This window comes from Chitinophaga varians (assembly GCF_012641275.1).
GTDB lineage: Bacteria > Bacteroidota > Bacteroidia > Chitinophagales > Chitinophagaceae > Chitinophaga > Chitinophaga varians_A.
This window is the reverse complement of the sequence record NZ_JABAIA010000001.1, coordinates 692,056-807,398: the sequence shown is the minus strand read 5'-3', so window position 1 is coordinate 807,398 and position 115,343 is coordinate 692,056. Positions and strand designations below refer to the sequence as shown.

At 47.0% G+C, this 115,343-nt stretch carries 91 protein-coding genes, 2 tRNA genes and 1 pseudogene (2 of these 94 only partly in view); 54 read left to right on the top strand and 40 right to left on the bottom strand.

Going from position 1 to position 115,343, the window contains the following annotated elements; translation table 11 throughout:
- Nucleotides 1-537, top strand: the 3' end of a protein-coding gene (locus HGH92_RS03300; protein ID WP_168869326.1) for a TlpA family protein disulfide reductase. 849 nt of this gene lie to the left of the window's left edge; the window shows 537 of its 1,386 coding nt (coding positions 850-1,386); its start codon lies off the left edge, out of view; its stop codon occupies nucleotides 535-537.
- Between the two features lie 99 nt (nucleotides 538-636).
- Here the strand turns inward: HGH92_RS03300 and HGH92_RS03295 are convergent, their stop codons facing one another.
- Entirely contained in the window at nucleotides 637-1,752 is a 1,116-nt protein-coding gene (locus tag HGH92_RS03295; protein WP_168869325.1) for a type I restriction endonuclease, read from the bottom strand.
- 415 nt (nucleotides 1,753-2,167) lie between these two features.
- On the opposite strand from HGH92_RS03295, the gene HGH92_RS03290 reads away from it, so the two are divergent.
- Together HGH92_RS03290 and HGH92_RS03285 are read left to right on the top strand one after the other, a co-directional pair.
- A complete protein-coding gene (locus HGH92_RS03290; RefSeq protein WP_168869324.1) occupies nucleotides 2,168-2,911 on the top strand; it encodes a helix-turn-helix domain-containing protein in 744 nt (247 codons plus the stop codon).
- A gap of 211 nt (nucleotides 2,912-3,122) precedes the next feature.
- Nucleotides 3,123-4,622, top strand: coding sequence for a hypothetical protein (locus tag HGH92_RS03285; RefSeq protein WP_168869323.1), 1,500 nt, complete (start codon nucleotides 3,123-3,125; stop codon nucleotides 4,620-4,622).
- 11 nt (nucleotides 4,623-4,633) lie between these two features.
- On the opposite strand, the gene HGH92_RS03280 is transcribed toward HGH92_RS03285, so the two are convergent.
- A complete protein-coding gene (locus HGH92_RS03280) occupies nucleotides 4,634-5,473 on the bottom strand; it encodes a universal stress protein (RefSeq protein ID WP_168869322.1) in 840 nt (279 codons plus the stop codon).
- A 50-nt stretch (nucleotides 5,474-5,523) separates the two neighbouring features.
- Nucleotides 5,524-6,288, bottom strand: a complete 765-nt coding sequence (locus HGH92_RS03275) for a TIGR00730 family Rossman fold protein (RefSeq protein WP_168869321.1) — start codon at nucleotides 6,286-6,288, stop codon at nucleotides 5,524-5,526.
- A 136-nt stretch (nucleotides 6,289-6,424) separates the two neighbouring features.
- On the opposite strand from HGH92_RS03275, the gene HGH92_RS03270 reads away from it, so the two are divergent.
- Together HGH92_RS03270 and HGH92_RS03265 are read left to right on the top strand one after the other, a co-directional pair.
- Nucleotides 6,425-6,829 (top strand): hypothetical protein, encoded by a 405-nt coding sequence (locus tag HGH92_RS03270; protein ID WP_168869320.1) that lies wholly within the window; start codon nucleotides 6,425-6,427, stop codon nucleotides 6,827-6,829.
- On the top strand, nucleotides 6,826-8,331 hold the full coding sequence (locus tag HGH92_RS03265; protein WP_168869319.1) for a L,D-transpeptidase family protein: 1,506 nt from the start codon (nucleotides 6,826-6,828) through the stop codon (nucleotides 8,329-8,331). Before HGH92_RS03270 ends, HGH92_RS03265 begins: the two co-directional genes overlap by 4 nt.
- A gap of 7 nt (nucleotides 8,332-8,338) precedes the next feature.
- Here the strand turns inward: HGH92_RS03265 and HGH92_RS03260 are convergent, their stop codons facing one another.
- On the bottom strand, nucleotides 8,339-9,208 hold the full coding sequence (locus HGH92_RS03260; RefSeq protein ID WP_168869318.1) for an ATP cone domain-containing protein: 870 nt from the start codon (nucleotides 9,206-9,208) through the stop codon (nucleotides 8,339-8,341).
- A gap of 249 nt (nucleotides 9,209-9,457) precedes the next feature.
- Here HGH92_RS03260 and HGH92_RS03255 point away from each other — a divergent pair, with 249 nt between their 5' ends.
- Entirely contained in the window at nucleotides 9,458-10,219 is a 762-nt protein-coding gene (locus tag HGH92_RS03255; RefSeq protein WP_168869317.1) for an SDR family oxidoreductase, read from the top strand.
- An 82-nt stretch (nucleotides 10,220-10,301) separates the two neighbouring features.
- On the opposite strand, the gene HGH92_RS03250 is transcribed toward HGH92_RS03255, so the two are convergent.
- The 3 genes from HGH92_RS03250 to HGH92_RS03240 are packed head-to-tail and all read right to left on the bottom strand — an operon-like array spanning nucleotide 10,302 to nucleotide 20,457.
- Nucleotides 10,302-10,610, bottom strand: a complete 309-nt coding sequence (locus tag HGH92_RS03250; protein ID WP_168869316.1) for a hypothetical protein — start codon at nucleotides 10,608-10,610, stop codon at nucleotides 10,302-10,304.
- A gap of 13 nt (nucleotides 10,611-10,623) precedes the next feature.
- Nucleotides 10,624-16,209, bottom strand: a complete 5,586-nt coding sequence (locus HGH92_RS03245; RefSeq protein ID WP_168869315.1) for an RHS repeat-associated core domain-containing protein — start codon at nucleotides 16,207-16,209, stop codon at nucleotides 10,624-10,626.
- Between the two features lie 30 nt (nucleotides 16,210-16,239).
- A complete protein-coding gene (locus HGH92_RS03240; RefSeq protein WP_168869314.1) occupies nucleotides 16,240-20,457 on the bottom strand; it encodes a DUF5977 domain-containing protein in 4,218 nt (1,405 codons plus the stop codon).
- A gap of 532 nt (nucleotides 20,458-20,989) precedes the next feature.
- Between HGH92_RS03240 and HGH92_RS03235 the strand changes: the two genes are divergently transcribed.
- Nucleotides 20,990-21,181: a hypothetical protein gene (locus HGH92_RS03235; protein WP_168869313.1), complete on the top strand. Its 192-nt coding sequence runs from the start codon at nucleotides 20,990-20,992 to the stop codon at nucleotides 21,179-21,181.
- A 135-nt stretch (nucleotides 21,182-21,316) separates the two neighbouring features.
- Here the strand turns inward: HGH92_RS03235 and HGH92_RS03230 are convergent.
- A tRNA-Leu gene (locus tag HGH92_RS03230) sits at nucleotides 21,317-21,400 on the bottom strand.
- A 125-nt stretch (nucleotides 21,401-21,525) separates the two neighbouring features.
- Here HGH92_RS03230 and HGH92_RS03225 point away from each other — a divergent pair.
- The 3 genes from HGH92_RS03225 to HGH92_RS03215 all read left to right on the top strand — a co-directional run bounded on the left by HGH92_RS03225 (nucleotide 21,526) and on the right by HGH92_RS03215 (nucleotide 25,011).
- On the top strand, nucleotides 21,526-22,080 hold the full coding sequence (locus tag HGH92_RS03225) for a TetR/AcrR family transcriptional regulator (protein ID WP_168869312.1): 555 nt from the start codon (nucleotides 21,526-21,528) through the stop codon (nucleotides 22,078-22,080).
- A gap of 11 nt (nucleotides 22,081-22,091) precedes the next feature.
- The gene (gene fabF, locus HGH92_RS03220; protein WP_168869311.1) at nucleotides 22,092-23,333 is read left to right on the top strand and encodes a beta-ketoacyl-ACP synthase II; all 1,242 of its coding nucleotides are present in this window, start codon (nucleotides 22,092-22,094) and stop codon (nucleotides 23,331-23,333) included.
- 64 nt (nucleotides 23,334-23,397) lie between these two features.
- Nucleotides 23,398-25,011 carry a beta-N-acetylhexosaminidase gene (locus HGH92_RS03215; protein ID WP_168869310.1) on the top strand — a complete coding sequence of 538 codons (1,614 nt, stop codon included), beginning with the start codon at nucleotides 23,398-23,400 and terminating at the stop codon, nucleotides 25,009-25,011.
- Between the two features lie 2 nt (nucleotides 25,012-25,013).
- Here the strand turns inward: HGH92_RS03215 and HGH92_RS03210 are convergent, their stop codons facing one another.
- From HGH92_RS03210 to HGH92_RS03200, 3 genes are all read right to left on the bottom strand, one after another.
- On the bottom strand, nucleotides 25,014-25,634 hold the full coding sequence (locus tag HGH92_RS03210) for a LysE family translocator (RefSeq protein ID WP_168869309.1): 621 nt from the start codon (nucleotides 25,632-25,634) through the stop codon (nucleotides 25,014-25,016).
- A gap of 102 nt (nucleotides 25,635-25,736) precedes the next feature.
- A complete protein-coding gene (locus tag HGH92_RS03205; RefSeq protein ID WP_168869308.1) occupies nucleotides 25,737-26,183 on the bottom strand; it encodes an SgcJ/EcaC family oxidoreductase in 447 nt (148 codons plus the stop codon).
- A 116-nt stretch (nucleotides 26,184-26,299) separates the two neighbouring features.
- Nucleotides 26,300-27,121 carry a hypothetical protein gene (locus tag HGH92_RS03200; RefSeq protein ID WP_168869307.1) on the bottom strand — a complete coding sequence of 274 codons (822 nt, stop codon included), beginning with the start codon at nucleotides 27,119-27,121 and terminating at the stop codon, nucleotides 26,300-26,302.
- Nucleotides 27,122-27,359: 238 nt separating this feature from the next.
- Between HGH92_RS03200 and HGH92_RS03195 the strand changes: the two genes are divergently transcribed.
- Nucleotides 27,360-28,382: a sensor histidine kinase gene (locus tag HGH92_RS03195; RefSeq protein WP_168869306.1), complete on the top strand. Its 1,023-nt coding sequence runs from the start codon at nucleotides 27,360-27,362 to the stop codon at nucleotides 28,380-28,382.
- Entirely contained in the window at nucleotides 28,379-29,089 is a 711-nt protein-coding gene (locus HGH92_RS03190) for a LytR/AlgR family response regulator transcription factor (RefSeq protein ID WP_168869305.1), read from the top strand. The genes HGH92_RS03195 and HGH92_RS03190 overlap by 4 nt, the downstream gene beginning before the upstream one ends.
- On the opposite strand, the gene HGH92_RS03185 is transcribed toward HGH92_RS03190, so the two are convergent.
- The 4 genes from HGH92_RS03185 to HGH92_RS03170 all read right to left on the bottom strand — a co-directional run bounded on the left by HGH92_RS03185 (nucleotide 29,084) and on the right by HGH92_RS03170 (nucleotide 33,518).
- On the bottom strand, nucleotides 29,084-30,034 hold the full coding sequence (locus tag HGH92_RS03185) for a bifunctional helix-turn-helix transcriptional regulator/GNAT family N-acetyltransferase (RefSeq protein ID WP_168869304.1): 951 nt from the start codon (nucleotides 30,032-30,034) through the stop codon (nucleotides 29,084-29,086). The genes HGH92_RS03190 and HGH92_RS03185 overlap by 6 nt on opposite strands.
- A 103-nt stretch (nucleotides 30,035-30,137) precedes the next feature.
- A complete protein-coding gene (locus HGH92_RS03180; RefSeq protein WP_211092524.1) occupies nucleotides 30,138-31,727 on the bottom strand; it encodes a serine hydrolase domain-containing protein in 1,590 nt (529 codons plus the stop codon).
- 11 nt (nucleotides 31,728-31,738) lie between these two features.
- Nucleotides 31,739-31,963: a hypothetical protein gene (locus HGH92_RS03175; protein WP_168869302.1), complete on the bottom strand. Its 225-nt coding sequence runs from the start codon at nucleotides 31,961-31,963 to the stop codon at nucleotides 31,739-31,741.
- 10 nt (nucleotides 31,964-31,973) lie between these two features.
- On the bottom strand, nucleotides 31,974-33,518 hold the full coding sequence (locus HGH92_RS03170; RefSeq protein WP_211092523.1) for an MFS transporter: 1,545 nt from the start codon (nucleotides 33,516-33,518) through the stop codon (nucleotides 31,974-31,976).
- A 133-nt stretch (nucleotides 33,519-33,651) separates the two neighbouring features.
- Here HGH92_RS03170 and HGH92_RS03165 point away from each other — a divergent pair, with 133 nt between their 5' ends.
- From HGH92_RS03165 to HGH92_RS03145, 5 genes are all read left to right on the top strand, one after another.
- Nucleotides 33,652-34,113 (top strand): hypothetical protein, encoded by a 462-nt coding sequence (locus HGH92_RS03165; protein WP_168868724.1) that lies wholly within the window; start codon nucleotides 33,652-33,654, stop codon nucleotides 34,111-34,113.
- 30 nt (nucleotides 34,114-34,143) lie between these two features.
- On the top strand, nucleotides 34,144-34,740 hold the full coding sequence (locus tag HGH92_RS03160) for a penicillin-binding protein activator LpoB (RefSeq protein ID WP_247654821.1): 597 nt from the start codon (nucleotides 34,144-34,146) through the stop codon (nucleotides 34,738-34,740).
- A gap of 82 nt (nucleotides 34,741-34,822) precedes the next feature.
- Complete coding sequence (locus HGH92_RS03155; protein ID WP_168869301.1) at nucleotides 34,823-36,238, top strand: COG3014 family protein; 1,416 nt, start codon at nucleotides 34,823-34,825, stop codon at nucleotides 36,236-36,238.
- Nucleotides 36,239-36,280: 42 nt separating this feature from the next.
- Nucleotides 36,281-37,264 (top strand): SUMF1/EgtB/PvdO family nonheme iron enzyme, encoded by a 984-nt coding sequence (locus tag HGH92_RS03150; RefSeq protein WP_168869300.1) that lies wholly within the window; start codon nucleotides 36,281-36,283, stop codon nucleotides 37,262-37,264.
- Between the two features lie 3 nt (nucleotides 37,265-37,267).
- A complete protein-coding gene (locus tag HGH92_RS03145; RefSeq protein WP_168869299.1) occupies nucleotides 37,268-37,894 on the top strand; it encodes a hypothetical protein in 627 nt (208 codons plus the stop codon).
- Here HGH92_RS03145 and HGH92_RS03140 read toward each other — a convergent pair.
- Both HGH92_RS03140 and HGH92_RS03135 read right to left on the bottom strand, forming a co-directional pair.
- Nucleotides 37,818-38,549 (bottom strand): hypothetical protein, encoded by a 732-nt coding sequence (locus HGH92_RS03140; RefSeq protein WP_168869298.1) that lies wholly within the window; start codon nucleotides 38,547-38,549, stop codon nucleotides 37,818-37,820. The two genes, HGH92_RS03145 and HGH92_RS03140, sit on opposite strands and share 77 nt — an antisense overlap.
- A gap of 134 nt (nucleotides 38,550-38,683) precedes the next feature.
- A complete protein-coding gene (locus HGH92_RS03135; RefSeq protein ID WP_168869297.1) occupies nucleotides 38,684-40,087 on the bottom strand; it encodes a tyrosine phenol-lyase in 1,404 nt (467 codons plus the stop codon).
- A gap of 122 nt (nucleotides 40,088-40,209) precedes the next feature.
- Here HGH92_RS03135 and HGH92_RS03130 point away from each other — a divergent pair, with 122 nt between their 5' ends.
- Nucleotides 40,210-41,247, top strand: a complete 1,038-nt coding sequence (locus tag HGH92_RS03130; RefSeq protein WP_168869296.1) for a methyltransferase — start codon at nucleotides 40,210-40,212, stop codon at nucleotides 41,245-41,247.
- Between the two features lie 165 nt (nucleotides 41,248-41,412).
- A complete protein-coding gene (locus HGH92_RS03125; protein ID WP_168869295.1) occupies nucleotides 41,413-41,679 on the top strand; it encodes a hypothetical protein in 267 nt (88 codons plus the stop codon).
- Between the two features lie 43 nt (nucleotides 41,680-41,722).
- On the opposite strand, the gene HGH92_RS03120 is transcribed toward HGH92_RS03125, so the two are convergent.
- Both HGH92_RS03120 and HGH92_RS03115 read right to left on the bottom strand, forming a co-directional pair.
- Nucleotides 41,723-42,262: a prolyl-tRNA synthetase associated domain-containing protein gene (locus HGH92_RS03120; RefSeq protein ID WP_168869294.1), complete on the bottom strand. Its 540-nt coding sequence runs from the start codon at nucleotides 42,260-42,262 to the stop codon at nucleotides 41,723-41,725.
- Nucleotides 42,263-42,265: 3 nt separating this feature from the next.
- On the bottom strand, nucleotides 42,266-43,141 hold the full coding sequence (locus HGH92_RS03115) for an EamA family transporter (protein WP_247654820.1): 876 nt from the start codon (nucleotides 43,139-43,141) through the stop codon (nucleotides 42,266-42,268).
- Nucleotides 43,142-43,452: 311 nt separating this feature from the next.
- On the opposite strand from HGH92_RS03115, the gene HGH92_RS03110 reads away from it, so the two are divergent.
- Nucleotides 43,453-44,397, top strand: a complete 945-nt coding sequence (locus tag HGH92_RS03110; RefSeq protein WP_168869292.1) for a M23 family metallopeptidase — start codon at nucleotides 43,453-43,455, stop codon at nucleotides 44,395-44,397.
- A gap of 38 nt (nucleotides 44,398-44,435) precedes the next feature.
- On the opposite strand, the gene HGH92_RS03105 is transcribed toward HGH92_RS03110, so the two are convergent.
- Nucleotides 44,436-45,401 (bottom strand): GlxA family transcriptional regulator, encoded by a 966-nt coding sequence (locus HGH92_RS03105; RefSeq protein ID WP_168869291.1) that lies wholly within the window; start codon nucleotides 45,399-45,401, stop codon nucleotides 44,436-44,438.
- A 131-nt stretch (nucleotides 45,402-45,532) separates the two neighbouring features.
- On the opposite strand from HGH92_RS03105, the gene HGH92_RS03100 reads away from it, so the two are divergent.
- From HGH92_RS03100 to HGH92_RS03080, 5 genes are all read left to right on the top strand, one after another.
- Complete coding sequence (locus HGH92_RS03100) at nucleotides 45,533-46,234, top strand: NAD(P)-dependent oxidoreductase (RefSeq protein WP_168869290.1); 702 nt, start codon at nucleotides 45,533-45,535, stop codon at nucleotides 46,232-46,234.
- Between the two features lie 146 nt (nucleotides 46,235-46,380).
- Nucleotides 46,381-46,929: an RNA polymerase sigma-70 factor gene (locus tag HGH92_RS03095; protein ID WP_168869289.1), complete on the top strand. Its 549-nt coding sequence runs from the start codon at nucleotides 46,381-46,383 to the stop codon at nucleotides 46,927-46,929.
- An 82-nt stretch (nucleotides 46,930-47,011) separates the two neighbouring features.
- On the top strand, nucleotides 47,012-48,061 hold the full coding sequence (locus tag HGH92_RS03090; RefSeq protein ID WP_168869288.1) for a FecR family protein: 1,050 nt from the start codon (nucleotides 47,012-47,014) through the stop codon (nucleotides 48,059-48,061).
- Nucleotides 48,062-48,152: 91 nt separating this feature from the next.
- The gene (locus HGH92_RS03085; RefSeq protein WP_168869287.1) at nucleotides 48,153-51,326 is read left to right on the top strand and encodes a SusC/RagA family TonB-linked outer membrane protein; all 3,174 of its coding nucleotides are present in this window, start codon (nucleotides 48,153-48,155) and stop codon (nucleotides 51,324-51,326) included.
- 21 nt (nucleotides 51,327-51,347) lie between these two features.
- Nucleotides 51,348-53,249, top strand: coding sequence for a RagB/SusD family nutrient uptake outer membrane protein (locus HGH92_RS03080; RefSeq protein WP_168869286.1), 1,902 nt, complete (start codon nucleotides 51,348-51,350; stop codon nucleotides 53,247-53,249).
- Nucleotides 53,250-53,288: 39 nt separating this feature from the next.
- Here the strand turns inward: HGH92_RS03080 and HGH92_RS03075 are convergent, their stop codons facing one another.
- The gene (locus tag HGH92_RS03075; RefSeq protein WP_168869285.1) at nucleotides 53,289-53,486 is read right to left on the bottom strand and encodes a class I lanthipeptide; all 198 of its coding nucleotides are present in this window, start codon (nucleotides 53,484-53,486) and stop codon (nucleotides 53,289-53,291) included.
- Between the two features lie 739 nt (nucleotides 53,487-54,225).
- Here HGH92_RS03075 and HGH92_RS03070 point away from each other — a divergent pair.
- The 9 genes from HGH92_RS03070 (at nucleotide 54,226) to HGH92_RS03030 (ending at nucleotide 69,175) form a co-directional block, all read left to right on the top strand.
- Nucleotides 54,226-58,176: a hypothetical protein gene (locus HGH92_RS03070; RefSeq protein WP_168869284.1), complete on the top strand. Its 3,951-nt coding sequence runs from the start codon at nucleotides 54,226-54,228 to the stop codon at nucleotides 58,174-58,176.
- 30 nt (nucleotides 58,177-58,206) lie between these two features.
- On the top strand, nucleotides 58,207-62,808 hold the full coding sequence (locus HGH92_RS03065; RefSeq protein WP_168869283.1) for a DUF6443 domain-containing protein: 4,602 nt from the start codon (nucleotides 58,207-58,209) through the stop codon (nucleotides 62,806-62,808).
- 5 nt (nucleotides 62,809-62,813) lie between these two features.
- Nucleotides 62,814-63,227 (top strand): hypothetical protein, encoded by a 414-nt coding sequence (locus HGH92_RS03060; protein WP_168869282.1) that lies wholly within the window; start codon nucleotides 62,814-62,816, stop codon nucleotides 63,225-63,227.
- Nucleotides 63,228-64,295: 1,068 nt separating this feature from the next.
- Nucleotides 64,296-65,249 carry a toprim domain-containing protein gene (locus HGH92_RS03055; RefSeq protein ID WP_168869281.1) on the top strand — a complete coding sequence of 318 codons (954 nt, stop codon included), beginning with the start codon at nucleotides 64,296-64,298 and terminating at the stop codon, nucleotides 65,247-65,249.
- Between the two features lie 120 nt (nucleotides 65,250-65,369).
- Nucleotides 65,370-65,750 carry a plasmid mobilization protein gene (locus tag HGH92_RS03050; protein ID WP_168869280.1) on the top strand — a complete coding sequence of 127 codons (381 nt, stop codon included), beginning with the start codon at nucleotides 65,370-65,372 and terminating at the stop codon, nucleotides 65,748-65,750.
- Nucleotides 65,747-66,787, top strand: a complete 1,041-nt coding sequence (locus tag HGH92_RS03045; RefSeq protein WP_168869279.1) for a relaxase/mobilization nuclease domain-containing protein — start codon at nucleotides 65,747-65,749, stop codon at nucleotides 66,785-66,787. The genes HGH92_RS03050 and HGH92_RS03045 overlap by 4 nt, the downstream gene beginning before the upstream one ends.
- Nucleotides 66,788-66,812: 25 nt before the next feature.
- Entirely contained in the window at nucleotides 66,813-67,358 is a 546-nt protein-coding gene (locus HGH92_RS03040; RefSeq protein WP_168869278.1) for a hypothetical protein, read from the top strand.
- 66 nt (nucleotides 67,359-67,424) lie between these two features.
- Nucleotides 67,425-68,024, top strand: a complete 600-nt coding sequence (locus HGH92_RS03035; RefSeq protein ID WP_168869277.1) for a hypothetical protein — start codon at nucleotides 67,425-67,427, stop codon at nucleotides 68,022-68,024.
- Nucleotides 68,025-68,095: 71 nt separating this feature from the next.
- Nucleotides 68,096-69,175: a DUF6236 family protein gene (locus tag HGH92_RS03030; RefSeq protein WP_168869276.1), complete on the top strand. Its 1,080-nt coding sequence runs from the start codon at nucleotides 68,096-68,098 to the stop codon at nucleotides 69,173-69,175.
- A gap of 116 nt (nucleotides 69,176-69,291) precedes the next feature.
- On the opposite strand, the gene HGH92_RS03025 is transcribed toward HGH92_RS03030, so the two are convergent.
- The 3 genes from HGH92_RS03025 to HGH92_RS03015 form a co-directional block, all read right to left on the bottom strand.
- The gene (locus HGH92_RS03025; protein WP_168869275.1) at nucleotides 69,292-69,801 is read right to left on the bottom strand and encodes a DUF4411 family protein; all 510 of its coding nucleotides are present in this window, start codon (nucleotides 69,799-69,801) and stop codon (nucleotides 69,292-69,294) included.
- The gene (locus tag HGH92_RS03020) at nucleotides 69,798-70,970 is read right to left on the bottom strand and encodes an XRE family transcriptional regulator (protein ID WP_168869274.1); all 1,173 of its coding nucleotides are present in this window, start codon (nucleotides 70,968-70,970) and stop codon (nucleotides 69,798-69,800) included. The genes HGH92_RS03025 and HGH92_RS03020 overlap by 4 nt, the downstream gene beginning before the upstream one ends.
- A gap of 120 nt (nucleotides 70,971-71,090) precedes the next feature.
- A complete protein-coding gene (locus tag HGH92_RS03015; protein ID WP_247654819.1) occupies nucleotides 71,091-71,510 on the bottom strand; it encodes a helix-turn-helix transcriptional regulator in 420 nt (139 codons plus the stop codon).
- Nucleotides 71,511-71,694: 184 nt separating this feature from the next.
- On the opposite strand from HGH92_RS03015, the gene HGH92_RS33535 reads away from it, so the two are divergent.
- Together HGH92_RS33535 and HGH92_RS03005 are read left to right on the top strand one after the other, a co-directional pair.
- Nucleotides 71,695-72,201, top strand: a complete 507-nt coding sequence (locus HGH92_RS33535) for a hypothetical protein (RefSeq protein ID WP_211092522.1) — start codon at nucleotides 71,695-71,697, stop codon at nucleotides 72,199-72,201.
- A complete protein-coding gene (locus tag HGH92_RS03005) occupies nucleotides 72,191-72,862 on the top strand; it encodes a hypothetical protein (RefSeq protein ID WP_168869272.1) in 672 nt (223 codons plus the stop codon). The genes HGH92_RS33535 and HGH92_RS03005 overlap by 11 nt, the downstream gene beginning before the upstream one ends.
- Nucleotides 72,863-72,996: 134 nt before the next feature.
- On the opposite strand, the gene HGH92_RS03000 is transcribed toward HGH92_RS03005, so the two are convergent.
- Nucleotides 72,997-73,710, bottom strand: a complete 714-nt coding sequence (locus HGH92_RS03000) for a hypothetical protein (protein ID WP_168869271.1) — start codon at nucleotides 73,708-73,710, stop codon at nucleotides 72,997-72,999.
- Between the two features lie 387 nt (nucleotides 73,711-74,097).
- Here HGH92_RS03000 and HGH92_RS34285 point away from each other — a divergent pair.
- Nucleotides 74,098-74,874, top strand: a pseudogene (locus HGH92_RS34285) (recombinase family protein); the annotation flags it as partial.
- Nucleotides 74,875-75,607: 733 nt separating this feature from the next.
- On the opposite strand, the gene HGH92_RS02990 reads toward HGH92_RS34285, so the two are convergent.
- Nucleotides 75,608-75,691, bottom strand: a tRNA-Leu gene (locus HGH92_RS02990).
- 120 nt (nucleotides 75,692-75,811) lie between these two features.
- Entirely contained in the window at nucleotides 75,812-76,624 is an 813-nt protein-coding gene (locus tag HGH92_RS02985; RefSeq protein ID WP_168869270.1) for a 2,3,4,5-tetrahydropyridine-2,6-dicarboxylate N-succinyltransferase, read from the bottom strand.
- Nucleotides 76,625-76,710: 86 nt separating this feature from the next.
- On the opposite strand from HGH92_RS02985, the gene HGH92_RS02980 reads away from it, so the two are divergent.
- From HGH92_RS02980 to miaA, 5 genes are all read left to right on the top strand, one after another.
- On the top strand, nucleotides 76,711-77,838 hold the full coding sequence (locus tag HGH92_RS02980) for a glycosyltransferase family 4 protein (RefSeq protein WP_168869269.1): 1,128 nt from the start codon (nucleotides 76,711-76,713) through the stop codon (nucleotides 77,836-77,838).
- Nucleotides 77,839-77,848: 10 nt separating this feature from the next.
- Nucleotides 77,849-78,418, top strand: a complete 570-nt coding sequence (locus HGH92_RS02975; RefSeq protein ID WP_168869268.1) for an L-threonylcarbamoyladenylate synthase — start codon at nucleotides 77,849-77,851, stop codon at nucleotides 78,416-78,418.
- A gap of 57 nt (nucleotides 78,419-78,475) precedes the next feature.
- A complete protein-coding gene (locus tag HGH92_RS02970; protein ID WP_168869267.1) occupies nucleotides 78,476-79,912 on the top strand; it encodes a CCA tRNA nucleotidyltransferase in 1,437 nt (478 codons plus the stop codon).
- A 107-nt stretch (nucleotides 79,913-80,019) separates the two neighbouring features.
- The gene (locus HGH92_RS02965) at nucleotides 80,020-80,595 is read left to right on the top strand and encodes a plasmid pRiA4b ORF-3 family protein (RefSeq protein WP_168869266.1); all 576 of its coding nucleotides are present in this window, start codon (nucleotides 80,020-80,022) and stop codon (nucleotides 80,593-80,595) included.
- Complete coding sequence (gene miaA / locus HGH92_RS02960; protein WP_247654818.1) at nucleotides 80,546-81,505, top strand: tRNA (adenosine(37)-N6)-dimethylallyltransferase MiaA; 960 nt, start codon at nucleotides 80,546-80,548, stop codon at nucleotides 81,503-81,505. The genes HGH92_RS02965 and miaA overlap by 50 nt, the downstream gene beginning before the upstream one ends.
- Before the next feature lie 133 nt (nucleotides 81,506-81,638).
- Here the strand turns inward: miaA and HGH92_RS02955 are convergent, their stop codons facing one another.
- Together HGH92_RS02955 and HGH92_RS02950 are read right to left on the bottom strand one after the other, a co-directional pair.
- On the bottom strand, nucleotides 81,639-83,171 hold the full coding sequence (locus tag HGH92_RS02955) for an OmpP1/FadL family transporter (protein WP_168869265.1): 1,533 nt from the start codon (nucleotides 83,169-83,171) through the stop codon (nucleotides 81,639-81,641).
- Nucleotides 83,172-83,378: 207 nt separating this feature from the next.
- Nucleotides 83,379-84,410 (bottom strand): hypothetical protein, encoded by a 1,032-nt coding sequence (locus HGH92_RS02950; RefSeq protein WP_168869264.1) that lies wholly within the window; start codon nucleotides 84,408-84,410, stop codon nucleotides 83,379-83,381.
- Nucleotides 84,411-84,692: 282 nt separating this feature from the next.
- Here HGH92_RS02950 and proS point away from each other — a divergent pair, with 282 nt between their 5' ends.
- From proS to HGH92_RS02935, 3 genes are all read left to right on the top strand, one after another.
- Complete coding sequence (gene proS, locus HGH92_RS02945; protein ID WP_168869263.1) at nucleotides 84,693-86,168, top strand: proline--tRNA ligase; 1,476 nt, start codon at nucleotides 84,693-84,695, stop codon at nucleotides 86,166-86,168.
- Nucleotides 86,169-86,336: 168 nt separating this feature from the next.
- Nucleotides 86,337-89,261, top strand: coding sequence for a two-component regulator propeller domain-containing protein (locus HGH92_RS02940; protein ID WP_168869262.1), 2,925 nt, complete (start codon nucleotides 86,337-86,339; stop codon nucleotides 89,259-89,261).
- Entirely contained in the window at nucleotides 89,258-90,019 is a 762-nt protein-coding gene (locus HGH92_RS02935; RefSeq protein ID WP_078672331.1) for a LytR/AlgR family response regulator transcription factor, read from the top strand. The genes HGH92_RS02940 and HGH92_RS02935 overlap by 4 nt, the downstream gene beginning before the upstream one ends.
- Before the next feature lie 253 nt (nucleotides 90,020-90,272).
- Here HGH92_RS02935 and HGH92_RS02930 read toward each other — a convergent pair whose 3' ends face one another.
- Both HGH92_RS02930 and HGH92_RS02925 read right to left on the bottom strand, forming a co-directional pair.
- A complete protein-coding gene (locus HGH92_RS02930) occupies nucleotides 90,273-91,850 on the bottom strand; it encodes a trypsin-like peptidase domain-containing protein (RefSeq protein ID WP_168869261.1) in 1,578 nt (525 codons plus the stop codon).
- A 345-nt stretch (nucleotides 91,851-92,195) separates the two neighbouring features.
- Nucleotides 92,196-93,194: an acyl-CoA reductase gene (locus HGH92_RS02925; RefSeq protein WP_168869260.1), complete on the bottom strand. Its 999-nt coding sequence runs from the start codon at nucleotides 93,192-93,194 to the stop codon at nucleotides 92,196-92,198.
- 90 nt (nucleotides 93,195-93,284) lie between these two features.
- On the opposite strand from HGH92_RS02925, the gene HGH92_RS02920 reads away from it, so the two are divergent.
- The 4 genes from HGH92_RS02920 (at nucleotide 93,285) to HGH92_RS02905 (ending at nucleotide 96,040) form a co-directional block, all read left to right on the top strand.
- Entirely contained in the window at nucleotides 93,285-93,632 is a 348-nt protein-coding gene (locus HGH92_RS02920; RefSeq protein WP_168869259.1) for a 4Fe-4S dicluster domain-containing protein, read from the top strand.
- Between the two features lie 172 nt (nucleotides 93,633-93,804).
- Nucleotides 93,805-94,794: a D-alanine--D-alanine ligase gene (locus HGH92_RS02915; protein WP_168869258.1), complete on the top strand. Its 990-nt coding sequence runs from the start codon at nucleotides 93,805-93,807 to the stop codon at nucleotides 94,792-94,794.
- A gap of 96 nt (nucleotides 94,795-94,890) precedes the next feature.
- Nucleotides 94,891-95,697, top strand: a complete 807-nt coding sequence (locus tag HGH92_RS02910) for a PASTA domain-containing protein (protein ID WP_168869257.1) — start codon at nucleotides 94,891-94,893, stop codon at nucleotides 95,695-95,697.
- A gap of 46 nt (nucleotides 95,698-95,743) precedes the next feature.
- A complete protein-coding gene (locus HGH92_RS02905; RefSeq protein ID WP_168869256.1) occupies nucleotides 95,744-96,040 on the top strand; it encodes a rhodanese-like domain-containing protein in 297 nt (98 codons plus the stop codon).
- 90 nt (nucleotides 96,041-96,130) lie between these two features.
- Here HGH92_RS02905 and HGH92_RS02900 read toward each other — a convergent pair whose 3' ends face one another.
- Nucleotides 96,131-96,520: a RidA family protein gene (locus tag HGH92_RS02900; protein WP_168869255.1), complete on the bottom strand. Its 390-nt coding sequence runs from the start codon at nucleotides 96,518-96,520 to the stop codon at nucleotides 96,131-96,133.
- A gap of 103 nt (nucleotides 96,521-96,623) precedes the next feature.
- Nucleotides 96,624-97,742: a hypothetical protein gene (locus tag HGH92_RS02895; protein ID WP_168869254.1), complete on the bottom strand. Its 1,119-nt coding sequence runs from the start codon at nucleotides 97,740-97,742 to the stop codon at nucleotides 96,624-96,626.
- A gap of 216 nt (nucleotides 97,743-97,958) precedes the next feature.
- Here HGH92_RS02895 and HGH92_RS02890 point away from each other — a divergent pair, with 216 nt between their 5' ends.
- The 3 genes from HGH92_RS02890 (at nucleotide 97,959) to HGH92_RS02880 (ending at nucleotide 100,293) form a co-directional block, all read left to right on the top strand.
- Nucleotides 97,959-99,119 carry a tail fiber protein gene (locus HGH92_RS02890; RefSeq protein WP_168869253.1) on the top strand — a complete coding sequence of 387 codons (1,161 nt, stop codon included), beginning with the start codon at nucleotides 97,959-97,961 and terminating at the stop codon, nucleotides 99,117-99,119.
- 47 nt (nucleotides 99,120-99,166) lie between these two features.
- Nucleotides 99,167-99,349, top strand: coding sequence for a hypothetical protein (locus tag HGH92_RS02885; protein WP_168869252.1), 183 nt, complete (start codon nucleotides 99,167-99,169; stop codon nucleotides 99,347-99,349).
- 143 nt (nucleotides 99,350-99,492) lie between these two features.
- Nucleotides 99,493-100,293 carry a hypothetical protein gene (locus HGH92_RS02880; RefSeq protein WP_168869251.1) on the top strand — a complete coding sequence of 267 codons (801 nt, stop codon included), beginning with the start codon at nucleotides 99,493-99,495 and terminating at the stop codon, nucleotides 100,291-100,293.
- A gap of 9 nt (nucleotides 100,294-100,302) precedes the next feature.
- Here HGH92_RS02880 and HGH92_RS02875 read toward each other — a convergent pair whose 3' ends face one another.
- The 5 genes from HGH92_RS02875 to HGH92_RS02855 all read right to left on the bottom strand — a co-directional run bounded on the left by HGH92_RS02875 (nucleotide 100,303) and on the right by HGH92_RS02855 (nucleotide 105,420).
- Nucleotides 100,303-101,502 (bottom strand): hypothetical protein, encoded by a 1,200-nt coding sequence (locus tag HGH92_RS02875; protein WP_168869250.1) that lies wholly within the window; start codon nucleotides 101,500-101,502, stop codon nucleotides 100,303-100,305.
- A gap of 18 nt (nucleotides 101,503-101,520) precedes the next feature.
- Nucleotides 101,521-102,417, bottom strand: coding sequence for a type 1 glutamine amidotransferase (locus HGH92_RS02870; protein ID WP_168869249.1), 897 nt, complete (start codon nucleotides 102,415-102,417; stop codon nucleotides 101,521-101,523).
- 44 nt (nucleotides 102,418-102,461) lie between these two features.
- Entirely contained in the window at nucleotides 102,462-103,562 is a 1,101-nt protein-coding gene (locus HGH92_RS02865) for a carboxylate-amine ligase (protein ID WP_168869248.1), read from the bottom strand.
- 81 nt (nucleotides 103,563-103,643) lie between these two features.
- Complete coding sequence (locus tag HGH92_RS02860) at nucleotides 103,644-104,708, bottom strand: RimK family alpha-L-glutamate ligase (protein ID WP_247654817.1); 1,065 nt, start codon at nucleotides 104,706-104,708, stop codon at nucleotides 103,644-103,646.
- Between the two features lie 4 nt (nucleotides 104,709-104,712).
- On the bottom strand, nucleotides 104,713-105,420 hold the full coding sequence (locus HGH92_RS02855) for an esterase family protein (RefSeq protein WP_168869247.1): 708 nt from the start codon (nucleotides 105,418-105,420) through the stop codon (nucleotides 104,713-104,715).
- A gap of 57 nt (nucleotides 105,421-105,477) precedes the next feature.
- Between HGH92_RS02855 and HGH92_RS02850 the strand changes: the two genes are divergently transcribed.
- Nucleotides 105,478-106,221, top strand: coding sequence for an alpha/beta hydrolase (locus HGH92_RS02850; RefSeq protein ID WP_168869246.1), 744 nt, complete (start codon nucleotides 105,478-105,480; stop codon nucleotides 106,219-106,221).
- A 57-nt stretch (nucleotides 106,222-106,278) separates the two neighbouring features.
- Here the strand turns inward: HGH92_RS02850 and HGH92_RS02845 are convergent, their stop codons facing one another.
- Nucleotides 106,279-109,515, bottom strand: coding sequence for a TonB-dependent receptor domain-containing protein (locus HGH92_RS02845; RefSeq protein WP_168869245.1), 3,237 nt, complete (start codon nucleotides 109,513-109,515; stop codon nucleotides 106,279-106,281).
- Nucleotides 109,516-109,936: 421 nt separating this feature from the next.
- On the opposite strand from HGH92_RS02845, the gene HGH92_RS02840 reads away from it, so the two are divergent.
- Nucleotides 109,937-111,139: a bifunctional 3,4-dihydroxy-2-butanone-4-phosphate synthase/GTP cyclohydrolase II gene (locus HGH92_RS02840; RefSeq protein ID WP_168869244.1), complete on the top strand. Its 1,203-nt coding sequence runs from the start codon at nucleotides 109,937-109,939 to the stop codon at nucleotides 111,137-111,139.
- Between the two features lie 342 nt (nucleotides 111,140-111,481).
- Here the strand turns inward: HGH92_RS02840 and HGH92_RS02835 are convergent, their stop codons facing one another.
- Nucleotides 111,482-115,343 carry the 3' portion of a translocation/assembly module TamB domain-containing protein gene (locus HGH92_RS02835; RefSeq protein WP_168869243.1) on the bottom strand. The gene runs 899 nt beyond the window's last position, so the window shows 3,862 of its 4,761 coding nt (coding positions 900-4,761); its start codon lies off the right edge, out of view; its stop codon occupies nucleotides 111,482-111,484.

The window sequence follows — 115,343 nt, the reverse complement described above, 5'->3', positions numbered from 1 at the left end:
ACTGCCCTGAAACCTGCCATTGACAATTTCGTAGCGAAGTGCGCCACTCCGGAAGACGCTAAAACAATACAGGAGTCTTACCGGAAGACGTTGGCGCTGGCTGCCGGCAAAGTGCCGCCCTTTTTTACATTGAAGGATATCAACGGAAAAGACGTGACACTGAAGGATTTTGCCGGTAAAGTAATCTATATGGATTTCTGGGCCAGTTGGTGCGCTCCCTGCCGCTATGAGATGAAAAACGGCAGCCCTAAACTTCACGAAAGATTTAAAGATAACAAGGACGTGGTGTTCCTCTACATCAGTGTGGATGACAAAGCCGCGGCCTGGAAAAAAGCGATTGCGGACGATAAAATTGAAGGCATCCACCTGTTGTCAGCCGGCGGCATGAACAGCGTAGTGGCAAAAGCCTTTAATATTATGGGGGTTCCGCGTTACGTGATCATTGGAAGGGACGGGAAAATATTTGACAGCGATGCTTCCCGGCCGAGCGAAGATAAAACGCCTGCACGAATTGAAGAAGCCTTAAACGCGCAGTAAAAGAAGTGCCTTGTCTTTAAAGATCGCTGAGGAGGTGTGTGATAACTGAAAGAATGATGAAGAACAGAGCCTGGTATAATCCGGGCTCTGTTCGTAGTTTTAATTTCTGCTTTGTTCTATTTCTGAATCTGCGGAGACCTTCTTGTTGTCATAAGTTCGTACCATATCCAGTAAGGTACTGGAGTGGGCGTATAAATCATCAAGACTAAGGATCTCTACTTTAGATTCTTTTTTGTTACTGTCAAACAAGCCAACCTGCTTTTTGGCGCCATTAAAATATAGGCGGCAGATCGTTTTCCGGTTATTATCATCCAGAAGAATAGAAAAATAAGACTGAGCATCCCTGTAAACAATCCTGTGTACCGGTATGATCTGTCTCAAAATAGATTTTACTATTAAAAATCCGTCTATTTCTTCCTGAGTTGTGAATATTTTCGGTTCATCCTCCTGGAGGGGACTATCATCTTCAACAGTTGTTGTCTCCAGCTTTTGGTTTTCAGCCTCCTTGGTCAGTGCTGATTTGAGCCGGTCAGTGATAATATCGTTGATGTACTGGGTGAATGATTTTTTAGTAAGCTCTGTAAATTGGTCCACGATCTTTTGTGTAACAACGCCCGGATAGATTTGCCTTGCGAAATACTTTACAAAATCGGGCGATGGATTATTCAGCTCCTGGGAAATGAGTAGTTTTAACTCATTGGTGTATTTCAATTCACTGGCAGTATTGACGATTTTGGTGAAATCAAAGTTCGTTTTGTGAAACTTCTTTAACTCCTCAATCTGAGTGTCCTTCATTTCAGCGATGTCAAAAACAAAGAAGGGCTTCTCATCCATTCTGTTGGGTTCAACAAGATCGGTGTAAAATCTATATTCTATCCCATTAGTCAAAATTGAGAATTTGGCTTTGGTTGCATGAAAGTATCTAAAGAGCTGCGATGCGTTGTGTACATTGAGTGGCCCTGTATGACATTTGCATTCTATCAGAATAATCGGAGCGCCGTCCTTTATGATAGCATAATCAATTTTTTCTCCCTGCTTTATTCCTATGTCCGCAACAAATTCAGGGATGACTTCAAGTGGATTAAAAACATCATAGCCTAGTTCTTTGATAAATGGCATGATAAAAGCATTTTTGGTCGCTTCCTCAGTAAGTACCTGGGACTTTAGCTTGGTCACTCTGTCCCCCAGCTGTTTAATTGCATCTTTAAAATCCATAGTTATAGTTTTTAAGATTTGATTTTGGGCTTGTTAAGTAGAGTTGGTTGATACCGGACGTTATTTTGAAAATTTAATTAACGACGGAAATTCACTTGATGGCAGGCTATGAACAGGACGCAGGGTATCTGCAATACAGTTAGGCTAATTCTCTCACGGTGTTTTACTAGATAATTTTGAGGTGAATAGGATATTGATGATTGCTGCTAAAAGGGAAAAATACTGATCTTTTGCAGTTTAAAATAACGAATAATTACGCAATCAGCAAAAGAAAGTGACTGTGTCAGGCCCCCGGGATTCCCTCGTACGCCATAAAATGAATGAATATGGAACAGTTGCCGGCCAGGAGACCGGTGCCGGCCCAAGCCGCCCAAAGCAATAAAACCGTAATTTTAGGTATATATCATCACGCAGCATGGAACTGAGAAGTATACCGCCCGATAAGAGCCTCGCCGATTTTGTTGAAAGTTTCTGGATGGTCCGGAATGACGCAGCAGCGGCGAAAGAAATTATTGTCCTGCCGGACGGCCGGTTCGATATCATTTTTTCTGCCGTGGCCAATAAGGATTTTCATGCTACGCTTCGCGGCCTGGACACCCAGCCGGCGCACGGTACCGTGCCCGGCAATGTTGTCATGTTTGCGGTCAGTTTTAAATTGCTCGCCATCGAGTACCTGCTCGATATTAAAATGGCGGCTGTATTAAACGAAGGACAGCGGCTGCCGGATGGATTTTGGAACATCGGGCCGCATGACCTGGAGGACTTTGACATGTTCTGCAAAAAAATCTCCGCTATAATGCTGGGCCTTGTCAAACCTGGTATTGATAATCGTAAAAAAGAATTGTTTGACCTGATTTATGCCTCCAATGGTTCGCTGCCGGTGCAGGAGCTGGCAGACCGTGTGGCCTGGAGCCGCCGGCAGATCAACCGGTATTTCAACGAGCAGTTCGGTATTTCTCTGAAAGCCTACTGTAATATTTTCCGCTTTAAAGCTTCCCTGCAACAGATCAAAGAGGGGAGGCTCTTTCCTGAATTGGATTTTGCAGACCAGACACATTTTATCAAGGAAGTCAAAAAGTTTTCGGGAGTGTCCCCGAAAGAACTGGCTAAAAACGTGAACGGCCGGTTTATATTATTGTCTGGCCTGTCGGAGCATTAGTAGCATAATATCGAAAATAATTTTTTCAATTGCATATTTTTGTATACCTTAAATCGTCAATCAGATTAATAGGAAGGACTGCTATCTATATTAAGACCCAATATCGAGACCTCATTATTACTATATTCATATCCTCAGAATAATCGATTAACCGTTTACCCGTCAGATATCCTCATGGCTATCTTTTCTTTCTCACCCTCAATTAATAATCATGAAAAAGTATGTTTTTCTTATTGTATTGTTTGCAGGTGCTGCGAGCATATTGTTGATGCGAAGAAAGCCGGCAGCAGCAGGGGAATCGCTTGCAAACATGAGCCAGACATTTCCTATCACCATTTCTTCCGCTGTTCCTCATGATGTTTCCGGCCAGGCTACTCCACAAAACCTCTGCACTTTTGCCTGGGATGAATTTTTTGCGCTGAATTGGAAGTCCGACTATGAACAATCTGGTTCGAGAGGAACGCCGGATGCAGGCTGGAAGTATGAAACAGACAAGAGCCCTTATCCGTCGCTGTTCGTATGGGAGACCTATAAACACCGGACGGAGTTGAGGCCGGCCACCAATGTGATGAGCAGATTCGATACAGTGCCGTACTATACTTACTATAATTGGAGCCAACCGGTCACAGGTACAGATACCACCGTTTTCAACAACCTGGATGAAAACAATGAAATAGGTTCCTGTGTCGTATTTGGACAGTCTGTTACAAATGATAAGCAATATCAGGTGCTGTACCAGGCAAAGGTAAACCGCGATGAATATAATTATATCAAGACAAATTTCGGTACCAAGGAAAAGCTTTATCAGGGCAATATCAATAATCAAGACAGTATCAGCGCGGATTCCGCCTATTTTAAGGGCTCCACCTCTACCTGCGAAAGCGACACCTTCTCCGCGAAGGGAAAAGGGATAGGCAGGGTTATTTGCCTGCCCTGTGGCAACAATCAACGGCCCACCGAAGGCGCCATTGAAGTAAAGACGGCCTGGAGAAGACTGAAATCCAATGAAGACAGTACCAGGTACGTCATGCGTACCGTGCTTACCTACGAGAGCGTGAACGGTGTACTCAGGGCTGTTAATAAACGTTATGCGCTGATCGGTATTCATATTATCCATAAAACCACCACCTTCCCGAATTTTGTGTTTGCTACCTTTGAGCAGGTCGACGTACAAAACAGTTTGGCCGGCAGAGGGCATATCACTGACATGGGTTATATAAGGCTTGACAGAGACGGAAATCCGACAGGCCCTTTCGTGAAGAATTACCCGCGCTATCATCCTATACCGCAGGTGGTACAAAACTCCACTACTGCGGCGCATGGTTTAATACTGCAGAGGAACCCCAAATCAATATGGCAGTATTACAGGCTGGTAGGCGTACAAGCCGCCACCACCAATGATTCTACCAGCTTTAGCTACTTCCTGGCCAATTATGTGATAGAATCGGATGATACGCTGGCCAAATTCAGAGGCAGTTCGATAAGAAACCCTCAGGACAATAAAGTGAATGTCGTTTATGGAGGCAAAGGTTATGTGATGGGTGGATGCCAGGGTTGTCACGGCGCGTCTCAGGTAAATTTAGGGACTGACTGCTCTTTTCTGCTGGATACCGTAGGCAAACCGGTGCTCCATCCGGATACAGGCTTTACCAGCTCGAAGTTGCAGCGGTACCTAAACGCATTCCAGCGTGTCCGTGAAGGGCAAAAGTAGGCAGCGTAATGTTATTTGCAGTGAGCGATAAATAATGGAGATTGTAGTTCCTGCATCAAGGTGTCCGCCATGCTTGGAAAAAACCATCTTGACAAACGGTTTCTTTGGTAGGCGCCCAGAACGATAATAGTACTGGCGCCTATCCCATGCAGATAAGCCGGAATTACTTCCCATGGAATGCCCTGCAATACCTGGTAGGTTGCCTGGGGATAATGCCTTTTCATGAATTCCTTCATTAACTTTCCATCCGGGAGATGCAGCGAAGATTTCGGGCTTTTTACCGAAACCACTTCGGCCGGCAGATGCTTCAGGCTGGAAAGCGTATAGTCAAACATCTTGATGGCATGCACAGAGGAGGGCGAGCCGTCATACAATAACACTGACTTGCTTATTCCGATAAATTCAGATGGGACCAATAACACAGGGCATACTGCTTCTGCAAGCAATTGACTCAGAAAATGGGATGGTTTTTCCTCTTTAACCCTGTTAAACGCCTCCCTGGATTCTATGATCAACAAATCAGCATAAATGCTTTCATGCAGAACGGCCTCTATTGCAGTGTCATTTTCTTTATGCAGTGAGTGGTTGAGGCCAGACTGTTGACATGCCAGCTCAAACTGTTGTATGCTTTTCTGCCTGGTACGCCTGTCCTTTTCTGCAAAGTCTTTTATCCGTTGGTCCGAAACACCTGATTCATCTACCAGGTCTTCAAAAGCATAACTTCTATAACTGATATCTGTCGGAAAAACGCCAACCAGATGGGCCATTTCCTGGCTGGCAATGGATATGGCATATTCAACGGTACTGCTGGAATAATTCAGGCCGTCCAAAACGGCAATTATCTTTTTCATGACTATTAATTTAGAAAGATGATAAAAAGCAAGGGGAATATTGAAAGGTGTCATTCTCTTAAAAGCACCAGCCGGCGGAATTCCTGCGTCCGTTTTGCATGATACTGCGCTACAGCATACTTTTGAAGGTGTTGCATTGCTTCATCAATAGAATCCGTTACCAGTATATACTGCAGGTCATTGGGAGATATCATGTGACTGTTGATCATTTTGTGGAACATGGGCATCAACGGCTCCCAATAGCTGCGGTTCATGAGTACCAGGGGAAAGTTCAGGATTTTGTGCGTTTGAACTAAAACAAGCGCCTCGAAAAACTCGTCCAGCGTGCCGATCCCTCCTGGCAGGATCACAAAGCCATAGGAATATTTAAACATAAGCACTTTACGTACAAAGAAATATTTGCAGTTAAAGTGGTGGTCAAGGTATTTGTTGGCGGCTTGCTCCCTGGGTAAACTGATATTGCACCCTACCGATTTGCCCCCGGCTTCTTTTGCGCCTCTGTTAGCAGCCTCCATAATTCCGGGCCCGCCACCGGTCATTACTGTAAATCCCAGTTTGGAAATGCCGGCCCCTGTTTTCCGCCCCAGTTCGTAATACTCAGAACCCGGATTTGCCCTCGCAGACCCGAATACCGCGATACAAGGCCCGGCAAAATGAAGTACACGGAATCCACGAATGAATTCGAACAGTATCTTCAGGCAAAAGAAGAACTCCTTGCTCCTGGACCGGGGGCCCTCCAGGAAATATTTTTCTTCGTGCCCCGGTAGCTCCTGTGGGATTGCAGGTGGTTGCCCGTTTATTTTAGCTGTTGACATATATTGAATATTGTAAAATTAATTTACCACGATTTTCCTTCGGGCATCATGACCACTGTCATGGAACAGCGTGATTGTCCTCATTTTCCCGCACTCAAAACGAGGCTATAATTGTATTGAAATAAAACTCGTTTTTATGCAGATGTATATTAGCGAAGAAGCTATGGTAGCGGATATGCAGGATAAGTTCCAAACCCTGTATCCATTCCTGAAGCTGGAGTTTTTCAGCAAACCACATCCTGAAGGCGGATATTCTCCTGAAGAAGAGAAAATACCACCGGAAACACGCGTTGAGGAAATGGGAATGCGACGCAGCTTTGGCTGGATTGATATCAGCTATTACCGGACTGCCGCCGAGGTGGAACACGATTTCAGCCACATTTTCGGCCTGAATGCCCAAATATTCCGCAAGGCGGGAACATTATGGCTGGAAACCACCAAAACAGATAACTGGACCCTGGAAGAGTTGAATAATGCAGGCAGATCGGCAAAGAGCCATACGTTCCAGTTGCCGGACGCGCCAGATAACGACACCGAATGAAAGCCTGCCTTTTTATACTGTTACTTTTCCCGGGTCTGTCTTTAAATGCCCAACTCCCCCGGCAAACCGGACGGATGGAAGATGCCGGTGTGCGCGTTTTTTACCAGAAAACCGGCGGAAAACCCGTTTGGCTCACTACCGGAGGAAGACAGAATTTTGACCTGTTTGCTGCATACCTGCGGGAAGCCGCCCGCCTGGGGTTAAATAAAGAGGACTACGGTCCGGCGTTGACTACAGCTTTAGCCGATAGTAGCTATAAGATACCAACGGCAGCAGATTCACTGCATATTGATTCCGTTATAACCGCAACGGTCATACGTTTTTTTAGCGACGTAGCATATGGCCATCTGGTAAAACTACCTGTTAAGTATAATGGGTTGCCCGCTCTACAGAACACGGGAATAGACATTGCCGCCAAACTGGCTGACAATCTTTTAAGCGGACAGTTTTCATATTTCCTGCCGTCTGTAGAGCCATCGGATACAGCATACATGGCAGTGAAGAACTGTATAGCCGCCTTGTATCCCATTGTTATGGATACCGCTTTCAAAGAAGTACCGGTTACATCACTAAAGGCGGACAGCTCCAATGCACCGTTATTATTGAGGTTAAGGCAGATTGGAATAAGTGACTCGCTTCCCGGCGCCGGCAAGGTATCCTTATCTGCGAGGATAAGGCAGGCCCAACGCCTGTTTAATATGTTGGACGATGGTGTTTTGAGGGAACCATTCCTAAAGGCGTTAAACGTTCCGTTGACATACCGGTTGCTCGAATTAAATAACGCATTAAACCAGCTCCGCTGGCTGCATCAGTACAAGAAAGAGGCTCCTGTGGTATTAGTGAATATTCCATCAACGGGCCTGGTGTTTTACCAGGAGGGAAAGCCGGTGTTGTATTCCCGGGTGATAACAGGGAAAAAGAGCACACCGACGCCCACGCTTGGAAGTGACATTACCGAAGTGGTGCTGTTTCCTTACTGGACAGTACCCAACAGGATCGCAGTCCGGGAATTGTTGCCCCAAATAAAAAAAGACCGGCAATACCTGGTTGATAACCAATTTGAAATATTAGATAAGAAAGGACATATTGTTCCCCCATCCACCATTGACTGGAACAGTCTTGGCGGCAACAATTTTCCGTATGTTATCCGGCAGAATACCGGCTGTGACAATTCTCTGGGTATTGTGAAGTTAAATTTCTATAGTCCTTTCGGTGTGTATCTTCATGATACACCAGGTAAAGCGCTGTTTATGCTGCAACAGCGGTTTTTCAGCCATGGGTGCGTGAGGGTGGAAGAAGCTGTGCAACTGGCCCACCTTCTATTGGATAAGGAAGCTGCCGCGATGATAGCCCTGGAAGCAAAAGGCAGTCAACCGGACCAGAGACCTGTAATATTCAGGGTTCCTGTTACAACTTATGTGTTTATACTGTACAATACAGCCTGGACGGATGCTACCGGACAGGTTAGATTTTATGAAGATGTCTACAGGGAAAATAACTGATCGGTAATCATACCCATTCCATTTTCACGATGTGTTCACATAAATGCTGAGCTTCCGTCAGTACTGTAAAATACCTGGGGCCGGTTATTCCAATGCCGGACAAATGGTCCGGCTTTTCTGTCAGGCTACGGCACAGCACAATTCCTTTTTCCAGCAGCATGTATTTTTCATGACGACTTAACGTGGAAAGACAAGTAATAGGATAAAGCCCGGTTTTGTCGACCACGTCTTTCAGCCCCCGGTCGGCGGGGTAGTCCCATGATAACATATTCAAGCCCATACATGCTGCATACTGGGTTGCATCCGGTGTTATCCGCGTATTGGTTATCAGCCATCCCTGATACTCCTGATGCTGGCTGTCGTTCGTTTCTTTCATGTGCCATTCAATATCTTTGAAACGGGATTGAATATATAAGGGGATTTTTACGTCACAGTGTGTACCCTGCAGTTGATGGTACTTGCATTCAATTACACAGAATTTTTTATCCTTGACGGCATAGATGTCTACTTCATGTGTAACGCAATGGCCTGTCATTACCCTGTTCGTAATGGCGGAATATCCGGCTTGCCTGAACAGCTCAGCTATATATTGTTCAAATGGAAATCCCGATGGGCCTAATTCGAAGATGGCCCGTTTGAGCTTGTAACGGCCTGCCACCTGCCTGGATGACTTCTTTAAAATATCATACGCGGTCTTGTATATCGTACGGGTTGATATATTTGGGTACAGACGTTTGTATAATTCATTGATTATATGCTCAATTGTTTCATTGGCAGCCCCTGATCGCTTCAGGGACCGTCTTATCTTCTCAACGGAGAACGGGACGATGGTCCCATCGGATTTTGTCACCAGTATGGATGGTTGTTTCGTTGCCATATCAAAAGTCTTTCTCCGGCTAATTTATGCCTGTATGGCGTGGCAATATGTGATATTCATTATCATTTTTATTGATTGTGGTCATGTATTCATTCAGGTGCAGACAAAAACACGACGTAAATCAGACAAGCGATTGACAAGCATCATTCCTTGCTGCATACCGTTCGTCTAACTTTAACAAACACAATGAAACAGGTAACAGACCGGAAATTTTTCTGTAGAGTTTTTTCACCGGAATAAAATAAAAATATGAATACGATATTCAATAATAAAGTAGCCATTGTTACGGGTGGAAGCTTTGGTATTGGCCGTGCCACGGCCATTGCATTTGCGCGGCAGGGAGCGTCGGTAGTGATCGCAGATTGTGTGGAAGACCTTAACCGGGAGACATTGCAACAAATAGAAGCTGACGGAGGTAAAGCAACGTTTATAAAATGTGATGTCAGTAAAGCGTCCGACATTGAAGCGATGATTGATAAAACCATCAGTATGTACGGCAGGCTGGATTTTGCCTTCAATAATGCAGGGATTGAAGGTGTGGCAGCTACCACGCAACAGTGTACCCAGGAGAACTGGGAAAGAACGTTGGCTGTAAATCTTACCGGTGTCTGGCTGTGTATGAAACACGAGCTCTCCCATATGTTGCAGCAGGGTAGCGGTGCTATTGTCAATTGCGCATCTGTGGCCGGTTTGGTGGGGTTTCCTTCGCTCCCTGCATATGTTGCCAGCAAGCATGGTGTGATAGGGCTTACCAAAACCGCCGCGCTGGAATACGCCAAATGGGGTATCCGGGTAAATGCTGTTTGTCCGGGTGTTATAAAAACACCCATGATAGACCGCTTTACGGGGAATAATAAGCAGGCAGAACAACAATTTGTGGACATGGAACCTGTAGGGCGCATGGGAGAGCCGGCAGAAGTAGCGGCAGCAGTGATATGGCTTTGTTCGGATGCAGCCTCTTTTGTCACTGGCGTAGCCCTCCCGGTTGACGGTGGATGGATCTCTCAATAAGTAGGAACAGCCTGATGGCGGCTATCAATACAAACAGGCCGTCTTTTCAGAAGCGGCCTGTTTTGTATTGATAGATTAATAGTTATTGTCCCCACCGCTCTTTTACCACCTTACATTCTGTTTTTGATATCCAGACATCCACAGTCCCTCCGTATGCAGGTTTCGCAGGATACTTCCGGATAATAAAAAAAGAATCTGTTTCGGTCACATCTACTATAAAGGGATTGTCTTTTTCGTTGTATCGCGTAAACAAAGCGATGCTCTGTTTTTTGAGCGAATCCACCTGGCATCCTTTTGCGGTATAGTTAAATCTACGCGCATGTTTTGCCTGCTGGGCGGTAGCACAGGCAGTCAACATAACCATCAGTATGATACAGATGTTTTTTTGCATGGTATTGTTTTTTTTAATAAACCGGGAAGGTATTATAAGGATATGGGTTAAATACCCTATTTGGCATCAGATTCTGTGATACATTGGAAAGGTCATTGAGCGGGTTAAAGTCTGTAGGCATCAGATCATGATAAAAAACATTAGACCGGCTAATGACCAGCGAATTTAATCCATCGATCTTATCTACCTGAATATCTCCCTGATATAAAGTTTTACCCATAGAATAGCTCGTCACCGGATGCGTACCACTATGCTCATGTACCCAGCTATGGCCATTGTTAGGATGTGTATGGAAAGAGAACTTCGCATCGGCATGTCTGGCTTCTTCATAACCTGTCATGGTGGACTTACCTCCTTTGGACCAGGTTACTGTACCGTCTGCGTTTACAAACCCTCCATACTCCTTGCCTCTGGCAAAGGACCGCTGTACTAATTTACTGATAATGGCAAACTGTTTTCTGGTTAGTTTGGCACCGGGGTCAGTTAGTTTGCTATAAGCTTTATAATTGATAGAAGTAGACAGTTGATATACACCCCAGGATGTTGCAGCACCTATCAGACCTGCTTTTAAAATACTTCCGAAATCACCGCCACCCAAAGCATTGCCGATAGTACCACTGGCAAAACCGGAGACCAGCGCGCCGCCACCACCACCAATATAGGAGCCTGCCGCGCCTCCTATCGCGCCAGTGAGCATTCCCGTACCCACTGCGCCCCATATATTCTCGCTACCAGATAAGGCACTGAAGCCCAATCCTGATAAGCCTCCGCCTACTGCGCCACCTATAGCAGAGGCAAACAGGCCCGCATGGGCAATAGTACCGGTGGCATTCGTGAGTACGGCGCCTGCAGCCGACCCTATGGCCGATCCTGCACCGGCAGAGGCGCCTCCGATAACAGCACCTGCGCCGATGTATCCAAACCACTCCCAGAAACCCTTCGCTCCTTTTGCTTTTGCAACACTATATCCCGAAAAAGCACCGAAAGCTGCGCCGATGGCAACAACAAACCAAACGAAACGGCCATCAGGATCTACAAACATAGCCGGGTTGTTTCCCATGCCCTGATAACCGTTGGCAAACTGACGGCCCGGGTCTATGCTGATAAAACGCCCCAGTTGCGGATCATAATATCTATAATCAAAATAGTACATGTTAAGCCCCATTTCCCCATCCAGTTCCTTAGCCTGATAAAGGTTGTTATTGGCCGTACGCATGGGCGCAGAGCTACTTTGGGAAGCAATAGACAATCCATAGGGATATAAAGTATTCTCCTGGATCAATGGTCCGCTCCTATGTACTACCATGAGATCATCAAACCATACATCTGTCACACTCTCGTTGCTGGTATATACATAGAGGAATCCGTTTTTAGGTACGGTGATCTGACCAACATATTCCTGCATCACATCTGCGCCCTTATTTATACGCAATACCTGCCCACTGACCATCTTAAAATCTTCATCAAAAAGTAGATAATTGAGGTACGCCTTTGGAGCGGTACCCTGCGTATTATTCTGTTGCTGCGTGGTTTGAATAAAAGTACTAAAATCAGTTTTATTGATTATGGTATTGTTGCCCTGTACAAGATTGCCATGGCCCCCATCCACTGCTGTTCCCTGGCTGCCCAGCATAGCATTGAGCAAGGCACTGACCATATCGTTAACAGGAGTTCCTGTATTAGATGGGCTCATGGTTTTGTAGAATGCTCTTGTACCAACATCAATTGTATCACCGGCCATCACTTTTAACACCAGAGAAGGACCGATACGCTTATTGACATCACTTCCGTTTAGTTTGCTCCAGAACCTGTTGGTATTGGCATTATAAAACGGGTAGGTAGCAGGTATTGTTTCTTTCGTTCCGTCCCTGTTGCTGAAAATAGCGTTTTCCACTGCATCGCGGGCTGGTTCCATCGAAGCATTATAAACAGCAGTGTCCTTCTGATCTGTGATAACTGTGCGGATATTACCAATCTGGTCCGTCAGGAAATAGTCATTGCAGAAACTGGTCTGGTTAGTGGTTGACGATGTAACCATCCGGATTCTTCCCGCACTATGGCCGAAATGCAGCAGGATACTATCATTCTTATACACTATATTTCCAATGTAGGTATAGGTTGTCAGTGCATTTCCTTCTTTCACGATCTTTTGCCATCTGTAGCCGGAGGCATCATATACGTATTTGATCGTTTTATTGGCATCACCCCCAAACGTAAGCACATCAGGCTTTTCAATGACATTATTCCAGGTCATTGCTACACCTTTATTGGCATCACTGATGAGATTGCCGTCTTTGTTATAAGTATACTGGTCCGTAGTGGTATTGCCGTTTTTGAAATCTGACTGTTTGTTGTCCCCGGCGGCATCCGTCACTCTCGATAACACATAGGAATCAGGCTGGTAGGTATAGGTAAGGTCATCTACTGCTTTTGTATTACCCAGCAGGGTAGCATAACTACGCATAGACATGATATTACCGCCTTCATCGTATCTCAGATTATCCACCGTATAATTTTTCTCCTGTTGTGACCATTCTCCGCTACTACCGCCTGTATTTCTGATAAAATGGGCTGTCTTAAGTCTGTTGGCAATATCATAGTCATAACCATATCCCATCGCTTCATCCGGGGAGCCGGCCCTTCTCCAGATAACACCAGACGCCTTCCCACCCAGCTGGCTACGCCGGAACCCTTCATTAAACGCAATTCTGGTACCAAAAAAATGCGGGTTTGTTTTATTATCAGCATAATCAGCATTGATCCCTGTCAACCAGCCTTTAAGGTTATAGGTGTAATTAAGTGTTTCAATACCATTACCCAGTACTTTCCGGGTAATCTGTCCAAGATCGTTGTAATAGTAGTCTTCCAGCCTTTTTTCGGGTTGGTTATTTACAGCCAGCCATTTCTCTTTCAGTTTACCATCATCATAGTATACGTTACGCAACCGTGTTTCCAGCGTCTTTTGCGGTTTTCCCCAGGGATTATTATTTATCTTGTGTGTACTGATAACCTGACTGGTAAAGTCGAACTGGACACTTTCAACATCTGTGCCTCCCAGAATATTATCAACATGTGCCTGAATAATCCTGCCTCTGTCGTCGTAATAGGTAACAGAAGTCAGCCATTCCGGCCCCGAAACACCGGAAGGATATAATACCTTAATACGGGACCCTGTTATCAGTCCGTCGGTACGCTGTGATTTCACCGGCTTGGGCAATCCTGATCCGCTGTTTACCTTATCAATATAGGTTGTATTAAAAGCCCTCTCACTGGCACCCGGGAAATCATAATTATCATAGTAATTTATGTTCAACGGGGTGCAGGACGAACAGTTGCTCAGGCCCAGATAGTCTTCATCCACTTCAGTCCGGGATACGATCTGTTGGTCCTGTAATGCAGGATCTGTCTGAATCAGTATTTCAGTATTATCCGGAGTAGAGAATCCATCCTCCAGTGCTACTGAGTTTTTAGCGATATAGCTGGAAGCACCATCATAGCGGCTAACTATCAGATCAACCGGAGCAGGCTTATTGATGGTGATCGTGCTACCATTCCGAATGGCAGCCTGGTCTATCTGATCCTGCAATTGCTGACGCGTTGCAGCAGAAGCATACAAACCGGATACCACTACACGGCCTCGTTTGTCGTATACACGGTAGTTCCATTTCCCGGTGAGCCGCTGACCCGGTGTTTGGGTTAAAACCGGTCGGTTCTTTTTGTCATAAACCATCCATATATCATCTATGCCTGCATCTTTCCTGACAGTGTTCCTGCCCTTGTCATCAAACTGATAAGCCGTACAGAGATTACGCTTGATATCTGTATTAAGGGGCCAGACAGTAGCAGTGGGGATACTACTGTAATTGGCCTGTATCCAGCTGATGGCTTTTGGAGGAATAGTATATCTTGTCTGACCAAAATCATCGTAAACATTATAGCTGCAAAGCCATATCTGACTATTTTCATCATACTGCGCCTTGCTCATGATTACCTTTCCCTGGCGATCGAGATAAGAAATGGATAATCTGCCGTCGATGTCCAGGGATTCGTTGACAGTTATTTCCGTTGTATCATACAGTCGTTGTGCTCCTGCTGCCAGCGCCGGGGTGGTGTCATTTATCATCACCCATCTCCATACTTGTTCTCCCGGCAACATGGCCCTGACATAACCGGATGTTCCTGCATTGGAACCCATCCAGCTATTGCCCGCTGTGGCATCCTGCAGATTATTGCCCTGCGCATCGTTGACACGTTTATTATAAAAAAAGTTCTCTGTAGGGAACATTTTTTTATAAAAGTTCCACTGGCCGGTGCCGGCATTGGTTTTTAAAGCACCGGAGGAAGTACTGTCTATATAAGGCAGAAACACTTCCCTGCTGCGTCCAAGATCATCATAAGCGATGGGATATACCAGATCTTTTTTGAGGGCATCCGTTTTTACGGACACCTGCTGCAGTGGTCTTCCAATTCCATCATACCATACTTTTTGAATGGCAGCATCTTTGGGAGCGAGCGCACTAATATCAGCATCTGTATTGACACCGGGTTTTAAAAGGTTTGCCTCGGTAATGATATTGCTGTTGTAAGCGGTAATGGCGTTGGGACCAAGATCATTCAGACGGATTTCCGGTTGCGTATAAGCGGCGGCGTTTGAAACGGGTGTATTGGCCGACTGTCCGTCATTCACTGCCACCGTTGCGATCTGTGTATATGCATTAGAGGTAGAAGATCCATAGGTGGACGTTACCTTTCTGCGATAATATCTGGTTGCAGTAATTACCGGTGGGGAATAATGTAGCTGCGTAGCTCCTGTAATATTGGTCCATGTATTTCTATCGGCAGATTCCTCCCATTGATATACAAACCGCCCTTCATCACCACTCGCCGGCTCTCCCTTAATCGTGCGCGGACGGGTATTAGGTGATGTCACCTGATAGCCATAAATTTCTCCCGGCTGAAGAGGGCGCCGTACTACTACTTCTGCTTCCCGGCTAAATACACTGGCATCATAAGAAGTGACCATTACACGATACTTCATATTTTTAGTCAGCGCAGCAGGTGTATAGGAAATAGCGGTGGCCCCGCTAATATTTTCCCATTCAAATTCACTGTTAAGCTTTTGCCACTGATAAGTAAAAATACCATTGCCACCAGAGGGTGTCGTCTGGGTTAATGTTACCGGTATTGTGTTGTACTTTATATACTGCAAAACTGGTGTAATCTGTTGTAAGATGATAGGAGTAACGATAGTAACGCTGAGATTAGCGCTATATCCATTTTCAGTAGACACTTGGACATTCCCGGTACCACTTCCGGTCCAGGTGACTTCTATGTTTGTACATTTTTCGCAAATTCTGGCCGGCTGCCCCACAGGCCTGCAGCCATCGTTGACGATCTGGTAATTGCCTCCTGTTACAGACCAGCAATAATCCGGATTAGGATTATTGGGATCATATGCATGAAGCACAGCTGAATACATCACCTTTTCTCCAACTTTCACAGTTGTCGGGCCGTATATCTCAAGATTATTCTGCCCCAGACTTACACCTGTTAACAACAGGAGAGGAAGACAAATCAATAAAAATAATTTCCTGGTCATATTAGTGTTTTTAAACAACCTGTAGAATTGTTATTTAATGATATACCTGGCATTAGGCACAATGGAATAAAAGTATCCGGTACGAGTATAGTCATCACTCACCACTTCCATATTTCCTTCGTACTTTCTGTATTGCCGGTATTCTTCTTCCAGCATTGCCGGGATAACAAAGGATGCCCCATTACAGGAATAGGTTTGTGTATTGTTGGAGGTATTGTTGTAGTATGTGCCATCCATGTATTCCTGCGTGTCGATCTGTGTCTTAATGTCCACATTGTAGTTTGTTACACTGTAAGGAACAGTACAGGCTGCATCGCTGTAAAAGTTAACAATGAGGTTTTGGGTTTTGGTTGTCAGACGAGACCATTTGTCCACGGTACTTGTGCTGGTATGATTGCTGGAAGTGAATTTGATATATAATACTGCGGGCATACAGGTTCCTTCATTATTGGCTTTGGTTTGGCCATTGTCAGCAATCTCCTTCAAGGCTTTCGCATTTGCATCTGCCAGGGAAATATTGGAAGAATATTTCCTTGCAGGTACCGTATATACAACATTCGAACCGATGCCTCCGCCTGTACACTGTTTGGCATAAGTACCGGATTGTATTTCATTATACCAGGTACAGATACCATTGGTATTTGCGTATTGCTGTCCGTTCAGACGCATGTCTTCCTGAGCCTGGTCATTTGCATCATCCAGGGAAATATAGGAAGTGTATTTGCCACCGGATATATTGTAGGAGACAGATGTTCCTTCCCCCAGATAACAGCTCCTGGTAAAAGTATTGGTAAGTGGTACATTTTTAAACAGGGGTTGTATAGCCGTATAATCATTCCATTTGATGATATTCCGGTCCTGGTCCCTTACTGCCTTTATTCTGTAAAGTTTATCATAATCATTCCAGGTAATCTTATTATTGGCATCACAACCTGTAATCGTTTGCCCCGTATTAGGGTCATAACAAGTTGTTAGCATAGTGGAATAATCAGGGTGCAAACGTAGTTCGTCAATCCGGGCAGATCCGCTGATGGTAATGGCAGCACCACCGCCTACCAGATATCTGTACAATGTCCAACCGGTAGCAGTATTCGGCTCCGACCACTTTAATGTTCCTCCATTCACAGCTGCAGCTCCATCCCGGGCCCAAAAGGAAAGCGTGTAGTTTTTTCCGGCAGGTAATGCCGCCCTGGTAATATTTCCCCGGCTCAGCTGATAACTGTTTTTGCCGGTTGCGGCCTGTACAGCAGCATCCGGTGTTCCGGTATAAGTCCAGTTACCCTTGGTAGATGATTCGAAGCTGGTATAGGCGACCTCGGATATGGCTGCATTGGTAACTTTAGCCAATACCGCTTGTGTAATATCATCGTAAATAACGGATGATACCGCACCGTTCTGCAGATTACGCAACTGTGAAATGTTCCACTTGCTGTCATATACCTCATAAACATTCGTTTCCCTGATAGCCGGGATCCTGGCAAGGTTGGCAGGATTAAAGGCAGGTACTTCTGCAAAATCCAATGGCTTGGTGCTATAGAGACTGTAGGATTTTAAAGGTCTGATCACATTACCTCCCAAAACCTGGAAGTCTGTTGCCTCATAGCTAAATAATTTCCTCCCGCCATTTCCCTCCAACCATACTTCTGTAGCGACAGGTACATTAATCCCAGCCGTCTTCATCGCTCCTATCCCTCCTGCCAACGTATAGTCGTAAGGGTAATATAAAGACTTTACCATTTTCAGCCCGGCAGACCTGTCATAGTCAGCCGACACTTTTCGCAGCGTCAGATTACTGTTATCATATTCATAAATAGTCTGACTACTGTAGGAACTGCCATTTTCGTAATAGGAGGTTTGGGTAGTAGAGGACAACTGCGTCAAACCCTGCATGGGATAATAGTCTTTATATACATAATTATTTGACCTGACATTATTCTGAATAATCTCCCTGTCTACTCCCACCTTTATTGACCGAAAATCCGAACCAGTGTAGTTACTTCTGCTAACACTATAGTAATTCACCGTTTTACTGATCATTCGTCCATCAGGTCCATAGGCAGTGGTTACCTGAGGCAACCCCAGCGCCCAGTCAGCTTTATCTTTTGGCACATAGGGAAATTGTGAGACATCGGTATAGTTCTGATAAAACCAGGGTATTGTTTCTCCATCCATCAAATCCTTAAAAGAACTAAATTCGTACACGGTGCGACCGGTGTTTCGTTCCGGGGTACCGTTAATTACCTCCACCCGGGCATATCCTGAAGGACTTCCCTGTGTATAGGTAAGACCGTTAATGGGTTCACTCATACGGACGTCCGCGGGATAAAATTTATCGGCAGTAACACCTGTCCGATAATAATAAACAGGAGTTTCTATATTGTAACCGGAACTTTTGCCCGCTTCATTAGTATAACGGTATTCTGTAACGACATCATTGGCGTGCGAAATACCGTCATAGATGATTTGTCTCTTTATGCGTAAACCTCCGGTAGCCTTTTTGTCATCTTTAACAACATCGTTGGTCCAGCTAAAACGGAAATTCAGTCTGTCCATATCTTCCATCGCGAAACCACTGTAGGAAAGCTGGATTATATAATTTCCGTTATAAGGCAGGTCCAATGACAGGAAACGGTCACCAGCGGCCAGATTCGGTGCAAAGTTTGTTTGTTCAAGCAATACCTTGGTCCGGTCTTCTGTTGTGATTTTTATTTTGACGACACCTCTTGACAGATTTCTGAAATAGTCCCTGTCTGCATCATTATCAAATTTCCAGGTTATGCCAACCTGGTTGGAGAATAGTTTAAAAACGTTGATCCAAGCCTCATTATCTCCATAATAGGGCATTGAACGCTGATCTTTATCAATTGTAAAATTATCATTGTTCTCATATTCCAGGAAAGTGTATCCTCCGCTGGGATGAATGATTTTACGAAGGCTTCCTGCTTTCATAAAATAAAAATCCGGATTTCTGTCAGCACCGGTCATATCCCTGAAAGGGGGTACCAGCGTAGTATTGGTCTTTCCGTTGTAAAAGCCCCAGAAGTCAATTGACCGGGAATCTCTCGGCGGCAACAGGACGTCTTTTTCATAATCATATATCGTGGGTGGATTCTCTCCTCCACGGGTATACTCTGTGATTTGTTTCAGTACCAGTCGCTTTTCCTTTTCACTCCCGGTACAGGGTGGCCGGTAAGAAACAAAGCCTGCTGGTGTACTATACTGATAATCCAGGCGGACGCCCCTGATTAATCCGGTATCTCTGACTTCAACATAACGGAGTGCCTGATCACTGCCAAAATCACAACGTCCTTTGGTATCATAAATAAATTTCACATAGTTATTGTTGGGGAGATCTATTCTGGAGATTCGTTTTGATTGCAACAGGATATCCGTATACTTTGCACTGTTCTGTAAGACACGATTGCTGGCTAATGGATCTGTAACGATAATTTCTGGATTCCTGGAAGTATAGTATTTGATCTGCGAATCATAGGTAAATTGAATGGAATCCGTTCCAAACGGCGCGATAGCACGGGAGAGCATCCATGCAGATACATAATATTTGTTGATATGAGGTGCAGTATCCCCATAACCGGAAATCTGGCTGAGTTCTCTTTCCGAAAAAACATAAGTGGTTCCATCTTCTGTCGTGATCGTAAAAGACGAAATAGTGCTGGCAGGCGCATCTGCCATCACAGCCTTGTTAACCTTCACCTTAATTTTCGAGTCAGGCGCCAGTAATATGCTACCATTCTTTCCAAGATAAAATTTACCTACATGTCCATCAAAGGAATACTGGAAAACATCCAGCTGTGCATCAATTTTATCATGATAAAAAGAATCCAGCAGATTACCGGGAGAAGTGGCCGGTGCAGGTGCATACATAAACCCCTTATCTGGATAATCATCCGGAATGCCATTAACGGTACGCGCAATCATACCGCCGGAATTTAATGTCCAGCCAAGACCTGTACTGGTGGGCATTTCCTCTACTTTAATGCCTCCTGCGAAATAATGAAGGGAAATGGAAAGGTTAAGGGAGCCCCTGCTAAAATCGAATACAGGATAAGTAATTTGTGGTATACCTGTATAAAAGTTGACCGGCACTTCGCTGATTCTGGCCATAGCAGAGACATCTGCAGAAGGAGCCACTGTACCGGCAACCCTGGGCAACTGAGTGGGGGTATATTGACCAAGGGCATAGGAGGTCAACAACACTAACCACGGTAACAATAAATAAGACCGCATAACAATGATTATTTACATAGGTATCCTTAGCTACAGCTTTTCTAAAAAATTTAAATTACTCCCACTGTCATTTAAATGGGGCTTTGGGCGGATAGGCTGAAGAATGGATATTTTATAGGTTAATGTATACTTCGCTTTCAGGATAAATCAAATCAACTCAGTCTTAAAAATAGGAATTTTATTTTAATAGTTCGGTAGTTTTTAGAACAGGAATTCAGGTACGAAAATCTATAAATAATCTGAAAATTATGTAGAAGATATTCAGAGGAGGAGAAAAAGAGTGAAAAGGCTATGATTCGGTGTGAAGTAATCTCAAACCGCCTTGAATAAAGCGATAAGCTTTATCAACACAAGTATGGACCAGGTAATTGGAATGACTAAATCCACAGAAGAAATTTCTCGCCTGGCTTGTTGAAAAATGGGTGATACTTCCAGTGCGTCATAATTTTTTGAACCTGTGCCGTTATAGTGATGGAGCGTATTGCGAGAAAGCATTCGTCATCAGTTTAGCTGGAAAATAAATTTCCCGGGATTGTTTGATAGGGCGTTGGGTAGCCTGAAGCAAAAGGACTGCACAGCAGCTTTTGATCCGGGCTATATTCCTAAAAATGGCAAAAAGACTTTTGGTAAGGGACGGTTCTGGAGCAGTAAGGACAGCCGTGCCAGGGCCGGCCTTAAAATTGGCCGCCTGGTACTGATAGATGTTAAAGATTCCACTGCTTAACATATAGAGGTGGTGCAGACACCAGCGGATAAACAGGAGAACCGTACGGAACATTGCTGTTTTGGCGCGGGGAAGACGGAAATGACTAAAAACAAAGAAGGTTGTAAATCATCGATTTACAACCTTCTTTTTACGTGCCCAGAACTGGATTCGAACCAGCACACCCTTGCAGGCGCTGCGACCTGAACACAGTGCGTCTACCAATTTCGCCATCTGGGCAACTGATATTGTGATCAGGGGTTGCAAAAGTAAGCATTGTTTTTAATTCACCAAATTTTTTTTAAAATATTTGCTTACTTACTAGTAAGTAAGTATTTTTGCGAGCGTTTTAATGTATGGTTGATATGACGCTCATGAAAGATAAAATAGTGTCGCTGGCGGATAAGCTGATCCGCGTTAAAGGCTTCAATGCCTTTAGCTATAAAGACATTGCCGACCCGCTGGCAGTAAAAAACGCGGCGGTGCATTATCACTTCCCGTCCAAGGCCGACCTCGGCATCGCCGTGGTAGCGGGAGAGATGCAACGTTTCCAGCACAGCACACAGTCGTGGCAGCATCTGCCGGAAGATGAACAGCTCGCTAATCTGTTCGATGTGTTCCGCAGGCATTGTCATGCAGGCAATGTATGCCTCATGGGATCGCTGGCACCGGACTACGAAACACTGACACCTCCCATGCAGGAAAAAGTAAATGAAATGGCGGAAGCCATCGTGGAATGGGTAACGGCCGTGCTGGAAAACGGACGCAAACATAAACGCTTCCACTTCAAAGGCGCAGCAGGCGACAGGGCCCTGCTGGTCATCTCCAATCTTCAATCTTCCCTGCTGCTGGCAAGGGTCATGGGCGCTCACACGTTCGACAGGATCAGCCGGCAACTGCTGGAAGACTTACGTTCATAAAATCAGATACTATGAAAAGAGTTGTTATTACCGGTATGGGTGCGATCACTCCTTTGGGAAACAACGTGGCCACTTTCTGGAACAACCTCGTGGCCGGCGCCAGCGGTGCTGCCACTATCACCCGCTTCGATGCCTCCCGCTTCCGGACAAAATTTGCCTGTGAGCTGAAAGGATACGATCCCGCAACGGCGCTCGACAAAGCGGAAATTCGCAAGACCGACCCCTTCACGCAATATGCCCTCTCCGCTGCGGCGGAAGCCATTAGTGACGCAGGGCTCAACTTCTCCGCCATGGACCCGTTTGATACCGGCGTGATCTGGGGCTCCGGCCAGGGCGGCATGCAGACGTTCGAAGAACAGGTAACGGAATATGTGACCGGCGATTACAACCCGCGCTTCAGTCCCTACTTTGTGCCACGGCTCATCACCAATATGGCTTCGGGCATGATCTCCATCAAGTACGGCCTCATGGGCATCAACTATACCACGGTGTCGGCCTGCGCCACCTCTAATACGGCCATTATGGACGCGCTCAACTATATCCGGCTGGGCAAGGCCAAAGTGATGATCACCGGCGGCTCTGAAGCGCCTGTCACCCCGGCTTCCGTCGGTGGTTTCTGTGCCATGAAAGCGATGTCTGTCAGGAACGACGACCCCGTGGCGGCTTCCCGTCCTTTTGATACGGAACGCGACGGCTTCGTCATGGGCGAAGGCGCGGCCGCCCTGGTACTGGAAGAATACGAACACGCCAAAGCCCGCGGCGCCCATATCTACGCTGAAGTGGCCGGCGCAGCCATGACGGCGGACGCATATCACATGACCGCCACGCATCCGGAAGGCCTCGGCGCATTCCAGGCCATGAAAAGCGCTTTGGCGGAAGCGGAACTGAATCCCGGACAGGTAGATTATCTCAATGCGCACGCTACGTCCACACCGGTAGGCGATCTCAGCGAAATAGCAGCCATTACACGGCTCTTCGGCACCACGCCCGGCCAGCTGCACATCAGCGCTACCAAGTCCATGACAGGGCACCTGCTGGGCGCTGCAGGCGCTATTGAAGCTGTCGCCTGCATCAAAAGCATCACAGACGGCGTGATACCGCCAACCATCAATACCACCACGCTGGACCCGGCCATCCCCGCCGGATTACAGATCGTGCTGAAAACAGCAGTGGAGAAAGAGGTGAAGGTAGCTGTCAGCAATACTTTTGGCTTCGGTGGCCACAATGGTATCGTAGTATTCAGAAAAATATAGACAAAACTGTATCTTGTGTGTTGGTCATTTCCGAATCTATCAACCTGAAATTATCAACCGAACAATGAAGCCAGTTTTTTTAAGTATGCTCCTGTGGGTCTGTTGCCAGCAATTACATGCGCAACAGGCCTGCCCCGTCATTCCCCTGCCGGCACAGTCTTCCCGGGCCAACGGCGAAATGATACTCAACGATGAAGTGGTGATCGCGGCAAAAGACAACAGCCTGCGCCCACTGGCCGACTATCTCAGTAAAGAACTGGAACGCCGGTTTAATATCTCCCATGAAGACAGGGCCAGACCATCCGGTAAGGTAACCGTGATCACGCTGGAACGCGGTAAGTCAGGTAATAACCCCGACGCCTACACGCTCCGGATGAACAAAGCCGGCGCAATGATCGCGGCGGCCCACCCGGCAGGTATTTTTAACGGTATCAGCACCTTATTGCAACTGGCGGAAACCACCGTGCCTACGGGCACCTCGCGGCATGTGGCCTGCTGGAACATCACAGACGCGCCCCGCTACGCATGGCGTGGCTTTATGCTGGATGAATCCCGCTTTTTCTTTGGAAAAGAAAAAGTAAAATCCATCCTCGACTGGATGGCTTTCTATAAACTGAACCGCTTCCACTGGCACCTGACCGATGCACCCGGCTGGCGGCTGGAAATAAAAAAATACCCGCTGCTCACTACGGTCGGCGGCATCGGCAATCATATCGATCCTAAAGCGCCGGCAGCTTTCTATACCCAGGACGATATCCGCGAAATAGTGGCTTATGCCAAGGAACGTTTCATTGAAGTGGTCCCCGAGATAGACATGCCCGGCCACGCCAGCGCGGCCAACAGGGCCTATCCTGCCTTCGATGGGGGCGGCACGGAGAGATATCCCTCTTTTACTTTTAATCCTGGTAAAGAAGGTACTTACCAATACCTGGCGGACATCCTGAAGGAAACATCAACACTCTTTCCCGCCGGCATGATCCACCTCGGCGGTGATGAGGTGTCTTTCGGCAACAAGGCCTGGGACTCGGATACCGGGGTGATCAGCCTGATGAAAGCCAAAGGTTTCGTGGACCGTAAACAGGTAGAGGACTACTTCTTCCAGCGTATGGCCGATACCGTATTCAGCCTGCGCAACAAAGTAATGGCCTGGGACGAAATTGCCACGGCCAGCCTGCCGGCCAATAAAACCATTGTTTGCTGGTGGAGACAGGAAAAACCGGAGAACCTGAAAATGGCGCTGGACAAAGGCTACAGTGTAGTGATCTGCCCGCGGCTGCCTTTTTATTTCGACTTTGTGCAGGACAGTACCCATAAAATAGGGCGCAGATGGAAGGTAGGAGAGTATAACGACCTGAAGTCAGTATATAATTTTTCTGTTGCCAGCATCCCCGCGGTGAGCGGCCACGAAAAGCAGGTACTGGGCGTACAGGCGTGCCTGTGGTCAGAGACCATCTCCAACCCCAAAAGACTGGACTTCCTGCTGTTCCCCCGCATCACAGCGTTCGCGGAAGCTGCCTGGACACAACCGGCTTCCAGGAATTTTGATCAATACGTGGAACGGCTGAAGCCACAGATGGAACTGTTTGAACAGGCCCGCCTTTATTATTACGACTACTTTGCACCGTCCCGCCATGTGGAGACAGGCAAACCTACTGACCAGAAAAGTTTTATCGATTAAGGTTATTTGCTTTTATCAAGCGCCATCTTCAGTGCCAGTCCTGCAAAGACGCTGCCCATCACCCACTTCTGGGCGCGTACCCAGCCGGGGTTGGCGCTGAACCAGCGCGTTACCCGCGCAGCGGAGAAGATGATCAGGCTGTTGACCATAAAACTGATCGTCAGCTGGATAAACCCAAGCGTGAGGCTCTGTATCAATACTGATCCGTATTCCGGCTTAATGAACTGCGGAAAAAGAGAAAGATAAAACACGGCTACCTTGGGGTTAAGAACACTGGTAAACAGTCCCATGCTAAACAAACGAAGCGGCGTATCGTGTTTCAGTTGACCAGCACTCTCAAATACCGCCCGCCCACCGGGCTTCACCGCCTGCCACGCCATATACAGCAAATATATCACACCGATGGTCTTCAGGGTTGTATAAGCATAAGGAATGGCCATCAGGATGCTGGTAAGGCCAAAAGAAACCAAGGTGATATGGAATAATAATCCTGCGGCAACACCCAACAGAGAAATCATAGCGGCCTTCCTGCCCTGTGTCACGGAACGGGTGACAAGATAAATCATGTTCGGACCCGGCGTGAGGACCATAACCAGCGCGGCGAAGGCAAAAAGTAACAGCATGGCGAAGAAGTTTAACTGACTCTCCTGATACACGAAAAGACCTGTAAAAGTAATGTTTTGCCCGTAAAACTACATTTACTTCCTTTTCGCATACCGGGAGCTTCAGTTCTTCTTTATCGACATCAGACGTTGCATCAGCCAGCCTGGCTTCCTGATCCGGCAGTTATGAAAGGCGGCCATCTGCCATTGGTCTTCATTGTTTTTGATCCACAGGGTGGTGTTAATGGACTGGCGGCTTTGCGGGGCTTTTTTCTGCCAACGGAAGCGGATAGCGCCCCGGGCAATCACTACCGCGGTACGGTCGTTCAGAAACCGCATCTGGTCAATCTCGCCTTCCAGTCTGGCGCCACGGAACATAAAATTGTTCATCAGCTGCTCGTGGGAAGTAATGTATTCTTCCCGTCCTTTCAGGTGCATGCCATTAAAAGTAATGTAGTCGCAGTCTTCCGTAAGATGAACGGCCGCGCCCTTGAAATCCAGCGTTTCAAACGACCGGTAAATTTCTTCGTTGACCTGCCGGATAGCTTTCATTTCAGTTACTTTGTTCATAATACCTGTTTTTTGATGATACAAAGCTAGGTGTCACCGTGGCGCCGGAACAGGCTTTTTCAGTTGAATGCATCACCTCTTCGGTGAAAACGGGATTTTTATCGGTGAAAGGAAAATTATTGTTTTTTGGCGGCCACCTGACGCACTATCTCCGGTAAATTGGGCGTGAGGCCTGGTAATTTTATCTTGTAGCGGAACAGGCCATTATAACTGTCGGCTTCTTTCAGCAGCTCATGACCGGACTTGCTGATCCAGAAAGATTGTTCATAAGGCCAGCCTTGCGGTGTGGTGCCGCCGGTATGCAGTATCCAGCAGTCCACCTGCCTGTTGTCCAGCGTGGCCAGCGTTTCGCTGCCGGTAACGGTATATTTCACATAAGCCGGAGGATCGAGGCCCGCATCATAAAACAGGATGTAGAATGTTTTGCCGGCGGCCAGCGGCAGCATTTCAAACGTTTCAATATCGAGGTGCCAGTTGTAGTTGGGATTATTAAAGTCAAGCGTGTAGCCGGCAGCTTTATTGCCAGCTACAGAATCGGCGCCTCTGATGCCGGTGGCCGACCAGTCATAGGCTTTTTTACCGGTGGCGGCGGTTTCTGCGTGGTACAGCGGGGAGAAGTCCTTTTCACTATTGATGGAATAGAAGCTTCTGTAATGGTTGCTGTCTGCGTTGTACCAACTTTGTTTAACTTCAATGACTGGTTGATGACGGAGCTGGCTTTTGCTGACTTCACGCATCCACAGGGAGAAAGAGAGCATTTTAGGTTTGTCGGGAAACTGAAAGTACACCAGGTATTGCCGCAGTCCGGGCTGCAGCCAGCGGGTATTCAGGGCATGGTGGCGGGGACTGATCGTGTCTGCCTGCGCAGATGCCTGTTGCAGGGCAAACAACAGGAGGAACAGGGCCCATAAACAACGACGGGAGTGGAACATTGTCATAACAGTTTTGTATTTAGTTGATATAACAAATGTTGATCATCCGCGTAAGCGGATCAACTTAATTCAATCATCACCGGTATAAATTCAACCGCTGGTCTTTATCTCCCGTATGATCTGATGAATTAAAAAAGAAGGGGGGATGGTTGAGCAAAACAGGGCAACCATTGAAAAAAACGGCTAATAGCCAACATGATCCGATAACTTTGAAGACAGTTTCTAAACCTTTGTATTTTCAGCCATGGGAATTTTTAAAGCGATGCCGGCCACGATACGGCTGCAATGGGGGTTATGGATATTACTCCTGTTGCTGTTGTTTTTTACGCTGTTGCCGGAAGACGGTTTTGTACAGTCAGGCGCCTATGCTATACTGAACACGGGTTTTTATGGGCTGGTGGTATACGGCAACATCAGTTTTTTGTATCCCCGCCTTTTTCTGAAAAACAGGAAGGTATTGTACATCTTCGCGGCGGTGCTGGGCCTGCTGGCTGTCAGCCTGCTCCGTACCTACAGCATGATGTGGGTGTATAACACTTTTTTTAACCTGAAACCACATCCGGAGCAGGTGACTACCATGATCTTTGTACGTAATGTATCCGGTTTGCTGACGATCTTCCTGCTGAGTTTCATTCTGCGGATTTTTATTGCTTATTTTGTGTTGAAGCGTAAGGCGGAAGAAATGCAGCAGCAACATGCACAAACAGAGCTGGAACTGCTGAAGTCACAGGTGCAACCACATTTCCTGTTTAATACGCTGAACAACATTTACTACGAAGCCTTCCGGGAAGCGCCCCGCACGGCCTTATTGATAGAGCGGCTGTCAGAGATCATGCGTTACTTTGTGGATGAAAGCCCGAAAGACAAAGTCAATTTATCTACTGAAATAAATTTCCTGGAAAACTATATAGCACTGGAAAAAATACGGGTCCGGCATGAAATTGGCTTAACATTTATCAAAGAAACAGATGAAGATTATCGTATACCTCCCATGCTGCTGATGACGTTTGTAGAAAACATTTTCAAGCATGGCATTGACAAGACAAGTACACATAACCAGATAACTGTCACTTTATTATGCCGGAACAATCACCTCGTCTTCAATACCCGTAATGACTTGCCCCGGCACCCTGTAGCCTCCGGCCAGCGCGGATCGGGGATAGACAACCTGCGTAAACGCCTGGTATTATTGTATGGAGATAACTTTGAACTAAAGACTGAAAGATCAGATAACCATTTTAATGCCTCTTTAACCGTTCCCTTATGAGTTTAAATTGCCTGATCGTGGATGATGAGCCCAATGCGGTAAAACTGCTGGAATTACATATTCAGCAGACAACAAACTGGCATATTGTGGGCGTATGTTATAATGCGCTGGAAGCACTGGAGTGCCTGAAGCAGCACAAGGCAGATGTAGTGTTCCTCGATATCAATATGCCGCGCCTCAATGGGATGGAGCTGGCCGGCCTGTTGCCCAGTCATGTCAAAATAGTATTCACGACTGCCTATTCTGAATTTGCTGCAGCGAGTTATAATTTCCAGACGTTGGACTATCTGCTGAAACCCATTACGCTGACGCGTTTCCTGGCAGCCCGGCAGAAAGTGGAAACTGTCTTTCGCCTGACGGCGCCGGCCGACAAAACGGAAGAACAGGAGCAACAGGATTATTTCTTCGTGAAATCGGGTAAAACACTGCAGCGTATCCGGCTGCAGGACCTCCTGTACTTTGAAGGGGAAAAGGAATATGTGCGGGTAGTCACCAGCAAAGAAGAAGTGCTGGTGTACAAACGTCTGAAAGAGATCGCGGAGCAGCTCGGGCCGCCCTTTATCCGCGTGCATAACTCCTATATCGTTAATACCAGCCAGATAGAACGCATACTGGATAACCATATACACATAGCAGACAAACGTATTCCACTCAGCGAAAAGTTCCGCCCTGAGTTTATGGCGCTGATACAGCAACGTTTCCTATAAGGCCAGTTCCATCTGGATATTGGCACGTTCGTACGGCGATTTCCTGGCGGCCACTTTCTGAAAGCCCAGCTTGTGATACAGGCTGATGGCCGGTTTCAGTATCGTATTGCTTTCGAGGTACACTTTGGATGCGCCCAGCTCCCGCGCTTTTTCTATACATGCTTTGCCCAGCAGCCAGCCAATGCTCTTGCCCTGTGCACGGGGAGACACCGCCATTTTGGCCAGCTCAAAATCATAGTCCGGGTCTTTCATGGGGATCAACGCGCATACGCCAACAGGCTCATCATGGTAAAGCGCCACGAAAATATGGCCGCCCTTCCGGAGTATATGCCCATCGGGGTCATCAAGCGCTTTGTAATCCGAAGCTTCCATTTTAAAATACGTGGAGATCCATTCTTCATTAAGGTCATGAAATGCTTGCCGGTATTGAGGTTGATAGGGCACTATCCTTACCTGGCTGCTTTCGCGCAACTTCTGCTGCTCCTGCACGCGGCGCAACAAAGATTTCTGTTCCAGTAAAAATTCCCATTCCTGCATGGCTTTCCAGAGATCGTGTTTTGTCTGGGCCGACAGCTCCTCGATGGCGTTGTTCACGTCAATATACTGCGCCGCAATTTTTTCATTGACCTCCATTCCTTTGGGAGAAAGGCATACCACTGTTTTGCGTCCGTCCGTTTTGTCTTTTTTTTCTTTGATGAATCCGTTTTTTATCATCTCCCGGACGATTTTACTCACCGACACGTGTGAATGCCCTATTTCCCGGGCTATCTCCGTGATCGTTTTGTTTTCCCCACGGGACAATGCGTAAAATACAGGGAACCATTTGGGCTGCATGCTGATGCCGTACATGCCGTATACCTGGGCCGCATCTTCTGTTATTTTATCGGTCAGCAGCCGTAACCTGCTGCCTATGGCCATTTTACCGACGGTGTCGAAGAAGTTCATACAAAGTGGCAGTTGAATCTTTTTTTATTTTTGTTCTTGGTTTCGTAACTGGTTACGTAAATATAGAATTGAATTTTAAAATGACCAAAAAATTGTTGAACAGTTATGGGAGCAGTGCCGGCAGAAGATATTGTTGCAGAATGGTATTCACCTGCGGATGGGCATACGGCAGGTTATAGGCCTCGGCAGTGATCACGATGACCAGCGGCGTGTTCCGGAACACCAGGATATAATTGCCGCCATTGCCGGAGCAATAATAGGCCTCATAATCTTTGCCATGGACGCGGAAGGTTTTATTCCAGAACAGATAACCGTAATATTCCTGTTGCCGTCCGGGAATAACGCGGTGACGGGTAAACGTTTGTTGCACCCAGCCGGCAGGCAGCAACTGCCTGCCCTGCCAGCGGCCCTGCTGCTGGTAGAGCAACCCGAATTTGGCAAAGTCCGGCGTGTTCATACGGATACCACCAGCGGTATTGGCCACGTCCTGCGGGGTATACAGCCACTGGTAATGCGTGATGCCCAAGGGCCGGAAAAGCTGCTTATCGGCATATTGTTCCAGTCCGCCCGGCACGCGCCGGTGCAGTACATCGCCCAGCACCACCACGCCTGCGGTGAAATAATGCCACCCGCCTGGCTGGCGGTTATGATTGAAAGGCAGGTCCAGCGCAAACTTCACCCAGTTATCAGTCGGGTACATGTTTTCTTCATTACCGGGGGACTGCTCGTCGTTGTCATCGCCATCAAAGCCGCTGCTCATGGTCAGCAGCGCTTTCAGCGTGGTCTGTGCCTTCTCTGCCGAATAATGGCTGAACTGATGAAGGTCATAGAAATCCGACAATGGCTGGTCCACGCTTTTCAGATAGCCGTCACGCAGGGCCATCCCGGTGACGGCGCTGGCAAACGACTTCCCGACAGAACGTACATCATGCATGGAATCCCGGCCGGAACCGTTGAAATACTCTTCAATGATCAGCTGTCCCTTACGGATGACCGCGATGCTGGTGATTTTCCGGAATACGCCTGCTTCGATGTTGCCTTTCAGTATTTTGATGGTATTACGGTCAAAGCCGCCATGGGAAACAGGCAGGCCGTTATAAGGCGCCGGCGTGTTTAAGGCCACCTTAGCTGTATCAATGACAGGCTTCCTGTTAACAAGCAGCGGCAGTTCCCCGCTGGCAATCAGGGCACCGGTTTTCACTCCCTTCACCGGATCGTTGACGTAAGGCCTTATCTCCATGCTGAGCAGATGCGGTCCTTCGGTAAGTGCACTATCGCCGCCATTGTTCATAAACCGCATCCAGCAATATTCGCTCCACACGGGATCTTTTGTGTTATAGTTGATCAACGGTTTGCTGAGAAGGGTGTCCCTGATTTTCGATTGGGCAGATGGTGCGCCGGGATGCAGGTTGCTCTGGTAACACAGGCGCTTGTCTACGTATAGGCTAAACTGATAGTTGCCCTGTTGCAGCAATATTTCTTCTCCTGTGCCAGGTGCCAGCGCATGAAGGTACCGTACCAGCGGGCTGTCCAGGTGTACGGTGAAAAACAGGTCGCTTTTAGGCGTGAGTGTGTAAGGAACGGAGATGGCAGCATCCGGGGCAGGCTGGCTGGTAAAGATGATCTTACCAGGAGTCTGGGAAAGGGCGGGGAGATAGGTAAGCAGGGAAAGGGTGAAAAGGAGGTGCCGCATAGAAGCCATTTTTATGGAGTCATTTTTCTACAGGAAAAGTATTGGCGATCTAATTTCGGTTGATTGTCCATTGAAAATCCATAGGTTTTCAGGATAAGAAAATACGCCTGACGCAGGCGTTCTGCATAAGGCAGTTGTTTTACAAACCTGTTGGATGCACCAGCCTCTTGGATGTTCATTGTCCAGCGTGTGGCCTTATAAAGCTTGTATTGCGTCATTAAAATCAATTGTATCATGAAAATACAATTATGATATGGATTTTGGGCTGTGTTTAACAAATATCCACGCCATCAGGCTTCCCAGCCATCCCAACAATCCACACATCGCCATTATTTTGCGATACGCCTGGATAAAATGCTGATGATAAATATGCGTGACCTGGACCTGCTGATCATGGGACAGCCCTGCAGGAACGGCTGCATTGCCCAGGTTGACCGTCTGCGCCATGATGGCGGATTGCTGTGCCGTTGTGAGCGACAGGTGTTGCAATGATGACTGTACGGAGCCTGCAAAAAAGATGACCGCCAGCGCGCCGAAAACAGCTACGGCAAACACACCGGCGATCCTCGTAATGGCATTGTTGACGCCGGAAGCGGTGCCGGAAAGCTGACTGCCTACACAGCCCATCACAGTGGCGGTAAGGGGTGCTACGGTGATGGTCATGCCCATCCCCAGCACCAATATGCCGGGGAAGAAAGTGGTCCAGTAGGCGGAAGGCCCGTCCGTTTGTTGCACCAGCGCCAGCAATATCATCCCCGTGCCGGCCAGGAAAGGGCCAATGACCAGAAACCAGCGGGGTCCGTACTTATCGGCCAGTGTGCCTGCCAGTCGCGCCAGAAACACCATCAGGAATGTGAAAGGAAGAAACGACAATCCTGATTCCAGCTGGCTGTAACCCTGCACCTGTACCATGTTCAGCGAAAGAAACACCATACTGCCGCTAAGGCCTGCATACAGGAAAAAGGTGAGCAGGTTGGTGCCGGTGAAAGTGCGGTTGTTGAAAAGGTGAAGCGGCAGCATCGGATGCCGGCTGCGTTGTTCAGTGACCACGAAAGCCACCAGCAGCGCTATGCCCACAATGATGCTGCCATAGGCCGCCAGGCTGCTGAAACCGGATACCGGCACCCGCAGAAAGCCAAATGTCAGCAGTGCCAGTCCGCATACGATCAGCACGGCGCCGGGATAGTCCTGTGCGGGCGCATCTTCCGGCACTTCCTGTTCGGCCACTTTCCACCACAGGCATAACAGCGTTATAACGCCAATGGGTATATTAATAAAGAAGATATAGCGCCACAGGCCGGCATCGGCGAGCGCGCCGCCGAGGACAGGGCCGCCGATGGTCACCAGCGTGGTGACAGACGACCAGGTGCCGATGGCCTTGCCTCTTTCCGCTTCATCAATAGCGGACGAAATAAGCGACAGGCTGCCGGGGATCATCAACGCCCCGCCGATGCCCTGCACCATCCGGAAAATGATCAGCATGGTGACAGTGGCCGACAGCCCGCAGGCTGCCGAGCCGGCTATAAAAATGGAAATGCCGGTCATGAAAATATGACGCCGCCCCAGCCGGTCGCCCAGCGTGCCGCCCAGCAGGATCAGGGCCGCCAGCATCAGCATATAGGCGTTCAATACCCAGAAAAGATCAGTGCCCGACGCATGCAGGCTGCGCTGCAGGGAGGGCAGTGCCACATTCAGTGCGGTGCCATCGATAAAAGCCATGGCGGAAGCCAGTATGGAGGAGGTGACCACCCATCTGCCGGCAGCGCTGCGGAGAGATACGGTCGATATCATTACAGCCCGTTTGTTTTGCATAACGTCCGTGTGCTGTAAAATGTTCCGTAACGCCTTAACGGATTTTTAACAACCTGCACGGTAGGGGGAAAAGACTTCGGGACGCGTCACCTTAGTGAACACAACGAATTTTATGAGGTACTGTATCCGCTTTCATCAATTCGCGGCAGGTATTGTGGCCTGCCTGCTTACTATGGCTTCGCCTGCAAAGGCGCAACAGCAGCTGTTGCCAGACCAGAACCCCCGTTATCAGGAAAGCATGGCGCTGTACCTGATCAGTGAGGATTCATTGACGGCCCGTGAAGGTGAAACCGTGCAGAAAACCTATAAGGCATATCAGTTCATGGAAGCCAAAAGGGAATGGCGTGAACAGAAGCGTCAGGCCCGCCTTGAACGCCGCGCCAGGGGCTGGGACACATGGGGATACCCCGGCTACTCCTACGGGTACGGCTATCCGGGATACAGCTTCGGATATGGTTATCCTGCCTATGGCTTCGGTCACTACGGGCATCATTACGGCCGTTCCTCCTTCGATTGGCATGACCTGGCCGCAGTTACCACACTGGCCATGGGAGCTTATTGGCTCTTCCGCTAGTAAAATCATCGTTTAAAAAATTTCAACCTGATGTTTAAAATGAATGCTCCCGCATTGATCGGGATACTTATGTCCGCTGCTGTAATACAAGGATGCGCTCCCCGTAAGGTGACCAGGGTCGACGAAAAACAACAGATCGATATCAGCGGCCGCTGGAATAATACCGACTCCCGCCTCACGGCAGAAGAAATGATCGCCAGCGCCCTCGGTGAAAACTGGTTGTCCGAATTCTCCCAACAAAATGGTGGTAAAAAACCGGTGGTAATCGTTGGCATGGTCACTAATAAAAGCCATGAACATATCGATGCGGAAACGTTCATCAAAGACATGGAACGCACTTTTGTCACCACCCAGAAAGTAAGACTGGTACAGGGCGGCGCCAAAAGAGAAGAGCTGCGCGGTGAAAGGGCAGATCAGCAGAAAAACGCTTCTGTGTCTACCATGAAAAAATGGGGACTGGAAGTGGGAGCAGACTATATACTTCAGGGTAGTATCAATTCTATCGTAGATTCACATAAAAGGCAAATGGTAGTGTATTATCAGGTAGACCTGGAACTGACCGACCTGCAAAGCAACGAAGTAAAATGGATTGGCAATAAGAAGATCGCCAAATATGTGAAGAATTAAACCTACATACTCGTTACCACTGTGGTGACCGTGCGCCGGTTGTCTGTGTTGCCGGCGCACATTTTTATCTCAAAAGCGTATCATGTGTATCTCTGTTCGTCAATGGAAGCGGTGGCTGCCGCTGGCATTGGCTGTGCCCTTCTTTTTTTCATGCCGCACGTATAACCACGCGGTGGCGCCCTATTACCAGGCAGTGTCGGAGGGCCGCTTCGGGGAAGCTTCCACGGAGCTGGACAAAGCACGCTTTTTCCGGTATGGCCGCAACAAACTGCTGTTTAACATGGAGAAAGGAAAAACAGCTTTCTTACAGGGACGCTACCACGAAAGCAACCTGTATTTCAACGCCGCAGACTCCATCCTGTCGGGCCACCGCGGCAGCAGGGTGCTGGACCAGACACTGGGACTAGTGATCAATCCTGCCATGCAGATTTACCAGGGAGAAGACTTCGAACGGTTACTGATACACTATTATAAATCCATTAACTACCTGAAGCTACACCAGCTGGAAGACGCTGAGGTAGAAGCCCGCCGGATATCACTCGGCACCTATGCCCTCAACGACCGGAAAAAAAATAACGATAAAAAATACAGCAACGACGCTTTTTCATTGATTGTGCAGGGCATCGTATATGAAAGCGCCGGCGATATCAATAATGCTTTTATCTCCTACCGCAATGCAGCTGATATTTTCCTGAAAGCGCCTGATCACCGCTATTATGGCGTGGACCTGCCCGCACAGTTGCAGGTAGACCTGCTGCGTACCGCCGATCAGCTGGGCTTTCAACAGGAAGTACAATATTATGAACAACAATTTGGTCGTGTGTACCAGCGTACAGCCGACAACGATGGCGGCGCAGTGCTGGTGATCTGGGAAAACGGACTGGCGCCGGTAAAAGCGGAAAGCAATTTTTTCTTTACCCTCACCGAAAGAGGACCAGGCAACTTTGTTTTTACCGACCCCAACACCCAGATTTTCATCCCTTTCGATTTCAACCTTTTCCCACAGGACTCCTGCCACCGCCTGCGGCGACACCTGGAAGCCTTTCGGGTGGCCTTCCCCAGCTATGTGGAACAACCATTGTATTACACCACCGCCGATATTCAGCGCGACAGTACCTTCTCCACTACGTTGGAGAAAGTGGAAGATGTGAACCAGCTGGCCTTTCGCACCCTGCAGGAACGGTTCCTGAAGGAAATGGGATTGGCACTCACACGGCTGGCCATCAAAAAACTGGCAGAATATGAGATCCGGAAAAATGACGAAGTAGCCGGAGAACTGTTTAATCTCCTTTCCACATTAGCCGAAAAGGCCGACACCCGAAACTGGCAAAGCCTGCCACATTCGATTTATTATTCGCGCATCCCCCTGAAAAAAGGAGATAACAAAATTACCCTTACGCTCAAAGGAAAAGATAACACGCAGCAGAAAGTGGAATTCAATGTCGTGGGAAATGGCCGTCTCCAGACATTACATTATGCCTCGTTACTGAAATCATGAAAGTTTGGTTAAATTAGTCGCCGGAAATTATCCTGATATTTCATGAGCGTAACCCAAATATATGACCGTCAGGCGTGGAATGCATTGTCCCGCCCGGAAGCAGAAGCCATTTTACAACAGTTGATACAGACCCGGTTTCCGGAGTTTACCATCAAACGTTTTGAGACATTTGAAAAATTCGCTCAGCGTACTTTTACCGCTGTGCTGGACCATGACGGGGCAGAATTTGTTTTTGTGCCCGGTGATACCGTAACACTGGGCCTCGATTCCTGGAACATAGCCACAGAAAACCGGGAGCATATGGCCGCCCTGTTTAATAATGATATCGGGGAGATGGATAACTACATCCGTGAGCGGCTGTCGCCCGTACGCACCGTTACTGTCAGCCCTATGATCGTGGAACGGGCCTACCGTGCCACCGGATATTTCCCTGTGGAATTAACAGATGAACGCCTCACCTCCGACGAATATTTTGAGAAAACTTTTGCCGAAGTAAAAGCCTCTCCCCGCGAGCACTGGAGTTATACCGTGAATGATACTTTCCGGCTGGTAAAAGACGGTGATCATATCCAGGCATGGCTGTACGAGGGCGTTTCCAGGGAGACACTGACAAAGGAAATACAAGACACGGGTTTCAGGCTTCCTACCGAAGACGAGTGGGAATACCTTTGTGGAGGCGGTTCCCGCAGTATATACCCGTGGGGCGATTCCATGGACTACGATAAAAACTATCTCTATTTCAAACGCGAAGGAAACGACGAAGAAAATTACCTGGAAAGTCCTAATCATTTTGGGCTGGTGATCGCCAACAACCCTTATCATTATGAAGTGATGATGGACAGCGAGTGGTTCCTCAAAGGTGGCGACGGCGGTTGTAACCTCTGTGGCGGCGGTGGCTTAGACCTCGGATATCTCAGCGTAGGCACGTATTTCCGTGACCCGGGTATTTTTGATGATGATATGAATTATGCCGAAGAGATTACCGGTGATTATACTTTTGTGAGAAGGGTAAAGAGGATACTGTAACCTATGGCAAGCCAACTGCTACTTGACAACAAAGGCTTCCGCACAGCGGAATGGTTTATTCCGCCGTTCGTATTACAGGAAAGAGAGTTGGTGGTGCTAAACCTGAAGGACCCGGTAAACGCTATGGCCGTCCAGAACCCTGTTGTGGATATCGTTACCGGTAAAACGAAATGTACAGAGGTGAACGTACGTCATCCTCTCACATACGTGCCGCATTTCCGGCAGTCGTGGTTCCGCCGGCGTTTTAACCCCGTGTCTGTTGGAGAATACGTGAAAAAGAATATAGGTCCCGCCAGCGAATACGCCGGCATCATCTATGAGTATTGTGATGTTTGTGAGCAACAAGGTAATATTGACCGCCATACCCAAATGGATAGGTTAATGGGCGGCCCTAAACGCCTGTTAACGCTATGTGCTGCGCTGCACCGTTATCGTTATATTGTTTATGATATGCGGGCCGTAGGTCCGGAAGCAGTAGGCTTTATTCATGAGTTGGTAAAGCGGCATGTAAGCCGCGGCGGGGCTGCGTTGCTGCTGGACCGTTATGAAGAACTTAAGCAGGATTGCAGCCGGTATGTGGAGGTGGAGTGGGATCGGCGTTTAATAACAACGCTATCTTCACCGCAATAAACGCCACATCTTTCTGCTGCGTCATTATCTCCTCAATACTTTCCAGCGTAATACCCTGCCGCAGCGCTACCGTCAGCAAGGTGACGCAAGTGGCAATAGTCTCCGGTTCTATCGGGTTGATAGTACCTTCGAGGCTGCGCCAGCGCCGTGTGTCTTTACTGAGCAACCGCGGACGTGTATGCATGCGTGTGAGCAATGGTTTCCAGGCGGCTGGCAGGTCTGCTGCCTGGGTGGCTTCTTCGGTGGCTTCGAAGGCTTCTATATAAAGACGGATAGGAATCTGTAATCGTCCCACCGGCTCCTGGTAGGCGGTAATATCGGCAGGCGCATCTTTAAAATAACTGCACAATAGCTGGTAAAATGGAAGGTCCGGACCTGGTTCCATATCGGGGGACTGATAACAACAAATAGCGGCGATGATGCTGTAGGTATCTGCCGCGCGGGTAAAATACTCCCTCGCCCGGGAGAACCATTTCCTGGCGGCAGCCTGATCATAGAACATGACGTAGCCGGCAGCTTTCATGTAACTGCCTGCGATGGTTGGGAAGTCGTCGGACTGCCCTTCATCGAGGTAGATGGCGTAACTGCTGTAAGCACTGACCAGCATGGTCAGCACTTCCCGGTCGAGCTGTAGTAAGGAAGAAAAATCGGTCATCACCCTGCAACTTACAATTTTATCACATGGGATGCACTATGAAGCCAATATGCCTCTTCTTTTTGTTCATCTTTTTAAAGAGAAAGCCCTTTCCGGGGAAAGGGCTGCCAGGTATAAAGATGATGGGATATTGATTAATGTGCGGTTCCGGCCGGTTCCGGCGACAGTTGCCTGAACCGTGCCTGGAAAAACCGAAGGTATTTAGGCTCCATGGTGAATTCGAGGCCTGGTATGTCGTACCTGTTTTCATAGGCTTCTATGATCGCATCGGCTACCACGTCCATATGGGAGAGGGTATATACTCTTCTGGGGATGGCCAGGCGCACCAGTTCCAGCGATGGGTAGTGGTGGTCGCCGGTTTCTTTGTCGCGGCCGGCGGAAACGATGCCTCTTTCCACGGTGCGCACCCCGCCCGCTTCGTACAGTGCTACTGTCAATGCCTGCGCGGGGAAACTGGTTTGCGGCAGGTGTGGCAGAAAAGCGCGTGCGTTGAGAAATACGCCGTGTGTGCCGATAGGGTTCAGTACAGGAATACCGGCTTCTTTCAGCAGGTTGCCCAGGTAATGTACCTGGTACACGCGGGCGGCAATATGGGCTTCGCCTACCGATTCTGTAATGCCGATGGCCATGGCTTCCATGTCGCGGCCAGCGAGGCCGCCATAGGTATGCATGCCTTCGTATACGATCACCAGGTTTTTGGCTTCCTCATACAGGCCTTCGTCATTCAATGCCAGGAACCCGCCGATATTCACCAGCGCGTCCTTTTTTCCGCTCATCACGGCACCGTCTGTCAGGGAACAGATTTCTTTCACAATAGAGGCCACTGTCCTGTCTGCATAACCGGGCTCGTGTTGCTGTATCATAAAGGCGTTCTCCGCTACGCGCGCCATATCGTGGATGATGCGGATACCATGCTGTTGGGTAAGCTTCCGCACCTGTTTCATATTTTCCAGCGATATCGGTTGGCCGCCGGCCATGTTCACGGTGGTGGCTAAACTGAGATAGGCGATATTGGCCGCTCCTGCTTCGTTGATGATTGCTTCCAGCTTCCGCAGGTCTATATTTCCCTTGAAGGGAAAATCTGAATCGGGGTCATGGGCTTCGTCTGTGATAACATCCGTGAAATTGCCGCCTGCCAGTTCCTGGTGCAGCCGGGTAGTGGTGAAGTACATATTGCCGGGAACGTACATGCCTGGCCGTATCAGCAGGCGGGAAATCAGGTGTTCTGCGCCTCTGCCCTGGTGGGTGGGCACTACATACTTGTATCCGTAATATTCCTGTACCACCGCTTCCAGGTGATAGAAATTGCGGCTGCCGGAATACGCTTCATCACCCATCATCATGCCTGCCCATTGACGGTCGCTCATAGCGCTGGTGCCGCTGTCTGTCAGCAGATCGATGTATACGTCTTCCGACTTTAACTGGAATGGGTTAAAGCCGGCCTCTTCAATCAGTTTTTTGCGTTCTTCACGGGTGGTTTTTCGAAGCGGCTCTATCATTTTGATTTTGTAGGGCTCTGCCCAGTGGGATTTCTTCATAAGATTGTTGGTGATGGGTTATAGATCTATATCGTCTCAAAATAAAGACTGCCACTGCGGTGAGAGCGACAGGGAATCATATTAAATTTAGATACACGTTATTTTTAAAAAAAATCTATCCTATGCGCGTTAACTTATCCGGCTTACAAGCCTCTGCTGAACATACCGGCAATATCCTCCGCCACATTACCAATCACTGGGTTTCCTGTTGTGTATATACGGCCGCCCGGCTGGACATAGCGGAGATACTTTCTGCCGGCCCTTTAGACATCGCTGCGCTGGCGGCTGAAACAAACACACATGCGCCTTCACTTCATCGTATGTTGAAACTGCTGGCCGCCAACGGGGTCTTTGAAGAACAGTCACCAGGCGTATTTGTGAACACCCCTGATTCCCTGGCGTTGATCGGTGATATTAAAGGCAGCATGAAAGCATTCCTGCTGGCGGAAATGGGAGAGTTTTACACCCCATGGGGCAATCTGATAGATAGTGTCAGGTCCGGGAAAACTGCTTTTGATGAATACTACGGAGAAAACCTCTGGGAATTTTATAAGAAAAATGCCGGTGAGGGACAAAACTTCATGAAAGCTATGACTGCCTTGACCAGCTTTCTGAGTCCCGCCATCCTGGATAAATATGATTTTTCTTCTTTTAAAACGATCATCGATGTGGGTGGCAGCAATGGCTCTCTGTTGACCGCTATTCTCAGAAAGACACCAGGAGCGTCTGGTATCGTATTCGACGTGCCTTACGTAGTGGAGCAAACAGCCGCATTGCTGTCTGCTGATCCGGAGCTCCGTCAGCGTAGCTCCGCTGTCAGCGGTAATTTCTTTGAACAGGTGCCTGCCGGTGCGGATGCCTACCTTTTAAAGATGATCATTCATGACTGGGATGACGAAGATTCCGTGCGCATCCTCAGCGTTGTCAGCAAAGCTATGAAACCGGAAAGCAAAATCCTGATCGTGGACGGTGTTATTCCTGAAGGCAACTCGTATCACGGAGCAAAGTTTATGGATGTGAACATGCTGGTGGTAACGGGCGGAAAAGAAAGAACGGCAGCGGAATTTGATGAACTGTTCCGCCGGTCCGGTCTGCGGCTTACACGTGTCATTGACCTCGATATCACAGAAGTGAGCATTGTGGAAGGGGAGAAGGTATAAGCCCGGCGGGCCCGGATTGAGGAGATTATCGATATATTCGTGCACGTTAGTCTGCCCGTGTAGAACATTCTCCTGTTTGTGATCGTTGTTGTATATTGCGTTTCCAGCATAATAGCGATACCTGTGATTATTTCCTTCGACCTTGATGATACTTTAATACCCGGAATGAAACAGTTTCCGGTAGAACGTAAATCAATATGGCAGCGGCTTATCAGCCGCGAATGCATCAGGGCAGGCACTGTCAGGCTGATGAAACAGCTTCGGCAGGACAACCACCGGCTGTACGTGTATACTACTTCTTACAGATCGCCGGCATATATCAGTAGGATGTTTCTGAGTTATGGTATTCGGCTAGATAAGATCATCAATAAAAGTATTCATGATAAAATCCTGGGCAAAACAGCAGGCAGCATGTTCATATTTTATAAATAACAAAAGGTTGTAAGTGTTACCTTACAACCTTTTGCATACTCGTTTATATTTCTATCACTTTCGGTGAATGCCCGGTATAAGCCAGGAAATCATGCATGATCCAGTCTCTGCTGATCTTCATGTAGCTGGTGGTGGTACCATCGCTGCAGCCATACCATTCTTCCAACAGCACGTCTTTGTCAATAACTACCTGTACGGCGTGTTCTTTGTCCAGCAGCAGGCCGAAGATAGTGGTGGCCCCTATGGTGGTGCCCAGCATGGTGCCCAGTAATTCTACCGGGGCGAATGACACCCTGGATATGCCTAATACCCGGCTCAGGTCTTTGGTGACAAAAGGTTTGCCGGCCGTGGTGACGAACAGGTAGAAATTTGTCTGCTGCCGGTTGCACAGAAACAGCGTTTTTACCGTTTTCATATTCAGCTGGCGGTCGATGAGGATACAGTCTTCCATGGTAATGGCGTCATCATTGTCTACCCGTTCAAATGGCACCTGCTTTTCCTGCAACAGGGTATACACCATCTCCTGTAGGGCGGTCTTAAATACCACAGGTGGTGTATGTTTTACTTCACTGATATAAAACATGGTTCAGTTTTCTTTTTTTGTTTTTGACGATTTATAGTAATTCATGACCGATATAGCGGCCAGCATGATGATGATACCTGCTATCTGCACCGGGCTGATAGCTTCATGCAGAACAAGATAGGCACATAAAACGGCAACCGGAAATTCTACGGCCATCAGGATGGCGCTGGTGCCGGCCCCTGTTTTGGGGATGCCGGCGGCAAACAGTGCCGTCGGAATAGTGGTGCCTACCACGGCCAAAAATATGGCCCATAACATAAACGTATATCCGAAATGATTGTCTGATATGATGGGCTGCACATTGATGATAAAAATAGTCAGGGCGGAACCTGCCATGATAAGCGTGCTTTTCGATTGCCACCTCACGCCTTTGCCTACCCGGCTGTTGGCCACAATATACACCGCATATGTAAAAGATGATGCCAGTGCCAATACCATGCCCTGCCAGGAGAAGTACAAGGTGTCAGTCTGCAGCAGATTCCCTGCCATGACCGTTCCCACCAGGATAAACAGGACCGTTACCAGCTCCGGTCGGCCCGGCCGCTGCCGGAAAATAAGCCATTCCAGCAATAAACTGAACCATGTGAACTGCATCAGTATCACAATGGCCAGTGAAGCGGAGATATAACTTACGGACTGGTAATACAGAAAATTTGTGAGCCCGATGGCGCCGCCTACCAGCATTAGCGTCACCAGCTCTTTGGCGGACAGCCTTTGGAGGCTGGTTTTACCAGTGGTCAATAACAGCGTCAGGCCCAGCAGCATGGCCGACAGGAAGGCCTGGGAGAAGGATATTTCCGCGGCATGATAGCCCGACGCATAGGACAGCTTTACGAACGAAGACATCGTTCCGTACATGACCCCGCCTAAAAGGACCATGAACGAATATTTAAAATTTTTCATTTCAAGATTGTCTGAATAAAACAAATGATAACCACAAGCTAAGTTGAGGCTAAACAATCCTGAATACTGACATTAAAGCATATGAAATCCTCTCCCGTAGCAAACGGGAAGGTAGTGTAGAATCCGGTTGTTCAGCCCTCAGGCTACCGGCGGAGGCGTACTGGTAGAAAAACGATGTTGCATAGTATATTAAGGTATCTGGTAAAGATAATAAAATTTAACCGGTTGTCATATATTCGGTCCGGTTACTTACCTTCAGGACATAACCTCGAATTTGCCAACCTACTATGAAAAGAATTATTGTAGCATGTAAGTTTATCGGTGCTCTGGGAGTGATCGGTTTTTGGTACAAGCGTTTTCTCCTTTTTGCACCGTTCTATCTGGTAGCCATTATACTGGAGATGATTGAAAAAATCATCAACAAGAAGAAAAAATCAGAGCAAACAACAGACCGGCAGGACGCCTCCATCGATATGAGCCGTTATTACGTAACCATCTATCTGAGCCTTTTAAATCCATATGCCCTGGCACAGACAGTAAAACAATTGTTGGGACAGTTATACATACTGGTTTTCCATTCCTTCAGGTTACCATCTCCTGCAACTTTCCATAGTAAAACCAACTACATACTTCCTTTTAAAGGTACATGGAAAGTTGGGCGCGGCGGGGTAACACCTGAAACATCCCACTCCTGGGGACTGTTCACGCAGCGGTATGCCTATGACTTTTTTATGATAGATGATCATCATCGGCCTAACAGCGGAACAGGGAACCGGTTGGAGGACTATTATTGTTTTGATCAGGAGATAATTGCGCCGGCGGATGGAACTATTGTCAGTATGAAAAATAATGTCCGGGATTATACCCATGTTGGCGACCTTTCTGTGGATTGGAAGACAAAGGATTTTAGAGGAAATTATCTGGTGATCGAGCATCAAAAGAATGAATATAGCTTTATCGCGCATTTCAGGAAAGGAAGTATTGTCGTGAAGAAAGGAGACAAGGTAAAACAGGGCCAGCTTCTGGGGGCATGTGGTAACAGCGGTCACTCCACCATGCCGCATATCCATTACCACCTTCAGGACAGGAAATATTTCTGGACGGCTTTAGGGTTGCCCATCCGCTTTAAGAACGTTGCCGTAAACGGACAAGATGTCCATGAACAGGGAGAATACATCCATACAGACCAGGAGGTAAGCAACCTCCGTATACACGAGTTAATAGTACCTTGATACCTGGTGTTTGTTGCCGGCAATCAAAGAATATTACCTCACCGGGTCACCTGTCGCCGGAATTCTCCGGGCGTCATGCCTGTTGTCCTGACAAAAAGCCGTGAAAAGGAGGCAAGGTCCTGATAACCTACCTGGTAGCATATCTCGCTGATGTTTAGTGTTGTTGTTTCCAGCAAGGCTTTGGCGGCGTCCAGGCGTTTCTGTTGCAACCATTTCGCGGGGGAAAGCCTTAATTCATCTGCGAATTTCCGGGATAGGGTCCTGTAGGATACAGTCAGTTTTCGTGCGATCATTTTTCCCGTTAAGGTGTCCAGTCCTGTTTCTGCAGCAATGTCGTCCAGCTTTTTTTCGAATGGGTGCTGCTGTAGTTCTGAAGGCTGCATTTCATAGGGTGTCTGAAACTGTCGTACTGCGGGCATAGCCATGATTTTCCTCACTTGCCTCTCTTCTTCGGCGAAGCCAAGATCAATCAGTACGGCAGATAGGAGGTCCATGCCGCCATATACCGCGCCTGACGTATAGATGCGCCCCTGGCGTACTACCATGCGGGAGGGTTCCCAATGCACTTCCGGAAAAAGACGCTGCGCTTCATGTTTGACCCACCAGGCTACAGTGGCCCGTTTGCCATTTAATATATGCAGATGTGCCAATAGTAGTCCTGCCCCACAGGTGCCTGCTATGATGGCTTGCTGAGCTACAGCCTGTTGTAACAGTGGCCCGGTAAATTTGCTTTCCCGCCTAAGGATACCGGCAAGAAGTGTCGTGTCCAGCGAGATGCCTGCCAGCAATATCAGCACGTCCATCTTCCGGGAAGGTTTTGTACGGGCGTGAAAGGTGATACCGGAGCGGGACACCGGACGGGACTGCCGCGATACAAATTCCACGGAAAAAATTTCTTCCCCTTTTATTTCATTGATCGCCAGCAGCATTTCTATAATAGAAGAAGCAATGGCCGAATAAAAATCCGGCGGCAGATAAATGACGACATGTTTGGTCTTTTTCATATCCGCAAATATTCAACAATGATAAGTCTTAAAAATGATTTGTCCATTTTTGCATAGTTATTGGCTAAAGTGGCAAATGCAGAGTGGTGCTAATTATCCACCTTTGGTGCAAACAAAAAAAGAGATTAATTATGAATATTGGAATTATCGGAGCAACAGGCAATATCGGTCAACGCACGTTGATCGAGGCATTAAACAGAGGGCATCATGTAACTGCATTTACCCGCAACATTTCATTGATCTCAGAAGAAAGAAAAAATGTCAGCTGGAAAGAGGCCGACGTCTTTGATCTCAACAGTATTGCCGCCGCTATGGAAGGACTCGATGTATTGATCAGTTTATATCAACCCGGCAATGCCTCCAAAGACATGGCTGATACGGTCCGGCAGTCTGTTCAGACCCCGACGGTATATGCTACGGTGGCCGGAAATCTGCTGAAGGCGATGGCGCAATATCCTGCATTGCGCCTGATCGTGGTAGGTGGCGCCGGCAGCCTGGAAATCGAGCCGGGTCGTACACTGGCGGATACTACGGAAGAATTGCATGCCACATTGGAAGAACTGGGGCTCCCGCGGGAATATGCATTGGCGGTTCGTGGCCACCGGGACGCATTAAATACCTACCGTCTTTCCAACCGGCGCTGGACATATCTTAGTCCTGCTGAAAACATCTACCCTGGTGAGCGTACCGGCAGATTCAGATTAGGTGGCGATCAGCCTGTGCGGGATGCCGACGGCAAAAGCCGCATATCTTTCGAAGATTGTGCCATTGCACTGATAGATGAGGCAGAATTGCCGCAGTTTGTACAAAGACGTTTTACCATTGGGTATTAAACCGAAGGAATGGCAACACAAGCGCCGAAAGCAGTATAATTCATCATACTGCTTCCGGCGCTCTTTTTTTAGATAAAAAATATTACCGCTTCCCATCCCTTTTTTTGTATTTTAGATAGGAAATAGTGATTTCCTATATTTAGATCATGTCCACGTTTCATACGATCAAAGCATTGAAAGAAGGAAATACTTCCGTTTTCAGAGAACTGTTCAATGAATATCACCGGAAGGTATATCTATATGTCCTGTCCAAAACGAATTCCCAATATATCGCTGAGGAAACCACCCAGATCACATTCATCAAATTATGGAACTACCGGGAACAGCTAAACGAATCGGACCAGGTAGGAAAGCTGTTGTTCCACATGGCCCGCGCTACCTGTATTGACCTGTTCAGGAAGGATGCTGTCAGGGAAAGGGTGCTGAAGCTGGAGAAACCAGCGGAAAACGAAGCCTGGTATGGTAATGACACGGTGGAAGTGAAGGAGCTGCAGCAGCGCATAAAACACGCTGTGGGCAACATGCCGCCTGTCAGGAGAAGGGTGTTTGAGCTTAGCCGCTACGAATTTAAATCCTATAAAGAGATTGCAGCATTACTGTCCTTGTCTGTTAAAACGGTGGAAAATCATATGGCGCTTGCTATCAAGCATTTAAGAAAATCGCTGATGCTGTTGGTCCTCTTGTTCCTGCGCTAAAAAAAATTTTTATCTTCTCATTAGGGGATGCCCTTTTTTCAAACGATATATGAATGAAGGCACCTCATTATCCAAGCCGAAAATGATACCAAGGGAACTAATTGACCGATATTTCAGGAACGAATGCAGCGACGATGAGCGGAGGCGGGTGCTGGAATATTTTCGTAATAGTCCCGAAGAGTGGAACAAGTACATGACCGAGGAAGACTGGGACGGCTTTATGGCAAATGCAGAGGTAGATCCGGCACTTTCTGAAAAGATGTTCAAAGCGGTCAGCAGCAACACTTTGAGGGAAAAGCGGAAAACACCGGTCATCTGGCTGGCCGCTGCGGCATCGGCCGGGCTGGCGGTGGGACTGCTGTGGCTGTTCCGGCCCGCTTCAACACCGTTGAAGGCTACACACGAAACGGCTGCTGCAGCCACTGAACGGATGACGGAAAGAAAAAATACCGCTGATAAACCAGTGAGCATCCTGCTGGCTGACAACTCTGAAGTGTTGTTGTCGCCCAACAGCAGCATCCGGTTTTATGAACGTTTTCTTTCGCAAAAGGAACGGATAGTGCAGCTCTCAGGCGAAGCGTTGTTTAAGGTGGCCGGAGATAAGAGCAGGCCATTTGTGGTATATGCAGACCAGCTGGCTACTACCGTGCTGGGCACTTCGTTCACCGTACAGGCCTTTGCTGAGAGTGATGTGATAACGGTAATGTTGCATGAAGGCAAGGTGCAGGCGGCAGCAGCGGATTCCCTGCATACCAATTGGAAAAGCAGGGTGGTACTGGTGCCCGGTGATGTGCTGACTTATAACAAGGTCACGATGCTGGCAAGCGTCCGGCACAGCATGCCTGCGCAGCAATTGGTGAAAGCTGGTCCTGCCAACAGGAACGCCCGTACTGTCCATCGGCCCGACTGGTATACCTTTGACGCATCACAGCTTTCCGAAGTGTTGGACCAGTTAAGCAGTTATTACCAGGTAGATATTTATTATTATCCCGCTGACTTACAACAGAAATACTTCTCAGGAAGATTACATAAAACAGATTCACTGGAAACGATATTAAAAGATATAGCATTGCTCAACCATCTAACCATAGAGAAAAAAGAAGGCAGCTATATCATCAGCAGGAAACATTAACCAAAATAATACAGATATCAGTATCCCGCAACGTTGCATCATGCAACGAGGGGCGCTTTATTGCCTAACTTAATTAAGACAGCGTTCTACAATGAAAAAATGGAATTCCACGTATGCCTTGCTGGGCATAGCGGTACTGCTTTGCCTTTCCCCTCTGTTCCTTCACGCCCGGCAAAAACGTGCAGACGTTACCGGTATCGTTAAAAATGAAGCAACAGGACAAGCCCTCTGGGGTGTTAGCGTTACAGTTAAAAATGCCACCAACAACTTTTCTGCTTCTGTACAAACAGACAGTAATGGTGTCTTTAATTTCAATCGATTGCCATCCGGCCCGGGGTATTCTTTTTCCTTTTCCTACATCGGATTTGAAAATCAAACGCTGAGCGGATATAACCTGAAACCCGGTGCGGATTTTTCATTGTTGGTGGAACTGAAAAGCCGCGAGCAGCGCATCAGTGAAGTCGTCGTCGTCGGATACGGCTCCATGCGGAAGAAAGACCTGACAGGCGCTATCAGTCAACTTAAAACCGCCAGGCTGGAAAAGGAAAGTCCCCGCTCTGTGCAGGACCTGCTACGAAGCGGTGTTCCGGGGTTGTACGTAGGACAAAACACATCAGCCAAAGGCGGAGGTGACCTGCTCATCAGGGGGCAGCGGTCTTTAAACGCCAGCAACGACCCGCTCATCGTATTGGACGGCGTCATATTCTTCGGGGAACTGTCAGAAATAAACCCACAGGACATAGAACATTTTGATGTGCTGAAAGATGCGTCCGCAGCGGCCATCTACGGGGCCAAATCAGCCAATGGCGTAGTGATCATCACCACAAAAAAAGGCACCACTGACAAACCCGCTATCCGCTTCAGCGCTAATACAGGCATCGCTACGCAAGGCCGTAAACGAGAGGTATACGATGCGCAGGGATATCTGAACTATCGCACCGATCTGTTCAACAGCACAACAAGATGGGCCACACCCGCCAAATATGCACGGCCTACAGAAGCGAACCTGGCAAAATACGGCATCACCATGGCAGACTGGCGCGCCTATGACGCACTCACCGGCGACCCTGACGATATATGGCTGCGACGCATCGGCCTGTTCGATAAAGAACGGCAGAACTACGCCAACGGTAAAACCTATGACTGGTTTGACGGCTCCTTTCAGCGCGGACTGCAACAGGACTACAACGTGAGCTTCTCCGGAAGAAACAGGGACGTGCTGAATTATTATATGTCATTGGGATATCTGAACAATGAAAGTATTGTGGTAGGAGATAAATACCGCGCCTATCGCGCCAATATCAAGCTGGACGGGAGAATCAACAAATGGATGCATACTGGCGTGAACATCAATTTTCAGGACCGCTCAGATGGTAATTTCGCGGTGGACTGGGGAGGACAGATCATCAACAACTCACCTTTCGCGCTGCCCTATGATGAAAACGGAAAGCTGGACCCTTACCCCATGGGAGCCAGTGTTAGTCAGGGTACCAACTCCGCTTTCAGCAACCAGTACAAGGAACTGCAAAAAGGATACACGGTTTTAAACACCACGCTTTATCAAACCATCAAATTGCCTTTTAAAATCACTTACCAGCTGAATTTTTCCCCGCGTATGCAGTGGTTCTACAACAGGTATCACGAATCATCCCAGAACCCTTTGTGGTCTGACAACGGAAAAGTAATCCGGGAGAACACGAAGAATTTTGACTGGCAGATAGATAATATCATTTCATGGGATTATACCTTCGAACAGAAACACCATGTAAAGGTGACGTTGCTGCAGAACGCAGAAGAGCATCAATCCTGGAATGAAAGCGTTACTGCCCGTGACTTTTCTCCCACGGATGCATTGGGGTTCCATAACATCGGAGCTGCCAATCCGCTGAAGACCACCGTCAGCAGCAGCGACCAGCGAAGCACCGGGGACGCATTAATGGCCCGCGTATTTTATTCCTACGACAACAAATATATGCTGACAGCCTCTGTCCGCAGGGATGGATATTCCGCGTTCGGTGTGTCCAATCCAAGGGCCACATTCCCATCCCTCGCATTTGCCTGGAACTTCGCAGATGAAAAATTCTTTCACTGGAAACCTATGAGCACCGGTAAACTGCGCCTGTCCTGGGGCATGAACGGCAATCGCTCCATCGGCATATACCAGGCGCTCTCCAATCTTACTACCGGCGCCGGGCGCTACGCATACGTACAAACGAACGGTACGGTATACGAACTGTCACAGCTATACGTAGACCGGATGGCCAACTACGACCTGAAATGGGAAGCCACCTCCTCCTGGAACATCGGGCTGGACTTCGGCTTCCTGAACAACCGCATCACCGGCAATATGGAAGTATACTATATGCCTACCACAGACCTGCTGATGAACCAGTCCCTCCCTGACTTTACCGGTTTTAGCAATGTGACCACCAATCTGGGAGAAGTGGTCAACAGAGGCTTCGAGCTGGGTCTTACCTCGCTGAATATGCAACGGAAAAACTTTGAATGGTCTACTACGTTAGGCTTCTTCTTTAACAGAAACGAGGTGCGGCACCTTTATTACACGTATGAAGACGTATTGAACGCAGACGGTAAAGTAGTCGGCTCCAGAGAAATCAGCGATATCTCAAACGGATGGTTCATTGGCCGGGATATCAGCTCTATCTGGAACTACCGCGTATTGGGCATATGGCAGGAGAGTGAAAGAGACCAGGCTGCCCGCTATGGTGAAATACCCGGCGATGTAAAAGTTGAGGATGTTAACAATGACGGGAAATATACCAATGCAGATAAACAGTTTCTTGGCTCTACTACGCCACGCTTCCGCTGGACGCTGCGCAACGATTTTACGTTGTTCAGGAACTTCGATTTCTCTTTCAATATATATTCGAACTGGGGCCATAAGCAGGCATCTACAGACTACCTGAATAATTTCGGCGCCGGTACGGACAGGACTAATTCCTATGTCAGAAAATACTGGACGCCGGACAATCCGTCCAATACCTATGCCCGCCTGAATTCCACGAACGTACAGAACATAACACCGCCGCGTATCATCGATAAAACCTACATCCGACTGGACAACGTTTCCGTTTCCTACTCGCTGCCGGCCAGTGTAGCAAAAAGGCTGGACATGAGCCAGTTTAAAATATACGCAGGTATCCGCAATGTGGCGGTATGGGCAAAAGAATGGGAGTACTGGGACCCGGAGACAACTTCCCTCATGCCAAGGTATTATACAGTCGGCCTTACCGCTACTTTTTAAAAATGATTAAAACGTGTTACAATGAAGATCACCATTCATAAAACTGTAAGCATCCTCTTGCTGGGAGCTGCTTTACAATTACCGTTAAGTTGTTCAAAAGGCTGGTTGAAGCCCGATCCGCTGTCTTTTTATGAACCCTCTATTACATTTACTTCCAAAGAAGGATTACAGGCCGCTATCAGCAGCTGTAACAGAAATCTTACCTATGTATGGACAGGAGAGGGAGCACCCATACTCACGGACCTGCTGTTTTCGGAAGTAGCGGTAAATGGTACCACTGATAAGTCAGGCCCGGCGCAGGACCTGAACGCAATGATCACCCCCATTTCCAATAACAATGATGTGAACACGAATAAAATCAATTTTTTTTGGTTTGAAGGATATAAAGGCATTAAATACGCCAATACGATCGTGTCTAACTTGGACAGGGTACCAGGACTGGATTCCACACTACGCAACCAGATGATGGGAATGGCTTATTTCCACCGGTCTTTCCGTTACCTGTGGCTGATATTTGATTTCGGAGACATCCCCTTGCTGACCAAAGAAATCACTACGCCCAAGTTCAATTTCCGTTCCACCAAACGGGAAGTAATATTACAACAGCTCATCGCTGACATGGAGTTTGCCGTGAAGTACGTACCGGCCAACGCAGATTTCGGCATGGTGAATAAAGGCGCCTGTCAGCAGCTGCTGATCAAATGTTACCTGGCCGCCGGACAGTTTGATAACGCCATCGCAGTGGCCAACACGCTCATCAACAGTGCCGGTTATTCCCTGATGACAGCGCCGTTCGGCACATTTGTCAACCCCATGCCTGCCGTTCATAACATCACAAGGAACGTGATATGGGACTTACACCGCGGCCCCAATAAATCTATTGCTGCCAATAAGGAGACGATCTACAATGTCATCAGCCGGGAAGACTTTGCCAACAGCCGCATCGATATCTACAGCATGAGGAACGCCGTTCCTTTTATTTCCGGCTCCGGCAATCAACTGATCAGCACTCCTTCCGGCAAACCAGGCATGAGCACCAGCTACGCACTGACGCGTGATAAGATAGACCTGCGCAAAACCTACGGCAGGGGCGTAGCCATCACCAGGCCCACCTGGTACAGCACCAATACCATCTGGGACGATCAGGACGATCTTCGTCACAGTACCAGTACCGGCAACTGGATGCGCATGGAAGACATGGTATACAACAATCCCGCATTGCTCACCGATAGAGACCCTTACTACGGCAAGCCGCTACAGAAGTACAACAGCGCCGGAAAACTGCTGGTAGCGGATACCATCAGAACATGGTTCGAATGGCCTCATTACAAGATATGGATCGAATCACCCAGGAATGAAACCGTGGACAGCTACAACGGCGGCGCCAGTGACTGGTACATCTACCGCCTCGCGGAAACATACCTGCTCCGGGCTGAAGCCTATTTCTGGAAAGGGGAGCTGGGCTTGGCTGCTGAAGATGTGAACGCCATCCGCCGCCGCGCACGTTGCACAAAGATGTACACCGCCGCTGACATAAATATGGGAACCATTATGGACGAAAGAGCGAGAGAGCTTTTCTATGAAGAGTTACGGCATATGGAGCTTAGCCGCGTATCCTACATCTTCGCAACAACCCATAAGGCCGACGAGTTTGGCAAGACATACACCGTAGAAGATCTCTCCCGGAGCAGCTACTGGTACGAACGCGTAAGCAGGTATAACAACTTTTATAACAAAGGCGTAAAAACCACGTACGGTGCCGTGTTCACGGCGAGCCCCTATCACATACTGTGGCCGGTGCCGCAGTCAGATATAGATGCCAACAGGGAAGGACGATTGAATCAAAACTTCGGTTATTCAGGGTATGAGCTGAACCGTCCGCCGATAGATAATTTGAAGGAGGCGATAGCCGCACAGCAGTAAATGATGGAACGAGCCCGAGAAACGATCGGGCTCGTGATCTTATCGGCAAATTACACACGCGTCTTGTGTATCAGGAATGGTCTCGCAGGTGATCTGCCTCGTGAGGCCTTCACAGGTGAGTTGTTTGGTAACAGGTGGCATACCGCCGGCAATCAGCGCTTGCTGTAATACATTCAGATGGGCAATGGTGGTCTTGTTGAAAGACATTTTTTTTCCGATTGTTGTTTTCTTTTTCATATACAGGAGATTTAGGGTAAAACGATTTTTGGTTACTGGGCATATTGTTGTTGGTCACAGGGAGTATTTGAATATAACCTAAAAAAGTAAGAAAAAAAAGCTTCTGTTTAACGCTGTTGCAGGGGAGTACCAGTTAAATGTTTGTTGGCCTGCATATACTTTTCAAGTGAAGGATGTTAGAGGATAATGAATAAGTTTTAATAAAAAGTTTTATCAACAAAGAAGGCCATGTGTCACCACTAAATAGTTGAAAAAAGCGGAATGCTGTCATCCCGGCATTATTTTTCATTTTGTCTTGCCAGATTTTTTTTATTTCTTCGTGGCGAATAGTGGAAATTTAACCCACCCTATACTATAACCATGTGTGAGTATTATTTGAACGGAAAATCCATTGCCTCAGCCAGTGAAAGCAAGCAACCTGGAGCAGCAGTGAAAAGAACAGCACTTCGATACCTATTGAGAATACAAACAATAGATAACCTGTTTTGTCTACGAGGCATAATGACGACTTTTTCATAATGACAAGTGATTATGCTTTTTTCGGTTAATCCATAGCCACCATTTCTTTTCTGAGTATTGTGGGCCAGCATTGTCTGATCCCGGATTTTATTCCCTGGTTAATTAATACGGGTAAAGGAACTGTTTTAGTGGCAGAGCGAAAGAGCATTCGCTATCTTCTTTTACGGGAAAGAAGATAGTGATGATAGAGAATTTTTGTCCCGAATTACAACCGTAACTTATGAGAACATTTACGAGGCTGTTTCTTGCCTGTCTTATTTTCTATGTGCCACTTATCGCTACCGCTCAGGATGTGACCCCATCGGGAGCGACGGACGGAGGGGAGACCATGGCACAGAAAAGGGGAGTTAGTATTCCCGTTGATCTTTTTACGGGGATACCAAAAATCAGCGTGCCAATTTTTGCCTATAAAAAAGGCTCCCTGAATGTGGATGTTGGTCTGAATTATTTTGCAGGAGGTGTCCAGGTACTGGAAAATGCCAACGAGGCTGGCTTAAGTTGGAACCTGGTGGCGGGTGGCGCTGTTACGAGGTCTGTAAGAGGAGTTCCGGATGATTATCCGCAACATGGCTATATAAATATGCCTGCTATTCCGGCTACCATGGCGGACAGTATCCGGTTTAAGTATTTTAACCGGGAGCAGGATGGTCAGGCGGATGCATACACTTACAGCTGTAATGGTATTGCCGGGAAATTCATGATAGGAAAGGACCGGAAGGTTAGAATGGTGGAGCAGAAAAACATACAGATTATCCCTGAGTTTACAGAGGGTAATCCTGCGTATTCATTGACTGGCTTTACCATTATCACGGCAGAAGGAACCCGCTACGAGTTTCGGGACATGAATATGGATAAAATACTTTCGCGCGATGGAACAGAGGTGTTTAATAACCAGTTTTATCCTACTGCCTGGAATCTTACAAGAATAATAACACCATTTAATGAAGATACGGTTACGTTTAAATATAAATGGTATGATACAAACAAGAATGATGCTAACACAGAAACCCTGACACTGGAGTATGGTAAACTGTCTACAACGACTACTTATTCAAATGCAGCCACGGTAAACCAGAATTATACACGTCATTATGCAAAGTTGCAGGAGATCGTGATGCCGGATGGTCAGTCGCTTTCTGTGGAACGTGCTTCCAGGCCGGATGACGGGGAAGAAGCATTGAAATTCATTAAGATTTATAATAATGGACGCCTTGCCGACAGTTACCGGTTTGATTATCTTACTTATGATGTCCGGAATAAGACCTGGATTAATTTTTACAGCTTTAATCCCAGTACAGGAGACTATATTTCCTTTTTAAGGCGTATTGTAAAATTGTCCTCCCTGGGACAAATACCTCAATATACGTTCGTTTATAATACGGATTATCTTTTGCCAGGTAAGTTGGGAATGATCTTAAGCGATTTTTCCCAGCTGGTACCTGAGATCGGCAGAAATTCAAGGGATCATTGGGGATTCTATAACGGTAAGGCTAACAGAACAAGTATTCCGGCGCTGACGGGAGTCAATGGGGGAGACAGAGAACCCTCTGCCAGTTATGTACTGGCCGGGAGTTTGAAAAAGATGATTTATCCCAGTGGGATGGTCCGTGAGTTTGACTTTGAATCTCATGACAGGGCCAGCGTAATTCCGTCAGCAGAAGCTGCATATGTTAGTGCGAATGCTCCCGGGACTTATACCCTGAGCCTGAACCAATATTACACTACTAAACACAGCTTAAATATTCGCTTCGACCCGGGTACCGATTTGTCTGAATCTCCTCCGGTAAACTGTAGCTGGTCATTTGCCTTGAAAAACGTTAGTGGTCAGGTGATAGACAGCAAAACTTATAGCTATGGAGCATTGTATAGTGGAGGTAGCGCGGTTTGGGAACTGAATGGCCCGTCTGGAGATTATACGCTGACGGTACAGAAATCCGGTGGTTGTAATTTGCCGATAGGATCAACAATAGTGGTAAGCTGGAATAATAATGTGGCAAATGGCCAAAAGTTGATAGGAGGAGGCATTAGAATAAAAAAGGTAACGGATTTTCCTGCTAACAGCAGTGCGCCTCCTGTAGTAACAAATTACAGATATGTTGCCGCGGATGGCATTACTTCATCGGGATATATGGCGGAATATCCTAACTACGAATACCATCGTCCTATCGTCTTCTCTGACGGGACAATGCGCGACGTAAGGATCATTTCTTCAGATCCGGTGAACAGCCTCAGTTATGCATCCGGTAATCCTATCGGATATAACAGGGTGGAGGTTTTCCAGGGACAATCACCATCCGACAACGGGAAAACTGTGTACGAATTCAGCGATTTTCGTGACATCAACTTTAACCCGGTAAAGAATTCTTATCCTTATTTACCGGTAGATAAGGCCGATTGGGGATTGGGATTACTGAAAAAAATAAGTATTTACGATCACCAGGGTACCTTAAAGAAAGAAACGGTTAATACTTTTAATATTATCCAAAGCCAGCTTAAAGAGATTAACACCACATCTGCGCTGATTTCTCATACAAGCAGCGGATATATTACCTACGAAACCAAAAATCTCCAGACGGACCTTTATTATCCTGTTACTGGCAGAACCGAGCTGACGAAGACAATCGAAACCAGTTATCCCGAGGGTAATGCGAATAATGGAGTAACGAACAGTATTTCATATACCTATAGCCCTGTACATTTTGGTGTCACAAAAATAACGCAGGACCTGGATAATGAAAGAGGCTTGAGTATTGAAAAAAGACTGTACTATAATACCGACTACACAATTTCAACGGGAGTGTTTCCTGTCTTTAAAGCAAAAGGGATTACCCAGTTAATATCCACCGAGGAATGGATTATTGGGGATGATAATCCGCGTATGACAGGTGCCAATGTCACAGAGTTCCAGGCTTTTAGCAATATTTTGCGACCCTACCGAAACTACGAATTTGCTTCCAGTGCCCCTGTGCCGTTATCTGTAATAGGAACCTTTAATCCTGCCACACTGGTAAGAGGAACAAATCTCTTTAAAGTAAACAGTATTCTGTCTCAATACGATGAAAAAGGATTTTTGCGAACCATGCAAAAAGACGGTGCGGTTACATCGATGATGTTAAGCCCGGATAAACAAATGCCCGTAGTGAAAATAGAGAATGCCGCTTATAACAGTATTGCCTATACCGGTTTTGAAAGTGCGGAAAAAGGAAGCTTCTCTTATGCCGGTGTTCCGGAGAAGGATATTACCGCTGTAACCGGGGATTACATATATAATCTGGCCACTGGCGTTATTACCAGAAGTAATATTTCTCAGGCTGTACCCTATATCATGAGTTTCTGGTATAAAGGAGCTGAACCAGCTGTATCCGGAGCCACTAAAACCGTTTCCTCAGCAAATAGTCAGACAGGGTGGGTTTTTAATGAATATAAAATCACACAATCAGCCATCAGTATTTCAGGTGTGGCGAAACTGGACGAAGTCCGGTTGTTGCCTGCAAATGCCAGCATGGAAACAAGAACTTATGATCCGCTGGTTGGAATTACCTCAGAATGCGCTCCGGACAATAAAGTGAGATATTATACTTATGATTCCCTGAAAAGACTTATCCTGGTAAGGAACGAGAACCGGGAAATTATTCAGAAAAAAGAGTATACCATGAACGGGCTGCTGAATACCAATCCTGTTTGGGACACCACAGGAGAATTTCGTTGTCAGACCGATGCTGATGGTATTACCGGATATCAGGAAGTGCAGCTCACGGATATCAACACAAACAGTACTACCTGGGGTGCCCTCAAATGGGTAGTGACAGGAAAAATAGGCTGTACGCCACTACCGAGATATGAGTACACCGGCCGCAAACGCTGTGTCACCAATCTTGGTGTTAATATAGGTACCTTCGAAAAGGAGAGAAAGGATATTAACCCCCATTCCGCTACCTATGGCACATACAGCTGGGAATACGGAGGCACCGATGAAACCCTGTGCCCTGTTCCGGTGGTGTGTGAGGGAGAAGGTAAGAAAATGATTAACGGAAAATGCGAAACCGGAAGAAAGGTAATTGTTGAATCAGAGCCTGAAAAAACGGGTTGGCGCTGTGTTTATCGATATGAGTTTTCGGATGGAAGCGTTTCAGATTTATATGATATGTATTCACCATCACCCTGTATGTAATCCTGTACGTTCATTAAGCGGATCTCTTCTATGAAATCAATATTTATTTCTGTTACTATAGCTTTTTTGTTAATAACCGCATTCGTTTGTGGACAGAATAAACCAAATGGTGTAACGACACCTGCTACTGTGACACCTGATACATTGCCCCGGAGTTTTGACAACGCTACGGCAGTGAGTCTCGAACGCATTTATACGCCGGTGAAGCCAATTACAAACCCGGCGGCTATTACAATGCAAAGCGGCGTAAATGATGTGAGGGTTGCAACGACCTATACCGATGGTATAGGAAGACCATTACAGACGATATTAAACAAGCTTTCCCCGGATCAAAAGGACTTAGTATATCTCAGTACGTATGACGCCATCGGGAGGGAGTCGCAAAAATTTCTGCCATATGCGGCTCCTGGTGATGACGGGCTGTTTAAACAAAACGTTTACCAGGAAGCCAAAATGGCTAATGAGAAGTTGTTCCCCGGTGAACAGGTCTACTACGGTAAAAGTTATTATGATAGGTCTCCACTGGAGATGGTGGTAAAAGCCACTGCTCCAGGTAATTCCTGGGAGGGGAGCCAACGTGGTACCTCCATTACACAACGGACTAATACTATAGCCGATTCTGTGCGTCGATGGACCATTACTTCACCGGATATCAGCGCTGTACCGGTATCATCAGGATGCTATGGCGCTAACCAGCTGCTGGTACAAACAGAAACCAACGAACAAAATCAGGTGACTGTCAAATACATAGACCAAAAGGGCCGGGTGATCCTTTTTCGCAGAAAAGTAACAGCTACAGCAGGCGCTGGCCACATAGGCTGGCAGTCAACTTACATGATATACGATGAAATGAACAATCTGCGGTTCACCATTAGCCCGAAGGCCGTAGCACAGATTATGGGGAATTGGCTGCTTGATAACGAGACTTTGCGCAATGAGCTTTGTTTTCAGTATCAGCTGGACGATAAAAGGAGGATAGTGGCAACGGTCACCCCTGGTGCTGGGTTGACAGAAATGGTATATGACAGCAGGGACCGTATCGTTTATAGCCGTAAGGCTAATTTAAAAGATAAGGGTTGGCAGGTAAACTATTATGATGGACTCAACAGGCAAATAAAAACCGGATTTTATAACCAGGCTAAAACCCGGGTCCAGCTGCAACAGCTAATGGATGAACTTGGAGGTACTGCGTTACAGGAAAATAAGGTAGTGTCACAAACTGATGATATGGTGGTGTCCAGTCGGGACATCAGCATCAATACCTATAAAGCGGGCAAGTCAATTACCTTTATGGATGGTTTTGACACATCTCCGGGAGATAATATGGACGCATTTATTGATCCTGAAAGTACTAACGACACCTACTCGGATGTTGTTGTGAAAAATCCGGCTCCTCCTGAAGACAATGTGGAGTGGTTGTCCTACGCCTTTTATGATGATTACAGCTGGTCGGGAGCCGCTCCGTTTCAGGGAAATTATGCATCCCGGCTGACAGATGGAGGTAATCCTAATGCTGATATGGATTTGAATGCTGCTAATGCCATTCGCGGAAGAATGACTGGTACAAAGACCCGTGTGTTGGGCACAGATCAATGGCTGACAACTACGGTTTACTATAATGCCAGGGGGAGGGCTATACAGACGATTGCAGATAACGTAACCGGTGGTAAAGACATTTCCACTAATCTGTACGATTTCAACGGAAAAATGCTCAGCAATTACCTGGCGCACAGTAATCCGCGCAGTGTACTCACACCTGCTACATCAATGTTGTCTGTTATTAAATATGATCATGCTGGCCGAATAGTTGAGGTTAGAAAGAGACCCAATGATAATGCCGCTATGGAACGGGTGATCGTGCAACAGGAATATAACAGTGTGGGAGCCCTGAGGAAGAAGACATTAGGCGTCCAGTCGAACGGCAGCGCATTGGATAGCTTGGTGTATGATTATAATATCCGTGGCTGGCTGACTGGAATCAACAAAAATTACGTCAATACCGATAATAGCAGTATAAACAAGTTTGGCGAGGTGCTGAGTTATAATATCGGGTTTGATGTTCCTCAATACGGCGGCAACATTGCAGGTATCAGATGGAAAGGATGGAATGATAAGGTTGCAAGGGCATACGGATATTCCTACGACAACCTTAATCAACTGGTAAATGCTGATTTTAATCAACAGAATACTGCTGGTGCTGCATGGACAAAAGATAAAGCGGATTTTACGGTGAGCGGGTTGGTGTATGATCCAAATGGTAATATTACTGCGATGTCCCAACAAGGATTAAAAGGTAATACAATTACTGCTGTAGATAAACTCACGTATACCTATACTTCAACTTCGAATAAGTTGCAGGGAGTAATTGATGCCGCAAATGATGTTAATTCAACATTAGGTGATTTTAAAGATGCCAATGGCACCAACCCGATTGACTACGATTATGACGCCAGCGGTAACGTGACGAAAGACCTGAATAAGAATATTACCAGCATTACCTATAATATTCTTAACAGACCGGAATTAATTACGGTGGCGGGAAAAGGTACTATACAGTATTTTTATGATGCCTCTGGCCAGAAGGTGAGGAAGAAGGTAACCGATAATAGTAAATCGGTCCCGGTGGTTACTATAACAGATTATGCCGGCGGTATCATTTATAAGAACGATAGTTTGCAATTTATTGGTCATGAAGAAGGTCGCGTCAGAGCGCTCTATCAACCAGGAAATCCTGTTGCCCTTGTCTATGATTATTTTGAACGGGACCATCAGGGGAACGTACGGATTGTAATGACAGAACAAACCAGTCTTCAATTGTATGCAGCCACAATGGAAACCGCGGCTGCACCTGTTGAAAATGCGCTGTTCAGCAATATAGACGCAAGCCGCGTAGCCAAACCCACCGGTTATCCGGAAGATAATACAACTTCCAAAAATGCCTTTGTGGCAAGGTTAAATGCCCGCTCCGGAGGGCAAAAGGTGGGACCATCGCTCGTACTGAAGGTAACTGCCGGAGACACTGTCCAGATCGTGACCAAGGCGTTTTATAAGTCGGGAGCCCCCCAACAACAGAAAGCCGGCGCCTTACCGGAAGAAATGTTAGCGGCTTTGGTGAATAACTTCAATGGAACCGGTGGAACACCGGACATTCATAGCGGAACGGAAAGTGGTAACTCGCCATTCGGTACCAAATTCACCTCAAAGGATTATGAACGGTTGATAAACGAAGCCCCGGAGAAAGAGCCCGATGCCGCAGGCAGGCCCAAAGCTTACCTGAATTATGTGCTTTTCGATGACCAGTTTAATATGGTAGATGCGAACAGCGGCGTTAAACAGGTACGGGAAGAGGCAGATCAGCTGCAAACGCTGGGGACCGATAAGATGCCGATTACCAGGAGCGGTTTCCTGTATGTGTACACCAGCAATGAAAGTCAGCAGGATGTTTATTTTGATAATTTAATGCTTGGTGTATCTTTGGGCCCCGTAATTGAGGAAACGCATTATTATCCATTTGGTGTACAAATGGCCGGTATTTCCAGTGATGCGTCTTCCCCTGCACTGAAAAATAGTTTCAGGTATAATAGTGGCGCTGAGTGGGAAAGCGAACTGGATGTGGACCAGTATAGTACCTTTTATAGGAAATATGATCCACAGATCGGCAGATTCCTGGGTGTGGATATATTGGCTGGTTCAGTTAGTGATTTCTCCCCTTATAACTACGCATTGAACAATCCGATTCTCCTGAATGATCCATTGGGAGATGAAGCCACTGTACGCCAGATCATTGACAATATGCTCGATAATCCGGCATTTGCATATGGTGGCTCCTGGACACCGGCTGGTGGCTATGAAGCATTTAGCAACGAAGCCACCGAGTTTACCCAGGGTGCAATGTTAATCTCACAGTTTAACTTGTGGGGCAGTTACGGATTTGCCTCCAACTATACGCAGGCTGCGATAGGCTTCAACCAGGGCCAGGCGCAAAAAGGCAGTAATGAACGGGTGAGCACAAATGTATATTTCCTGGCAGGAGTGAGGGTCGTGTTAGGTAATTCTACCTCTTATTATGTAGCGGGGATTCAGGCCGGATGGGAAGTGTCAAATGTAATGACGATGAATACTTTAAGCCAAATGCTAACGATGCAAAGATGGGCAGGCACAGCAGGTGATTTGGCTCAAAGAGGAGGGAATGCAACGGTAGATTTTCTCGGTTCTTCAGGAGGGGATAAAACCAATAGAGTTGTAGGATCTGCTGCTACAGCGCTGGGTGTCCAGGAGTCTCTTATGGGGCTGGCAGTGACTACAAGTGGAATGAAAGCGCAAGCCTACCTTGGGAGGCAAGGTGTGGGAATGCTTAGTGGGCTTAGTGTCGTCGGCAAAGGAGCATTGATACTTCAGGCGGGAGTTAGTGCTGTAACAGTTTATCAGCAAGCGAGGCGCAACGATGTTGATGCTACGCCAGGAGATAAGGCGTGGCATATTAGTAAAGCTGCATTAGACGTTGCTGTGTGTGCTGCAACAATTTGGGGTGGACCTGTTGGTATTGGTATTGGATTTGTTTACTTCGTGGCGGACCAATCCGGTGCTTTTAATTGGGCTCACGATAAAATAATGGGAAAGCATAATGATTAATGGTTATGAAAAGGTTTTATAGGTACATAATTTATAGACTTTACGACAAGGCTTTGAAAAAGCCATCTTTTACCCCAGTGGTGGATACAATTACCCCTTTGGCAATATTGCATATGCTAATGTTTTTTGTGGTTACTGAGGTGTTCTGTACCTTTGTACTGCATGCAGCCTCGCCTATATTGGAACATATGGGTTTGCTAATAATTTTTGTAATTGTTGATCTGTGGGGGCATTATATTTTGTTCTACGATAAGAATAAATGGAACAGCATTATGGAAGAGTTTAAGGATGAAAGCCCGGCGGAAAGAAGGAAAGGTGGATGGTGCGTGGTAGGATATTTGGTTGGTGGTTCTCTATTATGTTTTCTGGTGTTTACCTTTATTGTGTTTATGGGGATTGAGTTACACTTGAGGCCTTAATATAAGTGATCTCTTTCGTAAGAATTTACTTCTTTATTTTCAGTTAAGAAAGATGCTGTCTACACTATTTGTAAAAGTAGAAGACAGCATCTTTCCCTTTAGTAGCACATGGGCTCCAGTAAATTTGATGGTAGGAACGGAAAATGAGTGCGTGGAAGTTGCTGCGTGTTTATCAATCTGCGGGTGGTGTATTTATCGCGCCTGTGTCTTTTGCAATTGTGTTTCAGGTCTGCTATCCCGGTAGACTTCCAATAATGACGGTATCGCATGGCGGTGTATGTCAGATGAATTCGGCTGGGAACTGTTACTTTTGCGCAATACAAGACCGCATGGACAGTATGAAGAGATTTTACAGGTACATGATTTACAGACTTTACGACAAGGCTTTAAAGAAACCGTCAGCGGTACCAGTGATGGATACAATTACAGCCTTGGCAGCATTACATACCTTAATGTTCTTTGTATTTGTTGAGCTATTCTATACGTTTGTAATGCATGCTAACTCGCCCTTATGGGAACATATGGGTTTGATGATATTTTTTGTGATTTTTAATCTCTGGGTGCATTACATTCTATTCTATGATTCTATTCTATGATAAAAAATCATGGAATAACGTTATGGATGAATTTAAGGACGAAAGCCCGGCAGAAAGGAGAAAAGGAGGATGGCGCGTGGTAGGGTATCTTGTTGGTGGGTTCCCTGTTGTGCCTTGCACTGTTTATCGTAGTTGTGTTTATAGGTGTAGAGTTACATTTGACGCCTTAAGATATGGGCGGCGTTGCATTCCCGGTTAGTTTCCCTGCTTATACCCCGGGGAAATTTATCCGGTATGTGTTACACTGACTATCATCGGTTGTGGTCAGCAGGCAGGGGATGACTTAGTACATACCCCAAAAACAAAAAATCCCGCAAGTAAAACTTGCAGGATTCTTGTGCACCGGAGTGTACTTTTCTCGAACCACTTTTTAACTGATTTAGAACGACTTGCAAGTATTTTGGTTTGATAACCAGCGCTTGTAAGTCGTTTTTCTATTGTACATGATTAATGTGAACCTGAAAACGTGTGTATGAAAAATTTAATGTGTGCAGAGGCAAAACAAATTGATCTTGTAGATTATTTGGCCTCATTGGGTCATCAACCCGAAAAGATAAGAAACCAAGATTATTGGTATTTATCCCCGTTACGGGATGAAAAAACGCCATCCTTCAAAGTAAACAGGCAGTTAAACGTCTGGTACGATCATGGAACAGGCAAGGGGGGCAATTTGGTGGACTTCGGAACCCTTTATTTCAATTGTAGTGTTGCCAACTTACTACAACGCTTATCGCAAAACCGCCCCGCCCCGGCTTTTTCTTTTCACCCGCCTACTACTTTGGGCAGCCAGCATCCGGCCCCCGCTTCTTTTGCTGGTGAAAAGAAAGATACCCCCGACAGCAAAATTGTTATTCTGGACGCTCGCCCACTTAAAGAACAATCCCTGCTGGACTACCTGCAAAAAAGATGTATCCCGGTGGAAATAGCCTGCCGTTTTTGCAAAGAGGTGGATTTTCTTTTGTATGGGAAAAAGCGTACCGTTATCGGTTTTCAAAACAACGCCGGAGGATATGAACTGCGAAACGAAAACTTTAAAGGCAGTAGTTCCCCTAAAGATATCACCTTGCAAATAGGCAAACATTCAGAAGGTCTTGCAGTGTTCGAAGGCTTTTTTAGCTTCCTGTCTTTTCAAACTATTAACCGCAGTAAGGAAGCTCCCCTGCCAGATTGTCTTGTACTTAATTCCCTTTCTTTCTTTGAAAGAAGCCGCCCGATAATGGAAGAATACAATCAAGTTCACTTGATTTTAGACCGGGATACAGCAGGCATTAGCAGCACCCGGAAGGCTTTGGAATGGAATACTGGCAAGCAGGATAAATACTTAGATCGAAGCGAGTTTTACAAAGGCCATAAGGATTTAAACGATTGGTTTATTCATCATCGCCAGAGCCAAAGAGAAAGCCAGCGAATAGCAAAACGGCTTTAACCGCTTGGGTAGCCAGCTATGTTTTGGTAAAACCAAAACGGCTGGCTCACCTCATGCTGTCGCATTCGGTGAGTAATTTTTTTCATGCTATCGCATTCAAAAAATAAAGAGGAGATTGATATGGAGCAGCAGAATGTACAAACCAAGAACAAGGGAGGCCGCCCCCAAAAAGCGGTAAAAAAAGATCAATTACTGGCAGTGAAATGCAGTCTTTATGAAAGACGGGTTATTGAAGCAAACGCCAAAATTGCTAACCTTTCAGTTTCCGAATACCTACGGGAAATAAGCACGACAGGAAAAATTGACAGGAAGGAAAAAGCATTGCCCAAAGAGGTTTTGGAACTAACCGGTACTCTCAATCACATGGCAGCAAACCTTAATCAGATCGCTAAAAAGCGAAACGGGATGGAAGAATTAGGCCCTCTTGAACGTGCCAATCTGAAAGTACAATCAGGGGAGTTAAAAACATTAGCGTCAAAAATTAAAAGTTATATCCAATGATCGGCTATGTAGGTACAGGAAGTTCCTTTTTTGAATGTATCCGTTATTGTTTGCAGGATAAAAAGGAACTGTCTGAAGAAAAGAAGCAGGAGCTTTCCCTAAAGGATAATCTACAGCACAGGAACCGGGCAGAAGTTCTGAGCTACAACAAATGTTTTGGGAATTTAAAAGAGCTGTCCGGACAATTTATTGATGTTGCCAAACTTAGCAAACGGGTAGAAAAGCCGGTATTTCATTTTTCCTTACGGCTGGCTCCCGGAGAAACACTTGCTAAAAATCAGCTAATAGAGGTTGGCCGTGAGTGCGCTAAAGAATTTGGCGTAGCAGATAACCAATATATCTGCGTACTGCATAAGGATACCAACGAGCAGCATATTCACATTGTTGCCAATCGTGTAGGCTATAACAGCAAGGTCGCAAGCGACAGTAACAGTTATAGAAGAATGGCAGCCCTTTGCCGGAAACTGGAAAAGCAATACAAGCTACAGGAAGTATTAAGCCCCCGCGCCTTTTTATCACCTAAAGACAGGCTATTACCCCGGCAGGATCAGCGAAAGGAAAAACTGAAAACAGATATTCGGCAGACCTTGGAGAAGGTGTGTAGTTATTCTGAATTTGAGCAGAGGATGCAGTCTTTAGGGTACAATTTGATTAAAGGCCGGGGGATTTCCTTTATTGATGATAAGAAGGTAAAAGTAAAAGGCAGTGAGGTAGGTTTTGCGTTGGCAAAGATAGAAAGGATTTTAACCCTGAAACAAGAACTGACTGCTAAACAGGTTGAACAAAAAATATACGAAGCAGCTATCCGGCACAACACTACAAAACAACAAACGTTATCTCCTGCTCAAAGGATGCTCCGCGAAACACAGCGGGTGGCACATATTGAACATTCGCCCATTGTTAGCGTAATAAAGGAATTAAGCAGCCTTTTAGAGTTACTTCTACAGCCTGTAGACACATCTAACTATATACCATATGAGCTGACAGAAGAGGGCATCAAGAGAAGAAAAAAGAAACAAAAATCCCACAGAATTTAATCCTTAATCAGAAAATTACAAATTTATGGATACCACCAAAAAAACAGGAGATATTGAAAGTGGAAGCTTAGAACTGGTACTGGAAGAGTTTACGGAAGAACAAAAGGTACACACAAAAACCGTTGATGACCTGGTTAAAGCGGTCAACGGCCTATCTGGGAAACTTGCAGAGCTTGAAGAAAAACTGGAAAAACCGAAAGGAATAGACATTTTAACCGATACAAGGCCAATCCAGGACATTGTAAAAAAAGGCATTGTAGATATGAAATTGACGGTTGCTGCACAACCCAAAAATGTGATACGAAAATTCCAGCTATTGCTTTTCCCGGAACAGGATGCAAAATTGTTTTATAGGGTTGTTTTTGGCCGCTGGTTCCTTTGGCTGGCAGTAATGGTGCTCCTTACAGATTCGTACAAGTTTAGCATCCATTGGAGCGAAAATCAGAAGGAAATAAAACTCCGCAAATTAGAAAATGACAAGATAAAAAAGGCGTGGAACTATCTTTATTATCAACAGGGGAAAGGAGTGAAAAAATTAATGGATAGCGCCTACATTAAGGGAAATGAATAGTTTAAAATGTTATAATTTCTTATATTAGGAGATACTATACCTAATATATAATAATAATAATTTACAATGCAAACAGAAATATCAACTTTGCGGATAAATGGAGAGAGGGCGGGAACTGTTAAGGAAATAACAGAATATTTACTTGACCTCGAAAATGCTTATAACAGCTTATATATTTTTGACCATTTCCTTGACACAATAAGTCCAAATTCAAAATCAAGAAGAAACCTAAGATTTTATATTTATGAATTTGGATTTCCCTTATCACTAAATTTTAAATTGGATAATTCCAGTGACTTTATTCTACCCGAAAACAGGCTTGTAATCTCCAAAATAAATATTCAATCACCCGGTTTTTGGGAAGTAATTGGCTCTTTAAATCCATTGCAACAACTGAGAGAATATTTAAAAGATAGACATGAAAGGCGAAAAGATATAGAATGGCGTGAGCAGAACGAAAAGCAAAAAGCTGTTCTTGAAAATGAACTGATACAACGGAAAATACTTGAAGCTGAGAATAAAAACATCAGAGAGAGAATAGAAATATTCAAAGAGTTGGGGTTTTCGGACCAGGAGATAAGAGAAGTTATTTGGGCGAATATTGGGAAACCTTTAATGGAATTAGGTAAACATCAAGACACAGGGTTAATCCAAGATGCCGAATAGTGCAATAAATAATGGCTGAAGCATTGTTAGCAATACCAGGCAATACTAAAAAAATATTAATTTAATTATATATGGGATTTACAAAAGCGTTATTCTATCCAACCATTGACATTCATAATGAAGAATGGTTAAAAAATGCGACTCTATTCTGGGATGAAATCAACACAATAGTTCCATCCTCTTTCACCAACCCATATCAAGAGGATACAACACAATATCTATTTGATGAAGGTATATTAAAGGCAATGCCTGTTAGTCCTGATGATGATTTTATTGAGGAATTAACCTCTGATACCTTAAATTACCTAAATACTAATGAAGGGTTCCAGCTTTTGACGCAAGGGCAGGGCCGAAACTCAGTAATTCATCGTGATAAATTGCCGCGAGATGTAAGCAGATTTTTTGATATTCACCCTGAAAAACTTCCTTATGAAATCCAAAATCAGCTTAGAAGAAGTTTGAATAGAGAAGGTTTTTTTCGGGTTGATAGTAATTTTGCAGTTTTTTATATGACGCTTCTCGCGAACAAAATATGTGAACAAAAATCAATTGCACTTCTGACTGACAACTCACTAACCTCTAATCTTTCAGATCTTGTAAGATTAGATAATCAAATTGCGATTAAAGGCAGAAATTATAATTTCGACTATTCTGGAAGAAAAGAGAGGTATATTCATTTGGCCCAAGGTCTTTTGACAAATCTTGTTATCAAAGGAGTTAAGGTTACTAAAGCATCGTCCCTTGAAGATATAGTGAAATTTAAGCGTAATCATAGAGATGAGCTTGGACTTTTCAGAACTAACATTGCTAAACTGACAAAAGATGTAGCCAAAGACACATCGTTTGAAGCATTACAACAGCAAGTAGAAGATATTTACAATGATGAATTTTTGCCCGCCTATAGAAATTTTAAAAAATCTTTAGATAGTGCTGGTATTAAATGGACATCTGATAATTTTATGAAAATTGCGGTATTATCTATACCTGCTACGGCAATACCAATTGCGATAGGGTTATCAACTCCACAAGCATTATTGGCAGGTGCAGGCATTTCTATAATTTCATCCCTGGTATCATACAATGTTGATAAAAGCGATAAATTAAGAGCCAGTCCATATTCATATTTATTAGCAGTTGATAGAGGAGTTTGAGCTATAGAAAGCAATGCCTCTTAGCCTAAAATATCACCCGACTGTCAGAGCCAATCGGAACTATTACAAATAAAATGGGAAATTGGAGAAGTGATTTTGGGGCAAAATAACAATCCCTATTTTCTTAATGAGCACATAAATTGAAGGTCCAGTTCCTGGATAAATTCGAAGTCGTTAATCCAACGAACGCCCATATTTTCACAAACATTGGGGATTTTTATTTTGACAGAGTTTAATGCCGTAACCTTTTCTTCTTTTGTAACTACTGTCGCATTTTCATTTAGCGCATGTGCAATTACCCAAGGATCAGCTAATGAACGGGCTTTAGTATTATCAACCAGGTTCTTATGAAGTGGGTTATTTGAGAATATTCTCTGTAGACAAAGAGTAACAGGTTCTGACATTTTATGAATTGGTATCTTACTGTTCTTTAACCATTTTGATAAATCATCTTCCGTTCTTATAATTTCTTCATACACCATTTCAGGAATAAATATAACTCCTTGTTTACCTAACTCTATTAGAACATTCCAATAGTCAGGGCAGAATTTAGGATTATAATACTTTTGCCAAGCCTGAATTAGCACATTGGCATCAATACAGTATTTATTTGCCGTTGCATTCATCTATATAATTGCGCCTCTAGTTTTGGAAATTTATTTACCTGTACGTTCAATAAATTGCTTGCAACGGTCGGTTCAATGTACCCGCCACGAAATGCGTCCAAAACAGTTTGAGTAAAAAGTCGGCTGTTTCTATTTAACTGAAGAAGAAAATAGTTAGGTCCCCCTTTCTTATCCTTCTGTTTCGCCTTCTTTTCTAATTCCCGTTTTAGATAATCTTGATATTCAATATCCGCTTCTTTTTTTAGCTTCTGATATGCGGAAATTGATATTAAATCCAGATTCTTCACTCTTACCAAAAGAGCATATGAACTTACGCCTAATGTCTTAGCTATTCTAAATACTTCCTTTGAGTTTTGGAAAATATTTAAATTGAGATTCAATATAATATCTTCTGGCATCAAGGCATTTGCGGCTACTTCATTGCAAAAAAGCTCAATGGGGTGGACCTTATCTCCGTTTTTAATCTCCGGCTCAATAGCATTTGATATTCCTGTTGCTGCAATCCAAATATGAGCAATTTCATGGACAAGCGTGAACAGTTGAGGGGCATTCCAATCCTCTGAATTAACAAAAACAAAGGGAGCATATCGATCAGAAATGGCAAATCCCTGAATTTCGTCAGAATCAAGTTTTAATCTGGAATGTATAAAACTTGTTCTTGAAACAAAGATTCCATTCTTCTCTGCCGCATCAATCCACTCTTTTATTGGCGCGTCCGTTTTATAATTCGGTGGATTAATATTTAATGTTTTAAGTATATCCTGAGCCACAATCTTGGGATTATCCTTAATTGAAAACCTTCCCACGAAAGGCAATGAATGTTCTCCATTTTCAGAATAAACATCGCTTATCCATGCTTGCTTCTGTTGTATTTCTCGTATTATAAAGACGGAAGAAGTTGTTAGCTCTTTAGAATCTTTTTTCCTGAAATCTTGTAGTGGTTGAAAATCCCTAGGAATTTCAGGTAAAAAAAATAAGGCAAAAGGTCGCTTGTACGCTTTAGCTAAAATCTGAGCTTGATTAATAGTAGGTTGGCTTGATCCATCTTCCCACTCCTTTAATTTATCCACCGTTACGGAAGCCCTGGCAGCAGCACTTTCTTCGGACATTCTTGCCGATTCTCTTGCCCACTTGAGGACGTTTGGTGTTATATATGCTTTGTCTGCCATTAGGTGCTAAAGGTAAAAAATAGAAAGGAATTCCGACAGTTGGAATAGTGTCCAACCCCATACTGAGAATTAACCAGAAGGGAAATATATACAATTGAAGGTCGTTCGGAGTTTAAGAATTTACTTCCCACCTTTCCTTTCGCTCAACAGTTTCTCCAGAATTTCGACTTTCTCTCGTTCACTTTGCAATAGAGCTTCGTACAATTTTTCATTCTTATCTACCGTTTCGACCCATTTTTCAAAAGGGTTAAAGGTGCATTTATAATATTGAGCGTATGCAACAGATTCATCCTGAAAAGTATTGGAAATAATATTCACTGCTGCCTCTTCGCTAAAATTTTTTATAGCTTCTGCTGGCACTTTTAATGCCTTTGCAACCAGCTCCAATATATCAGGTTCAACAGTTTCCTTTCCTTCCAGTAAGGAAATTTTCTTTTGGTTCCAATCGTCGCCTAGTTCAAATGCCAATGCCTCCTGCTTAATGCCTAGCATTTCGCGGAACCGTTTAATATTGTGTCCTTCATGGGTTTTGTTACGCATATCAGTGGATGTCATAGTACAAATATAACTAATTTCTACTTGCTAAAATATCCTCAAAAATAGGATTAAATACTTACTAAAGTATCTCTTTTATCCCAGTAATCCATCCCAATAGTGTATAGATTATCTTTTTATCATATCTGAACTTGTGTCTGTGATTTAAAACCTCTTAAATATTTAATCTATGGATCAAACAGATAAAATACATCTCAGCCCTCCATTTAATGAAGATGAATGGCTTAAACTGATCTTCCTACTTAGTGACACTCAAAATTGGCTCAATGACCTGGTAGGTACCACCATGCTACAGGTGCCTATGAAAGACAGGAGAAAGTTATTCCGGCGATCATATTACATCAATGTGAACGCATTGGCACATATCATGGAAAGGCACCATTACAAAATTCCTCGGCATCCCTCCGTCAGCAAGTTTACGATTTCTGTCATTGACATATTAGCACTACTGCGGGATGCTTTTACGGCCCCTACAAGCCCGGTTTCTGGTTCCCTCAATTTTCAAAGGGTTATCAACACTGGCAATATTATAGGTTTTGACTATAACCAACTCCCTACCAGTTTTTTAACAGTGCTAACGGACAGCGGTGGCCGTATCATTACAGCTTTTCCCGGTTTTCTGAAATCTCAATCCTCTTTATTTAACTCTCACAATCTACAAACGTATGATATTTGATGCGCCCCGTCCGTGGGATAATCTCCCACTTCGCCTTTCTAATGAGGAAATCAGCCAGCCTTACGAGGTTATCCACGATTTTTTTTCCGCCTTTGAAAAACACCGTACAATCATCATACTTCAACGCTGGTTGTATTCGGTATGCTCCAACAAAAAATGTAAAGAAAGTCCTTCTACACTGCTATTTTTCTATGAGAAAATTGAATATCTTATTGAAGCAGCCTATTTAATCTCTCAGTTAAACAATTCTGAAAGAAAAGCTGTATTACAGAATGACAGCAAAAATGACGATTTTAATATCATGAATGCTGAATACTTTTGTGCTTGGGGTTCCTCAAAATTTACACAAAATCCAGCAAAACTAATTTGGCAGGACTTCCCGAGAAGCCTAAGCACAAAAGAGTTTTTCAATCCTTACTCTGTGTTCAAAAAGACTTTCAGATTTTACTCTCTTGGTGAATGGCGACAGGAGTTATCCAATCTTTTCAATATGGCTTTATCAAAAGAAAGCTTGCTAGATGATGGGCTAGATACCGATATTTTAAGTGTAGAAAAACACCTGTTAAAACTTATTGATGCTTCGCACCTTATTGATATTAGAGAATTTAGATTAGACTATGTGACGAGCATAAATGGAAAGTCAAGCGAAGATAACAGGTGACAACCATAAAAAACGATGTTGTAGCTGTTTTCGGACAAAGGGAGCGACTGAAATTTCAGTCGCTCCCTTTGCCCAAATATGCACCGGTTAAGACACAATAAACATTTTCATTTAGCATTTAAGGGCATACCTTATTAGGCCTCCTTTCTTAGATGGTCAAGCCACTTATTCACCTGTTCCATTACCTCTTTTAAATCCATATTGGGATAATATTTCTGTACATAATCTGCAAACTGGACTTTTGTTTTTTCATCTTCCCATTCCAATACAGTAAGGCTTAACATTGGCCATTTCTTTGTTTGCTGCATAAAGCCGTATAGTGGCAAATATGGCGGGGCATAATAAAACGAATTTTCTACCAATTCATCATATAAGGGCTTGTTAAAAGCCCTTTTCATATCCCGTACCACGTCATAGACGATACGAAATCTACTACCTTGCTGCACCATGACAGCAAATGCCGGCATTCCCTTGTCTTGAAAAAAGATATACATATAATCAATAAAACCTTCTTCCGTTACGTCACACAGATCTTTGCTATAGTAGGCATATTCCTGTTTAAACAGGTCTAAAGAAAAGTCTGATAGGATTTTTTCAACAATGAAATCAATTAACGAATTTTCTTTTTTAATAATATCTTCAATGGAAGGCCCGCCAGTCAAACCCGCTACTGATAAAAAATATCGGGGTTTAGAAAATAGTTCAAAATAGTAGCTCTTAAAAAAGATCGTCTTTCTGTCAAATGTTACCTGTATATACAGCGGATAGGTAAGTTTTCCATGAAAGGACACTTGTTTAAGCCGTTCATTGAAATATGTTTTATAGCTAACCTTATAGGTTTTAGTCATTTTTATTTGATTTTATACTCGTTTGTATATAAAATGTGTAACAATCTTTTCGCTATCATTGTTTTACAGGAAAAATTGTATCAAAACATACTTATTCTTGTCAATGCTAGTAAAGATCGATAAAATTTGGTAAAATTTTTAAAATAGTTTTGGTAAAACATAAATTACCAAAACAAAATACTTATATTCGTTACGAAGAAGTATTTCCCTCCATAGGGTTTTGTGAAATTGATTAATGTGATGGTGTAAAATGGAGACAATTACCCCCGAAAAAATAGTAGAAATACTAGAAAAGCATGGTACACATGTGACAATAGAAGAAGCTAAGATTATTCTGGAATTTATGTATAAACTGGCTAATATAGCCATAAACACGTATTTACGAAGATGAAGGCAGATTTATATATTCGTGTAAGCACTGATGAGCAGGCGGACAAAGGTTTTTCCCAAAGAGACCAGGAGGAAAGATTACGCAAGTATTGCCATAATAACCAAATATCTATCCGTAAGGTGATTTTTGAAGATCATTCGGCCAAGACGTTTGAACGCCCTGAGTGGCGTAGCGAGATTATAGACCTGAAAAAGCGGAAAGACCAAATAGATATTATCCTATTCACAAAATGGGATAGATTTAGCCGTAATGCCGGGGATGCCTACCAGATGATTAACACCCTTCGCAGGTTGGGGGTAGAACCACAGGCAATAGAACAGCCCCTAGACATGGCTGTTCCTGAAAATAAAATAATGCTCGCTGTATACTTGGCAGCTCCCGAAGTAGAGAATGACCGGAGAGCATTAAATGTATTGCACGGAATGCGCAGGGCTAAAAAAGAAGGCCGTTGGATGGGGCCTGCTCCGGTAGGATATGCCAATAAGATAACGGAGGATATGCGTAAGTACATAGCCCCTGTAGAACCATATGCCAGCATTATGAAGTGGGTATTTAACATGATGGTAACAGGCCAATACCAAGTAGAACAACTTTATAGGGAAGCCCGCCTAAAAGGTATTAGGTGCTGTAAAACTAATTTTTGGAACCTCCTTAGAAATCCGGTTTACTGTGGGAAGATTTATTTATCTGCCTACAAGGACGAACCAAGTACACATGTACCCGGTTTACATGAGCCGATTATCTCAGAATCGCTATTCTATGAAGTACAGGACTTGCTGGACGGTAAGAAAAAGAACTACCGTACAAAAGTTGGGGCACAGGAAATTATGCAACTACGGGGCCACTTACTTTGTCCTAAATGTGGACACCTATTAACAGGTAGTGCTTCACGCGGCAGGAATGGGATTTATTATTACTATCATTGCAAGTCATCGTGCGGCGCGCGTTTCAAAGCAGAAGCAGCAAACGATCTGTTTACAAAAGAGCTACGCAAATTTGTTCCGCGTGCAGGAATGGCGGAATCCTACAAAGTAGTGGTTAATGCTGCCTATAAAGCCCAAGCAAAAGGCCATCGTAGTGAAGCAAAGGAAATTACCGATCAATTAAATGAAGCCCAAAATGATATAGCAAAAGCAAGGAAATTGCTATTAAAAGAAGAGATTGACGCTTCTGACTATAAGATAATCAAAGCCGAGAGCGAAAAAAGAATTATGCTACTGGAAGCCAAATTAATGGAGGCCGCAAAGAATACAAACAATATAGAATCCTTGTTGGATAAAGCTGTAAAATCCCTCGTAACCCTTGACCAGCTTTATAAAGACGGAGATGTAAAGAAGAAGCGGCAGATTATTGGTTCGATTTTCCCCGAAAAACTCACTTTTGACGGAAGCCATTATCGAACCGCCCGACTTAACGAAGCCGTTAAGCTTATATATACGCTGGACGCGGGTTTTACCGAAAATAAAAATGGACAAACCGAGATGAATTTCGATTTGTCCACTTTAGTGCCCAGAACTGGATTCGAACCAGCACACCCTTGCGGGCGCTGCGACCTGAACACAGTGCGTCTACCAATTTCGCCATCTGGGCAGGGCTGTGTCCCTCGTTAAAGGGATTGCAAAGGTAGGTTTTTTATATTACCAACCAAATTTATTTTAAAAAAAAGCAATAAAACAGTGGGAACCCGCTGCCTTATTGCCTTTAAATATATTATACGGCCACATTGAACTCACGCAGGGTGTCGTTCAGGCTCGTCTTCAGATCGGTGGAAGCTTTACGCTGACCAATAATCAGGGCGCAGTTGACCTGGTATTCACCGGCAGGGAACTTCTTAGGATAAGTGCCCGGAATAACCACGCTGCGCGCTGGTACACGGCCTTTGTATTCTACAGGCTCAGCACCGCTTACGTCAATGATTTTAGTGGACTGTGTCAACACCACGTTAGCGCCCAGTACGGCTTCTTTTTCTACGTGTACGCCTTCTACCACGATACAACGGGAACCCAGGAAGCAGCCATCTTCAATGATCACCGGACTGGCCTGCAGCGGTTCCAAAACGCCGCCGATACCTACGCCACCACTCAGATGTACATGTTTACCGATCTGCGCGCAGGAGCCTACAGTGGCCCAGGTGTCTACCATGGTGCCTTCATCTACATAAGCGCCGATGTTCACATATGATGGCATCAGGATACAACCTTTGGAGATATAGGCGCCGTAACGGGCAATAGCATGCGGTACTACACGTACACCCAGATCTTTATAGTTGGTCTTCAGCTTCATCTTATCATAGAACTCGAAAGGAGGAAGCGACATGGTTTCCATCGGTTGAATGGTGAAATACATCAGGATTGCCTGCTTTACCCATTCGTTTACCACCCAGCCGTTCTCTGTAGGCTGCGCTACTCTCAGATGACCTTTGTCTACTGCTTCTATCACTGCTTTTACGGCATCGCTATACTGCGTTTCCTGTAACAGGCCCCTGTCAGCCCAGACAGCCTGTATTTGTTGTTGTAAATCCATTTGTGCTTTTTTCGCAAAAGTAATATCTAATAAATGAAATAACGAATAACGAATTTCTTTCGTGGGACTTCGTATTTTCGCAACATATGAAGATTGGTTTTGATGCCAAGCGTGCTTTCCAGAATGATACAGGACTCGGTAACTACAGCCGTACCCTGATCTCTTCCCTGGCGGCAGGCTTCCCGGAGCACCAGTATTTTCTGTTCGCTCCCAAACAAACGGATATGTACAACGCACCGGGCATCCCGGTGATATTGCCTGAAAAAGCCTGGCACCGCTGGTTTAAATCGGCCTGGCGGAGCCGCTATGTGGTAAAAGACCTGCAACGGTACGGTATTGACCTGTATCATGGCCTCAGCCATGAAATCCCTTTCGGTATTCCCGGCAGCGGCGTGAAATCGGTGGTGACCATGCACGACCTCATCTTTGAACGGTATCCGAAACAATACAACCCCATCGATGTCGTCACCTACCGCCGTAAAGCCCGCTACGCCTGCGAAAAGGCCGACAAGGTAGTGGCTATCAGTGAACAGACCCGGCAGGACCTCATCTCGTTCTACCATACTGATCCGGATAAAATAGCGGTCGTATACCAAAGTTGTGATCCTGCGTTTGCAGTGCCGCATACTGCTGCCGACATACAGGATTTCCGCAGCCGTTACCGGCTGCCCGACCAGTACTTTTTATATGTTGGCTCGGTCATTGAAAGGAAAAACCTGCTGGGCATCGTAACGGCCATGAATACACTGAAAGGTACGGTGGATGTTCCGCTGGTGGTACTGGGCAATGGCAGCGGTTATAAAAAGAAAGTAAAGGAATATCTCGCGGCCAACGGCCTCTCGCCAAAGGTGATATGGCTCAATGAGCAGGAACGGCTGCCCAACAGCGCGCTGCCACTGCTCTATCAGGGTGCGGTGGCATTGTTATATCCTTCGGTTTTTGAAGGTTTTGGCATCCCCATCCTGGAGGCGTTGTGGAGTGGGACGCCCGTGATTACCTCTCATGGCTCCTGTTTTGGGGAGACAGGTGGGGACGCTGCGTTATATGTGGATCCGCTGAGCGCGACCGACATTGCAGGCGCGATGCGCCGCGTGCTGGCAGAACCTTCGCTGGTACAGGACATGCGCGACAAGGGATGGAAGCACGCCCGGAAGTTCACACCGGAACAATGTGCGGCAGACATGATGAAAGTGTATGTGGACCTGGAAAAATAAATGAACGCTAATGGATTTTGAACAGGACATCAACGCCGCATTGCCGGTATTGCGCAATGGCGGCCTCATTTTATACCCTACAGACACCATCTGGGGCATCGGCTGCGACGCTACCAATGAAGCCGCGGTCAGAAAAGTATATGAACTGAAACAACGCAGCGAAAGCAAAAGCCTCGTGATACTGCTGCCGGACGTACGGGACCTGTTACATTATGTGTCCAACCCCCGGCCTGACATGGCAGAGGTGATCGCCGGCTTCAACCGCCCTACGACTGTTATCTATGAAGGTGCGCTCGGCCTCGCGGCCAACGCTATCAGTGAGGACCAGACCGTAGCTATCCGGATTGTACAGGATACCTTCTGCCGCCACCTGCTGAAACGGTTCCGTAAACCGCTGGTGTCCACATCTGCCAATATCAGCGGTGAACCGTCCGCGGCCAGTTTCCGGGACATATCGCCGGCAATTGTGAACGGTGTGGATTATGTGGTAAAATACCGGCAGGAAGAAGCCGCCACAGGCGTGGCTTCCAGGATTATCAGGATCGGAAAAGACGGTTCAATAGCCATAATCCGGGATTAAACGGCATTATTTATTACATTTGCGCCCTGATTTCGGAGAAAGGAACAAAATTTTAATATGATCAGCAGCAAGCCATTAGACATTCCCTGCTCCCTGCAGGAACGGAAAGTGTTGGAGAAGATTGCGCTGGCAGCCCACGAACTGGGCACGCCGGCCTATCTGATCGGAGGCTTCGTACGCGATAAAATACTGGGAAGAAGAACAAAAGACATGGATATCGTGTGCGTGGGTGATGGCATCGCCCTGGCACACAAGGTGGCCGAATCTCTGGGCGACAATATCCCCGTCAGCTTCTTTAAAACATACGGCACGGCACAGGTGAAATGGCACGAATTCGAAATCGAATTCGTTGGCGCCCGCAAAGAAAGCTACCGCCGCGAATCCAGGAACCCCGACGTGGTGGCCGGCTCCCTCGAGGATGACCAGAACCGCCGCGATTTTACGATCAACGCGCTTGCCGTCAGCCTCAGAGACGTAGACTACGGCTCCCTGATAGATCCCTTCGGCGGAATGGCAGATATGGATAAACAATTGATCCGTACGCCGTTAGAACCCGCACAGACGTTCAGTGACGACCCCCTGCGCATGATGCGCGCTATCCGCTTCGCGTCCCAGCTGCAGTTCACCATCAGTGATGAGGCCTTTAAAGCGATCCAGGACAACGCGGAACGTATCCGCATCATCACACAGGAACGGATATCCGACGAGTTTAATAAAATCATGCTCTCCCCCAAACCCTCTGTGGGGCTGGACCTGCTCTATAAGGCAGGCCTGCTTAAAATCATCTTCCCCCAGATGACAGACATGGTAGGGGTGGAAATGTACGAAGGCAAAGGACACAAGGATAATTTCTATCATACCCTGCAGGTAGTGGACAATATTTCCGTTCATACCCGCGACCTCTGGCTCCGATGGGCCGCACTGCTGCACGATATCGGTAAGCCGGCCACGAAAAAATTTGAGCCGGGCCACGGCTGGACCTTCCACGGCCACGATGCGGTGGGAGGGAAGATGGTGACCCGTATCTTTACCAAATTCAAATTACCCCTGCATGATAAAATGAAGCTGGTCAAAAAGCTGGTGGAACTCCACCTGCGCCCGATCAGCCTCACCAAGGAAAATATAACGGACTCGGCTATCCGCAGGCTCCTGTTCGATGCCGGCGACGATATCGAATCACTCATGATGCTGTGCGAAGCCGATATCACCTCCAAAAACAAATCCAAGGTGAAACGTTATCTGGAGAATTTTGAACTGGTGCGCAAAAGGCTGAAGGAAGTGGAGGAAAGCGATCGTATCCGCAACTGGCAACCACCTGTTACCGGCGAAATGATCATGGAGACGTTCGATCTGAAACCCGGCCGGGTAGTGGGCGACCTCAAAAACGCTATCAGGGAGGCTATCCTCGACGGTGAAATACCTAACACCTACGAAGCTGCCTACGCTTTTTTGCTGGAAAAAGCAAAAGCCCTGGACCTTACCCCAGTTAAATAAAATTGGTAATTTTACATAACCAGAATTAAGAAACGATTAATTGTTATCAGCGCCGTTAACCACGCGTTGGGAATTAATATATTTATCTAACTTATAACCAAATTGTCATGCCGGTTTTGAAATTCAGAGTATACTGGGAAGAAGATGAAAGTGTTTACAGAGACATTTCCATTAAGCCGAATCAGACTTTTTTAGCATTACATACGGCCATTTTGCAGGCTTTTGAATTTGATACCAAACATGCAGCTACCTTCTTCCGTAGTAACGATAACTGGCAACGTGGCCGGGAAATCATCCTGCAGGAAGATAAACAGCCCCGCAAAGTGGAGCCGTTGCTCATGTCGGAAACGACTATCGCCGCTGCGGTGAAAGCGCCCAACCAAAAATTCATCTATCTCTACGACTTCGCCAAAAACTGGTCTTTCCTCGTAGAACTCATCGGTGTGTCCAAAGATGAGAACGCTAAACTCACCTACCCGGTATGCGTACGCAAGGAAGGCCTCGCTCCCAGCCAATACGGTACCAAAGGCCTCGTAGGCGATAAACTCGTGGAAATGGAGGAGAAATATGACCTCAACAAGGAAGGCATGGACGAAGACGGCTTCGGCGAAGAAGGCGAAGAGGAAACCAACGATGGCGCCGATGAATTTGGTGGCGGCGCAGAGGACGAAAATAATTTCTAATCTGAAAACAGTCATTATCATAGCAGGCCCCACGGCCTCCGGTAAAACGGCGCTGGCTATACGGTTGGCGCAATTGTACCACACCTCGGTGATCTCTGCCGATTCCAGGCAATGTTACCGGGAAATCAGCATCGGTACGGCTAAACCTACCCCGGAGGAACTGGCGGCTGTTCCGCACTACTTTATCGATTCCCATTCTATTCGGGAAGAAGTTAATGCCGGTGTCTACGAACAACTGGCCCTGCAGTATGCCCGCGATATCTTCCGGGACAACGATGTGGCCATTATGTGCGGCGGTACCGGCCTGTATATCCGTGCTTTCTGTGAAGGCATCGATGATATGCCTGCCATTCCGCCTGGTGTCCGCGAACGGCTCAACGCCCAATACCAGGAACATGGCCTCGCCTGGTTGCAGGAACAGCTGCAGCTGCGCGACCCGGCTTTTTATGCTACCGCGGAAACACAAAACCCGCAACGGCTTATCCGGGCACTGGAAGTCCTGGAGGCTACCGGTCATTCTATCACCACCTTCCGTACCGCCACCAAAGCGCAGCGGGATTTCCGCGTGATTAAAATCGGTATCAACCTGCCGAAGGAACTATTGCACGAAAACATCCACAAACGGGTAGACCTCATGATGGACGCCGGCCTGGTCGCTGAAGTGAAGAGTGTAGTGCCCTACCGGCAACACAATGCTTTGCGTACTGTAGGTTATCAGGAGATATTTGACTACTTCGATGGCAAACTGTCCCTCGAAAAGGCTGTAGAAGACATTAAAACACATACCCGCCAATACGCCAAAAGACAGCTGACCTGGTTCCGCAAAGACACGGCATATCACTGGTTCGATCCCCGCTACCCGGAGGTGATCGTCAATTGGGTGCAACAGCAGTTGCAGCAACCATCCTGATCACTGCCAGCAATACTTTCTGCTGGTCTCCAACAAATGTGAGCTATCAAAGTCCAATCATATTATCCACATAAAAAAAGCTGGCTTTAAGGCCAGCTTTTTTATTATATCGCAGATCAGGGCTTTTACCTGATTAAAACTTCAATCCCATGGTCAGTACCACGTTGCTTCTGGTGTAATCCAGCGTGGCGGCGGCAGGTGTGAGTGCCGGAACGGTGCTGGTATACAGGCGGTAGCGGTCGTTGCCCTGTGTGTAGCTGTAAGCAAGGTCCATGTACAGGCCTTTGTTACGGTACCCGAAGCCTGCGCTGTACACTTTCCGGGAGGCGTCGGTATTGGCGTTGTAGGCGTCGTTGCTGTATGGGTTGCCATACCATGCAAAACCGGCCCTTACGGCGTAGAGGGTGGCAAATTTCAGTTCAGCGCCTACCCGTACGTTGGATACGGCTTTATAGATAGCGCTGATATTGTCGTTCAGGGATTTCTCGTTATCACGGGCGTTGCTCATTTTGAATTTGCCGGATGACTGGTTCACGTACTCATAATCCGCGGTGATGAAACCCTGGGTATTGCTTACGTGGGTGATGTCGCCGAAGAAGTAGGTAACACCTGCCATGGCGCGGAGAGGCGCTACGTAGTTGTAATCATATTCTACAGGGTAACCGTTGGTCACGTCGTTGGAGTGAACATACTGTTTGCCCATGTAGTTCTCTGTATTTACTTCGATGTCAGCGGTATAGCTGTCATGCAGGCTGTAGTAGGTCGGTGTGTGGAAGGCGCCGCCCAGACGGAAGCGGGGACTGACCTTATAGAGCACGCCTAATTTAGCGCCGATACCAAGACCGGTCCTTTTCAGGTACTGACGGTAGTCATAGTAGCCAAAATCGTTATTGGGACGGTTGCCGCCGTTGTTGGTGGCATCATCTTCCATGACAGTGAAGTCCTCGCGGTAGTTAACGTTGGGAACATTCACACTACCGCCGATGTATAAACGGTTACCATAGTTGCCGGCTACTGCAAACGCAAATTCGTTCAGGCCTCCCCGTGTTTCCAGGGTGCCCCGTTGCTGAACGGCAGTGAGGTAATCGGTGGGACTGTTGGTGGGCCGTGTTGGGGAAGCGTTGCTCATTACTTCTTCTGTACCGTTCTGATGTTTGAACATGTCTATCAGGCCGGCGCGGTAGGCGATACTGCCACCCAGCGGGTAATTGTTATTGAGACCGTCTTTATTCTCGTACCACATCTGGTCTACCCAGCTGTCAGAGAAAGAAGACTTGTCATTATAACCGGCTACAGCTATTTTATTGTTGTAGTTGGCCATGCGGGTATAACCGAGGGAGAAGGTGACGTTGTTCCATGCATTTTCGCCGGTGCCTTTGTTGGTGGCGAAGATGACGCCAACGCTGGGCATTTGGAAGTTGGTCTTGTTGCCTTTGTTGTCCAGCTGGTTATTACCGAGGTAATTGGAAGAGTTGTTGGTCAAACCTAAGCCGGCAGAAATGAGGAACTCACCGGTCTTGAACATGCCGATACCGGCCGGGTTAGAGTGTGCTGAGGAATAGTCGCCGCCCAGGCCTATGCCTGCGCCTCCCAGTGATTGTGCTCTTGCTGTTCCGAAGGGTTGGTTCGGAGAGTAGAGCAGGGCGTCATTCGAGCTCTGCGCCATTGCGGTAACGGATAAAAAGAGTCCTCCTAAAAGAGGGTAAATTCTTTTAATCATAATACTATAAACTTAAAAATTGAGATGTATTGGCAGTATGTCTGCTGAATAACGTGCTGCGACAGCTATAACGTTCACAAATAGGCAAAACTTATGTCCTATAAAAAGATAAGCGTAGTTTTTTTGCTACGCTTATCTTGAATTCGTCAGGTATTAACGTCCGCCTCTGGAAGGACGGCTGTAGCCACCGCCACCACCACCGCCGCCGGTGTTGCTGCGTCCGCCGCCACTGGGTGCTGAGTAGCTGGGTGATGGAGAAGGCATGGAAGGACGGGAGTATTCCACCCGGGATGGGCGGGAATAGTTGCCACCGTTATTATTGTTGATACGCCCGCCGCCATTATCGTAGGAAGGACGGGAGATAACTGGTCTTTCTGAACTGGACTGCTGGAATATGCGACGTGGACGGTCTGTGTTGGACGGCACATAGTTGCCGTTGCCACCGCCGTTCACTGGTGCTGTGGCGCCTCTGGAAGGACGGTAATAACCACCGCCGCCGGCATTGCCACCGCTGTTGTCAGTGTAGTTGGTGCGGGAGATACGTTCGTTGCTGTTTCTCACCGGTCCATATGAATTGGCAGGACGGGTATAGTAACCACCGCCGTAGTGGCCGCCACCATAATAACCGCCGCCATAGTAACCACCTGCGTAGTATGGATAATAATGGCCGTAGTAGCCACCATAGTAAGGCCAGTAGGAACCAATGTAGGGATAACCGCCCCAACCCATGCCCATGCTCCATGGACTGTAGAAACCACCGTAACCCCAGCCGAAGCCCATGCTGATGGAAGGGCCCCAGAGGCTGCTGTAACCGAAGCTGCTGTACGGGCCAAAGCCATAACCGAAGCCGCTGCCCATGTAAAGGTTGCTGGCCGCGTTATAGCCGTCCCAATAACCACCGTTGTAGGTGTTGGCGTTGCTGCCAAAACGGTTGATCCGGCGTTGATAATCACCCTGATCGCCGTCATACGTCACATAAGTGCCGCCATCATCGGGCGCATCTGTATATCTGCCGTTCTCATCCTGTACAGAATTACCGTTGGAACCATTATTGGAAGCATAGGTACGCTGCTGCTGGCGAGGTGAATAATATACATCGTCCGGTGTCTGGGCCGTCTTGTATGTGCTGGAACATGCGCCCAGAGCGAACGAACCAGCCAGTGCAATGTATAGTATAGGTTTCATTTGAAATATATTTTTAGCGTGATTTATATAGTAAATTTACAATTTTATAACGGATATCAGGGAACAAAGTTACAATTACCGAACGGGTTATTTTATTTTGGCCGGACTATTTGCACCTTTATGATTTTCATGTAGGTTTGTAACATTTTCTTTTTAAATATCTGAGGCAAAAACTAAGCCAGTTTGACACCTTTTTCCGGTCCGCCGGAGGATAATTTTGACTAGACAAATTTGATAAATTTTTACTAAAAGACAAAGGAATATAAATTAGTATTATTTTTTATGAGTAAAGAGATCACAGCCCGTTCGGAAGATTATTCGAAATGGTACAATGACCTGGTGGTGAAAGGCGGTCTGGCAGACTACTCTGCCGTAAGAGGCTGTATGGTGATCAAACCATATGGCTTCGCGATCTGGGAAGCAATGCGCGACGTCCTGGACAGTAAATTCAAGGAAACAGGTCATCAGAACGCTTATTTCCCGCTGTTTATCCCCAAAAGCTTCCTCAGCAAGGAAGCCGCCCACGTGGAAGGCTTCGCCAAGGAATGTGCCGTGGTGACCCACTACCGCCTGAAAAACGACCCCAACGGCGGTGGGGTAGTGGTAGACCCGGAAGCTAAACTGGAAGAAGAACTGATCGTTCGTCCCACTTCTGAAACCATTATCTGGAATACATATAAAGACTGGATTCAATCTTATCGTGACCTCCCCCTGCTGATCAACCAGTGGGCCAACGTGGTACGCTGGGAAATGCGCACCCGCCTCTTTCTCCGTACGGCCGAATTCCTCTGGCAGGAAGGCCACACAGCCCATGCCACAGCGGAAGAAGCCATCGCGGAAACAGAACAGATGCTGCACATATACGCTGACTTCGCTGAGCAATACATGGCCGTACCGGTCATCCGCGGCGTAAAAACCGCCAGCGAAAGATTTGCCGGCGCTGTCAACACCTATTGTGTGGAAGCCCTTATGCAGGATGGTAAAGCCCTGCAGGCAGGCACCTCCCACTTCCTCGGCCAGAACTTCGCGAAAGCCTTCGATGTACAGTTCTCCAACAAGGAAAATAAACTGGACTACGTATGGGCCACCTCCTGGGGCGTATCCACCCGCCTGATCGGAGGCCTCATCATGGTTCACAGCGATGACCAGGGCCTGGTACTGCCTCCCCGCATCGCACCCCTCCAGGTGGTGATCGTACCTATCTATAAAGGCGCTGACCAGAAAACAGCCCTCGATGAAAAAGTAAGCGTAATCGTGGCGGAACTGAAAAAAGCCGGTATCCGCGTTAAATATGACGATTCTGATAATAACCGCCCAGGCTGGAAATTCGCTGAATACGAAATGAAAGGCGTACCTGTTCGTATAGCCATCGGCGCAAGAGACCTCGAAAACAACGTGGCCGAGGTAGCCCGCCGCGATACGAAAGAGAAAATGAGCCTCTCCCTCGACGGACTGGCCGGCCGTATCAGTGAGCTGCTGGAAGAAATCCAACAGCAACTCTTCACCAAAGCACAAACCTACCGGGACGAACATATCACCCGCGTAGATACTTTCGATGAATTCCAGAAAGTACTGGATGAAAAAGCAGGCTTCGTGTCCGCCCACTGGGACGGTACCGCTGAAACAGAAGAAAAAATCAAAGAACTGACAAAAGCAACTATCCGTTGTATACCACTGGACAACCCTCAGGAAGCAGGTATCTGCGTTTTCTCAGGTAAACCGTCCAAAGAACGGGTATTGTTTGCCAGAGCATACTAAAATCAATTACAGATTACGAATTACGAACTACGAATGAAAAGCCATTGGTGATTCGTAGTTCGTAATTTGTAGTTATAGCAATTACGAACGGCCGGCTATTGATGAAACCCTCCGTCATTGGCAGCCCTCATTCGTAATTCGTCATTCGTCATTCGTAATTCATCATTGATGTCCATTACCCGTTTCATACTGTTATGGTGGCTGGTCATCTTTTGCACAGGTTACAACGCACAGGCCCAGGGCCTGATGATCCGCAACTATAATGTAAAAGATGGGTTGGCTAACGCTACTGTTTATGCCGCCGTACAGGATAAAGACGGATTCATCTGGTTTGCTACACCCACCGGTGTCAGTAAGTTCGACGGTAAACGTTTTCGTAACTACGCCAAAAAGGACGGCCTCCCCGATAATGATGTGGTCAAGCTCGCCGCTGACTCACAAGGAAAACTATGGTTTTTTACCCTCAACGGAAAACTCTCTTTCTACGATCATACCTATATTCACAACGAAGACAATGACGCCTCCCTGAAGTTCAATGGCCGAAGCCATTACATGCAATACGCTTTTGAAGGGGATGCCCGTTTTGTGTATTTCTTTAATTCCAATAACCGCATTGTAACGTATAACGGAAAAAGCACGGAATACGATAAACGTGATATCGAAACCAATTTCCTCTACCTGCTCCGCAACGGAAAGGTCTACCGCCCGCTGCAAAAAGCCTTTCATGTAGAGAACCTCCACGACCCGACTAATCCCACGCAGGAAATATACTCCGTATGCCCGTACCCGTTTGACCGTGAAAACGCGGACACCATACGCAATGCGCCGATGTTGATGGTCCGTAATTCCCTGTACACCTATACTCCCCAGAAAATCAGCTGCTTCTTCAATGGTGCAGACTGGGGCATTAAAGACGAGATCAGCAACCTGTGCATCGATAACGATAACCTGTGGATCGGTACCCAGCGCGCATTGTACTATATCAAAGGTTTTTTTAAGGGAGATAAAAAAATCACCAAACTCCTCGATAACCATAATATTACCTCCCTGCTGAAAGACCGCGATGGTAATATCTGGATCACCACCTTCGGCGACGGCGTGTACAATATCCCCTACAAAAACTTCTATTTCAGCTATCTGGACAATACCAACGGCCTCTATTCCCACTCCATCTTCAGCATCTGTAAAGACAAAAAAACAGATATGCTCCTGATCGGGCAAAATGCCGGTATCCTCAATACCATCAGCAGTACCGGCGTTACCCGGCAATTCACGCTCGATACCGCCGGCGGCCGCAACAGCCTGCTTTCGATCCTGCCCTACAAGGAAAATGAAGTCCTGATCGGAACAGACAACGGACTGGTACTGTTTAATACCGCCTCCCAGAAAGCATCGCAGCTGAAAGCGGTGAAAATGCTGAAAGACGTGGACATCTCCCCCGCGGGGAAAATCAGGATAGCCGCCAAAAATCAGGTGATCGCCCTGGATGACTATGTGATCGGGGACCTGGACATGATCGTTACCTCTATCGCCAGCGTCAACGACTCTATGTATTTCGTCGGCTCCAACAACGGCCTGTTTACCTGCACCGATGGCACCCGTACCCTGAAACCCGCTACCAATGATTCTCTGCGCAAGCTCAGCATCAAAGACCTGAAGTGGGTTGACGGCTACCTGTGGATAGGTACCAGCGACCAGGGTATCTACGTGATGCACGGCGATACGGTCATCAAACACCTGTCATCTGCCAATAACCTCGCCAGCGATATCTGCCAGCAGCTCTATTACGATGGCCACCAGAACCTGTATGTGGCCACCAATAAAGGTGTTTCGGTCATCAATGTGAAAGAACAGCACATTGTCCGTAATATCACCTCCAACGACGGACTCATGTCTGATGATATCCGGGGCGTTTATTACGATGATGGCATCCTGTACATCGCCACCTCCAACGGCCTCTGTTATTTTAAGGGAGACCACCTGCCGGTGGACACCGTACCACCGGTGATCTACCTGAGCAACATCCGGTACGGCGACAGTACCTATCTGCCGGGAGATAACTTCGTGCATCTCTATAAACGGAAAGCTTCTTTCGAAGCCGAATTCGGCACCATTGTGTTCGACCTGCCGGAACTGGTGGAGTATCAGTATAACTTTTCAGGGGACACCACCAGCGGATGGGTCACCACCATGTCCAATATTATCCCCTTCCCCGATCTGCAGCCCGGTTATTACAAGCTGATGGTCAGGGCCAGAAAATATAAAAGCGACTGGTCCAAGCCGCTCAGCCTGAATGTCAATATCCTGCCGCAATGGTACCAGCAATGGTGGGCCCGGGGTATTCTCCTCCTGGCGGGCTTGCTGGCGATCCTGGTCGTGCTGCGGTTTATCGTGAAGCGGATCAAACAAGCGGAAAAACGAAAGACGGAATACAACCGCCGCATCGCGGAACTGGAAGCCAAAGCACTGACTAACCAGATGAACCCGCATTTTATCTTTAATTCGCTGAACTCGGTGCAGCACCTGATCCTGGAAAAAGAGGAGAAGCAGGCGCTCAATTTCCTGGCAGACTTTGCCACCCTGATGCGCCAGATGCTAAATAATTCCCGGAAATCGTATATTTCGCTGGAAGAAGAGATCGCCTTCCTGACCCGTTACCTGGAGTTGGAGAAAATACGATTTGCGCACTCCTTTACCTATCATTTCATTATGGAAGAGTCGCTAAAAGAGTATACCATATATATTCCACCCATGATCATCCAGCCCATCGTGGAAAATGCCATTAAACACGGCCTGGCGCCCAAGAACAGCGCCGGTTACCTCGAAATCCGGATAGAAATGGTGGATGATCTGCTCTATTGCTCTGTGGACGACGACGGAATAGGCTGGGACAAGTCCAATAGTATCAAAAGCTCGCGGCTGATAAAACACGAATCTACCGCGCTCAGCGTGATAAAGGAAAGATTGCAGATTATAAAATCTTTTAATGGAAGTGTTGGAAAGTTAGAAATTATTGATAAATTTAAATCTGGTTTCGGCAATAAGGAAGGTACCTTAGTTGAAATTCTGATTCCCATTGTTAAGATGTTATGAGTAATATAAAAGCTGCCATTGTAGACGATGAAGTCCGCAACATTCATATTTTGCGCAATATTCTGGAAAACTATTGTAAGGATGTTACCGTAGTCGGAGAAGCGCAGAATATCAATGAGGCGGCAGAAATGATTAAAAACAACCCCATTGACGTACTGTTCCTGGACATTGAAATGCCTCCGCATAACGGTTTCCAACTGCTGGAAATGTTCCCGGTGCTGAACTTTGAGGTTATTTTTATCACTGCCTTCCAGGAATACGCTTTACAAGCCATCAAATTTGCGGCATTGGACTACCTGCTAAAACCAATTAAGGTGAGCGAGGTGGAAGACGCATTGGAAAAAGTAAAGAAAAGCAAAAAAGGAAGACTGAACGAACTGGCTTCTATTCTGAAAGACTACGTTAAAAATAACGATAACGCCTTCTCCAAGATAGTCATCCCCGTGAATGACGGGTATAATGTCATTGACCTCAAGGATATTATCTATTGCGAAGCCTTCGACAGCTATACCAAAATACAGCTGATCAACAATGTATCCCATCTGATCTCCAAGTCCCTGAAAGAATACGAGGAAATGTTGTCTGACAAAGGCTTTTACAGGGTACATAAATCCTTCCTGATCAATATTCACCATATTGTGAAGATTATCAAGGGATTGGGTACCGCGGTGGTGATGAGCGACCAGAAAAATATTCCGATTTCCTCCCGTAAAAAAGATGAGTTTTTCACCCAGCTGAAAGGAGTGATCAACCTGTAAGTCTGTCTCACACTGAAGATTTTAAGCCGGTGGCCTTGCGCTTAACCGGCTTTTTTGTGCGTTCCCTGTATGGAATACGCTGTTCACGAGGTCATGTAACCTAACCTCATATACTTATCTTATTTTCATTATGGGTTTTCATAGATCTAGCTATTACTTGTTAGTTTGTCCAGACTTTACTTGTACTTTTTTAAAAGAAAAGCCCCGTTTCATATGAAGCGGGGCTTTCTTTTAAAAAGGTCGTCAGCGGGTATTACAGGTTTTCCGCACCTGCGCCACCGGTATTGATATTGTAATAGTAGATGTTACCACCTCTCTGCGGATAGAAACCTACCAGTTGTATATTTTTTTCTTTTTCAAGGATGGTGCTGAGCGTATTCACAGAAGTAACCGCGGTGTTGCCAGCCTTCAGGATAACGAAACCGGGCACCATGCTGGTTTGTTTCTTCAGGATACCGGTACTGATATCATTTACCCTGACACCACCTTTTACGCCAATGCTGGTCGCCTCTTCTTTGGTCAGCTCGGAAAGGTCCGCGCCCAGTCTGTCGAGGCTGGTGATCCGCACCACATCGGTATTGCCCTGCAGATTGCGGAGAATGATATTGCTGCTGGTGTATTCCTTGTCACCGCGCAGATAGGTAATGCTGATTTTGTCGCCTGGTTTGTAACGGGCCACCTGCTCACTCATCTGAGAGGAACCTGCGATGCTCACACCATTGATTTTAGTGATGATATCGCCCTGGCGCAGGCCTGCAGACGCAGCGGAGCTGTTTTCCATCACTTCGGTGATCTGCACGCCGGTCACATCGCGTTTTACACCGATTTCGCGCAGCTGGTCATCGGTCATAGCGGCGATGGCGGCAGGGGAGGCGTATTTTACACCGAGGTAGGCACGCTGTACGCTTCCATATTTCAGGATATCATTCACCACTTTCCTCACCAGGTTTACCGGGATCGCGTAGGAATAGCCTGCATAGGAGCCGGTAGGGGAGGCAATGGCGGAGTTGATGCCCACCAGTTCGCCGGCGGTATTCACCAGTGCGCCGCCGCTGTTACCCTGGTTCACCGCAGCATCGGTCTGTATAAAGGATTCGATGGAGTTGTTGATTCTGCCACCGCTTTTATTGATACCGATAGAGCGGGACTTGGCGCTGACGATACCGGCGGTAACGGTTGCGTCGAGGTTAAGCGGGTAACCTACTGCCAGTACCCATTGACCAATTTCCACGTTGTCGGAGTTGCCATACAGCATGTAAGGCAGGTTCTTGGCGGGTATCTTGATCACAGCCAGGTCGGTGCTGGGGTCAGTGCCCACCAGTTTGGCCTTGAAGGTTTTATTTTCATTGGCCAGGGAAACGGTGATCTCATCTGCGTCGGCGATCACGTGGTTGTTGGTCACGATATAGCCGTCATCGGAGATCAGTACGCCGGAACCGGAAGCCATCTGGCCGGGGATGTAATAACGGCGGCCATCTCCGCCTCCGTTGAATTCATCGCCAAAAAACTCATCGCCAAAGAGGTCTTGCAGGATGCTGCGTCTTTTCTGAAGTCCGTTGGTCACCTGTCGGGGATTGATTTTTGTTTTGATGTGCACTACGCCGGGAACGGCTGTTCTGGCGGCAGTCACAAAATCGGAGGGGGGAACGGCATTGGCTCTGTTGTCAGTGCCAGGCATGGTGTACCTTGCATAGTTTACGGGGATGTCATTGGAACCGTTTTGAAAAATGCCGGGGCGTCTGCCTTCGAAGTATTTGCCATACACAAATATGGCAGCAACGGCAGTAACAGCACTGATCAACACTGTCGTAACAATTTGCTTGAATTTCATATTATAGTGTGTTTAGCGTTGTGATACTAAATAAAGTATATTTTTAATAACGTAGATAAGATCAATTTATATGCCCTTGATACAAATTTAGTAGCGGTAGCGAATGAAACATACAGTGGCGTAATTACTTTAACAGATTTTTATATCAATCGTTAAATACTGCTAAAAAACAGGCTGACAGGATAACACAGGGCAATGACAATATAACAAAAAGGTTGACAAAATGTTACTCCACCGACGGCACAGAGCAGTGAGAGCGGAAAAAAATATTCATTAAGACAAGGGGCGAAGATCAAATCTGATCTTCGCCCCTTGTCTTAATTGATCTTCAAAATATTATTATGATCACAGTTCCAGCAGGAACGCCAGGGTGTCCACCCCATCGGCATAATCTGACAGGGAAGGTTGCTGGGCTTTTCCGAAAGGCGTAAACTGTTGGCCTACCAGGCACTGAAGGTCCGCCTGGGCCGCCATGTCTTCGCGGAGCTGCTGTATATCTTTATAGTAGCCATAATGCAGCACGCTGAGAGGGGAAAACAGGGAAGCTGCCTCATGAAGCAGTATGCTGCCATTGGTCAGGTAAGCGCTGCTATTGAGCAGGAACAGGGCCAGGTTGTAATCGTAGTTGTTTTTGTACTTGTGGTGGTCGGCCAGGTAGTCGTATTTGCCGAGTGCTTTAAGCAGCGGTTCAAAGTCATACCCTTCCGGCACCATTACTTTGGTCACGTTACGGCATCCCAGGCCGAAGTAGAGCATTACATCGTCTGCCAGCGCTTCCAGTTCGGCGGCGGTTTCCCGGCCGGTCAGGATAGCCGCAGAGGTACGGTTATGCCGGATAATATGCGGGTATTTTGAAAAGTAGTAGTTGAAATACCGGGCGGAGTTGTTGCTGCCGGTGGCAATATAGGCGTCGCAGTTTTTCAGTATTTCCAGTACTTCGGTCTGCTCGGCCTGTTCGGGGTACCATTCGGTCATTTTGTCAAGGATATGACGCATCAGCACTTCATCTTTGGAGGAGAGCTTCATTTTGATATGGTGCCCGCTGATGAATCCGCAGAGCCAGTCATGGAACCCAACGAGGGGGATATTACCGGCCACGACGATGCCCACCTTTTTAGGCGCCCTATCCGCGGTAGTGGCAGGGTACTGCCGCAACCAGGCTTGCAGGGCCGCCGGTTCCAGGTAGTACCGGCAGATACTGTCGATGGATTTATCAATAAATTCAGGGGTGAACCAGCCATTGGCCAAGTAAGCACGTTCCTTTACTGCTGTCAACTCCGTACTGTTGCCGGCCAAATACTGGCCCAGGCGTACCAATGCTGCTTCTTTTTCCGCTATGTTCATGAAACTGTTATAAATATTTGACTTAATTAAACCGGGAATTTTTATTTTTGTCCACAAAATTAATGGCTTACTACTAAAAAAGTTTACTCTATGGCAATTAAGATAACAGATGAATGTATAAATTGTGGCGCTTGTGAACCGGAATGCCCCAATAATGCCATCTATGAAGGCGGTGTAGAATGGGCACTGGCCGATGGTACAACCGTAAAAGGCTCTTATACCCTGATGGACGGCAGCCAGATGGACGCAGACCAGCGTAATGCCCCGATCAGTGTAGACACCTATTATATTGTGCCTAACAAGTGTACAGAGTGCCAGGGTTTCCACGAAGAACCGCAATGTGCCGCTGTTTGCCCGGTAGACTGCTGCGTTCCGGACGAAATGTACCAGGAAACAGTAGATGAGCTGATGGCTAAGAAAGACAGACTGCACCTCTAATATATGCGAGCCACCTAATTTAAAGCCGTCCGGTAAGTTCCGGACGGCTTTTTTTGTACCTGTGGCTGCCCGGGTTCCGCCGACGGCCGGAAATTAATGAAAACGCCGGCTGACCCGCTGTTGACAATTAACAAATAACCTTTAACTTTACCCGCTTATAGTAATTTATCTTATGAAGAAGAACATCGCCTTGGTAGCTGGTGGATATTCCGGAGAATATGTAATATCCGTGCAGAGTGCTGAAACTATAGAAAAGAACCTGGACAGCAGCAAATACGCTGTATACAAAATCATCGTTACCCGGGAGGGATGGCGTCATACGGCCACTGACGGCGCTGTTTATGAAATCGATAAAAACGATTTCTCCCTGAATATAGGCGGCAACAAAATAAAATTCGACGCCGTGTTTATCGGCATCCACGGTACCCCGGGTGAAGACGGCCGTCTGCAGGGCTACTTTGAAATGCTGGACATCCCCTACACCAGCTGTGGCATGGTGACTTCGGCGCTGACTTTCAATAAAAGCTACTGTAATAAAGTGGTGGCGGCCCTCAATGTGGTGAACGTCTCCAAATCCGCCCATATCTTCCGTGACCAGCCGCATGATCCGGCAGCAATTTTGCAGGAACTGCGTTTGCCCGTTTTCGTGAAACCGGCGGAAGGCGGCAGCAGCATCGGCATGTCTAAAGTGAAAACAGCGGAAGAATTGCCTGCTGCCATCGAAAAAGCCTTTAAGGAAGACAACCAGGTGCTCATCGAAGAATTTATCAAAGGCAGGGAACTGACCATCGGTCTTTATAAAGCCAATGGCGTCCTGAATGTACTGCCGATCACCGAAGTGGTGAGCAGCAAGGAGTTTTTCGACTACGAAGCGAAATATACACCAGGCGTGTCCAACGAAATAACGCCGGCGCCGGTATCTGACGATATCACGGCACTGGTACAGAAAACAGCATCTGCGCTGTATAACAAACTGAATTGTAAAGGGATCACCCGGATTGACTTTATTTATGAAGAAGCCACCGGTAAACTGTACTTCCTGGAAGCCAACACCATGCCTGGCCAGTCTGAAAACAGCCTTGTGCCGCAACAGGTAAGGGCCGCCGGTAAAACCCTGAAGGAGTTTTATGGTGAAGTGCTGGAAGAATGCATGAAGAAATAAATTACGAATTACGAATTATGAATAAAGCAGATGCTTAATTCGTAATTCGTAATTCGTAATTCCTAACTCGTAATTCGTAATTCGTAATTTTAAAATATGTTTGACTTTATTACCAAACGCTCTTTCGGAATTAACCTGTTGATTGTAATAGCGTTCTTTTTTGGACTGGCACTGCTGTTCTTCTCCCTGTTGGGCGTTATTACCCGGCATAATGAAGAACTGACCGTTCCGGACGTGCGGGGGAAAAGTGTGAAAGAAGCCATTGCCCTCCTGGAAAAGGCAGGATTTGAAGCCGATGTAAGAGACTCCATCTACATAGACAGTATCCCTCCTTTGTCTGTATGGGTACAAACTCCCGATAAAGGCGCGCGGGTAAAAGTCGGCAGAACGATTTACCTGACAGTCAACAAGGTAGTGGCCCCCATGGTGAAAATGCCTGACCTGGAAGGACTGACCTTCCGCAGCGCTGAAATGGTGCTGAAAAGCGTGCGCCTCAATGTGGGAGATACCATCTATAAACCGGACTTCGCCACTAATACCATCCTGCAGCAGCTGCTCAATGGTAAACGTGTTAAACCCGGCACCCCTGTAGCAGAAGGCAGCAATATTACGCTGATCATCAGCAGCGGTACCGGCAGCATTGAAAATCCGGTGCCCGATTTTGTAGGCCTCACCTTTACGGAAGCCCGTGAAATGCTGAACGCCAACAATCTGAGCGCAGGTACCATTATTATCGATCCGGGCGTAACGGATACGGCCAACGCCTTTATCATCAAGCAGGTGCCTACCCGCAGAAATGAAATCGGGGACTTCAACATGGTAAGGGCCGGTGAAAGCATTGACTTGTGGCTGTCTGCCACCAAACCGGTGAAAGACTCCACACAGGCTCCGGTACAACAATAACAAACATCAAAACCACCATTTTTAAACCGAACTTAAACTTAATATCATGCAGAATATCACAAAAGAAGAACTGAAACAGCGCATGGACAACGGTGAACAACTGAACATCCTCGATGTTCGTGAACCGCACGAACGCGCTGAATTTAACATCGGTGGCTTTCATATTCCGCTGGGCCTCGTGCAGGCAATGCAGGTGGATGAAATTGAGCACCTGAAAGATGAAGAAGTGATTGTTTACTGCCGCAGCGGCAACCGTAGCGGCCAGGCATGTATGCTGCTCGAAACCATGGGCTTCACCAATGTGAAGAACCTGACCGGCGGTATGCTTAACTGGCAGGCGTAACAATAAAGATCATACAAAGCGCGAAGCTTAGCAGGGGTAATGTATTTTACCAGTCCCTGCTAAGCTTCGCGCTTTATACTTATATCTTTTTTATTCTCCGCTTACAATAGCCGTGGCTTCTATCTCCACCAGGTAGCGGGGATCTATCAGCCTGCTTACCTCCACCATGGTGGTGGCGGGTTTGATGGCTTTGAAAAATTCACCATGTGCCCGGCCATACTCTTCCCAGCGGGAAATGTCCGTTACAAACATGCGCGTTCTGACTACATCGTGCAGCGTGGCGCCCGCAGACACCAGGACGGATTCTATTTTAGCCAGTACAAAACGGGTTTGTTCATAGGCATCACCTTCCGCTACTACTTTATCATTGTCTACCGCTACTGTTCCTGACACTTCGATGGTATTGCCTATCCGTACCGCGCGGGAATATCCCACTTTGTTTTCCCATTGCGCGCCGGAGGAATAATGGGTACGTTTCATAAAATTATATTTTGAAGAAGGGTAAGAAGACAGTTCAAAAGTACGCTTTAAAGGGCATTGGCGCACGTATTTTGTATGCTGCCGTTGCTGCTGTGCAGCCTCCCTACACCCCGTTATTGGCGGCTGATTGCTGTGGCGGCAGGTTTCGGAACTTGACTACCCTGCCCAGCAGATCGAACCAGAAAGGTGCGCCCAATGAAATAGCCAGGGCGGTAATGCACCATCCTGCCAGTACCATCCAGCCGTTTTTCTGGTAGGGATGTGTGAAGCCGCAACGGAGCTCCTTTTTGCCGCCGGTGGTGTCAGTCACGCAATCGCGGCTGATGCCCAGCACATTTTTAGCGTCGCCGGCGTCCTGGCGAAGGATAGCGTAAACGCCAATAAGCGCGGTATCTTTTAACATCATGCTGACAGACGTGTCCTGTCTGAAATAACTGCTGTCGCGATGGAAGATGTTTTTTCGTGTAAGCGTGTCCGTAACTGCCGCATAGGAGGGCTCGCGACTGGCCGCCAGGCGTACCATCTGCTCCCGCACATTTTTATCTTTCATCAGAATACGGGCGATAGCGATGCTATCAACATTAAACACCGCAGCAATGCCCAGTCCCAGTATCAGCAGCCACACCTGTGTTTGGCGGCGGTACCAGCCACTGGCGCGGGTCATGGTTTCATTGAACCAGGTCTCCATATTGGCCCGGAACCGGTCCACATCGTAATGAGCATCTTCAAAAAGATTCCGCAGATGGGCAATGGTATCGGGCGCCAGCTGCAGCGTATTATAAGTCAGGCTGTGGCGGATAGCAGCCGTCTCTGACTGGTTTTCCTCCAGTGTTCCGCGCAGCAGGTGGACCATCGTCTGTGAAAATATCTGCGGGCTGATATAGGCAGGCCTGGCAGAGGCGCTGTTTTCTCCCAGGTAGCGGATGGAAGGCGACTGGTAGAACTTCTTCAAAAAAGGACTGTGCTGAAAAGGCGCGAAAAAATAGACCACGCTCCAGCCCAGCTCGTAAAACCAGTTGAAGAAAGTGAAGCGGCCAAAAGCGCCCAGGTCTCCGCTGCGGTCATCATCCTCCAGCAGGCGGCGCAGTGCTTTGGTCAAGACCCGCGCCCGGGCGTTGAACAACCGGGCGGCCATCTCCTGTATAATGGAGGCTAACAAACTGTAGAGCAGATAAATGAATATCAGCCCCAGTGCCACATCTATGGCAAGATTACTAAACATAGGATACTTGATTAGTTGACATATTGATATAAAGTTAAATATTTATACTAAAGGTAGCATGGAGCGACGCAGTGTATTTGTGTGCTGGCTTTTTTTGTAAATCACACGTTTGTGTGATGGCGAAAATTTGATTTTTTATGCTACTTCGCGGTGTTCAAAGAATGTATGTTAACCTTGTCCACCCAAATACTCAATATTCTGTCAAATCATTTATCTATGAAATATTTCAAATTGGTAGGCTACTGGCTTATTATCTGTTGTTTTATCTGCCCGGCAGTATCGTCGGCACAAACAGAGGTTCCCTGGAAGTTCATCGGCTCAACACAAGATGAGTCCAGCGCTTATAACCTTTACTATTATAAAATTGCCCAGGTGAATTCACCCGATCATGGATATGCTTCTATGATTGAGGTGTCTATTCAGGGAGATGCGAATTACTTTGAACCGCAGGGAACCTTCCTGATCCGTGTTGATAAATGGGTCCATACGCCGGACAGATTTGATGGAATGGAAATCCGGTGTACTTCTGGTAATCCAATTGCGGCCACGTTTTATGTGTTTAGTAATGCTCTTTGGGTGAAATCAAATTATAAATGGGGTGGCGTTTATGTAAGAGCGACCCATTTTGTACATAGCCCATTAACAGATGGTAACTATGGACAAACAACCGTAGAACCAACTGGCTTTCTGGCAAAAACGGGCGACTACGGCCTGAAGTGTGATTTTGATGGGAATCGTTTCTTTAGGTTGCCCTTTACTGATATAAGCGGGTTTACCTACAGCCCTAATGGTGTTAGCATCGGTAATCCTATGAGACAGAGCCTGGTAAACATTAACGGAACAGGGAGATTGAATGACGACTATGTTTATATTACAAGGGATTCTGTTTCGGCCAATACAGATTTTTATTCCAACTATTTAAGCTCGACAGATGTTCAAAAGGGCACCTTTTCCTATGGTGTACGGCCAACCAGCAAAGCATGGCAGATTTATGAAAAAGGGTACAACGCCAATTGGACAAATCTGCTTCATATTGGCGCCAACGGCAATGTAGGTATCGGTACCAACAATCCTCAGACTAAATTAGCTGTTAAAGGCACTGTCCTTGCCCAAAGGGTAAAGGTAAGCGTTGCCGCTGCTGAATGGCCTGACTTCGTCTTCAGCAAAAACTATACGCTGCCCTCTTTGCAGGAAGTGGAGAACTATATCAGTCAGCACCAGCATCTGCCCGATATGCCAGCTGCTGCGGACGTGGCGAAAGACGGCCATGATCTGGGCGAAATGAACCGGAAGCTGTTGCAAAAAGTGGAAGAGCTCACGCTGTATATCATCGACCTGCAAAAAAGAATTGCTACGCTGGAACAGCGGTCTAACTAAATAACATCTTATCAAAAACCAGTAAAAACCATAAACCAAACAAAACCATGGGAGTTAATTATCTCGTATTAGGATTTACCAGTCTGTATCTGGGCGGCACCTTTCTGTACTACAAATACGCAAAAAAAAAAGGCATCGCGTTCAGGTATAAGCCTTTTTACCTGTTGGCCGTAGCGATTCTCTTTGTGCTGTCACTGTATGGCATTATTGTAGGAAAACAGTTTTTCTAAGCCCAACCGTTTTTCAATGAACTGACAACTGCCTGTTTTACACAGGCAGTTGTATATAAGCTTACAGATAATCATGGGTGGAAAATCCATTTACCCGTTTCTTTGGGTATTGCTGATTACAATCCTGCTTTTCTTATGGATGTTTGGAAAGAAAAAAAGTAAGGACGAAACCAGAAAAAAACAGCAACCAAAAAAGAATACACAAAAATTTCACAGGCGTACAAAACACCGCAAGAATGACGGTAGATATTGAAATAAACAGTGCAAAAGATATCGATTTGCTGAAAGACCGGCACCCGGACGACATTGACAGATTAAACCTGTTTATCTATACCAGTATTTCCCTGAAGTTTATACAAAAACTTAAAAATCTGAAAGGGCTTTTGATTTCGGGAAGCGTTAAGGATTTATCGCCCATATCCCACTGTAAATCACTGAAGGAACTGTCGATTAGTTGCAAAGGTGCTGTCAATTCGCTGGATTTTCTGCCTGAATTATCGCTGGAATCGCTGAAATTAGAGGGTTTTACCTCCAAAAATAGAAATCTGGTCATACCTGATTTACCATCATTAAAAAATATAGAGATAGCAGCTGTCTCCGCTATCAATGACCTGACTTTTTTAGCTGATTTTTCGGCCATTGAGAGAATATCCTTATTTGATCTGAATGTCCAAAAACTGTTTGGATTTTCAACATTAAAGCTGCTGAAAGAGTTGAGATTGGTCAATATGTTTCATTTGAAAGACCTTTCTGAACTGGCAACGATCAATAGTATTGACAGGATTTACATTCATGAATTTTATGTCAACAAGAAAATTAGGAATGATAAAAAAGCCGCATTGCTTAAGATTATGCCGGATTTAAAGCAAGTGGGCAATATTGAACTGAATATCAATAATGAAAAGTTCAGTAAAGAGGCGTTGTTACAGGAGTTGAGTAAGTAAAAAACCTCCTCATGAGGCAAACTCAAAAAAACAGCAGCTGCCACCTACCCAGGTATCGGTACTGTTGAAGCCTACACCGATCATTTTGCCCTTACTGATCCTGGACAGGTTGTGCACCAGGATAGGCCGTGGGGAGCTATCGGGCCAGATGTACATCATCCGGATTTCGCAGATAGCAGGACCGGTGGGCGTTTGTATGGCAGGCGCGTATTTTACTTTGTGTTGCAATATCCAGTTCTCCGGATCTTTAATATTATCAATATCTTCCTGGGTCACATCTATCATCACACCTTTGCCGGCAAAGGAAAACAGAGGTTTCAGCACATAGTTCTCCAGGTCGGTGGGTAACACCGGCAGTTCATGCAGAAACCAGCTTTTAGGCACAAATTCACTATGTATAAAAGGCATGGTGTATTTGCTGATCCGGTAAAACCAGTTGGGGTGGGTGATCCATTCCACATCGAGGTCCTGGAACAGATTCACATGCGGTTCCAGGTGGCCGGCCTGCTGCTGCAGGTCATCAAAAATGATGCGGTTATAGATACGCTGGATGGGCGTTTTCACGCCATCGCGCATGTAGAACAGTTTTTTACCTTCCTGTATCAGTTTCGTAAGGCATACCGTGCGGATGCCGATATATTTCTCTGTACTGTGAAAGTCGATACGTGTTTTTTGTTCTTCCGGCTTAATTTCCAGCAGCACTACTTCTTCCGCAGGCAGGTCGCCGACGATCATTTCACGGAGCAACTGATAGTAGGCTTTTTCATCGATGCCGTTGAAAAAGTTGTTCAGTTGTTCAGGAATATTGAAGTGGTTTTTAAACTGGCGGGCCATCACATCCTGAAAGGCGTACATAGTGGGAAAGCCTTGCAGCTCGATGAGTTGTGGTGTATAGGCGCCTGCCTCGTCGCGGCACACGGCAAAATCAATGACAATAAAATGTGGGTGTTCATTTTCATGCGGCACCTTCAGGTCTGCCGGGATGGCGTCCTGTGTAATGGTTTTGAAGTCGGGCCGCAGGATCACATTGACTATCTCTTCACAGGCCTGTATCAATTTGCCGGTCAGGTCGGCTGGTACGAACACTGGTGTTTCGGCCACACGGAATGCGGGCGCAATACCGGCATCCAGGGCAATACCTTCCAGGAACGCCTGGTAACGGTCGTTTGTAAACTGTTCATTATATGCCTTTCTGACTTCGGGTATCATAATATTGGAATAAACGGATTAGAAAAAGGTGTTTTCATCATCGTTGTGGAAAGGAACGCCATCCAGGTGCTCGATGGCAGCCAGTCTGTCGGTCAGTTGCCCGTAAACGGCGTAATCGAGGAAGGCGGTGATCAGCCGGTCGTGCGTCAGCATGATTTTATCCGGATCGGTGAGTTGTTCCAGCATGCTGTTATATTTTTCGATGCCGTGATGATCTACCACTTGCTTTTTCTTTTCTTCCTGGCGGAGGTACATATGCATACCGTCGGCATCTGCTTCCGGGTGGAACTGGGTACCGATGAAGTGATCGTTGAAGCGGATGGCCATAGTGGCGCGTTCCAGCGGTACGTGGGGCCTTTCTTTTTCGAGGGCCAGCACCTGGCCTCCCATGGCGTAAAGCCGTTCGTGGTTCAGTTCTATCACCTGCCAGTTGCGGCTGTCAACGATGTAAAACGGATCTGGCAGGGCGGTAAACACTTTTTCGGTAAGGCCGGCAGCGGTTTTATGAACCGGGAACACTCCGAAGGCCGGTGATTTGCGTTTGCAGACGTTACCGAGCTGGTAATACCGGCACATGATCTGGTAGGAGTGACAGATAAAAAAGGCTGGTTTTTTCTGTTCCTGTGTGCGGTTCCATGCGAGCAGGTCTTCTATCAGCGCGAAATATTGTTGTTCCCACGCGCTGCCTTCGCTGTCTACCGGGCTGCCGGGGCCGCCGGTAGAGATATAAATATCATAGGAAGTGTCGGGCACCTGTTGTTGCAGTCTGACTTCAAATTCATCGAATTGCAGGTCCAGTGCGTGCATCGCTGCATATTGCACCAGTATTTCCCGGATACAGCGCATACCCTCATTGGCCACGCCCTCATACATATCCAGCACTGCTACTTTCCACTTGTTTTTGATTGGATGCATACTGCAAAATTACGAATTACGGCCGGGTAATCCTTCATCCCGGCTCAGCAGTTCTGCAGAAACTGTCGATGGATGTAGTCGGTCACTGCTACGAGGTCTTTGGTTTCTTCATAAACTTTCAGCTGCCTGTCAGCGCCGGTACCGTTTTCCAGGATATGGCCGGTGGCACGGATCACATCGCGGCTGCCCAGGTCGTCCACTACGTCATCAATAAAATCGAGCAATTCGTATATGAGTGACCGTGTGTTGACTTCCATCTCCTTACCAAAATCGATGAGGTTACCATCAATACCATAGCGGGAAGCGCGCCATTTGTTTTCATTGACCAGCGCCCGGTTGTAGATGATGAAGTTAAGGTTCTGCATCCGCAGCTTGTATATTTTGGCGCATACCGCCTGGAACAGGGCTGCCAGCGTGATGGTGTCGTCTATGGTCAGGGGCACGTCGCAGATGCGGAATTCCACGGTATTGAAGAAAGGGTGTACCCGGAGGTCCCACCATACTTTTTTGGCGTTGTCGATACAGTTGGTTTTGACCAGCAGTTTAATGTAGTTGTCATATTCCTCAATACTGGCAAAATAATCGGGAATGCCGGTACGGGGAAATTTATCGAAAACCTTGGTACGGAAGGATTTGAAGCCGGTGTTACGGCCCTCCCAGAAAGGAGAGTTGGTGCTGAGGGCAAAAATATGTGGCAGGAAATAACGGACGGAATTAGCGATATGCAGGGCCATTTCCCGGTTTTCCATGCCTACGTGCACGTGCAGGCCGAAGATCAGGTTGGACCTGGCGGCGTCCTGCATTTCGTTGACGATCTCAAAATAGCGGGGATGGTCGGTGATCATTTGTTTTTCCCACTTGCTGAAAGGGTGGGTGCCGGAGGCGCCGATGCTGAAACCGAGGTCGCCGGCTATCTGGGTGATGGTGCGGCGCAGCAGTGCCACATCTTCGCGGGCTTCGTGGATATTGGCGCATATCTGCGTGCCCACTTCCACTACCGCCTGATGAAATTCAGCTTTTACCTGGTCGCGGATCACTTTGTGGGCTTGTTCCACAATCTTTTGCTCATGGGACCGGAGCTCCCGCGTGGTGGGGTCCATCACCATATACTCTTCTTCTATACCCAGCGTAAACGCTTTGAACATGATTAAAATTTTTCCCGAAATTACGAATTACACACAACGAAATGTATTCGGATAATTTGTAGGGAGATAATAGCCTGTTGTTTACTGTTTTTCTTTCGATTTTGTTTTTCGGGCAGATGCCGGCTTTTTGTCCGTTTTTTTGGCGGCGGTAGCTTTCTCTTTTACCGGCGTGGGTTTCGCGGGTTTGACGTTTTTTGTCGCAGCTGTTTTTTTACCGTTGCCGCGGATGAACTTTCCCCAGGTAAGATTGTCTTTCCCTGGTTTCTGTGCCATGGCCCGCTCGATGGCGTAACGGGCGCTGGTTTCCACCACCCATTCAAAATGTTCCTCGCCAATGGCGTTGATGTCGGCATCGGGGGCGGGATTACAGAAGTCGATCGCATAGGGCACGTCGCCTCTGACGGCTATTTCCACTGTATTAAAGTCGTAGCCGAGGTATTGATTGAGCGCGACCACCTGGTCGGTGATCTGCTGCATCAGCGCGTCGCTGCCATTGAAATCGGACTGGTAGCGCTGATGGGGCGCGTTTTTGGGATTGTAGGCCATAATCCGCACCTGATTGCCGCCGATGCAAAAACAGCGGTAGTATTGTGAAAAGTCTATTTCTTCCTGTAACATCATCACCAGTTGACCGGTATCTCCATGTTGCCGGAAGAAATCATCTTTATCCTCGATGTGATATACATGTTTCCAGCCGCCACCGGCGAAAGGTTTCATGTATGCGGGGAATCCGATATAGTCGAAAATCGTGTTCCAGTCAAACGGGTAGATCAGGTTCCGGAATGATTTGTCGGTAGTATTGTCGGGCAGCGAATAGGAGGGCAGCAGTACGGTGCGGGGCACGGTAACGCCTATCTTTTGTGCCAGGGCATTGTTAAAGAATTTATCATCGGCGCTCCACCAGAAAGGGTTGTTGATGACGGCGCAGCCGGCGGTGGCGGCATTTTTCAGGAAAGCGCGGTAAAAAGGCACGTCCTGCGATATGCGGTCTACGATGACGGCATATCCGCTGTCGGCGCCCTGCAGCACTTTATCGATCGTTACAAATTCCGCGAAGATACCGGGCGGATTGATACGGTTGACGCGGTCTACGAACGCCTGTGGGAATGAGTTTTCCTGTCCGAATAAGATGCCGATCTTTTTCATACGTTTACTTGATAAGTGACAGATAGTGTGGCAGCATTTCGCGCCATACGGGCCAGTCGTGCCGGGCATGCGGCCTGATGTCCAGCCAGTGGGTGATATTTTTTGCGGCCAGCAGTTGTGAGAATTGTTCATTCTGCGGGCGGGTGACGTCCGTTTCGGCGGCGCCGAGTACGATGCCCATGCGCCACAGGTCAGGGTCCTGGTTGTCTGGCATGAAGTCGGCCGGGTTGTGATAATACACCTGGTCGTCGTAATAGCCGTCCATCCTGGATTTGATATCGAAGATACCGCTGAGGCTGAAGAGATAAGACACCCGGCCGGGATAGCGGAAGGCGAAATTGGCCGCATGATAACCGCCAAAGCTACATCCGGCGGCAACGATCCGCTGCCGGCCTGTTTCAGCCTCTATTCGGGGCAGCACTTCTTCCAGCAGCATTTTATCATAACAGGTATGATTATACGCCCGGTAACGGGGATCGATGCTTTTGTTGTACCAGCTGGCGGCATCGATACTGTCGGGGCAATACACTTTAACGCGTCCTTCATCAATAAACCAGCGGATAGCGTCTATCAGGCCACGGTCTTTGCTTTCATAGTAGCGGCCCATGGAGGTCGGGAACAGTAGTAACGGATATCCGCTGTCACCGAATACCAGCATCTCAAATTCCTTTCCCAGGTTGGGCGAGTGCCATTTATAGTAGTTTTCAGTCATGGGAAAGTGTTTAGTTAAATTTAAAGAAGATTATTGGTTTATCGGTAAATTGTTGACATGCAAATGGATCGAATGGTGCTCACTGCTGCGGGGCTGCATCGGGAAGTCACGCTGGACGTATATATACAGGCAGGAACGCCGCATGTTTTATTGTTGGTGAATGACGGGCAGGACCTGCCTGCATTGCCGGCGGTGGTGCCGCCGGGAGTATGGATAGCGGCGGTGCATGCGGGGCCGCGGCGGCGTATGGAGTACGGCGTGGCAGGTATTGCCGACTATCAGGGCAATGGCTCGCTGGCGGCGGTTTACAGCCAGTTTATCATAAAAGAACTATTACCCTTTCTGGAACAGCGTTATCCGTTGTTGACCGGTGTGAAACGGGCCTTCGCAGGATTCTCGCTGGGAGGGCTGTCGGCGCTGGACATTGTATGGCAGTACCCGCAATACTTCGGTATGGCAGGGGTGTTCTCCGGGGCGCTCTGGTGGCGCAGCCGGCCACTGGATGCCCATTACCGGGAAGAGCGCGACCGTATCATGCACCGGCGTATCCGGGACAGTGCCTGTCGGCCGGGGCTGCAGTTCTTTTTTGAATGCGGCACTGACGATGAAACGGCAGATCGTAACGGTAACGGCGTTATCGACAGTATTGACGATACGCTCGACCTGATAACAGAATTGAAGCGGAAAGGTTATCGTGAGCCGGAGGATATTACCTACCTGGAGATTGCTGGTGGACGGCATGATCAGGAGACGTGGGGGAGAGCGATGGAGGTGTTTTTGGGATTGGAGTTTTTTATATAAAAGAGAAGGGCTGACCAAACGGTCAGCCCTTCTCTTTTATTGTAAGATGTGATTAGCTTAGAAGCTGTAACGAACACCAATCTGACCTCTCCAACGAGAAGTGAAGTTGTTGATGAAGTAAGGTTTTTCCTCACCGTATCCGTTAATAACCCTTCTGTAGTCATACTGGAATACAGGAGTGCCGTTGTCGAATTTCCTGAAAGTGAGCGGAGTGGAAGCCTGGTTGGTGATGAAGTAAGTCTGACCCCATTCTTTGTTCAACAGGTTACCTACGTTCAGGATGTCGAAAGTAAGTTCAACTTTGTGGTTTTTCCAGATAGGCAGGACTTGCGCCACTTTAAAGTCGAATACATGCTCAAACGGAGTGCGGGAAGCATTTTTCTTTGCGTTTTCACCACGGTGTTTGCTCAGGTAGCTGTCGTTGCTGATCAGGCGTTCCAGATCTTCACGTTGCTGTGCTTCTGTACGTTGGTAGATAACTGCGCCGGCAGTGTTTTTCTGCTGGATCAGGTCAAAACGCATTGTGGTTACTTCAGAAGCAGTAGGAATATAGATCAGGTCGTTGTTACCATTGGTAGCCAGGTCGTCACCAGTCGGGTCAACTGTGTTGAAGTATACCCAGCTGTAAGGAATACCGGATTGACCGTTGTAGAACAGGCTGACAGTAGTAGCAAAGTTCTTCTGTTTGCCATATTTAAATGTTTTGGCAATTACACCCATTACGCGGTGGCCCATGCTGTAGTTCGCGCGAGCGAGGTCCAGGTTGTTCAGGCCGTTCACGTTCGGGCTAAAGCGCCAGTTGGAAGCGGCTGTAGAAGAAGTACCGTCATTTACGGAGTAGGCGTCGCCGTAAGAGTAACCGATTTTAACGAACAGGCCGTTGCTGGTTACTTTGGTCAGCTCACCGGAGATGTTATAGGTATAACCTTCGCTGGTGTTCTGCAGCAGCAGTACCTGGTCACCCCAACCGGTAGTTTTCTTTTTGAAAGTAGGGCGTTTAAGACCACCACCCAGTGCAGTGCTGTCGTTGGTAGGAATGATGTTCAGGTTGTTCCATACCGCGTTGTTGATGGTTTTAGAGAAGTTACCTTCAACAATGGCTTTCATGCCCCAGGGCAATTGTCTTTCAACTGCCAGGTTGGTTTTGAATACCTGCGGGAATTTGAAGTTTTTATCACTCAGGTTGATGTTAGCTGCTCTCGGTGTTACGTTGCCACCCATAGCCGCCAGCATGGTAGCTGAGTATTGACCATAGAACGGGCTGTTAGGATCATATTGGAACCTAACACCGGCTGGCAGTGCGTTACCGGACAGGCTGATGTTTGTATAAACGTTACCGGATGTGTTGTACTGGTTGGAGATCCATACAAACGGTACACGACCAGTAAAGATACCTGCACCACCACGGATGATAGTTTGACCGTCATTGGTCAGGTCCCAGTTGAAGCCTACTCTTGGTGCTACCAGCAATCTTGATTTAGGAATGGTAGTAGTAGAATATCCTTCGAAGTTGGGGTCTTTATTAAAGAGTGCATTGTCCGGAGGTGTGGTGGGGAAGAACGGAACGTCTACTCTCACACCGGCAGTCAGGGTGAAGTTTCTGCGGATGTTCCATTCGTCCTGAGCATAGAAACCGATCTGCGCTGCCTTAAAGCCGATACCTTCACGGAGTGTAGAGTCAGCGGTGGTGTAGTTGATCTGATATTGTCTGGGTTTCAGTCCCTGCAGGAATCCGTTGATGGAGTCATAGGAGTAGGAACCGAATGCGCCCTGAATGAAGGTATTTTTGATGTTGTACAGTTCAGCGTTAGCACCAACAGTGATGGTGTGTTTGCCGTGGTACATAGTCAGGTTGTCAGTGAATGTCCAGATTTTCTGGTCCAGTGCATTGGCAGTGGAAGAGAATTCACTACCCAGGTTGATGGTCCTGCCATTGTCGTTGATGACAACGGTCGGGAAAGGCTGACCGAGGTAAGACCTTCTGTCTTTTACAACGTTATAGCCTATACGCAGCTCGTTACTCAGTTTGTTAGAGAAGCTGGAGTTCAGCTCAATTACACTGGAGTTGCTTTTGGAAGGGAAAGAGTAGTAGTTGTTGTAGAAAGCGGCAATGCTGGGGCCACGGCTGGTGTTAATGTCGCTGGCGTCCAGGTAGTTGTGACGGATAGTCAGTTTGTGAACATTGTTGATGTTCCAGTCTACACGGCCGAAGATAGTAGTTGCTGTCTTCTTGCGGGTCTGGTCTGTATAACCGCCGAGATCTACGTTGTATTTGTCTTTTACGAAATTGTAGATACGGGACAATTCATCAACAGTAACGTTGTTTGCGCCGGCGCCCGGGTTGAAGTCTACCGGGTTATTACGTTCAGTTCTTTCAACGTTGGCGAAGAAGAACAGTTTGTTTTTGATGATCGGGCCACCAAGGCTTGCACCATAGATTTTGCTGTTGAAGTCACCATATGGAGTGTGGGTGGAGTCCGGAGATTTACCTACGAAGCTTTTGTTTTGCAGGTACAGGTAAGCAGAACCGTGGAAATCGTTGGTACCGCTTTTGGTGATGGCGTTGATACCGCCACCTGTAAAGCCGCTCTGCTTAACATCGTACGGGTTTAAAACGATTTGCAGCTGATCAATAGTTTCGATGGAGATCGGGTTAGCACCAGCCTGGCCACCGTTTGTACCGGAAGCAGACAGACCGAATACGTCATTGGTCACAGCACCGTCCACAGCAAACTGGTTGTATTTATTGCTCTGGCCGCCGAAGGAAATACCTAAAGGAGCACCATCGCTGCCTCTGGTGGAAACGGAAGCCTGAGGGCTCAGTTTCACGAAATCCTGTACGCTTCTGTTTACAGTAGGAATATTGTCAATCTGGGTACGGCTAACGTTCAGTGCAGTACCGCCGTTACCCTGTGCTACCGCTTTGGCGGCAGTAATATTGATTTCCTGAAGGGTGGTGGAACCTTCAGTCAATTTCACATTCAATTTCTGAGGAGTACCCAGTTGCAGGAAAATGTTGTTGAACGTTTCCGTGCCGTAGCTGATAAAAGATACTTCCACTTTGTACGGGCCGCCAACACGCATGTTGGGAATGGTGAATTCGCCGCCGTTACGGGTAGTGGTTCCATAAACAGTACCGGATGGCGTGTGAACTGCCTTTACGGTGGCACCGATCAGGCCTTCGCCTTTGGAATCCGTTACAACACCGACCATGCTACTGGTGGTTACCTGTGCATAGGTTAAGATCGTCGTGAGTAATAAGGATAAGGTAAAGAGTAATTTTCTAAATCCCATGATTAGAGAAGTTTGTTTCATGGCGCAAAGGTGCCAAAAAACTTTGGGAAAATTTTAACGCCGAATTAACAAATTGTTAAGTCGTGAAAGAACGCATAATCCTCGATAAATTTTTTTGATATCTTAACAGGTTAATCCACATTTGCCGGATGTTTGTTCAGGAATTTCGAAAAAAATTATGAATCCTCAAATCGGGCTATTTGTTAATGCATAAAAGCGTTGCCCGGCGCGAACTTTATTGTATTTCAGATTGTTGCATGTTAAACTTATTGCGCTAATTTCTTATTTGTTAAAATCTGATTGTATAATTATCAAATTGTCAAAAGATTCCCCTGTTTCCACCCGGAATGTTTCCTTGACCATTTCCCGTGTTTAAGTCGTAACTTTGCGGTCATTCAACATTGACCCGGAGGGATAATATATGTTAGATACAATAGCAGCAGCAATAGAAGATATCAAGAACGGCAAACTGGTAATCGTAGTAGATGATGAAGACCGCGAAAACGAGGGCGACTTTATTACCGCAGCGCGTAACGTTACGCCGGAGATCATCAACTTTATGAGCACACATGGCCGTGGCCTGATCTGCGCTCCCCTGGCAGAAGAACGCTGCGAAGAACTCGGACTGGAACTGATGGTGAGAGATAATACCGCCCTGCATCAGACTCCCTTTACCGTATCGGTGGATTTACGCGGCCATGGCTGCACTACCGGTATCTCCGCACACGACAGAGCCAAAACGGTACAAGCACTGATCGACCCAAACATCAGACCGGAAGAACTCGGCAAGCCCGGGCACATCTTCCCCCTGAAAGCCAAAACTGGCGGCGTCCTGCGCCGTGCCGGCCATACGGAAGCAACGATAGACCTGGCACGACTGGCCGGCTTTGAGCCCGCCGGCGTACTGGTGGAAATCATGAACGAAGACGGCTCCATGGCCCGCCTGCCACAACTGCGGGAAATAGCCGACAAATTCGACCTCAAACTGATCTCCATCCAGGACCTCATTTCCTATATGCTCAGCACCGAAACCCTGATCGAAGAAGGGGTGAGGGTTCAAATGCCTACCAAATACGGCAACTTCGAACTCATCGCCTTCAAACAGGTGAATTCCGGTGAAATCCATATGGCACTGAAAAAAGGAGACTGGACAAAAGATGAACCGGTCCTGGTACGCGTACACTCGTCCTGCGTGACCGGCGATATCCTCCACTCCCTGCGCTGCGACTGTGGTGAACAACTGCACGCTGCCATGCAGATGGTGGAAAAAGAAGGGAAAGGCCTCATCCTCTATATGAACCAGGAAGGCCGCGGTATCGGTCTCATGAACAAACTCAAAGCCTATAAACTTCAGGAAGAAGGCCTCGACACCGTGGAAGCCAACCTGGAACTCGGCTTTAAAATGGATGAACGCGACTATGGCGTAGGCGCCCAGATCCTGCGACACCTCAACATCACCAAGCTGCGCCTCATCACCAACAACCCGCGCAAACGCGCCGGCCTCAGCGGCTACGGCCTCGAAGTAATAGAAAACGTGCCCATCGAAATTCATCCCAACCCCTACAATGAAAATTACCTGCGGACAAAAAGGGACAAACTGGGCCACGAAATCCTGAAAGGCTGATATAATTGATATAATATTATATAGATATCATTCATCCCGGAGCAATTTGCTCCGGGATTTTTTATGTCCCAGGACTGAAGCCCCTGGGCTACGTTCTGATTCAGGTCCGCAAAATGATAGAGTTTGAACGTATAGGGCTAATACCTTTAATGTCCAATCAGGAAAGGGTGACCTTCATCTGAATAATGACCTCAGTCTAAATGACTGCCCTGGCTTCTAAGGCAAAGTACATGTTCTTGAATATTTGCTTATTGGTAGCTACTACATTAATCACAGGCTTATCATCTAAAAGAACCTAAAACACAATGTAGCCCAGGGCTTCAGCCCTGGGATTGTAAGGCATTATTTCATTTCAGTGGAATCTTTCGGTTTCAGGGCTGCCGCCTTGCGAAGGGAGTCCATAAGCGGGGTGCGGCCACGGCGCTGGCTATGAAACAGCTCTCCGAGACGGTTGAACTCACGGATGTAAGATATGCCCACGCCGGATTTCGTACGGTTGTTAAGGTTATATACGTCGTAATCCGATTTGCTGAAGGCGTTGATGCGGAAACGGCCATCGGGCGTCAACAAATATTCGATGCGGAAGTCACCGGCGAAACGGTTGGCATTGGCGGAGGTGGAGGATTTGCCCCAGTCGTAATCGCCACCGGCATACAACCGGAAACGGTTATTGAACAGCGTACTGGTGATACCGGCGCTGACCTGGTTACGGTCTACGGAACTGTTGTCGGCAGTACCGCCAGGGCCGCCGACATTGTACGCGCGGTAGTTGACGTTGACACCGATACCACTGCCTTTGAGCAGGGCACCGGTGATATTGTTAAGGATAGCGGACGCCTGGGCTGACAACGCCTGGCCTACGCTGTTTTTACCGGTAATGCCTACGTTGGCCGCTGCATTGGTAGTGGCGTCATCGGGCAGGAACTGGTTGAAGAGCAACAGGCCATACATCTGCAGCAACGCTTTGTTCTGGTCGTTGTTGATCTCCTTCAGTTTGGCGGCCACACCACTTTCATAGGAGAGGCTTCCTACATCGGGCAGCTCGATGGTGTAGGAGATATCCGGTTTCATCAGGGCGCCGCGCAGGTTGATGAGCACGTCCACCCGTTCGGTACGGGTGGCCAGCTTGTCATTGGAGCTGACGGTGGCGGCCTGTCCCAGCAGGTTATACAGACTCACTTTGGGCAGTGAATATTTAGCGGTGATGTTCACCTTGGCTTCCTGCGGGTCGCCATTCCAGGTGATGGTACTGTTCTTTTCTATATCAAACTTCCAGCTGGTCAGGCGCTGGAAAGTAAAATTGTAAGACCCGTTGTTGATCTCGTAGTTGCCGAACATGCTGAAATCCCCTTCAGTATTGGCAATGATCTGAAGGTTCCCGCTACCGTTGGCAGAGATGATATCGCCGGTGGTGGCGTCAAGGATCACATCGATCTGTGCATCCGGGTTAGCGGCGATGTCCAGTTTTACGGTCAGCTTGGTATTGTCTTTCTTCCGTTTATTTTCTTTAACCTCTGTTCCATAGGTCTTGAAGATGATATAATCATATTTACCGATGTCTTTACTGTCCGACATCGGGAGATAGAAGTGAGTGCCCTTCAGTGGCCGCGCCAGGATATGCATCTGCATATCGTTGATAGGACCGGAGAAATAGACTTTTCCGTCTGCCAGCACGTCCCCGTAAAAAAGGTCGTTGTCGGCGGAAGTGGTGCTGAGAAACAGGAAGTTGCGGCCGGTCACATCAAAGTCGAAGTTCAGTTTATTGAAGTGGTCATGACTGATATAGCCGCTGGCTGTGCCTTTGCTGCCGTATTTGTCAATAACGGCAAAGTTGCCGAATTCAATGAGGTTGTCATCGATGTTAACGTTTAACCGGGGGATCTTGTAACGGGTGCCCAGGTAGTCGACGGTTACGGCCACGGTGTCCAGCTGAAGGCTGCCACGCATGGAGGGCAGGTCGGTGGTGCCGGAAACATTCACTTTCCCGGTAACGGCGCCTGTCAGATCGGAAACATAGCCTGTCAGGTATTTGCTGAGCAGATTGATGGACATGCCATTGAAATCCACGGAGGCGTCAATATCCTTATTGGTGGCGGAAAGGCCTACTTTGCCCTGTGCCAGGAAGTTTTTGCCTTCGTTGTCGGATTTAACGAGGAAGGTAGCGGTACCGGTACGGTGCAGGTAACTGCCATCTATATTAAGTGTGCCGATAGAATCATTGTCTATACGCAGCTCACGTGTACGCAGCGCTGCTGTGACATCAAGGTCCTGGGTGGGATCAGTGATATGGATGGTGCCGTCGGTAATGCCTTCAATGCGGGTGGTGATCAGCTGGGAAGGGATCACGTCAGGCAGGTTCAGGTTTTTGAGCGTGACGATGAACCGGGATTCATCGGGATTGAATTCGTTGGTCTCTACCGTGATACTCTGGTCATTGCGGGTTACGCGCAGATTGTGTACGGTGAGAAAGTCTTTGCTCCAGTATATTTCATTGCCGGGCGTTACGTTCCATTGCCGCTCGTTGACGGTAAAGGCACTGTTCAGGAAATTGATCTTAATGCCCTGGCGGACGGTAACGATACGCGCATAGAAACCATCCAGGGAAGAGGTGTCCTGTGCCTGTAAATCTACTTTCAGGTAAGAAGTGTCGTTACCTGAACTGGCCAGTATCAGCGGGTTTTGCAGGATGGTGTTGGTACCGGACAACACTTTGCCGATGCTGGTGCTGATATTGACTTTGCTGAAAGTGCCGTCTCCTTTTACCTGCAGGTCCTGTGCCCGGTATCCGAGATACCCGGCTTCCGGGATATTGATGTTGAGCGACAGGTTACCGCCATTCATGGTATTTAGACCGCCCTGAACAGATGTGTTGTCGAAGCCGGTAAATTTATTGGTAAAGCCTTTCAGCAGTTTCTCTACTTCTCCGAACTGGAAGGCGAAGGTGAAATTCTCCTGGATATCCGCCTTCTGCGGCGCCAGGAAATAACTGGGGTAGTATTTATATAAAAGCAGCTGGAAGGCGTCTGGCAGCTCCATGAGTTTGTAGGAGCCTTTTACAAAACCGCTTACCTCACTGCCGTTCAGGCTCAATACTTTCTGGTTGTCCTGCATGTGCGTGGCGACACGGAGGGAGTCAAACTCCAGCCGTTTACCGTCTTTGTACAAAGACACTTCGTGCATACGGGCAGTACCGTCGAAGTTGTCGATGGTGTTACCGGCGAAGTTCAGGTCCAGCGTGGCTTGCAGGGTGACCGAATCCTCCACGATGTGCAGCGCTTTCAGGTCTGCCTTGCGAAGATCGGAGTGGAAATTAAAGATGGGCAGCGCCTCGTTGAAATCGATGGTGCCGGTGAAGTCCATGTCCAGATTGGGATCTTTGGATGCCAGCGAGCCATTGAAGAACTTGCGGCTCATGGTGCCATTGGTCTTGATATTACGGTAGGTGTAGCCGAACAGGCTCATTTCCTGTACATCGGCGTCTACACTGGCTTTGAGCGTTTTAAAGTTGAAGCCGGCCCCGTCTACTTTGGCATTGAGCGTGAGGGTGGACAGGTTGTTGTTATCGAAAAGGGTGCCCACGTCAAAGCCGGTGGTGGTGAGGCTTCCGGAGTATACGGGCACATCGCGGCTGGTCTTAAAGTTAAGGTCAGAGCTGAGTTTGCCCAGATTGGTCTGGAACTGGCCGTAAGCCACAAAGTCATTGATAAAGCCGGTATAACTTCCCTGGAAGCGGATGGACGTGAGCTTGTCCATGCGGATGGCATTCACCTCTTTTACAATCGGCATGATCTGCATAACATCTGCGCCGGTAGTGACCAGCTCTTCTGTATGGAAGTCGATGAATGTTTCGTAGATATCCGGCAGGCCACGCAGTTCGATGCTGCCTTTCAGACGGGTGGTGGTGCCGGCTTCCAGTTCTATCTCTGAGGCTTTCAGGTTGCTCACCGGGCCGCGGGCTTTACCTGTCAGCGTGATTTCTTTTTTCCAGGTGGAGAGCGGTGGCGCAAAAAATGCGATATCGTCTGACGACAGCCGGCAGTCTTTGAAGCGGGCCTGCATGAACACATTGTTCACATAGTCGTTCATGTCACTGATATCGGAGTACTGCATCGTATAGTAGTCACCGATATGGCTCCGGTTCGTTTGCAGGTCCAGCCGGGAGAACTCCATTTCCACGGGGGACATTTTAAAACGGCTCGTGAGT

Excerpts from the sequence above, each read along its gene's own strand:
- HGH92_RS03295 (WP_168869325.1), bottom strand. The coding sequence starts at position 1,752 with ATGGATTTTAAAGATGCAATTAAACAGCTGGGGGACAGAGTGACCAAG.
- HGH92_RS03290 (WP_168869324.1), top strand. The coding sequence starts at position 2,168 with ATGGAACTGAGAAGTATACCGCCCGATAAGAGCCTCGCCGATTTTGTT.
- HGH92_RS03285 (WP_168869323.1), top strand. The coding sequence starts at position 3,123 with ATGAAAAAGTATGTTTTTCTTATTGTATTGTTTGCAGGTGCTGCGAGC.
- HGH92_RS03280 (WP_168869322.1), bottom strand. The coding sequence starts at position 5,473 with ATGAAAAAGATAATTGCCGTTTTGGACGGCCTGAATTATTCCAGCAGT.
- HGH92_RS03275 (WP_168869321.1), bottom strand. The coding sequence starts at position 6,288 with ATGTCAACAGCTAAAATAAACGGGCAACCACCTGCAATCCCACAGGAG.
- HGH92_RS03270 (WP_168869320.1), top strand. The coding sequence starts at position 6,425 with ATGCAGATGTATATTAGCGAAGAAGCTATGGTAGCGGATATGCAGGAT.
- HGH92_RS03265 (WP_168869319.1), top strand. The coding sequence starts at position 6,826 with ATGAAAGCCTGCCTTTTTATACTGTTACTTTTCCCGGGTCTGTCTTTA.
- HGH92_RS03260 (WP_168869318.1), bottom strand. The coding sequence starts at position 9,208 with ATGGCAACGAAACAACCATCCATACTGGTGACAAAATCCGATGGGACC.
- HGH92_RS03255 (WP_168869317.1), top strand. The coding sequence starts at position 9,458 with ATGAATACGATATTCAATAATAAAGTAGCCATTGTTACGGGTGGAAGC.
- HGH92_RS03250 (WP_168869316.1), bottom strand. The coding sequence starts at position 10,610 with ATGCAAAAAAACATCTGTATCATACTGATGGTTATGTTGACTGCCTGT.
- HGH92_RS03245 (WP_168869315.1), bottom strand. The coding sequence starts at position 16,209 with ATGACCAGGAAATTATTTTTATTGATTTGTCTTCCTCTCCTGTTGTTA.
- HGH92_RS03240 (WP_168869314.1), bottom strand. The coding sequence starts at position 20,457 with ATGCGGTCTTATTTATTGTTACCGTGGTTAGTGTTGTTGACCTCCTAT.
- HGH92_RS03225 (WP_168869312.1), top strand. The coding sequence starts at position 21,526 with ATGACGCTCATGAAAGATAAAATAGTGTCGCTGGCGGATAAGCTGATC.
- fabF (WP_168869311.1), top strand. The coding sequence starts at position 22,092 with ATGAAAAGAGTTGTTATTACCGGTATGGGTGCGATCACTCCTTTGGGA.
- HGH92_RS03215 (WP_168869310.1), top strand. The coding sequence starts at position 23,398 with ATGAAGCCAGTTTTTTTAAGTATGCTCCTGTGGGTCTGTTGCCAGCAA.
- HGH92_RS03210 (WP_168869309.1), bottom strand. The coding sequence starts at position 25,634 with ATGCTGTTACTTTTTGCCTTCGCCGCGCTGGTTATGGTCCTCACGCCG.
- HGH92_RS03205 (WP_168869308.1), bottom strand. The coding sequence starts at position 26,183 with ATGAACAAAGTAACTGAAATGAAAGCTATCCGGCAGGTCAACGAAGAA.
- HGH92_RS03200 (WP_168869307.1), bottom strand. The coding sequence starts at position 27,121 with ATGACAATGTTCCACTCCCGTCGTTGTTTATGGGCCCTGTTCCTCCTG.
- HGH92_RS03195 (WP_168869306.1), top strand. The coding sequence starts at position 27,360 with ATGGGAATTTTTAAAGCGATGCCGGCCACGATACGGCTGCAATGGGGG.
- HGH92_RS03190 (WP_168869305.1), top strand. The coding sequence starts at position 28,379 with ATGAGTTTAAATTGCCTGATCGTGGATGATGAGCCCAATGCGGTAAAA.
- HGH92_RS03185 (WP_168869304.1), bottom strand. The coding sequence starts at position 30,034 with ATGAACTTCTTCGACACCGTCGGTAAAATGGCCATAGGCAGCAGGTTA.
- HGH92_RS03180 (WP_211092524.1), bottom strand. The coding sequence starts at position 31,727 with ATGCGGCACCTCCTTTTCACCCTTTCCCTGCTTACCTATCTCCCCGCC.
- HGH92_RS03175 (WP_168869302.1), bottom strand. The coding sequence starts at position 31,963 with ATGATACAATTGATTTTAATGACGCAATACAAGCTTTATAAGGCCACA.
- HGH92_RS03170 (WP_211092523.1), bottom strand. The coding sequence starts at position 33,518 with ATGATATCGACCGTATCTCTCCGCAGCGCTGCCGGCAGATGGGTGGTC.
- HGH92_RS03165 (WP_168868724.1), top strand. The coding sequence starts at position 33,652 with ATGAGGTACTGTATCCGCTTTCATCAATTCGCGGCAGGTATTGTGGCC.
- HGH92_RS03160 (WP_247654821.1), top strand. The coding sequence starts at position 34,144 with ATGTTTAAAATGAATGCTCCCGCATTGATCGGGATACTTATGTCCGCT.
- HGH92_RS03155 (WP_168869301.1), top strand. The coding sequence starts at position 34,823 with ATGTGTATCTCTGTTCGTCAATGGAAGCGGTGGCTGCCGCTGGCATTG.
- HGH92_RS03150 (WP_168869300.1), top strand. The coding sequence starts at position 36,281 with ATGAGCGTAACCCAAATATATGACCGTCAGGCGTGGAATGCATTGTCC.
- HGH92_RS03145 (WP_168869299.1), top strand. The coding sequence starts at position 37,268 with ATGGCAAGCCAACTGCTACTTGACAACAAAGGCTTCCGCACAGCGGAA.
- HGH92_RS03140 (WP_168869298.1), bottom strand. The coding sequence starts at position 38,549 with ATGACCGATTTTTCTTCCTTACTACAGCTCGACCGGGAAGTGCTGACC.
- HGH92_RS03135 (WP_168869297.1), bottom strand. The coding sequence starts at position 40,087 with ATGAAGAAATCCCACTGGGCAGAGCCCTACAAAATCAAAATGATAGAG.
- HGH92_RS03130 (WP_168869296.1), top strand. The coding sequence starts at position 40,210 with ATGCGCGTTAACTTATCCGGCTTACAAGCCTCTGCTGAACATACCGGC.
- HGH92_RS03125 (WP_168869295.1), top strand. The coding sequence starts at position 41,413 with ATGAAACAGTTTCCGGTAGAACGTAAATCAATATGGCAGCGGCTTATC.
- HGH92_RS03120 (WP_168869294.1), bottom strand. The coding sequence starts at position 42,262 with ATGTTTTATATCAGTGAAGTAAAACATACACCACCTGTGGTATTTAAG.
- HGH92_RS03115 (WP_247654820.1), bottom strand. The coding sequence starts at position 43,141 with ATGGTCCTTTTAGGCGGGGTCATGTACGGAACGATGTCTTCGTTCGTA.
- HGH92_RS03110 (WP_168869292.1), top strand. The coding sequence starts at position 43,453 with ATGAAAAGAATTATTGTAGCATGTAAGTTTATCGGTGCTCTGGGAGTG.
- HGH92_RS03105 (WP_168869291.1), bottom strand. The coding sequence starts at position 45,401 with ATGAAAAAGACCAAACATGTCGTCATTTATCTGCCGCCGGATTTTTAT.
- HGH92_RS03100 (WP_168869290.1), top strand. The coding sequence starts at position 45,533 with ATGAATATTGGAATTATCGGAGCAACAGGCAATATCGGTCAACGCACG.
- HGH92_RS03095 (WP_168869289.1), top strand. The coding sequence starts at position 46,381 with ATGTCCACGTTTCATACGATCAAAGCATTGAAAGAAGGAAATACTTCC.
- HGH92_RS03090 (WP_168869288.1), top strand. The coding sequence starts at position 47,012 with ATGATACCAAGGGAACTAATTGACCGATATTTCAGGAACGAATGCAGC.
- HGH92_RS03085 (WP_168869287.1), top strand. The coding sequence starts at position 48,153 with ATGAAAAAATGGAATTCCACGTATGCCTTGCTGGGCATAGCGGTACTG.
- HGH92_RS03080 (WP_168869286.1), top strand. The coding sequence starts at position 51,348 with ATGAAGATCACCATTCATAAAACTGTAAGCATCCTCTTGCTGGGAGCT.
- HGH92_RS03075 (WP_168869285.1), bottom strand. The coding sequence starts at position 53,486 with ATGAAAAAGAAAACAACAATCGGAAAAAAAATGTCTTTCAACAAGACC.
- HGH92_RS03070 (WP_168869284.1), top strand. The coding sequence starts at position 54,226 with ATGAGAACATTTACGAGGCTGTTTCTTGCCTGTCTTATTTTCTATGTG.
- HGH92_RS03065 (WP_168869283.1), top strand. The coding sequence starts at position 58,207 with ATGAAATCAATATTTATTTCTGTTACTATAGCTTTTTTGTTAATAACC.
- HGH92_RS03060 (WP_168869282.1), top strand. The coding sequence starts at position 62,814 with ATGAAAAGGTTTTATAGGTACATAATTTATAGACTTTACGACAAGGCT.
- HGH92_RS03055 (WP_168869281.1), top strand. The coding sequence starts at position 64,296 with ATGAAAAATTTAATGTGTGCAGAGGCAAAACAAATTGATCTTGTAGAT.
- HGH92_RS03050 (WP_168869280.1), top strand. The coding sequence starts at position 65,370 with ATGGAGCAGCAGAATGTACAAACCAAGAACAAGGGAGGCCGCCCCCAA.
- HGH92_RS03045 (WP_168869279.1), top strand. The coding sequence starts at position 65,747 with ATGATCGGCTATGTAGGTACAGGAAGTTCCTTTTTTGAATGTATCCGT.
- HGH92_RS03040 (WP_168869278.1), top strand. The coding sequence starts at position 66,813 with ATGGATACCACCAAAAAAACAGGAGATATTGAAAGTGGAAGCTTAGAA.
- HGH92_RS03035 (WP_168869277.1), top strand. The coding sequence starts at position 67,425 with ATGCAAACAGAAATATCAACTTTGCGGATAAATGGAGAGAGGGCGGGA.
- HGH92_RS03030 (WP_168869276.1), top strand. The coding sequence starts at position 68,096 with ATGGGATTTACAAAAGCGTTATTCTATCCAACCATTGACATTCATAAT.
- HGH92_RS03025 (WP_168869275.1), bottom strand. The coding sequence starts at position 69,801 with ATGAATGCAACGGCAAATAAATACTGTATTGATGCCAATGTGCTAATT.
- HGH92_RS03020 (WP_168869274.1), bottom strand. The coding sequence starts at position 70,970 with ATGGCAGACAAAGCATATATAACACCAAACGTCCTCAAGTGGGCAAGA.
- HGH92_RS03015 (WP_247654819.1), bottom strand. The coding sequence starts at position 71,510 with ATGCGTAACAAAACCCATGAAGGACACAATATTAAACGGTTCCGCGAA.
- HGH92_RS33535 (WP_211092522.1), top strand. The coding sequence starts at position 71,695 with ATGGATCAAACAGATAAAATACATCTCAGCCCTCCATTTAATGAAGAT.
- HGH92_RS03005 (WP_168869272.1), top strand. The coding sequence starts at position 72,191 with ATGATATTTGATGCGCCCCGTCCGTGGGATAATCTCCCACTTCGCCTT.
- HGH92_RS03000 (WP_168869271.1), bottom strand. The coding sequence starts at position 73,710 with ATGACTAAAACCTATAAGGTTAGCTATAAAACATATTTCAATGAACGG.
- HGH92_RS02985 (WP_168869270.1), bottom strand. The coding sequence starts at position 76,624 with ATGGATTTACAACAACAAATACAGGCTGTCTGGGCTGACAGGGGCCTG.
- HGH92_RS02980 (WP_168869269.1), top strand. The coding sequence starts at position 76,711 with ATGAAGATTGGTTTTGATGCCAAGCGTGCTTTCCAGAATGATACAGGA.
- HGH92_RS02975 (WP_168869268.1), top strand. The coding sequence starts at position 77,849 with ATGGATTTTGAACAGGACATCAACGCCGCATTGCCGGTATTGCGCAAT.
- HGH92_RS02970 (WP_168869267.1), top strand. The coding sequence starts at position 78,476 with ATGATCAGCAGCAAGCCATTAGACATTCCCTGCTCCCTGCAGGAACGG.
- HGH92_RS02965 (WP_168869266.1), top strand. The coding sequence starts at position 80,020 with ATGCCGGTTTTGAAATTCAGAGTATACTGGGAAGAAGATGAAAGTGTT.
- miaA (WP_247654818.1), top strand. The coding sequence starts at position 80,546 with ATGGCGCCGATGAATTTGGTGGCGGCGCAGAGGACGAAAATAATTTCT.
- HGH92_RS02955 (WP_168869265.1), bottom strand. The coding sequence starts at position 83,171 with ATGGCGCAGAGCTCGAATGACGCCCTGCTCTACTCTCCGAACCAACCC.
- HGH92_RS02950 (WP_168869264.1), bottom strand. The coding sequence starts at position 84,410 with ATGAAACCTATACTATACATTGCACTGGCTGGTTCGTTCGCTCTGGGC.
- proS (WP_168869263.1), top strand. The coding sequence starts at position 84,693 with ATGAGTAAAGAGATCACAGCCCGTTCGGAAGATTATTCGAAATGGTAC.
- HGH92_RS02940 (WP_168869262.1), top strand. The coding sequence starts at position 86,337 with ATGTCCATTACCCGTTTCATACTGTTATGGTGGCTGGTCATCTTTTGC.
- HGH92_RS02935 (WP_078672331.1), top strand. The coding sequence starts at position 89,258 with ATGAGTAATATAAAAGCTGCCATTGTAGACGATGAAGTCCGCAACATT.
- HGH92_RS02930 (WP_168869261.1), bottom strand. The coding sequence starts at position 91,850 with ATGAAATTCAAGCAAATTGTTACGACAGTGTTGATCAGTGCTGTTACT.
- HGH92_RS02925 (WP_168869260.1), bottom strand. The coding sequence starts at position 93,194 with ATGAACATAGCGGAAAAAGAAGCAGCATTGGTACGCCTGGGCCAGTAT.
- HGH92_RS02920 (WP_168869259.1), top strand. The coding sequence starts at position 93,285 with ATGGCAATTAAGATAACAGATGAATGTATAAATTGTGGCGCTTGTGAA.
- HGH92_RS02915 (WP_168869258.1), top strand. The coding sequence starts at position 93,805 with ATGAAGAAGAACATCGCCTTGGTAGCTGGTGGATATTCCGGAGAATAT.
- HGH92_RS02910 (WP_168869257.1), top strand. The coding sequence starts at position 94,891 with ATGTTTGACTTTATTACCAAACGCTCTTTCGGAATTAACCTGTTGATT.
- HGH92_RS02905 (WP_168869256.1), top strand. The coding sequence starts at position 95,744 with ATGCAGAATATCACAAAAGAAGAACTGAAACAGCGCATGGACAACGGT.
- HGH92_RS02900 (WP_168869255.1), bottom strand. The coding sequence starts at position 96,520 with ATGAAACGTACCCATTATTCCTCCGGCGCGCAATGGGAAAACAAAGTG.
- HGH92_RS02895 (WP_168869254.1), bottom strand. The coding sequence starts at position 97,742 with ATGTTTAGTAATCTTGCCATAGATGTGGCACTGGGGCTGATATTCATT.
- HGH92_RS02890 (WP_168869253.1), top strand. The coding sequence starts at position 97,959 with ATGAAATATTTCAAATTGGTAGGCTACTGGCTTATTATCTGTTGTTTT.
- HGH92_RS02885 (WP_168869252.1), top strand. The coding sequence starts at position 99,167 with ATGGGAGTTAATTATCTCGTATTAGGATTTACCAGTCTGTATCTGGGC.
- HGH92_RS02875 (WP_168869250.1), bottom strand. The coding sequence starts at position 101,502 with ATGATACCCGAAGTCAGAAAGGCATATAATGAACAGTTTACAAACGAC.
- HGH92_RS02870 (WP_168869249.1), bottom strand. The coding sequence starts at position 102,417 with ATGCATCCAATCAAAAACAAGTGGAAAGTAGCAGTGCTGGATATGTAT.
- HGH92_RS02865 (WP_168869248.1), bottom strand. The coding sequence starts at position 103,562 with ATGTTCAAAGCGTTTACGCTGGGTATAGAAGAAGAGTATATGGTGATG.
- HGH92_RS02860 (WP_247654817.1), bottom strand. The coding sequence starts at position 104,708 with ATGAAAAAGATCGGCATCTTATTCGGACAGGAAAACTCATTCCCACAG.
- HGH92_RS02855 (WP_168869247.1), bottom strand. The coding sequence starts at position 105,420 with ATGACTGAAAACTACTATAAATGGCACTCGCCCAACCTGGGAAAGGAA.
- HGH92_RS02850 (WP_168869246.1), top strand. The coding sequence starts at position 105,478 with ATGCAAATGGATCGAATGGTGCTCACTGCTGCGGGGCTGCATCGGGAA.
- HGH92_RS02845 (WP_168869245.1), bottom strand. The coding sequence starts at position 109,515 with ATGGGATTTAGAAAATTACTCTTTACCTTATCCTTATTACTCACGACG.
- HGH92_RS02840 (WP_168869244.1), top strand. The coding sequence starts at position 109,937 with ATGTTAGATACAATAGCAGCAGCAATAGAAGATATCAAGAACGGCAAA.